Below are 115,343 nucleotides of genomic sequence, written 5' to 3'. Positions count from 1 at the left end.
CCCGCTGTGCCCTCTCCCGGACCGGCCGGACCGTCGAGCCGGTGGTGTGCGCGTCGGCCGGCCCGAAGTGCGTGATCCGGATCCGGTGCGGCCGGCCGGCCTCGACCCCCGCCTCCACGGCCGCGCCCGCGTCGTCGACGTGCACATGCACGTTCCACAGCCCGTCCCCGCCGACCACGACGAGCGAGTCCCCGAGCGCGTCGAGCCGGTCGCGCAGCCGCGCCACGGCCGCGTCGTCCGCCTCCAGGAGGTAGATCACCTCGAACTCGGGGCCGGCCTCCTCCTGCTCCGGAGCGGGACCGCCGTCCGCACACTCCCCGAGTTCCACCCCCTCCACGCGCGCGTGGGACGCGAGTACCGGGACCGCCCCCACCGCGGGGACCTCGCCGGTGAGCGTCTCCACCAGCGCCCCCAGCACGGCCACCAGTCCCCGTCCGCCCGCGTCGACCACTCCGGCCCGTTCCAGGACAGGCAGCTGTCCGGGGGTCGCCGCGAGCGCCGCCCGCGCGCCCTCGTACGCGGCCCACGCGACCACCGCGCAGTTCCCCTCTGCGCCCGAGGCCGCGTCGGCGGCGGCCGAGGCGACCGTGAGGACCGTGCCCTCCACCGGGTGCGCGACGGCCTGCCTGGCCGCGTCGGCCGCGTGCCGCAGGGCGAGCCGCAGGCCCGGGCCGTCGGTCCGTCCGGTACCCGTGTCCGCGGCGAGTACCTGGGCCATGCCCCGCAGGAGCTGCGCGAGGATCGTCCCCGAGTTGCCCCGCGCCCCGATGAGCGCGCCGTGCGCCATGGCCCGTACCGCGTCGGCGAGTGTGGGCGGCTCGATCCCCGGTCCGTCGGGTGTGGTGCCGACGACGGACATCGCCGCGTGCGCCGCGAAGACCGCCTCGACCGCCGCGGCCGCCGACTCGACGGTCAGATAGAGGTTGGTGCCGGTGTCCCCGTCGGCGACGGGATAGACATTGATCGCGTCGATCTCCTCGCGCGCACGGCCGAGGGCCTCCAGCGCGAGTCCGCACCAGGCGCGTACCGCGGATGCGTCCAGTGTCTGCGGCACCTGCGGCACCTGCGCCTCCTTGAGCAGCCGGTCTGAGCGGCCGGACCGAGCGGCCGAACGTCCGACGCAGCGTAGACCCCGCTGGGGTGCCGGCCGGAAGAGGGCCGGGACGGAGCCCGCGCGGGACATGGTAGTTTCGTTGTACGGACGCAGTCGTTGTATGCTGCTCCGGTTGCCCGATCTCATCGGGCCTTCCCCCTGGCAGCGCCACTCAGATCCTACGATCCTGATCTCGGCATGCCGGGATCCACCGTAAGAGCATCTGAAGTCTTTGGAGTGACCCGTGGCTGCCAACTGCGACGTCTGTGGCAAGGGGCCGAGCTTCGGCAACAGCATCTCGCACTCGCACCGCCGTACGTCCCGTCGCTGGAACCCGAACATCCAGCGCGTCCGTACCGTGGTCAGCGGGACGCCGAAGCGCGTCAACGCTTGCACCTCGTGCATCAAGGCCGGCAAGGTCTCGCGCTGACATCTGCACAGCGCGCAGCCACTGCTGGTCCACCGCTCGAAGCCGGTCCCCCTCACGGAGGACCGGCTTTCTGCTGTTCCCAAGCTTCCCGGGTTACTCGGGTCTCCCGGACTACTCGGCCACTCGGTCACTCGGTCACTCGGTCACTGAGGTGAACCGCCAGCCGTGATGGACCGGGCCGATCCCGGCCCCGAGCGCGAATCCGGCCGCGATCGCCCCGGTGACGTACTCCTTCGCCGCCACGACCGCGTCCGGTACCGATCCCCCCTTCGCCAGCTCGGAGGCGATCGCACTGGCGAGCGTGCACCCCGTGCCGTGGGTGTGCCGGTTGTCGAACCGGGGCGCCCGCAGCCAGAGCTCGTCGGAGCCGTCGGTGAGGAAGTCCACCGCGTCCCCGCTCAGGTGGCCGCCCTTGATCAGCGCCCAGGCGGGCCCGTACGACAGCACGGCCTCCGCCGCCCGCCGCATCCCGTCCTCCGACCCGACCGTCACGCCCGTGAGCTGGGCCACCTCGTCGAGGTTCGGTGTCGCCACCGTGGCCACGGGGAGCAGCTTCGTCCGTACGGAGTCCAGGGCGGACGAGGCCAGCAGGGAGTCGCCGTGCTTGGAGACACCGACCGGATCGACCACGGCCGGCGCGTCGGTGCCGCCGATCAACTCGGCGACGGCCTCCACGAGTTCGGCGGAGGAGAGCATGCCGGTCTTGACCGCCTGGACGCCGATGTCGTCGACCACACTGCGGTACTGGGCGCGCACCGCCTCCACCGGCAGCTCCCAGGCGCCCTGTACGCCGAGGGAGTTCTGCGCGGTGACGGCGGTGAGCACGCTCATGCCGTGCACCCCCAGCGCGAGCATGGTCTTCAGGTCGGCCTGGATCCCGGCCCCGCCACCGGAGTCGGAACCCGCGACCGTCAGTACGCGAGGAGGGACACGGGACGGGACACGGGACGAGTCACGCGGCGGGGCGCTCATGACTCGATGTCCCCGAAGTGGTCCCAGCCGCCCTTGCTGGTCCAAGGGGCCCCGTCGACCGTGACCTGGGGCAGCGCCGACGGGTTGAGGACCTCGCCGATCACCTTCCAGCGGGCGGGCAGCTTCACGTCCGCCGGGAAGGTGGCGACGATCGCGTGGTCCTCACCGCCGGTGAGCACCCACTGGATCGGGTCGACGCCGACGGCCTGCCCGATGTCGTTCATCTGCGTGGGGATGTCGACGGCACCGGAGCGGATGTCGATGCGTACCTTGCTGGCCTCGGCGATGTGCCCGAGGTCGGCGATCAGCCCGTCGCTGACGTCCGTCATGGAGGTCGCGCCGAGCCCGGCCGCCGCGGGGCCCGCGTGGTACGGCGGCTCCGGGCGCCGGTGGGCCTCGACGAAGGCGCGCGGCGAGCGGAACCCGCGGGAGAGCACAGCGTGCCCGGCCGCGGACCAGCCCAGCCAGCCCGTCACGGCCACCACGTCGCCGGGCCGGGCGCCGGCCCGGGTCACCGGCTCGTGGTTGCGCAGATCACCGAGCGCGGTGATCGCCACGGTGATCGTGTCGCCGCGTACGACATCTCCGCCGACCACGGCCGCGCCCGCGACCTGGCACTCGTCGCGCAGGCCGTCCATCAGCTCGGAGGGCCAGGTGGCGGGCAGTTCGGCCGGGACGACCAGGCCGAGCAGCAGTGCGGTCGGCACGGCACCCATGGCGGCGATGTCCGCGAGGTTCTGCGCGGCGGCCTTGCGCCCGACGTCGTACGCCGTGGACCAGTCGCGCCGGAAGTGGCGCCCCTCCAGGAGGATGTCGGTGCTCGCCACGACCCTGCGGTCGGGAGCGGCCACCACGGCCGCGTCGTCACCCGGCCCGACGCGTACCGCCGGGGTGGTGGTGAGCCGGGAGGTGAGCTCCTTGATGAGCCCGAACTCCCCCAACTCGCCCACGGTTCCCTTCACCGAGTCTCACCTGTTCCCTTCGTGCCCATGAGGCGAGTCGCCCTGTCTGCTTCTGTTCCTGCGTGACTGCGTCGTGACCGCATCTGTGACCGCATTTGTGACTGCATCTGTGACTGCATTTGTGACTGCGTCTGTGTTCCCGTATGCGTCCGGTCGCGTCCCGCGTGCGTGCGGTCGCGGGCCGTCCCGTACCTCGGTACCGTCGAGTCAACCGTCAACCTGTGCGGTCCGTGCACCCTGGCGCGCAAGCCCCCGCCCCCGCGGGTCTCCCCGTGGCGTGCGGCGACGCGATACCGTGGCGTTCCTTTTCCCCACATGATCCTCGTGGCCGCCCTGGAGGTTCCGTGGTACAGGCGTACATCCTGATCCAGACGGAGGTCGGCAAAGCGTCGACCGTCGCCGAGACGATCAGCAAGATTTCGGGGGTGATTCAGGCCGAGGACGTGACCGGGCCGTACGACGTGATCGTGCGGGCCCAAGCCGACACAGTGGACGCGCTCGGCCGCATGGTGGTCGCGAAAGTCCAGCAAGTGGACGGCATCACCCGTACCCTGACCTGCCCGGTCGTGCACCTGTAGCCCCCGTCTACGCTGGGCCGGTGGACCTCTTCCGTCACCGGCGTGCTTCTTTGGTCGGGCTGCCCGCCCTCGTCCTGCTGATCGCTGCCACAGGCTGCTCCTCAGCAGACGACGACATCCCGGCCTCGGTTCCCAGTCCGGGGGCCAAGGCCGCCAAGCTGTGCCGGAACCTGGACAAGTCGTTGCCACGGAGGGTGGACGGCCTCGATCGGGAGGATCCCGAGCCCCGGTCAGCGCTGACCGCGGGCTGGGGAAGCCCGGCGATCATACTGCGCTGCGGGGTGTCGCGGCCCGCGAAGATGGTCGACCCCAAGGTGGCCGACGGGAGTGATCCCGATGCGATCGGGGGTGGCGTGAACGGGGTGGGGTGGCTGATGGAGGAACGGGACGGCGGGGTGACCCGCTTCACCTCCGCTCAGCGAAGCGTGTATGTCGAGGTGACCGTGCCCTCCGGACGGGATACGTCAGCTGTTCTCGTCGATCTGGCCGGGGCCATCAAGAAGACGATCCCTTCGGGAATCGCGGATTGATGGCCGCGGGCTGATGGTCGCGGGCTGAGCGTGGTCGGGCGCGTGCGTGCGTGGTCGGGTGCGGGTGCGGGTGCGTCGTGGCCGGTGTTGCGCAGTTCCCCGCGCCCCTGAAGAGCAAGCCCCGGCCCCGCCCGAAGAAGCGGAGCCGGTGACCGCGCGCCCGACAGCCGGCTCCCCCTGCGGGGCACTCCCTAGCGCAGACCCGTAGACCTGCGCAGGGCCGCCTGGATCAGGCGGTCCACCAGTTCCGGGTACGGGACTCCCGTCGCCTCCCACATCTTGGGGTACATGGAGATCGGCGTGAAGCCGGGCATCGTGTTGATCTCGTTGATCACGAACTCGCCGTCCTCGGTGAGGAAGAAGTCCGCGCGGACCAGCCCCTCGCAGGAGGCGGCCTCGAAGGCCTCGACGGCCAGGCGCCGGATCTCGGTGGTCTGCTCGGGGGTCAGCGGGGCCGGCACGATGCCGGGGGTCGAGTCGATGTACTTCGCCTCGAAGTCGTAGTACGCGTGCGACTGCACCGGCGGGATCTCGGCCGGTACGGAGGCCCGGGGCCCGTCCTCGAACTCCAGGACACCGCACTCGATCTCGCGACCGCGCAGCAGCGCCTCCACGAGGATCTTCGGGTCGTGGTGCTGGGCCGCCGCGATCGCCTCGTCGAGGCCGGACAGGTCCTCGACCTTGGTGATGCCGATCGACGACCCCGCGCGCGCGGGCTTCACGAAGAGCGGCCAGCCGTGCTCCCCCGCGAAGTCGATGATCTTCTTGCGGGCCGCCGACTCGTCCTGCTCCCACTCACGGGGCCGGATCACCACGTACGGGCCGACCGGCAGCCCGAAGGAGGTGAACACCCGCTTCATGTACTCCTTGTCCTGGCCGACGGCCGAGGCGAGCACGCCCGAGCCGACGTACGGGACACCGGAGAGCTCCAGCAGACCCTGCAGGGTGCCGTCCTCGCCGTACGGGCCGTGCAGCATCGGGAAGACGACGTCGACCTCGCCGAGCGCCTTGGGCACCGAACCCGGCTCGCTGTAGACCACTTCGCGGTTGGCGGGGTCGACGGGCAGGATCACGCCGCCCTCGCTCGACTCGGCGAGCGACTCGACGTCGGGCGTACGACGCTCACTGATCGTCATGCGCTCCGGGTCGTCGGCCGTGAGCACCCAGCGGCCTTCCCGGGTGATCCCGATCGGCAGGACGTCGTACCTGGTCCGGTCGATGGCCCGCAGGACGGCTCCGGCGGTGACCATGGAGATCCCGTGTTCGGAACTGCGCCCGCCGAAGACGACGGCCACGCGCGGCTTGCGAGGCGGCTGCTCAGGGCTCTGGGGAAGGTTCTCGGTGCTCATATCGCGTTGAGAGTACCCGGTGGCAGGACCCTGAGTCAGCGGCCGGTGGCGGGGTCGCTCAGTGCCGTTCCGGCTTGGCGCTGCGTGACATCAGTTCCTTGACGGCGACGACCGGCGGCTTGCCCTCGTGGACGATCTCGACGACGGTCTCCGTGATGGGCATGTCGACTCCGTGCCGGCGCGCCAAGTCCAGTACGGACTCACAGGACTTGACGCCCTCGGCGGTCTGCCTGGTCACCGCGATGGTCTCCTGGAGGGTCATGCCCCTGCCGAGGTTCGTACCGAAGGTGTGGTTGCGCGAGAGCGGCGAGGAGCAGGTCGCCACGAGGTCGCCCAGGCCCGCGAGTCCGGCGAACGTCAGCGGGTCGGCACCCATCCTGAGCCCGAGCCGGGTCGTCTCCGCCAACCCCCGTGTGATGAGGGAGCCCTTGGTGTTGTCGCCCAGGCCCATGCCGTCCGCGATGCCGACGGCGAGGCCGATGACGTTCTTGACCGCGCCGCCCAGTTCGCAGCCCACCACGTCGGTGTTGGTGTAGGGCCGGAAGTACTGCGTGTGGCAGGCGGTCTGGAGCCGCTGGGCCACGCCTTCGTCCGTGCACGCGACCACGGCGGCGGCCGGCATCCGGGCGGCGATCTCACGGGCCAGGTTGGGCCCGGTGACCACGGCGATCCGGTCGGCGCCGACCTTCGCGACGTCCTCGATCACCTCGCTCATCCGCATCGCGGAGCCGAGTTCGACCCCCTTCATGAGGGAGACGAGGACCGTGCCGGGCGCGAGCAGCGGCGCCCATTCCGCCAGGTTTCCGCGCAGGGTCTGCGAGGGCACGGCGAGGACCGTGAAGTCGGCGTCGCGGGCGGCCTCGGCGGCGTCCGTGGTGGCCCGCAGGTTCTCCGGGAGGTCGATGCCCGGCAGGTAGTCGGGGTTCGTACGGGTGGAGTTGACCGCTTCGGCGATCTCGGCCCGCCGTCCCCACAGCGTCACGTCGCACCCGGCGTCGGCGAGCACCATGCCGAAGGCGGTGCCCCACGATCCGGTCCCGAAGACGGTCGCCTTGACGGGCCTGCCGGATGTCGTCACTTGCCGTGCCCCTTTTTTTCGTGCTCTGTCTCGGTCGTGTCCCGCACGCCGGCTTCCCGCACGCCGGCTTCCCGCACGGTCTTCTCCTGCGCGGCCGACTCCCGGCGCGCGTTCAGCTCGTCGTGCTCGTCGTGCGCTTCCTGCTCGTCCTGTTCCCCTGTCCTGCGCCGCTGCTCGATACGCACCAGGCGCGGGTCGTAGCGCGTGGCCGGCGCCTTCTCGCCGCGGATCAGCTCCAGCTGCGCGGTGATCGCGGCCATGATGACCTCGGTCGCCTCCTTCAGGAGGTCGGGGGTCATCTCCTTGTCGTAGAACCGCGAGAGGTCCACGGGCGGGCCCGCGAGCACATGGTGCGTCTTGCGCGGAAGGAGATCGGGCTTCTTCGCGTACGGGGCCAGCAGGTGGTTGGCGCCCCACTGGGCCACCGGGATCACCGGGCACCTGGTCTGCAGCGCGACCCGCGCGGCACCCGTCTTGCCGGTCATCGGCCACAGGTCGGGGTCACGGGTGAGGGTGGCCTCGGGATAGAAGGCGACGCATTCCCCGCGCTCCACGGCGTCGATCGCGGCCCGGTAGGCGCTGAGCGCGTCGGAACTCTCGCGGTACACCGGGATCTGCCCGGTCCCCCGCATGGCCGCCCCCACGAATCCGCTCTTGAAAAGCCCGCTCTTGGCGAGGAAACGCGGAACCCGGCCGGTGTTGTACTGAAAGTGCCCGTACGCGAACGGATCGGCGTGAGAATTGTGGTTCACCGCGGTGATAAAACCGCCATCGGCAGGAATGTTGTCCATTCCCCGCCAGTCCCGCTTGATCAGAACCACCAGCGGCGGTTTGACGAGGACCGCTGAGAAGCGGTACCAGAAGCCGATTCTGCGGCGGGACACGCGAACACCTTCCTCTTGGGCCTCGGGGGCCGCACAAGTGTCACCCCGGGCCGCCGGTCTGTCGAGAACACCGTACGCCCCGCCTTCGGACCCTCTCCGGTGCCCGGGGGACAATGGGCCGGACAAGGGAGGGCCGAAGCGCTCGTGCAATGGATCATGGTCGTACCCCTCAAAGCCCTTGCGCGGGCGAAGAGCAGGCTCTCGGACACCGCGGCCGACGGCCTGCGCCCCGGGCTCGCCCTCGCCTTCGCACAGGACACGGTGGCCGCGGCGCTGGCCTGCCCGGAAGTCGCGGATGTGGCCGTAGTCACGGGCGACGCCCTGGCCGGGCGCGAGCTGGCCGCCTTGGGCGCCCGGATCGTCCCGGACGAACCCGGGGGCGGCCTGAACGCCGCCCTGCGGCACGCGGAGAGGGCCGTGCGCACCGCGCACCCGCACACTGCGCTGGCCGCCCTGAACGCGGATCTGCCTGCTCTGCGCCCTCTCGAATTGGCCCGGGTCCTCACGGCCGCCGCCGAATTCCCCCGCGCTTTCCTCACGGATGCCGCCGGAATCGGCACCACTCTCCTGGCCGCGTCCCCGGGCCACGAATTGCTTCCCGCTTTCGGAACGGATTCCCGCGCGCGCCATCGCGCCTCGGGCGCCGCGGAACTCCTCCTGACCGCGGTGGATTCCGTCCGCCAGGACGTGGATACGGGCGCGGACCTGCGAGCGGCATTGGCGCTGGGCGTGGGCCCGCGCACGGCAGTGGCCGCGCAACGCCTCAAAGCGGCCTGAGCCCCGATAGGGGCGCGGGGGACTCCGCGACAAGCCCCCACCGGACCCGCACGTACCCACCGACCCCAGCCCCGGGCGCACCCCGAAGGGGCGCGGGGAACTGCGCGACAAGCCCCCACCGGCCCGCACGTATCCGCCAACCCCGGACGCCGCACCCCTCCCCCGGCAAGGGGAACCGCATACCCTTCCCCCATGCAGGCGACCGCGTACACATACGACCCCGAAACCCGCTGCGGCCAAGTGCTGCTGGACGACGGCACCCCCGTCCCCTTCGACGCCCCGGCCTTCGACAAGGGCGGCCTCAGACTGCTCCGTCCGGGCCAGCGCGTAAGGATCGAGGTCGAGGGCGGGGCCGGGAACGCGGGCGAGGGCGGGAGCGAGGGCGGGAAGGACGACCGCCGCATCACCCTGGTGACGCTGCAGACCTTCTGAGGCGAACCTTTCCGAAGTCTCCGCAAACGCCGCGGGCCGGGCTCCCCCGTGGGAGCCCGGCCCGGCGCGTTTATGCCCTGCGCCCCTGTCTACCTGCGGGCGGTGGCCTTCTTGGCGGTGGTGGTCGTACGGGCCGCCGACTTCTTGGCCGGGGCCTTCTTGGCCGCGGCCTTCTTCGCGGGGGCCTTCTTCGCCGCCGCCTTCTTCGCGGTGGTCTTCTTGGCCGCCGCCGAGGTCTTCTTCGCGGTCGCCGAGGTCTTCTTGGCCGGCGCCTTCTTGGCCGTGGCGGTGGTCTTCTTCGCGGCCGCGGACGAGGTCTTCTTCGCCGCGGTGGCCTTCCGGGTCGTCGCGGCGGCCGTGGTCTTCTTCGCGGCCCCCGTCGCCTTCCTGGCGGTGGTGGCCTTCTTGGCCGCGGCCTTCTTGACCGTGGCGGAAGCGCCACCGCTCAGGCTGCCCTTGGGAGCCTTCTTGACCGCGACGTCGTTCTTCGGGAGCTTCTTCGAGCCGCTCACCAGGTCCTTGAAACCCTGGCCCGCACGGAAACGGGGCACGGAGGTCTTCTTGACCCGAACCCGCTCTCCGGTCTGCGGGTTGCGGGCGTAGCGGGCCGGACGGTCCACCTTCTCGAAGGAACCGAAGCCGGTGACCGAGACCCGGTCCCCGCCGACAACTGCACGCACCACGGCGTCCAGTACGGCGTCGACCGCGTCAGCGGCCTGCTGACGCCCGCCGACCTTGTCGGCAATCGCTTCTACGAGCTGCGCCTTGTTCACGTCTTCCCCTTCGGAGACATTGCCAGAACGAAAGTGTTCAAGCTTTTTCGCACGTTAGGCAGATATATACCGCAAATCAAACACGAAACGGGCTAATCACCCTTGTGCCGCAACGAACTGGGGCGCTGCCCAAGTTCCTCAGCGTTCCTCTTCGGGGATTCGGCCCGCGTCGAGGTCCGTCGTGAACCGCTCCAGACGCCTTGTCGCATCGGCGAGATCGTGTTTGGCCACGGCCGTAATGACCAGCAGCTTCCGGGTCAGCGCCATCCGTACGCCCTCCGGGACTTGCAGTGCGCGCACCGATGTGTGCGCTTCCTTGAGTTGGGACGCGACTGCCGCATAGAGGTCGAGTTGGCCGTCGTGTTCCATGCACAGATTGTGCCATCTGGGGCGAGTTGTCGCCTGCGCAGGGGGTAACTACCGCCTCCCGAGGGCTTCCCGCACACCTCCCCACAAGGCTCTGCCGGGGTTCGGCTACCCCACCAAGGGGCCTTGAAACAAGGGTAGTTGAAGCCAATCATAAAGGCCGGAACACCCCTTCCGGAGGCAGACACGGATGTACCCCCAACCGTCCACGATTGGGGGTACAGAGGCCTGTTGCCTGGCTGGAATCAGCCTTGTGGGTCCGGCTCCGGTCAGACCTGAACGGTCCGCGGCTTGTAGGAGGGCCGCTTGGCCTCGTACGTGGAGATGTCCGCCTCGTTCTGGAGGGTGATGGAGATGTCGTCCAGCCCGTTCAGCAGCCGCCAGCGGGCGTTCTCGTCGAGTTCGAAGGCGGCCGTGATGCCCTCGGCTCGCACTTCACGGGCCTCCAGGTCGACCGTGACCTCGGCCTCGGGGTCCTTCTCGGTGAGCTCCCAGAGCGCGTCCACGATCTTCTGCTCCAGAACCACTGTGAGCAGGCCGTTCTTGAGTGAGTTGCCGCGGAAGATGTCCGCGAAGCGCGACGAGATGACCGTCTTGAAACCGTAGTTCTGCAGGGCCCAGACGGCGTGCTCGCGCGAGGAGCCGGTGCCGAAGTCGGAGCCCGCGACCAGGACCGTGGCGCCCGCGCGCTCGGGCTGGTTGAGGATGAAGGACGAGTCCTTGCGCCAGGCCTCGAAGAGCCCGTCCTCGAAACCGTCCCTGGTCACCTTCTTGAGCCAGTGCGCGGGGATGATCTGGTCGGTGTCCACGTTGCTGCGGCGCAGCGGGACCGCGCGGCCGGTGTGCTTGGTGAATGCTTCCATGGCTATCGGACTCCAGCGGGCGTACGGACGTCGGCGTCGGACAGGTCGGCGGGGGACGCCAGATGGCCCAGTACGGCCGTCGCGGCGGCGACCTGCGGCGACACCAGGTGCGTACGGCCGCCCTTGCCCTGCCTGCCCTCGAAGTTGCGGTTGGAGGTGGACGCGGAGCGCTCACCGGGGGCCAGCTGGTCGGGGTTCATGCCCAGACACATCGAGCAGCCCGCGTGCCGCCATTCGGCGCCGGCCTCCTTGAAGACCAGGTCGAGGCCCTCGGAGACGGCCTGCAGACCGACGCGCGCGGAGCCGGGGACGACCAGCATGCGTACTCCGTCGGCGACTTTGCGGCCCCCCACGATGTCCGCGGCGGCGCGCAGGTCCTCGATACGGCCGTTGGTGCACGAACCTACGAAGACGGTGTCGACCCGGATGTCCCGCAGCGGCTGTCCGGCGGTCAACCCCATGTACTCCAGGGCCTTTTCGGCGGCGTGCCGCTCCGAAGCGTCTTCGTACGAAGCGGGGTCGGGGACGGCCGCCGAAAGCGGTGCTCCCTGGCCGGGGTTGGTGCCCCAGGTGACGAACGGCGCGAGGGAGGTGGCGTCGATGACGACCTCCGCGTCGAATTCCGCGTCGTCGTCCGACTTCAGGGTCTTCCAGTACGCGACGGCCGCGTCCCAGTCCTCGCCCTCGGGGGCGTGGGCACGGCCCTCGATGTACGCGAAGGTGGTCTCGTCGGGGGCGATCATGCCCGCGCGGGCGCCGGCCTCGATCGACATGTTGCAGATGGTCATGCGGGCCTCCATCGAGAGTTTCTCGATGGCGGAGCCGCGGTATTCCAGGATGTAGCCCTGGCCGCCGCCCGTGCCGATCTTGGTGATGATCGCCAGGATCAGGTCCTTGGCCGTGACGTCCTCGGGCAGTTCGCCGTCGACCGTGATGGCCATGGTCTTGGGGCGGGCCAGCGGCAGCGTCTGGGTGGCCAGCACGTGCTCGACCTGGGAGGTGCCGATGCCGAAGGCCAGCGCGCCGAACGCGCCGTGCGTGGAGGTGTGGGAGTCACCGCACACGACCGTGGTGCCGGGCTGGGTCAGACCCAGCTGCGGGCCGACGACGTGGACGACACCCTGCTCGACGTCGCCCAGCGAGTGCAGGCGCACGCCGAAGTCGGCGCAGTTCTTGCGCAGTGTCTCCAGCTGGGCCCGGGAGACCGGGTCCGCGATGGGCTTGTCGATGTCGAGGGTGGGGGTGTTGTGGTCCTCGGTCGCGATGGTGAGGTCGAGACGACGCACGGGGCGCCCCGCCTGACGGAGGCCGTCGAAGGCCTGGGGGCTGGTCACCTCGTGCAGCAGGTGCAGATCGATGAAGAGAAGGTCGGGCTCGCCCTCCGCGCGCCGGACGACGTGGTCGTCCCAGACCTTCTCCGCGAGTGTCCTACCCATCGCTTTCCCTCCGGCCGGCCTGTGTGGCGCCGGCCCAACTAGAGATTTCCGGGGCGGCGTGCGCCCGTACCCCCCGTACCGGACGTCTTCCGCCAGGCCCGTCGGTCCACGGGCCGTGTACCTATCAGGGTGGCGCGTTCCACGGAAAATTGAACTTGCGTTTCACAGAGTGAGACGCGAGTATCGTTTCATGGACAACAGTAGCGGCGTCGGCGTTCTGGACAAGGCAGCCCTTGTCCTGAGCGCACTGGAGTCCGGTCCGGCCACCCTCGCGGGACTGGTCGCGGCGACCGGACTGGCACGGCCCACGGCACATCGCCTCGCCGTGGCACTTGAGCACCACCGGATGGTGGCGCGTGACATGCAGGGCCGTTTCATTCTCGGCCCCCGGCTGGCCGAGCTGGCCGCGGCCGCGGGCGAGGACCGCCTCCTCGCGACGGCGGGCCCGGTGCTCACGCATCTGCGCGACATCACGGGCGAGAGCGCGCAGCTCTACCGCCGCCAGGGCGACATGCGCATCTGCGTCGCCGCGGCGGAGCGCCTGTCGGGCCTGCGGGACACGGTCCCGGTCGGTTCGACGCTCACCATGAAAGCCGGTTCCTCGGCCCAGATCCTGATGGCCTGGGAGGAGCCGGAGCGCCTGCACCGCGGCCTCCAGGGCGCCCGCTTCACGGCGACGGCCCTGTCGGGCGTACGGCGCCGGGGCTGGGCCCAGTCGATCGGCGAGCGGGAGCCGGGCGTCGCGTCCGTCTCCGCGCCGGTGCGCGGGCCCTCGAACCGCGTGGTCGCCGCCGTCTCGGTGTCGGGCCCGATCGAGCGGCTGACGCGCCACCCGGGCCGGATGCACGCCCAGGCGATCATCGACGCGGCAGCCCGCCTGTCGGAGGCACTGCGCCGCACCAGCTGACACCCACCCAGTCGACTCCCCGGCCGATCGCTTCAACGCCGCAGCGAACGGCCGGACTTGATGACCTCGTGGTGCGCGGAACGAAAGAAGCCCTCCCCTGATGGGGAGGGCTTCTTCTCTCTGTACCCCCGACCGGATTCGAACCGGCGCTACTGCCGTGAGAGGGCAGCGTGCTAGGCCGCTACACAACGGGGGCGAGGACCACAAGTGATCCAGCTGGGCTACCAGGACTCGAACCTAGAACAACGGAACCAGAAACCGTCGTGTTGCCAATTACACCATAGCCCAATAGTGGTCTAGACCACTCTGTACCCCCGACCGGATTCGAACCGGCGCTACTGCCGTGAGAGGGCAGCGTGCTAGGCCGCTACACAACGGGGGCCCTAGCGATCCTGCATGAGAGACAGCGGGTGCGACCCGGACTGTCCCCCTGAGAAGGATCTGTACCCCCGACCGGATTCGAACCGGCGCTACCGCCTTGAGAGGGCGGCGTGCTAGGCCGCTACACAACGGGGGCCTTGCAGAGCTGGTCTCTGCTTGTGCAGATAAGCTCTGCGAGCTGGCCTACCAGGACTCGAACCTAGACTAACGGAACCAGAAACCGTCGTGCTGCCAATTACACCATAGGCCACTGAAACTCAACCCCATGGGGATTTTGTTTTAGCTTGCGCCTCCGGCCTGTGGCCTTTCGGCCCGCACTCCGGCGGCGCAGGAAGAACATTACCCGAAGGTGGACGGCGCTCCAAAACGGGTATCGGGCCGGAGGATCGCGGGGAGTTCGGCCAGCGAGACGATGCGGCGCGGGTGGGAGAGCCGATCCGCGGGCGGACCCGGTGCGGCGTCCGGGCCGGGGGCTGTGACCGCGCTCACGCCCGTGCGGTCGATCCAGACGGAGAACAGGCCGGCGTCGGCCGCGCCCCGCCCGTCGATCTCCGGGTGGTCCCCGACGTACGCGACCTGGCGCGGTGGCAGGTCCAGGGCCTCGCAGGCCGTGTGGAAGGCCTCGGCGGCGGGTTTGGAGACGCCCAGTTCGGCGGCGCACAGCACCGATTCGAAGCGGTCCCGTACGCCGAGGACGCGCAGCTTGTGGTCCTGGACTCGCAGGCTGGAGTTGGAGAGCACCGCGTGGCGGTGGCTGCCGGCCAGGAGGTCGAGGACGGGCAGGACGTCCGGGAAGAGCGCCCAGGCCCCTTCGTAGTGACCGAGGTAACGGACGAACCAGTCCTCCGCCTCCGTGTCGGTCAGGGGCCGGTCCAGGAACGCCCGCACCCGGTCCCGGCGCCCGCCCTCCCAGTCCACCTTGCCCGCCGCGAACCGCGCCCACTGCTCGTCGGTGAGCTCGCGCCAGCGGTCCAGGGCCTGTTCCACGGACGCGAATCCGTCGAGCAGGCCCTCGGCGGCCAGATGCCCGCGCATACCGGCCCGGTCGGCCGTGGTGTAGTCGAAGATCGTGTCGTCCACGTCCCACAGCACGGCTCGGATCGTCATGGTCCGACGGTACCTCCGCCGCCGCTCCCGGCGGACGCGCGGAAGGGGCGGCATCCGGTCCGGATGCCGCCCCTTCCGCGCGTCGCGCGTACCGCCTACGCGGTCAGCTTCGCCAGGGCCGCGTCGATGCGCGTCAGCGACTTCTCCTTGCCCAGGATCTCCAGGGACTCGAAGAGGGGCAGGCCGATCGTGCGGCCGGTGACGGCGACGCGGACCGGGGCCTGTGCCTTGCCCAGCTTCAGGCCGTGCGCCTCGCCGGCGGCCAGCACGGCCTCCTTGAGGGACTCTGCGGAGGTCCAGTCGGCGGACTCCAGCTTCTCGCGGGCCGTCGCGAGGAGAGCGTCCGAGCCCTCCTTCATGGCCTTCGTCCAGGACGCCTCGTCGACGGCCGGCTCCGGCAGGAACAGGAAGTCGACGTTGTCGGTGATCTCGGAGAGCACCTTCAGGCGGGTCTGGGCGTGCGGGGCGATCGCGTCCCACTTGGCCGGGTCGAAGTCCTCCGGCGCCCAGGGGGCGAAGGGGGCCTTCAGCCAAGGGGCGCACCGTTCGGCGAACTCCTTCACGTCCAGCAGCCGGATGTGGTCCGCGTTGATGGCCTCGGCCTTCTTGAGGTCGAAGCGCGCCGGGTTGGGGTTCACGTCCGAGACGTCGAAGGCGGCGACCATCTCCTCGACGGAGAAGATGTCGCGGTCCGCCGAGAGCGACCAGCCCAGCAGGGACAGGTAGTTCAGCAGGCCCTCCGGGAGGAAGCCGCGCTCCCGGTAGAGGTTCAGCGAGGACTCGGGGTCGCGCTTGGAGAGCTTCTTGTTGCCCTCGCCCATCACATAGGGGAGGTGGCCGAAGGCCGGGGTCTCCTTGGCGATGCCCAGCTCGGTCAGCGCCTTGTAGAGGGCGATCTGGCGCGGGGTGGAGGAGAGCAGGTCCTCGCCGCGCAGGACGTGGGTGATCTCCATCAGGGCGTCGTCGACCGGGTTGACCAGCGTGTAGAGCGGAGCGCCGTTGGCACGGACGATGCCGTAGTCCGGCACGTTCTCCGGGAGGTACGTGATCTCGCCGCGGACCAGGTCCGTGAAGGTGATCGCCTCGTCGGGCATACGGAAGCGGACGATGGGCGTGCGGCCCTCGGCCTCGTACGCGCTCTTCTGCTCGGCGCTCAGGTCGCGGCAGTGGCCGTCGTAGCCGGACGGCTTGCCGGCGGCGCGGGCGGCGTCGCGGCGGGCGTCCAGCTCCGGCGTCGAGCAGTAGCAGTGGTAGGCGCGTCCGGCGTCCAGCAGCTTCCGCGCGACGTCCTTGTAGAGGTCCATGCGCTGCGACTGGCGGTACGGCGCGTGGGGGCCGCCGATCTCGGGGCCCTCGTCCCAGTCGAAGCCCAGCCAGCGCAGCGAGTCCAGGAGCTGCTCGTACGACTCCTCGGAGTCGCGGGCCGCGTCGGTGTCCTCGATGCGGAAGACGAACGTGCCGCCGGTGTGGCGGGCGTACGCCCAGTTGAAGAGGGCCGTGCGGACCAGGCCCACGTGGGGGTTGCCGGTCGGGGAGGGACAGAAACGTACTCGGACGGCGGGGTCGGATGCGCTAGCCACGCTTGACAACCTTGTTGGTGAGAGTGCCGATGCCTTCGATGGTGACGGCGACCTCGTCGCCGGCACTGAGGGGGCCGACCCCGGCGGGGGTGCCCGTGAGGATGACGTCGCCGGGGAGCAGCGTCATGGCCTCGGTGATGTTGACGATCAGGTCCTCGATGGAGTGGATCATCTCGCTGGTGCGGCCCAGCTGACGCTGTCGGCCGTTGACCGTGCACTGGATGGTGAGGTCGGACGGGTCGAGGTCCGTCTCCACCCAGGGGCCGAGCGGGCAGGAGGTGTCGAAGCCCTTGGCCCTGGCCCACTGCTTCTCGCGCCGCTGGACGTCGCGCGCGGTGACGTCGTTGGCGCAGGTGTAGCCGAGGATCACGTCCTTGACGCGTTCGCGCGGGACCTCACGGCACATCCGGCCGATGACCACGGCCAGCTCGGCCTCGTGGTGCAGCTCCTCGGTGAAGGAGGGGTACGCGATGTCGTCGCCGGAGCCGATCACCGAGGTGGACGGCTTGAAGAAGGCGAACGGGGCGTCGGGCGCCTCGCCGCCCATCTCCTTCGCGTGCTCCGCGTAGTTGCGGCCGAAGGCCACGACCTTGTTAGGGAGCACGGGCGGCAGGAGGCGGACCTTGCTCAGCGGGACCTTGGTCCCGGAGAGCTCGAAGTCGGCGAACGGGATGCCCTTGATGATGTCGAGCACGAGGCCGTCGGTCGATCCAGGAGGGCTCTCGCCCTCGACCGCACCGAACGCGACGTTGCCGTCGATGGAGAACCTGGCGATGCGCACGGTGTCCTTGCGCCCCTCACTGAGCTGGCCGGAGTCTGATGCTCCAGGCTAACGCGGCGAGGGGCGGCCGCTTCGCGCATGACGGGCCGGGGCCCGGCGGGGCGCTTACTCGGTGACGCCGGCCGCGACCGGGACGTCCATGAGGATCGTGCGGCGGGGGTTGGCGGTCTGTGCGGGGAGCTCGACGGCGTGCCCCTCCTGCTCCGGCGTACGCAGTTCCTCGGCGTCTTCGAGGTGCGCGAGGGTGGTGCGTCGCGGGTTGGCTATGTTGAGGAAGGTCATCGTCGTCTTCATCTGTGGTTACAGGCCCTGTTCCATGGAGGCGCCGGCGGGTTCGGAAACCGTCGCGTAGGCGCGGGTTGTCGGATTTGCCATCCCTGTAAAGCGTCAGGCTAAACATGGGCTTCCCTGTCGAAGCCGTGAAGACCCCGTGATCGTCGTGTGAGTTTCCTCACTTACTGCCGGGCATACAGGTCAATTCGGACTCTCACCTTCAGGCCACTTAACGGACATTGCGTCACGGACGCCAACATTCCGCTCCTGATCATGGCGACTGGGACACCACTCCCCCACGAAGGTCTCGTCCCTATGTGTCCGATATGGATGAGGTCACTTTCTACGTCTCGTGACACTGCCCTCACAACGTGTCACGGAGGTCACAGCATGACCCATGGGCCTTGTTGGAGATCCGGCACTGTGCTGGAATTCCTCGGACCGCCGCAGGAACGACCCGGCGCGCAGGGGCGCAACGCAGCGCCGAGTGGCGGCGGGAAAGGGGAACCTGCGCCGGTCACTCACGACCACCATGGGAACGCGTTCAGGGCGCTCCCAAGACGCCGACACCGTCCCACCGTTCACGCGGAGGGGCGCCTGGTCCAGAGGTTGCGACGCTAGTGCAGGGACGTTTCAAGAGGGATGGCAGCGCTTCGGCGGAGCCGGAGCCGCAAGGCGGGACTGGCCCCAGGGCAGTCGGCTCCTCGCCCCAGCACGCCCAGAACCCGGGACCGGCGCAGGCCGGCAACAGCGGTGACCGCTCCTCGCGGCCCGGTGCGCCCAAGGGCGCCCAGGCCAAGGGCGGTCCGAACGCGGCGAACGGTGCTCCCGGCACCCCGGCACCCGCGCCACCGAAGGCGAAGGCCCCCAGCGGCCCCGGCTCGCGCATAGCGCTGCGCAACTGGCGCATCTCCACGCGTCTGGTCTCGCTGCTCGCGCTGCCCGTGGTCGCGGCCACCTCGCTGGGCGCGCTGCGCATCAGCGACACGATGGACGAGATCCAGCAGCTTGAGAACATGAAGCTGCTGACCGACATGACGAAGCAGGCGACCGAGCTCGCCGCGGCGCTCCAGACGGAGCGCGACAAGTCGGCCGGTCCGCTCGCCAACGGCACCAAGGCCAGCGACGTCACGATCAAGGGCCTGCGCGACAAGACGGACCGTGCGCGTGCCGCCTTCCTGGAAGGCACCCACGAACTCGACGACGCGGACAACAACGAGAACCTCGACGGTGTACGCGACAACGTGGTGGCCATCGCCACCCAGCTGAACACCCTCAACAAGGTCCGCAACAACGCCTTCCAGGACGAGGACAACTCGTCCCAGTCGGTCGAGGCGTACCACCGCCTCATCGAGCAGCTGCTCGGTCTCTCCCAGGACATGGCCGAGGCGACCAGCAACCCGGAGATGATCCAGCGCACGCGCGCCCTGGCGGCGTTCTCCACCGCCAAGGAGTACGCGTCCGTCCAGCGCGCGATCATCGCCGCGGCCCTGCCCGCCACGAACAAGACGTTCGGTGAGCTCTCCCCGAACGACCGGCAGTACGGCCTCTCCGCCTTCGAGAACCAGAAGTTCGAACTCACGAGCTTCGCCAACATCTACGAGGGCAACGCCGACCAGCTCACCAAGCCGCTCGACGAGCCGAGCCCGACCATCAAGGACGCCGACGGTTATCTGTCGCGCGTCCTGCAGCGCAACAACGGTCTGCAGCTGCAGGCCAAGCGCTCGTACCTGGACTGGGTGGACGCCGACTCCTCCAAGATCCTGGAGATGTCGAAGATCGAGCTGACGCTCCTCAACCAGATGGAGCAGAAGGCCCGCGAGCTGCGCAACGAGGCCGAGCAGGAAGCGATCATCTCCGGTGCGCTGATCCTGCTGGTGCTCGGTGTCTCGCTGGTCGGCGCCTTCGTGGTGGCCCGCTCGATGATCCGCTCGCTGCGCCGGCTCCAGGACACCGCGACGAAGGTCGCCCAGGACCGCCTGCCCGAGCTGGTCAAGCAGCTCTCCGAGTCCGACCCGCAGGACGTCGACACGTCCGTCGAGTCGGTCGGTGTGCACTCCAAGGACGAGATCGGCCAGGTGGCCGCGGCCTTCGACGACGTGCACCGCGAGGCTGTGCGACTCGCCGCCGAGCAGGCCCTCCTGCGAGGCAACGTCAACGCGATGTTCACCAACCTCTCGCGTCGTTCGCAGGGCCTCATCCAGCGTCAGCTCTCGCTCATCTCCGAACTGGAGTCCCGCGAGGCCGACCCGGACCAGCTGTCCTCCCTCTTCAAGCTCGACCACCTCGCGACCCGCATGCGCCGTAACGGTGAGAACCTCCTGGTCCTCGCCGGTGAGGAGCCCGGCCGACGCTGGACCCGCCCGGTCCCGCTGGTCGACGTGCTCCGCGCCGCCGCGTCCGAGGTGGAGCAGTACGAGCGCATCGAACTCTCCTCGGTGCCCACCACCGAGGTCGCCGGCCGCGTGGTCAACGACCTCGTGCACCTGCTCGCCGAGCTGCTGGAGAACGCCACGTCGTTCTCCTCCCCGCAGACCAAGGTCAAGGTGACCGGTCACGCGCTGCCCGACGGCCGCGTACTGATCGAGATCCACGACACCGGCATCGGCCTGTCGCCCGAGGACCTCGCGGCGATCAACGAGCGGCTCGCCTCGCCGCCCACCGTGGACGTCTCGGTCTCGCGCCGCATGGGCCTGTTCGTGGTCGGCCGGCTGTCGCAGAGGCACGGCATCCGCATCCAGCTCCGCCCGTCCGACTCCGGTGGTACGACCGCGCTGGTCATGCTCCCGGTCGATGTCGCCCAGGGCGGCAAGAAGGTTCCGGGCAACAAGCAGGGCCAGGGTGCTCCGGCCGTCGGCGGTCCGGCGGCGGCGCAGGCCGCGGCCGGTGTCGCGGCGGCCCGCCGGGGCGGTGCCGGCAGCGGTCCCGCCCTCGGCGCGGGTGCGCAGGGCGGCGGCAACGGCGGCCGGCTGAACCCCCCGCCGCAGCGTGGCCAGGTCGGAGCGGGTTCCGCGCCGCGGGCCGCACTGCCCAGGCCCGAGGCGGGCGGCCGTCCGGGCGGACCCGGTGCGCCGGGCGGCAACCGCAATCAGCAGTCGCCGCAGCAGCCCCCGTACCCCCCGCAGGGCAGGCCGGCACCCGCGGGCGCCGGTGCCCAGCAGAGCTTCAACGGCTTCGGGAACAACTCCGGCGGCCAGCAGGACCTGTTCGGCGGCGGCCGCCAGGACCCCATGGGCGGCAATCGCGGCCCCGGTTCCTCGCAGCAGCCCCAGCAGCGGCCGGCCGGCAACGGTGAGCAGGGCCGTCGCCCCCAGCAGCAGTCTCCGCAGCTGCCGCCCCGCGGCGGTCCGCGCGCCGAGCTGCCGGGCGGCAACCCGCAGCCGCGGGTGCCCAGCTGGAGCGACGACAACGCGCAGCCGCCGGTACCGCGTTCCTCGCCGGACGCCCCGCGCGGTCACGAGGAGCCGGACGTCACCTCGCAGATGCCGCGGATCGACGACCGGCAGGCCGGACCCGCGTCCACCGCCGAGTTCCAGCGGCCCGACTACGACGCCCCGCGTCCCGGCACGAACGCGCCGCAGGACAACGGACAGTTCGTCCGCACGGATGTGTTCGGTTCGCCGAACCACTCCGGTGCGGGGCAGAACCCGCAGGCGGGCGGCCAGTACAACCGCCAGGACCCGGCGCAGTACGCCCCCAACGGCTACGACACCGGAACCAACGCCAACGGTCAGTACGCGGCGCCCGCCCAGCAGGACACCGGGCAGTTCCCGGCGCAGGGCTACGGCGAGCGGCAGGACGGTGGCACCGGGCAGTTCGAACGGCCCGCCAACGGCAACCGCCCGCCGCAGCAGCGCCCGCAGCCGCGCCGCCGCCCCGCGCTCCCCCCGGAGCCGGACAACAGGACCGCCCCCCAGCGGCCCGACGAGGTGCGGGGCCCGAACGACGGCTGGGAACTGCCGCCGGCGACGAGTCCCGGCGACGGACGTACACCGCTGTACGACACCCTGGAAACCAACTGGTTCAACCAGGCTCAGGGCGGCGACGGCGCCCAGAACGAGCAGACACCGCAGCAGCCCGCACAGGCTCCCGCGGCCCCGCAGCGTCCGGCACCCGCCGGCGCTTCCGCCTCCTCCTGGCGGACCACCCCCAATGACGAACTCGGCCGTCAGGCCGAGCGGGTACGCCAGCCCTCCGCGGGTGGCGTGACCGTCTCGGGTCTGCCGCGCCGGGTCCCCCGCGCGAACCTTGTCGCGGGAACGGCTCAGCAGCAGCAACAGCACCAAACCGGTCCGCAGGTCTCGCGTGCGCCCGATGACGTACGCGGACGGCTGACCAATCTTCGTAGGGGCATTCAGCAGGGGCGCCAGGCCGGTACCGGCCAGACCGGCAGCTTCCCCAGCCCCACTCACCAGCAGGAGCGTTAGTTGAGCCAGATGAGCCAGGCGGCACAGAACCTCAACTGGTTGATCACCAACTTCGTTGACAACACCCCCGGGGTGTCCCACACCGTCGTCGTTTCCGCCGACGGACTCCTTCTGGCAATGTCCGAGGGCTTCCCGCGCGACCGCGCCGACCAGCTCGCGGCCGTTGCCTCCGGACTCACGTCCCTGACCGCCGGCGCCTCACGCATCTTCGAGGGCGGCACGGTGGCCCAGACGGTCGTCGAGATGGAACGGGGTTTCCTCTTCCTGATGTCCATCTCGGACGGGTCCTCGCTCGCGGTCCTCTCCCACCCGGACTGCGACATCGGCCTCGTCGGATACGAGATGGCTCTGCTTGTGGACCGTGCGGGCGCAGTGCTCACACCGGATCTGCGGGCAGAGCTCCAGGGCAGCCTGCTCCACTAGCAAGGTTCTACCGAATGTAGGAAAAAAACCGTCCGGCCGCCCTCCCCCCACCGGCCCCGTCAGACGGCACGACTGACCGACTTGCTGTCCCGCCCGGAGGATCCATGACCCCGCCCACCGCTTCTCATGATCCGTACGCGCATTCGTACGAGGATGAGGGCGACCAGCCGCTGGTACGTCCGTACGCGATGACCGGCGGCCGGACCCGGCCGCGCTACCAGCTCGCCATAGAGGCACTGATCAGCACCACGGCCGATCCGGCAGCGCTCATGGGGCTGCTCCCCGAGCACCAGCGGATCTGCCACCTCTGCCGTGAAGTGAAGTCGGTGGCCGAGGTGTCGGCTCTGCTCTCCATGCCCCTGGGCGTGGCACGGATTCTTGTCGCGGACCTCGCGGAGGCCGGACTCGTCGCGATCCACCAGCCGGGTGGCGACGAGAGCAACGGTGGCGCCCCGGCCGTGACACTGCTCGAAAGGGTGCTCAGTGGACTTCGCAAGCTCTGACGGAGGGCGGGCGACCACCTCCGCGAAGATCGTAGTGGCGGGTGGTTTCGGCGTCGGCAAGACCACGTTCGTGGGTGCCGTCTCCGAGATCAACCCGCTGCGCACCGAGGCCGTGATGACGTCCGCGAGCGCCGGCATCGACGACCTCACCCACACCGGGGACAAGACCACCACCACGGTGGCCATGGACTTCGGCCGTATCACCCTGGACCAGGACCTGATCCTGTACCTCTTCGGTACACCGGGTCAGGACCGCTTCTGGTTCATGTGGGACGACCTGGTACGCGGCGCGATCGGCGCCGTCGTCCTGGTCGACACCCGCCGCCTCGCCGACTGCTTCCCGGCGGTCGACTACTTCGAGAACAGCGGACTGCCGTTCGTCATCGCCCTCAACGGCTTCGACGGGCACCAGCCCTACACTCCCGAAGAGGTCCGCGAGGCTCTGCAGATCGGGCCCGACGCCCCGATCATCACGACGGACGCCCGCCATCGTTCGGACGCCAAGAGTGCTCTGATCACGCTCGTCGAGCACGCCCTGATGGCGCGCCTGCGGTAGGGCCCGCGCGGCGAATGGCGTCCTGGGAGGCTCGGCACTCAAGTAGGCAACGCCATACGCAAGTTGTCGTAGACGCATTGGAGCCGGCTGTGTCGTTTGACACGGCCGGCCACAGTGTTCATAACGTTTCGACAGAGATATCGAGTGGTGCCGCCACGCGACGCGGTCGTCTGATGCCGCTGTGCTCACAAAAGCCCCGCCTTTTGGCGGGGCTCGTTCTTTATGTTCCGTTTTATCTGCGGCTTACGTCACCCGGAATCTTCGGTTCCGAGTGTTTGGACGAGCACACCCTGACGTGCTGGAATGCCAGAACTGCCCAGTAGTAAGGGCCGGAAGACACACGCGGCACGACGAAGGTGCCGAGCCGAGAGGTTGTTGGTCGAGTGAGGCGAAGCAAGAACGGTCCCGAGCCGTCGGCACGGGGCAACTTCACCCCGCCGCCGCGCGGAGCGGCACCCGCACATGTGCCCGGCTCGGAGCCGACGGCCCCACCCCCACCCAGCGGGGGCCGTTTCTCTCCGCGCAACTGGCGCGTACCGACCAGACTGAACGCGATTCTGCTCATACCCGTGATGGTCGGCCTCGTCATGGGCGGCTTCCAGGTGAAGAACTCCATCGACACCTGGCAGGAGGCCGAGGACGCGCAGAACACCGCGCGCCTGGTCCGCGCCGCCCTCACCTACGGCGACAAGCTGTACTCCGAACGCGACATCACCGCCGCCCCCCTCCTGGAGGGCAAGGGCGCGAAGGACGCGACCGTCGTCAAGGCCCGTCGTGAGACGGACGCGGCGGCCGTCGCCTTCAACGAGGCCGCCGAGAACATGCCGGCCAAGGCCGGACTCGAACGCCGCCTGGGGATCTTCCGCGAGCAGGAGCCCAAGCTCGCCGCCCTGCGCGCGGCCGCGTACACCTCGAAGCTCAAGGGCGTGGAGACCGAAGAGGGCTACGTCGAGATCCAGCACCCGCTGATGGAGTTCGCCAACGAGCTCGGTCTGGGCACCGGAAACATCACCAGCTACGGCCGTACGGTCTACGCGATCTCCCTCTCCAAGGCCGCTCTCTCGCTCCAGCGCTCCATCGGCACGCATCTGCTGATCAAGCCGGGGCCGTCGGAGGAGAGCCTGGCCAAGCAGCGCGTCGCCCTCACCTCGTACGCCTACCTCGAAGGCATCGCCATCGAGGAGTACATCGGTGGTGGTACGGACAGCGACGCCGCCAAGCTGGAGCAGGCCAAGAAGCGGATCCAGACCGACGGTGCGGCGCAGGCCAAGGAGGCCGCGGAGGCCGCCCAGGCCCGGGGGCAGACCTATGTCCCGCCGCCGTCCGGGGAGACCGCCATGGTCAGCGGTATCGGCACCCTCGCGACGACCGACGCCAGTGCCCGCGTCGCGCTCGCCGACAAGGGCATCACCGCCCAGAACTGGTGGGCGGTCAACACCGCCAAGTACAACGCCTACCGCACCATCGAGGCGGACCTCGGCGACAAGGCCGTGTCCGAGGCCTCGACCATCGCCTCCGACGCCAAGCGCGACGCCTTCATCACCGGTGCCGCCGTCGTCATCGCCCTGCTCGCCGCGTTCATCCTGGCCGGCATGGTGGCCCGCCAGATGAGCCGCTCGATGCGCCAGCTGCGCAACGCCGCCTTCGGTGTGGCCGAGCAGCGCCTGCCGATGCTGGTCGACCAGCTCTCGCGCACCGACCCGGGCCGGGTGGACACCCGTGTCCAGCCCATCCCGATCAACACCACGGACGAGATCGGCGAGGTCGCCCGCGCCTTCGACCAGGTCCACCGCGAGGCCGTGCGGCTCGCCGCCGAGCAGGCCCTCCTGCGGGGCAACATCAACGCGATCTTCACCAACCTGTCGCGCCGCAACCAGTCCCTGATCGAGGGCCAGCTGACCCTCATCACCGACCTGGAGAACAACGAGGCCGACCCGGACCAGCTGGAGAACCTCTTCCGCCTGGACCACCTGGCCACCCGTATGCGCCGCAACGGCGAGAACCTCCTGGTCCTCGCCGGCGAGGAGCCGGGCCGCCGCTGGGACCAGCCGGTCCCGCTGGTCGACGTGCTGCGCGCCGCCTCCTCCGAGGTGGAGCAGTACGAGCGCATCGAGCTGTCCGGTGTCCCGGAGGCCGAGATCCACGGCCGTGCCGTGACCGACCTCGTGCACCTGCTCGCCGAGCTGCTGGAGAACGCCACCACGTTCTCCTCCCCGCAGACCAAGGTCCGTGTCACCGCGACCCGGCTGCCCGACGGCCGCATCATGGTCGAGATCCACGACAAGGGCATCGGCCTCACCGCCGAGGACTTCGCGGACATCAACCACAAGCTGGCCAACCCGCCGACCGTGGACGCCGCGGTCTCGCAGCGCATGGGCCTCTTCGTGGTCGGCCGGCTGTCCGACCGGCACGGCATCCGCGTCCAGCTGCGCCCCTCGGGCGAGCAGGCCGGCACGACCTCGCTCGTCATGCTCCCCGACGCCATCACCCACGGTGGCGGCGGCGACTACCAGGTGCAGCGCGACGACTTCACGGTCTCGCAGATCATCCCTGAGCACGAGCTACAGCAGCAGCCGCAGCCGCCCTTCGGGGGCGAGGAGTTCCAGAGCACCCAGCCGCCCCTGCGCACGGCCGCCGAACTGGGCTTCGACGACAGCCGCTACAACCCCGAGGTCCCGGACGACATACGCGAACTGGACCCGGTGGGCCGCTCCCTCATGCGTGAGGAGCGCCGCGCGGCCCTGGAGGCCCAGACGCAAGGCCCCGAGGGCGAGGCCCCGTCCTTCCAGGGCGAGTTCGACCCGCAGCAGGGCTACGAGAACGGTGGCCAGGGGTACGAGAACGGTCAGCCCGCCTTCGACGACACTGCGGCGGCCTTCTCCGAGGCACCCGCGTACACCGAGGCCCCCGGCTACGACCAGCAGACGTCGTACGAGGGGCAGCAGCAGACGTCGTACGACGAGACGTACTTCCCGCCGGCCGAGGGATACCAGGAACCCGTCTACGCGGAGCCCGGCCAGGACGAGCACCGGCCGGACCCGGCCGTCGGACAGGACGCGTTCCCGCCCTTCCAGGAGCAGCCCTACCAGGACGACTGGCCGCAGCAGGACGCGTACCAGAACGGCTTCCCCGCCGAGTACGCTCCGCAGGCCGAGCCTGCCCGGACCGCTGAGGCGGCCGAGCAGGACAGCGTAGGCTTCGATGCTCCGGGACCGGTCCCCTCCAGCGCCCCCGAGCTCACCGACGCCGGGCTTCCGCGCCGCGGAACCACCGACGCCGGACTTCCCCGCCGCGGAGCCACCGCGGTCGGCAAGCAGTCCGTGGGCCAGGAGTCACCGGCACCCTTCGCGAACAACGACAGCAACACCAGCAACGGCACCGGCGCCGGCGTCGTCAGCACCAACAACGGCACCGGCGGCAAGGGCGACTGGCGGTCGAACAACGACCAGATGTGGCACCGGGCCGAAGCGCTGAAGCAGCCCAAGGCAGGCGGGGTCACCCCTTCCGGCCTGCCGCGGCGGGTGCCCAAGGCCAATCTGGTCGAGGGCACCGCCGAATCGACCCCACAGGGCGGCCCCCAGGTCTCCCGCGCTCCCGAGGACGTCCGGGGCAGGCTGAGCAACCTGCGACGCGGCGTGCAGCGGGGCCGAGATGCAACCAGTGAAACGAACGGTCAGGCCACCAGGAACCAGCACGGTGGCCCTGACAGCACCTACAACCAGGAGCGTTAGTGTGAGCCCGATGAGCCAGGCGGCACAGAACCTGAACTGGTTGATCACCAACTTCGTGGACAACACCCCCGGGGTGTCCCACACCGTGGTGGTCTCCGCCGACGGACTCCTTCTGGCGATGTCCGAAGGGTTCCCGCGTGACCGTGCCGACCAGCTGGCGGCCGTCGCGTCGGGCCTGACCTCACTCACCGCGGGCGCGTCCCGCATTTTCGAAGGCGGGCAGGTGAATCAGACGGTTGTGGAGATGGAGCGGGGATTCCTCTTCCTCATGTCCATCTCCGACGGTTCCTCGCTCGCGGTTCTCGCACATCCGGAAGCGGACATCGGTCTCGTTGGGTACGAGATGGCCCTTCTGGTCGACCGTGCCGGTACGGTCCTCACTCCGGATCTGCGTGCCGAGCTTCAGGGGAGCCTTCTCAACTAGCAGACAAGCGATGCGTTTTGGCGTCCCGTGGCCGTAAGGTTTCGGGACGCGGCTCCACATTGATGGGCCCGGCACATTCGGAGGAGGAGAAAGTGGCAACACCCCCAGACGGTTCGTCTTCGGGCAACTGGTCCTACGGCCCCGGCCAGGGCCAGGGCGGCGACGGCTCGCCGAACCGGTACAACTTCCCCTCCGCGCCGAGCCACCGACGCCAGCAGCCGTACTCCCCCCAGGGTCCGGGCTCCTCTCCTTACGACCAGCCGCCGGCACCGCGCATCCAGCCCGTGCAGCCGCAGCGGCGCTCGCCCGAACCGTCTCCCGCGGGGAGCGCCAGCAATCCGCTGGTACGCCCCTACGCGATGACGGGCGGCCGTACCAGGCCGCGATACCAGCTCGCCATCGAGGCACTGGTGCACACCACAGCGCAGCCGCACCAGATGCAGGGCCAGTTGCCCGAGCATCAGCGCATCTGCAACCTCTGCCGGGAGATCAAGTCGGTGGCCGAGATCTCGGCCCTGCTGACGATCCCTCTCGGTGTGGCCAGGATCCTCGTCGCCGACTTGGCGGAGGCAGGCCTGGTCGCCATTCATCAGCCCGGCGGCGACGAGAACGCCGGCGGTCAGCCAGACGTGACTTTGCTCGAAAGGGTGCTCAGTGGACTTCGCAAGCTCTAGCGGAGGGCCTTCCCGCTCCACCACGTCCGCGAAGATCGTGGTGGCGGGCGGCTTCGGCGTGGGCAAGACCACGTTCGTCGGGGCCGTCTCGGAGATCAACCCGCTGCGTACCGAGGCCGTGATGACGTCCGCTTCGGCGGGCATCGACGACCTCACCCACACCGGGGACAAGACCACCACGACGGTGGCCATGGACTTCGGCCGTATCACCCTGGACCAGGACCTGATCCTGTACCTCTTCGGTACGCCCGGCCAGGACCGCTTCTGGTTCATGTGGGACGACCTGGTACGCGGCGCGATCGGCGCGATCGTGCTCGTCGACACGCGCCGTCTCGCCGACTGCTTCCCGGCGGTCGACTACTTCGAGAACAGCGGACTGCCGTTCGTCATCGCCCTCAACGGCTTCGACGGCAGCCAGCCGTACAACCCGGACGAGGTCCGGGAAGCTCTCCAGATCGGCCCCGACACCCCGATCATCACGACGGACGCCCGCCACCGCGCGGACGCGAAGTCGGCACTGATCACACTGGTGGAGCACGCGCTGATGGCGCGGCTGCGGTAGGCGGGCTCCTCCGAGCCTCGGATGGGGGCGGCAGCCGGTTGAACGGCTGCCGCCCCCATCCGCGTCTGCGCCCCGTCCGAGCCCGAGTCACGGCTGAAGTGGCGCACTATCCCCGACAGGACCCGGTTGCTCCGGAATAAGCGGCAGGGCTGTCGGCTTGCCAGGACCGAACATGAGGCTGGACGACTGCCGTGTCCGGCGGTCGGACACCACGATCCCGCCACGCCACTTGCGTTCCACGTCCTGGTACCGGAATTGCAGTTTCTTCAGCCGGGCCCCGAACTGCTCCCGCAGCGGCCGGTAGGCGTCATCGCAGTGCACGTTCCAGGTCACGTCGCTCATGTACGTATGGCAGGCGATCGGGAAGAGAAGCGATGAGACGACCAGATCTGCGAGCTGGAGAAGCGTGTGCGTATCGCTGTGCCCGAAGACGGGTGACTCGATGACTCCCCGCAGGCCGTCACCGCCCGTGCGGTACTTGCGCGTGGTCACGCAGTGCACGTTGGGGGCGTTCTTCACCTTCGTGCGGCTGTCGAGCACCATCATGCCGTGCGAGTGCTCATGGGCGGGCTGCGCCTGAAAGGTCTCGGTCAGCGATCCAACGGAGGCCGGATAGACCCCGGACTCGTCGAAGGCGAGCCTCTCCTCCTTCACCCACACCCGGGCGAGCACCCTGGCGTCGTGCCGTTCCAGTATGTCGAGCACGGAGGCCAGCAACTTCATCGCGGCGCCCCGCCATTGATGGTTGCCGGTCCGGAGGTTCTTCCGCACGTCCGAGCCTTTGATCTCGTGCTGGGTCACCTCGGACAGCTGCTCGGCCTTGCACAGCTGCGGCCGGTAATGCTTCTTCACCGCGAGGAAGTCCCAGGTGAGGTCCTTCACCTGGGATCGAGGAACGGTGACCCCTCCGACGACGAGCACGGGTGGCGCGTCGGGCCGGACAGGATCTAGCGTCTGTCCGTTGCCCGCCTCGTCGATGTAGCAGAGATGCACCGAACCGAACCTCCCCGAAAACACGTCTGTGGCCGCCCCCGAAGGGACGGCCACAGGGTCTGCGCAGTCATATGCGCGATATTTTGTGTGCTGTTCCGTATTGTCCCAGCTTCGAGAGTGCCCGGGCAAGCGAGTCGTCACCATGAGTAACTAGTTCGTCACTTTTTGCGCTTGAGTCGCTCGCATGGACGGGCGCGGCCCCGAGCGGCGAGCGCGGGATCAGCTCACCGGCAGTGCGGCGACGGGCAGGCCCAGTTCGAACCAAATCGTCTTGCCGCCGGGGCCGAACTTGCCTTCTCCTATGGCGCACCCGCCCCACCGGTCGGCCACCGTGTCGAGGATCAGCAGGCCGCGGCCGTCCTCCGCGTGCGCCGCGACGTCCGTCCGTCGGGAGCCCGGTGCCGAGGGCAGGTCGGGACTCATGTCCCAGACACTCACCCGCAGTACGGGGCACAGCCACTGGAGCCGTACGGATGCGGGGCCCTTCGTGTGCCGTACGGAGTTGGTGGCCAGCTCCGAGGCGAGTAGTTCCGCGCGGTCCATGAGCTGGGCGAGGCCGTGGGCGTCGAGGACGGCTCGGAGCGTGACGCGGGCGATGCCCGGCCCCCTGGGGTCGCAAGGGAAGTGCAGCTCGTAGCACCAGGGAGCGGTGAAGGAGAGGGGCGGCGGGTGCGGGGTCCCTGACAGGGGGTCGAGGGCGGGGAGGAGGTAGGCGGTCGGGCCGGGGTGGTGGTTCTGCTCGGTGTTCATGTGGCAGCTCCGAGGTGCGGGGCCAACTGGACGTGTGCCACAGCGTTTTCGCACCGGCGAACACCGGGTGGCACAGGTCACACCGTAGTCCACTGTTTACAACCCGTGATACCTCTTTCAATCCAACGAGTTGCATTCCTGATTCGGATGGACGAGCCCAATACGGGCGGGCACACTGTGCGCGAGCGAGGAGAGGATCACATGGCGCCACGTCAAACGCCCACCATCAGCCAACGCCGCTTCGGGGCCGAACTGCGGCGCCTGCGCGAGGCTGTCGGCCTGTCCGCGCCGCGGGCGGCCGAGTTGCTCGGCACCGACCGCACGACCATCTCGAACGTCGAAGCGGGCCGCTTCGGCATCAGCGAGCAACGCCTGCGGCGACTGGCAAGCATCTATGAGTGCGACGATCCAGCACTGATCGAGGTTCTGGCCTCGATGACAGGGGGCCGCAGAACAGGGTGGTGGGACGAGTACCGGGGCAAGGTACCGCCGGATTTTCTCGACGTCGCGGAACTGGAATACGGCGCTCGCTCCCTGCGAACCCTGCAAACCGCCCACGTACCGGGCATGTTCCAGACCGAGGACCATGCCCGCGCCCTTTTCGATCTCTTCATCCCGGCCCTGCCACGCCTCGAAGTGGAACTCCGCATCGCGCAACGGCTCGCCCGCCACAAGGTGATCACGAAGGAGCCTGCCGTTCCGTACACGGGCTTGGTCCATGAAGCCGCCCTGCACATGCAGGTGGGCGGACGCCCCGTGGCTCAGGCCCAACTGCAGCACCTGCTCAAGGAGAGCGAACGCGACAACGTGACGCTCCAGGTGATCCCGTTCAGCGTCGGCGGATTCCCCATGGCGGGCGACTCGGTGCTGTACGCCTCAGCCGAAAGCGCCCATCTCGACACCGTCCAGGTGGACTCACCGATCGGTGCCGTCTTCTTCGAGTCGCCCACCCAGCTGGCCAACTTCCGCCGTCGTCTGGACGCGGTCGAACAGGTAGCGTTGAATGCCCAGGAATCGAGGGACTGCATCCTCGAAATCGCTCAGAATCTGTAAGAGGTCCGTACTTTGCCCGAGTTGACGTGGCTCAAGTCGTCCTTCTCCGAAGCCTCCGGCAACAACTGCGTCGAAGTTGCCGCCGCCGACGACGGCATAGCCCTGCGCGAGAGCGCCAACCCGACCGAGGTTCTGTCCACCGGAGCAGGAGCGCTGAGCGCCCTCCTGCGCAGCGTGAGGTCGGGGCCACCTGGGCGTGGCGCTTAGCCGCGGCGCCTTCGCGGCGGGAAACGTTCGCCGCGAAGTTCGTGTGCGGGAGAGCCATCACGCTCGACGGGATGTGGCTGGGATGACGGCCGAGCCGGTGGGGGACGAGTTCTGCCCCGACTGGGCGACGGGGAACTTCACCCCGGTGAGGTCTTCCGAGGTGGTCCACAGGCGCTGTTGGACGGCTGCCTCGTACGATTCCGGGCTGGAGGTGACCAGTCGGGGGTGGCCCTTGATCTCGTTGCGGCCGCCGGGGCCGTAGTACTGGCCGCCGAGCACGGCGGGGTCGGTGGCGGCGCGCAGGGTCGGCAGCGCGCCCATCGCCGGTGTCTGGGTGATCAGCGGCGCGAGCCAGGTGAGCGGGAGCCGGACGGCCGCGGGGGTGTTGCGGGCGAGCTCGGTGCTGGACATGCCGGGGTGCGCGGCCACCGCGACGGTGGTGCCGTGCGTGGCGAGCCGGCGCTGCAGCTCGTACGTGAACATCAGGTTGGCCAGCTTGGACTGGCCATAGGCGGCGGCCCGGCCGTACGACCGCTCCCACTGCAGGTCGTCGAAGTGGATCGCGGCCCGGATGCGGTGGCCGGTACTGCTGACCGTCACCACGCGCGACCCGGGCACCGGCAGCATCAGGTCGAGCAGCAGCCCGGTGAGCGCGAAGTGGCCGAGGTGGTTGGTGCCGAACTGCATCTCGAAGCCGTCCCGGGTGGTCTGCTTCGGGGTGTACATCACGCCGGCGTTGTTGATCAGCAGGTCGAGCCGGCCGAGCCGGGACCGCAGCGCCGCCGCCGCGGTCCGTACGGAGTCGAGCGAGGTCAGGTCCAGCGCCTGCACGGTCACGTCACCGGTCATGCGGGCCGCGGCCCGCTCGCCCTTCTCGACGTCGCGCACGGCGAGCACCACGGACGCCCCGCGCTCGGCGAGCGCCTTGGCGGTCTCGTACCCCAGTCCGGTGTTTGCCCCGGTCACCACGGCCACCCGCCCGCGCTGGTCCGGAATATTCGCCGTCGTCCACTTTGCACCCATGCCGGGCTCCCAACAAATTAACGTACCGGAAGTACCTTGTGTCGACGACGTTAAAGTACTCTCGGTACGTTGTCAACGTACCGCTGGTACCTAAGTTAGGCTGGTGCTCGTGACTTTCCAGCGGGCGCGAACCGAGGAGCAGCGGGAGATCCGCCGACGGGCGATCCTCGACATGGCGTCGGCGATGCTCGACGAGATGCCGGTGGCCGCGGTCACCCTGAACGAGCTCAGCCGCCGGGTGGGCCTGGCGAAGCCGAACGTGCTGCGCTACTTCGAGTCCCGCGAGGCCGTACTGCTGGAACTGCTGGACCACTTCCTGCGGGAGTGGCTGACGGAACTGGCGGACGAGTTGGCCGCCGGCGTCGACGAGGATCTGCCCATGGCCGAGCGAGCGACAGCGGTGGCCGAGACCCTCGGCCGCTCGCTCTCCGGCCGCGTGGTGCTGTGCGACCTCTTCGGCGCACAGGGCAGCGTCCTGGAGCACAACGTCTCCGTCGAGGTCGTGGCACGCTACAAGCGCGCCTCCCTGGAACGCCTGACCACCATGACGGCCCTGATCCAGCGGTACCTGCCGGAGCTGGGCGAGAACGCGACGCTGTTCAGCCTGCAGACCATGGTCATGGCCGGGGCGCTGTCGGCGTACAGCACTCCCCCGCCCAGCCTGCTGGCGGCCTACCGGGCCGAGCCCGAGCTGGCCCGCTTCCACCTGGAACTGAAGGACTCCCTGGAGCTGGCCCTCACCGCGACCCTGCTGGGCGTGCTGCCCCGCCCCTGACGCGGGTCGCCCCGGCCGGGCCGCAACCCGATGGCGGCCCGGCCCCAAAAACAGCGATCGCCGGCCGGACTCCCTGGGGAGTCCGGCCGGCGATCGGGCAAGCGAGGGGCTCAGCCCTGCCAGGAGTGCGGGGCGCGGAAGCCCGGCGTGCGCTCCAGGCGGCGCCAGCCGGCCTTCGCGCGGCCGTGGCGGGCCGGGGCCTCGGCGGGCGCGGAGGCCGCGCGGGCCAGGAGGATCGCCGTGACCGCGGCTACTTCCTCGGGCTCGGCGTGGCCCTTCTCGACGCGGATATCAGGAATGTCCATGGGTGTCAGTCTCCGTGAGAGAGAGGTACGCGGGATTGCCGCGATGAATCCGCCGGGTTACTACTGCGGCGGGTTTCCGTGCTTGCGGGAGGGCAGGTCCGCGTGCTTGTTGCGGAGCATCGCGAGGGAGCGGATGAGGATCTCGCGGGTCTCGACCGGGTCGATGACGTCGTCGACCAGGCCGCGCTCGGCCGCGTAGTAGGGATGCATCAGCTCGGCCTTGTACTCCTTGACCATGCGCACCCGCATCGCCTCGGGGTCCTCCGCGTCCGCGATCTGGCGGCGGAAGATGACGTTCGCGGCGCCCTCCGCGCCCATCACGGCGATCTCGTTGGTCGGCCAGGCATAGGTGAGGTCGGCGCCGATGGACTGGCTGTCCATGACGATGTACGCGCCGCCGTAGGCCTTGCGCAGGATCAGGGAGATCCGCGGCACGGTCGCGTTGCAGTAGGCGTACAGCAGCTTCGCGCCGTGGCGGATGATTCCGCCGTGCTCCTGGTCGACACCGGGCAGGAAGCCCGGCACATCCAGCAGCGTGACGATCGGGATGTTGAAAGCGTCGCACATCTGGACGAAACGCGCCGCTTTTTCCGACGCCTCGATGTCCAGCACACCCGCCAGGGCCTGCGGCTGGTTGGCGACGATGCCCACCACCTGGCCGTCGAGCCGCGCCAGGGCGCAGATGATGTTGCGGGCCCAGCGCTCGTGGATCTCCAGGTAGTCGCCGTCGTCGACGAGCTCCTCGATGACCTTGGTCATGTCGTACGGCCGGCTGCCGTCCGCCGGCACCAGGTCCAGGAGCACGTCGGAGCGCCGGTCCGCCGGGTCCTCGGACTCGGTCGCCGGCGGGTTCTCGCGGTTGTTCTGCGGCAGCATCGACAGGAGGTAGCGGACCTCCGCGATGCAGGTCTCCTCGTCGTCGTACGCGAAGTGCGCGACGCCGCTCGTCTCGGCGTGGACGTCCGCGCCGCCGAGGCCGTTCTGGGTGATCTCCTCGCCGGTGACCGCCTTGACGACGTCCGGTCCGGTGATGAACATCTGCGAGGTCTCGCGGACCATGAAGACGAAGTCGGTGAGGGCGGGGCTGTAGGCCGCGCCGCCCGCGCACGGGCCGAGCATCACGGAGATCTGCGGGATGACGCCGGAGGCGCGGGTGTTGCGCTGGAAGATGCCGCCGTAGCCGGCGAGGGCCGAGACACCCTCCTGGATACGGGCGCCCGCGCCGTCGTTGAGGGAGACCAGGGGCGCTCCGGCCGCGATGGCCATGTCCATGATCTTGTGGATCTTCGTGGCGTGGGCCTCGCCCAGCGCGCCGCCGAAGATACGGAAGTCGTGGGCGTAGACGAAGACCGTGCGGCCCTCGACCGTGCCCCAGCCGGTGATCACGCCGTCCGTGTAGGGCCTCTTGGCCTCCAGGCCGAAGCCGGTCGCCCGGTGCCGCCGCAACTGCTCGACCTCGTTGAACGAGCCTTCGTCCAGCAGCAGCTCGATCCGCTCCCGGGAGGTCAGCTTGCCCTTGGCGTGCTGCGCCGCGGTCGCCTTGTCGCTGGGTCCGCGAAGAGCCTCCGCACGGATCGCCTGCAGCTCGGCCACGCGCCCACGGGCATCCGCGGGTTCCCCGGCCAAGGATTCGGTCTCGTCCAAAACGGTCATGTAGTGACCTTACGAAGTCCACCAAGGAAAGCGGGCCGTCGACTCTGTACAGTCTCCGGCCCGTTTTACTGGTAGCCCTGAACAGAACCCTTACGACGTGCAGGCGATCCGACTGCTCAGAGGCCCTTTCGCTTGTAGGGGTCGCACAAAGCGCTCAGCTGAGAGTCACCTCACACTCCAGCGATGCGCATACCTTCCCTGGAGTGACGCGCAGCCTCAGCCGGCGTCCGGTGGCGAGTACCTCGACGTCCGGATCCGCGCGCACGACCCCGCGTACGGGCCGGTCCCAGACGATCTCCAGAGCCTCGCCGGTACGCGTCGGCTCGCTCACGCGGAGGGTCGCGGTCCCGCCCCGGTGGCGTACGAGCACGCTCGCGGGGGCGGTGGCCGTGAGCGGGCCGGCCGTTCCCGGGCGCCAGAAGTTCGCCGCGAGCAGCCCCAGCGCCGGTACGGACACCGCCTGGCGGCCGGAGTCGTTGGCGAGGACCGACAGCCGGTGCCGGTCGGCGGCGCGGGCGGCGACCGTACGGCGCGAGGCCCCGGGCAGCACGACGTAGGCGTACGTGGCGTCCACCGGGTCCGTGCCGTGGTCGAGCCAGAGCGTCTGCCAGCGGCGGGTCCGGCGTTCGGTGGCGCTGGTGGTGTTGATGTCGGACCAGGCGCCCGTGCGGTCCTCGCGGAGCGTGCGCAAGGCGGGTCCCTCCAGGACGACCCAGCCCCCGTGGCCCTCCAGATGGGCCCAGCCAGGACCTCGTACGAGAGCCTGCCCGCCGCCCTCCCCCAGGTTCCTGTTGTCGACGACCGTCTCGACCGGGACGCCGTCCGTGGCGGTGATGCCCGCGCCGAGGCAGACGATCGCGTCGTCGAGGCAGAACCACGACTTGCGGGCCTCCAGGGTCGAGCCGAGCCCCAGCAGGTGCTGCCCGACCGCCGCGAACTGCCCGTCCGTGGTGCCGCCGACCCAGCGCGCCGCGGGTCTGGGCTCGCCCCACTCGCCGCCCGCCCGGTCGGCGAGCCGCTTGGTGGACACGGTCGTCCCCGGCAGCCGGTACCAGTCGACGGTCGGCCAGTACCAGTCCGTGTACTGACCGGACCCGCCCGACGGACCGGACCGGCTCCCGTCGGCCCACCAGTAGAGCATTCCGGCACCCGTGTGCCAGCCGCGCGGGTTCTCGCCGTTGCCGCACTCGTAGTACGCGATCCGTTCGCTCGCCATGGAGATGTTGGCGGTGAAGCCGGGGCCCGCACCGGAACCCCTCCTGGCGCCGGAGCCGCGGTGGACCGCCCTGTCCATGGCGGCGAAGAGGTGGTGACCGGCCGGTTCGGGGGCGGCCGGGAGCGCGGATTCGGCGACGGCGTGCAGACGCGCCAGGTCGGCCACTCCGAACTGACGTGCCGTCAGGATCGGTGTGACGGTGTCCCGTTCGATCCAGCCCTTGATCCTGCCCTGCCAGCGGTCGCGTTCCGCCGCGCTGGCGCCCTGGGCGAGGAGCGTGATCGCGGCGATCAGCGCCTGCCCGTGGAAGTGGTCGCTGCGCATGACCTGCCGGTCGTCGCTCCTGAGGTAACCCCGGCTGATGGCCCGCCCGTTGACGCTGTCCATCATCAGGCCGTCGTGGATCAGCGGCGCGTAGGCCTTCTCCACGCTGTCCAGGATGATCTGCCGGCCGGGATCGGTCACCTCCCACCGCGACCCGGCGAGCAGCGCGAAGAGCCGCCCGAGCCCGTCGAGCATGACCTGCCCGTACGTTCCCGAGTACGCGACCCAGGTGTGCTGGACGAACGACCCGTCGGCGTAGAGCCCGTCCCCCTCGGTGACGTACGGGAAGACGGGCGAGAGCGCGTCCCGGGCGAGTGCGATCTTCTCGGGGGCCCGGCCGAGGATGCCGCGCAGGGCGACGGAACGGCACAGGTCGACGCGGTTGGCGCCGGTCGAGGTGCCCGTGTAGTCCCCGAGCATGCTGTCGGGGACGAAGTGGTCGACGGCGGCGCAGGCCGCGGCGATCCGCGCGTCCGTGAGCTCGCCGTACAGGGCGGCCACGATGTCCATGAGGAGGCGGGGGCTGCCGATCTGCCACTCCCACCAGTTGCCGTACCGGGTGGTGGTGGGGTTGTAGACGGTGGCGGAGAGGTGGTCGAGGCCGCGCAGGACGTCCGCGAGCAGGCCCGCGTCGCCGGTGGAGCCGGTGCCCTCCTGGACGTACGCCTGGGTCATCGTCCACAGCCTGCTGTAGCTCTGGGTGATGCCGGCGGGCGGGTCGTACGGGTAGCCGGGCCACAGCGAGTCGGCCGTCGGCGCCATGGAGTTCCGGAAGCCGCGGGCCAGTTCGCCGGTCTCGGCGAGGCGGGACGCGTACGGCTCGGCGGCCGGGTCGTAGCCCGCGCCGAGGGCGATCTCCAGCCAGCGGCGGCGGAGCGTGTCGTACGGGTCGTCGGCGTCGTCGGCCGCGTGTGCGACGGGGGCGGACGCCAGGAGCGGGACGGCCGGTGCGAGCGCCGCCGCCAGCAGGAACGTACGTCGGGTGGAGATCATCTTCTAGCAGCCGCCGCAGTTGTGGTAGAGGACGTCCCAGTGGTTGCCCTCGTCCGCGTAGATGTTGCCCGAGCCGGACTGGTACTGGAGGGCTCCGTCGCCGCGCGGGCCGATGTAGGTGAACGTGTTCTTGATGTAGTTCGTGACGCAGGTGCTCTTGGCGTAGTCGAGCTTGTAGCCGTTCCAGTGCGAGTACGTGCCGCTCGCGTGGCCGGTCTCGGTGCCCCCGGTGATGTTCAGGGCGCAGCCCGTGGCGCTCTTCAGCGTCTGCGCTCCCTGGGCGGTCGCGAGGTTCAGCTGGGTGAAGGACGTACACGTGGGGTTGTCGCGGTCCGAGCAGCCGCCGGAGGACGACCAGGTGATGCCGGAGCCGCTGAACATCGAGGTCGCCGTGGCGTGGCTGATCTTCGTGACGGCGACGGCGTCGGGTGCGGCGGTCGCCCCCGTGGCGCCGCCGAGCACGACGGCGGCCGGGGCGGCGAAGAGGGTGAGGGCGGTCAGGGCGGAGCGGAGCTTCATGCGGAGCCTTCCTGCGGACGACCGTGCTGACTGTGGGGCGGCGGTGCAGGTGGAGCGGCGGAGCAGGTGGGGCAAGGCGATGGTGCCCGAGGTCTACACGTGTCCACCAGGGGGCTGGCGGATCCCTTGAGGTGTAGACCAATGGCAACCGGGTGTAACCGGGGCAACACGCCTTGATCACAGTTGAAACCCGTAGGGAATAGGTCTATGGTCGCCCTAGTTGAACGTTAAACAGCTTCGGCGCAGAGCCGGAGCCCGTCCCCCAAGGAGCCAGTCATGGGAATCTTCGGCCGCAAGGACACCGACACCGCAACCGCGACGCCCGCCGCCGTGAGCCCCGACCTCGCCGCTCTGACCGGCGACTACACGATCGACCCGTCGCACTCGACGATCGGTTTCGTGGCGCGCCACGCCATGGTCACGAACGTCAAGGGCGGCTTCCAGGACTTCACCGGCAGCCTGCACCTCGACGGCGCCGACCCGTCGCTGTCGACCGCGTCCATCGACGTCAAGATGGACAGCATCAGCACCGGCTCCGACGACCGTGACGGTCACCTGAAGAGCGCGGACTTCTTCAAGACGGAGGAGTTCCCCACGATGACCTTCCGCTCCACCGCGACCCAGGCCCTCGGCGGCGACGACTACCGCATCACCGGTGACCTGACGATCCTCGGCACCACCAAGCCGCTCTCCATCGACCTGGAGTTCAACGGCGCGGCGAAGGACCCGTTCGGCAACGAGCGCGTCGGCTTCGAGGGCAAGGCCGAGATCCTGCGCTCCCAGTGGGGCCTCACCTGGAACGCGGCGCTTGAGACCGGTGGCGTGCTCGTCTCCGACAAGATCAAGCTGACCTTCGACATCTCGGCGATCAGGAACGCCGCCTGATTCAGGCAACCGGGCGACCGTGCACCCGGGTCCCGCCCGGCGACCTGCGTCCGTCACTGCCTGGGGGCTCCGCCCCCTAGCCCCCCGTTGCGCAGTTCCCCGCGCCCCTGAGGGGTGCCGAGCGCGCCCGCCCTCCGGCTCCTTGCGAGCGGAAGGGCGGGCGCTCGGCTGTGCGGGCCCCATAGGGGCGCGGGGAACTGCGCACCGGGGGTTCGGGGGCGGAGCCCCTGAGCGGTGACGGAGAGCCGGGGACGTAGCCGCGGATATACCGGTGCGGCGCCGCCAACCCGCACGTTAACCTCCGGCCATGACATGGCTGCCCACCGACTTCGTCCACCCCCTCCGCGCCGCCCTGCCCGGAGGGCTGCTTCATCTGCGGCCGATCTCCGGCGACGACGCCGCGATCGACTACCCGGCGGTGATGGGCTCCCGGGACCGGCTGTGGTCGATCTTCGGGGAGGCCTGGGGCTGGCCCGCCGCCACGATCACGTACGAGGCCAACAAGGCGGACCTGGAACGGCACGCGGCCGAGATCGAGGCGCACGAGTCGTTCAACTACGTGCTGTTCGACGAGGCCGAGAACACCGAGTACGGCTGCGTGTACATCGACCCGCCGGAGAAGGCCGGTGCCGACGCCGAGATCTCGTGGTGGGTCGTCGACGACCGGGCGGGGACCCCGCTGGAGCACGACCTGGACGCGTTCGTACCGCGCTGGATCGCCGAAGCATGGCCCTTCGAGCAGCCGCGGTTCATCGGCCGGGATCTGTCGTGGAAGGAATGGCTGGCTCTGCCGGACCGCACCTGACACCCGGCCGGGCACGACACCCGCCCGCACCCGACGCAGACGCCGGCCCCGCCCCGCCCGCCCCGACAGCTGCCTGGACACGAACGGCTGGATTCGACCCCTTGTGGCGGTGCTCACAGCGTTCCCATAATCCTTCAACAGAAATTGACCGGCTCATGACGAGAGCAACGGGATTTCCTCCCTCGCACTTGGCATGGGCCTGCCACTTCCACCCCCCACGGAAGGCATCACGTTGAAGAACCTCCTCAGGACGCTCAAGAGATGCGCGGTCGCCGGCGCCGCCACCCTCGCGGTCATCAGCCTTCAGCCCCTGTCCTCCGCGCAGGCGGCCCCGGCGCCCGTCGTCGGCGGAACCCGCGCCGCGCAGGGCGAGTTCCCCTTCATGGTCCGCCTCTCCATGGGCTGCGGCGGCGCGCTCTACACCCAGCAGATCGTGCTCACCGCCGCGCACTGCGTGGGCGCCACCGGCAACAACACGAGCATCACCGCCACCGCCGGTGTCGTGGACCTCCAGTCCACCTCCGGCCGGGTCCAGGTCAAGTCCACCAAGATCTACCGGGCCCCCGGCTACAACGGCAACGGCAAGGACTGGGCGCTCATCAAACTCGCCCAGCCCATCAACCTGCCCACGCTGCCTATCGCCACCACCACGGCGTACAACTCCGGCACCTTCACCGTCGCCGGCTGGGGTTCGGCCAGTGAGGGCGGCGCCCAGCAGCGCTACATGCTCAAGGCGAGCGTGCCGTTCATCAGCGACGCCACCTGCCGCACGTACAGCGGTTACAGCGGCCTCGTCGCGAGTGACGAGATCTGCGCCGGTTACGCCGCCGGCGGTGTGGACACCTGTCAGGGCGACTCCGGCGGCCCGATGTTCCGCAAGGACAACGCCGGCGCCCTGATCCAGGTCGGCATCGTCAGCTGGGGCATAGGCTGCGCCCGCGCGAACGCCCCCGGCGTCTACAGCGAGGTCTCGACCTTCTCCTCCGCGATCGCCTCGGCGGCGTCGACTCTCTGACCCCCACACGCGTTACGCCGCGTACGGTCCCGGCGCGGAAGCACGCCGGGCCCGTACGCATAGCCGTACGCACACCCGTACGCACACCCGTATGCGTATGCCTACCCGTACCGGTGACCGCGGGCGGCGCGGGCGGCGTGGGTCAGAATCCCCCGCCGAAGTCGCTGCCGCCCCCGCCCCCGAAGTCCCCACCGCCACCACCGCCGCCGTCGAAGCCGCCGCCGAAGTCGTTGGAGTCGAAGTCGGCGCCGGACACGTCCCCGCCCTCGTAGCCGTTCGAGCCCCCGAAGTCCCCGTAACCGGAGCCGTAGTCGGCCGCGTACGCCGGGCCGGCCATCATCGAGCCGAGCACGGTGCCGACGAGGAGGCCGGGCAGGATGCCGCCGCCGAAGTAGCCGCCCGCCCAGGGGCCGTACGCCGGACCCGCGTCCCAGTAGGGCCGCCGCCCGTACTCCGTGTCGACCTCACGCACGGCGGGGTCGGCGCCCTCGGCCAGCCTGACCTGGTCGGCGGCGCAGACGGGCACCTCGCGGGGCGCTCCGCCCGCGGGCGTCCAGGCGGCGTCGGCGACCGAGGGCCCGTGGCGCGGGTCGAAGAAGCAGGGCGCCCGGCGCTCGGGAACGGGCCTGCCCTCGCGGCGCGCGGCGAGCGCGGCCAGCGAGAAGCGCCCGTCCTCCAGGGCCTCGGTGACTCCCCGCACGTCTTCGGGGCGGGTGGCCGCGGCCATGAAGGACTTCGCCTTGTCGTACGCGTCGAGGGAGCGCTCGTAGTCGGCGCGCATCGCGTCGTCCGCGCCGGCCTCCGCGGGGTGGAAGTCGAGCCGGTCGAGTTCTTCGCCGAAGGCGGTGATGTCCTCGTCCACGACGACGCGCAGCCGGTCGAGCGCGGCCCGCCGCTCCGCCTCCTTGCGGCGGCGGTTGCGCCTGGCCAGGGCGTACGCGCCCGCGCCGCCCGCCACGACGACCGCGCCGACGCCGATCAGGGCGCCGGTGCCGACACCGTCGCCGTCGCCCTCGCTCCAGCCGCTGGGCGCGGAGCCGCCGACGTCGGCGAGGGCCCGGTCCGTGAAGTGGTTCAGCTGGGTCAGCGCGTCCTCGCCGCGGACGCTGGTCACCAGGTTGCGCACGGCGGCGTTCGGCATGACGGAGGAGTCGGCCTTCGCGTCGAACCGGGAGCCGAGCCGGATCGCGTACAGGCCCGTGACACCGGTGTCGGTGCGCAGGTTCTGAAAGAGGTTCTCCGTGGGGAAGTCCCCGGGGAGAACGGCGACGAACACCGGCTTGTCCGCCTTCTCGATCTTCGTGGCCAGGGCGTCGGCCTCGGAGTCCGACAGGACCCGCGCCATGGACGGATCCACGTACACGGGGCTCTCGCGCAGGGCGTCCGCGACGGCCGAGACGCCGGTGTCGGCGTGGGCGCCGGTGACCCCGACGCCCACCACCCCCAGCCCGAGCGCCGCGAAAGCAGTCAGCAGAACGGCCAGCCCTCGCACAAGTACGCCTTTCATACTTCGAAGCTACTCCAGCCCCCGCGTGCTTGCTTCAGGGGCGCGGGGCGGTGTCCGTATGCGGCTCCGCCGCGTGTGCGCGGCCGGCCCCCACCGGGCCCGCAGACGAAGAACATCGCGGGCCCGATGGCGTCAGGCCGAGTCAGGCCGGGTCAGGCCGCCGCATACGCAGCCGCCAGCTTCTCCACCGCCCGCGCATAGCGCCCCGTGAGCAGCAAATGATCCGCGTCGGCGAACGGCTTGGCCACCGCCGAAGTGATCTGCTGCCCGACCTTCTGCTGGACGAGCAGCCGCGCCTTGCCGACGATCGCGCGCCCGGCCTCCTCGGACCCGGCCCGCTCGGCCAGCGAGGCCGCGACGGCAAGGGCCTTCAGCGTGGCCGTGCCACCCGACGGCACCTTCGTGAGCGTCGTCAGCCCCCACCCGTACGGGAACTGCGGGTCGTACACCGGGTCGCCGACGTTGATCGGCAACTGCGCCTCGGACTTCGGCCAGGTCACGGGCAGCTGACCGGTGAAGGCCCGCTTCCCGTAGAGCACGTCCGCGACACCGTCGCCCTCCGTGCCCGGCAGCCAGGACGCGACGAGCGCGTCGATGTCACCGAGCTGGTCGCCGATGAGCTGCGGTCGCCCGGAGACGACCAGGACCGCGCACTTCATGGCGGCGCACACCTTGTCGACGGCAGCCCTGTCCGCGGCCGTCAGCGCCAGGTCGTTGCCGTTGCCGACGTCACCGACGCCCTCCGCGTAAGGGGTCTCGCCGACGACCACGACACCCACGTCGTTGCCGGCGGTCGGCGCCGAGGCGTCCTTGGAGTACGTGACGGAGCCACCCGCCTTGCGGATGCCCTCCAGGATCGTCGTCCCGTCGGTGATCTTCCCGGACGAGCCCTGCCAGGTGATGGTCCAGCCACCGGTCTGGTTGCCGATGTCGTCGGCATCGGACCCGGCGACGTACACCTTCTGGGACTTCTTCAGCGGCAGCACACCGCCCGCGTTCTTCAGCAGGACCTGCGACTCGGCGGCGGCCTCGCGGGCCACGGCCCGGTGCTTCGCCGAGCCGATCGCCGAGGCGCCGCTCGTGTCGGCGTACGGCTTCTCGAAGAGGCCCAGCTTGAACTTCTGCGTGAGGATGCGCGACACGGCGTCGTCGATCCGCTTCTCGCTCACCCGCCCGGCCCGCACCTCGTCGAGGAGCGTGGCGTGGAAGTCCTTGTACGCGTACGGGACCATGATCATGTCGAGGCCCGCGTTGACGGACGTACGGACGTCGCTCGCGTAGTCGCCGGGGATCTGGTCGATGGCCTGCCAGTCGCTGATCACGAAGCCGTCGAAGCCCATGCGGCCCTTGAGGACTCCGTTGAGCATCGCGGCGTTGGCATGCATCTTCACCGGGCCCTCGGCGTCGCCGAGGATGTCCAGCGAGGAGTACGAGGGCATGAACGTGCCCACGCCCCGGTCCACCGCGTCCTGGTACGGAGCCAGGTGGACGGCCTCCAGCTCCTGCCGGGTGACCTTGGTGACGCCCTGGTCGATCGTGTACGAGCCGGTCGTGGACGAGCCGAACTCCGTACCGCCGTCGCCGACGAAGTGCTTGGCGGTGGCGAGGACCTTGTCGTCGCGCTTCAGGTCCTTGCCACTGGCGGCGCCCTGGAGGCCCTGGATGACGGTCTCCATGGACTCGACGAGCGCCGGGTCCTCACCGAAGGACTCGTACGTACGGCCCCAGCGCTCGTCGCGCGCCACGCACAGGCAGGGCGCGAAGTCCCACGGGATGCCGGTGGCGCGGACCTCGGCCGCGGTCACCTTGCCCGCGTCGTGGGCGACTTGCGGGTCGCGTGTGGCGCCGATACCGATGTTGTGCGGCAGGATCGTGGCGCCGACGAGGTTGTTGTGGCCGTGCACCGCGTCCACGCCGTAGATGAGCGGGATCTGGAACCGGGTGGCCTGCGCCCGGAGTTGGAAGCCGTCGATCATCTTCGCCCAGGCCTCGGGCGTGTTCGGCGTCGGCGTCGAGCCGCCGCCGGAGAGCAGCGAGCCGAGGTCGTACGCGGCGATGTCGCCCGGCGCGGTGAGCGCGCCCCGCTCGGCCTGGGTCATCTGACCGGCCTTCTCGGCGAGGGACAGCCGGGACACCAGGTCGGCGACCCGCTTCTTCACCGGCAGCTTCGCGTCCAGGTACGGGAGTCCATGGGCGTCGATGACGACCTGCGGGTTCTCGGCGGGTGCCTTGGCGCCGGTGACCGTCAGCTTCAGCGGGACGGTCTCGGCGTTCTCGCCCGTCCTGTCGCGCAGGGTCGCCACGGTGACGGTCCGCGAGGTGCCGGAGGCCGTACCGGCCGGGAAGGTCAGCTCTCCCTCGACCGGGGTGTAGTCCTTGCCGGGCTCGCCGGTGCCGCCGGCCGTCTCGTACGCGACGGTGACCGGCTCCTCGATCGGCGCGGAGCCGGTGGTGGCAACCGTGATCTTCACGGCGGCCGAGCGGCCCTCCTTCACCGGGTACACGGCGGCGTCGGTGACGACGTTGGCCCGCAGCGCCTGGTCGGCCTTGCCGTACAACTCCACGCCGTCCATGGCGAACCGGTCCTGGACACCGACCGGGAGCGTGAGCGCGTACCCCCACATCTCGGTGAGGCCGAGGACCTGGTCGATGCCGCCGACGGGCTGGTAGTCCGTACGGTAGGTGAAGTCGGTGAACGGGATCTCCAGCTGTTTCCAGCCGGTGAAGTCGTCGGTGAAGGACGTCGTCCACAGCTCGGAGGCCTCGCCGTTGGCGCCGCCGTCCTTCAGCTCGAAGTTGACCTTCTTGCCGTTGTCGCGGCCGTCCCACCAGAAGCGGATGCCCTTGCTCGCCGACCAGTCGTGGGCCGGCTCGGCGAAGGCGAAGTCGTGGGTGAATCCTCCGTAGCCGCTGATGTCGTACGTGCCGGAGAGGACCTTGTCGCCCTGCGGTGCGTCGTCGCGGGCGGCGAGCTCCAGCGTGGGCGGGTCGTCCGAGTCGCTGCCCCAGGTGAAGATGCCCTCTGCGGGCGGGTTCGCGAACGGGATCTCGCCCTCGAAGTTGTCGACGGGGACGGGGGCGGGGTCGTCCGCTCCGGAAGCGGGGCCGGCTGCGGCGAACGGCAGCAGTCCGGTCAGCAGGGCGGCGGAGACGAGCAGGGCGGTTCTTCGCATGGACCTTCCTCGGCTCAGGCTGTGACGGCGGGACCTCGCGGGGCTTAAATCACGCCGTGAGTTAACTGACGCCCCGCGAGGGCGTCAAGCCTTCGCACCGAATCCGGGGGCGGGGTTTTCCGCCCCCGCCGCCCCTACCCGTTCCCGTCACTGACTCGGGGGCGCTGCCCCCGAACCCCCGGTCCTCAAACGCCGGACGGGCTGGAACTCCAGCCCGTCCGGCGTTTGAGGACGAGCGCGAAGCGCGATCAGGGGGCGAGGGGGCGCAGCCCCCATGCGTGGACGGGAACGGGTAGGGGCGGCGGGGGCGGGAAAAAGGGGTGGGCTACGCCGGCGGCTCGACGCCCGCTCGCAGCAAGCCGTACGTGTACGCGTCCTCCAGTGCCTGCCACGATGCCGCGATCACGTTCTTCGCGACGCCGACCGTCGACCACTCCCCCGCCCCGTCCGAGGTGGAGATGAGGACGCGCGTCGTGGACTGCGTGCCGTGCTTGCCCTCAAGGATGCGGACCTTGTAGTCGACCAGTTCCAGCCTGGCGAGCTGGGGGTAGAGCTTTTCGAGGGCGACCCGCAGCGCCCGGTCGAGTGCGTTGACCGGCCCGTTCCCCTCCGCCGTGGCGACGATCCGCTCGCCCTTGGCGAAGAGTTTCACCGTCGCCTCGTTGGCGTGGCTGCCGTCGGGGCGGTCCTCGACGATGGCACGCCAGGACTCGACGTCGAAGTACGTGCGGGCCCTGCCCTCGGCCTCCTCGCGCAGGAGGAGTTCGAAGGACGCGTCCGCGGCCTCGTACGTGTAGCCCTGCAGCTCACGCTCCTTGACCCGGCTCACGACCCGGCCGATCAGCTCGCGGTCGCCGCCGAGGTCGACACCGAGTTCCTTGCCCTTGAGCTCGATGGAGGCGCGGCCCGCCATGTCGGAGACGAGCATCCGCATGGTGTTGCCGACCAGCTCGGGGTCGATGTGCTGGTACAGGTCCGGGTCGACCTTGATGGCCGAGGCGTGCAGGCCCGCCTTGTGGGCGAAGGCCGAGACACCGACGTACGGCTGATGCGTGGACGGGGTGAGGTTCACGACCTCGGCGATCGCGTGCGAGATACGGGTCATCTCGGACAGCGCGCCCTCGGGGAGGACCTTCTTGCCGTACTTCAGCTCCAGGGCCGCGACGACCGGGAACAGGTTGGAGTTGCCGACGCGCTCGCCGTAGCCGTTCGCCGTGCACTGGACGTGGGTCGCGCCCGCGTCCACCGCGGCGAGGGTGTTGGCGACGGCGCAGCCCGTGTCGTCCTGGGCGTGGATGCCCAGGCGTGCCCCGGTGTCGGCGAGGACGGTGGCGACGACGGCCTGGACCTGGGCGGGCAGCATGCCGCCGTTGGTGTCGCACAGGACGACGACGTCGGCGCCGGCCTCCGCGGCGGCCCGGACGACGGCCTTCGCGTACTGCGGGTTCGCCCGGTAGCCGTCGAAGAAGTGCTCGCAGTCGACGAAGACGCGGCGGCCCTCGGCGCGGAGGTGGGAGACGGTGTCGCGGACCATCTCCAGGTTCTCTTCGAGGGTGGTGCGCAGCGCCAGTTCGACATGCCGGTCATGGGACTTGGCGACGAGCGTGACGACGGGTGCGCCGGACTCGACGAGTGCCTTGACCTGCGGGTCCTCGCTCGCCTTGCCGCCCGCCCGACGGGTGGCCCCGAAGGCGACGAGCTGGGCGTGCTTGAAGTCGATCTCCTGCTGGGCCCGGGCGAAGAACTCGGTGTCGCGCGGGTTCGCGCCCGGCCACCCGCCCTCGATGAAGCCCACGCCGAAGTCGTCCAGGTGCCGTGCGATGGCCAGTTTGTCCGCGACGGTGAGGTTGATGCCCTCACGCTGCGCGCCGTCGCGCAGGGTGGTGTCGAAGACGTGGAACGAATCGTCGAGCTCGCTGGTGTCGGTCATGGGGATCAAGGCTCCTGAGGATTGGATCTCGGTCGGTACCGGAATGACCGGTTCCACCGTCCTCGTATGGTCCCTCGCGCTCTCGCCTCCGGCTGAGGGTGGGCCAGAAAAGCGAAAAACCCCTCGCGGGTGCGAGAGGTTAGCGCGCGGGTCGAAGACGACGGTGTCCACCCGTACCTGGTCGTACATGGTGGTCACTGCGGACCGGCGCGCCTGCTGCCAATAATCATGACGAACGAGAGCACGGACGCAGTCTGGCACAGACCGCCTCCGTGCTCACCGTCCGTCTCAGGATGCGAGCACTCGGTTGCTCACCGGTGGTTCACCGCAGGTGGCGGACGAACACGTCGGTGCCGTCGTTCGTGTCGCCGGCCGGGATCAGCGACGGCTCCCCGGACTGGAACGCGATACGGCGGGCGCCGTCGGAGATCCGGCCCGGCAGGACGTCGGCGGTGGCCGTGCCGCCGGTGGTGTCGGGCGTGACCAGGACGGTGGTGCCCTTCTTCAGGTCCCGCAGGAAGACGGGCCACTCCTTGCCGTACTGCGCGTCCGCCTCCGTCACCTCCGACATGAAGGTGACGTACCGCCCGTCGGGGCTCACCGCGGGGTTACGGGTGTAGGCCTCGCCCGGGCCGCCCTGGGTGCCGTGGACGCGCCGGTTGGTGCCGGTGGCCAGGTCGTGCACGAACACGTTCCAGGCGCCGTCTTTGTCGTCGGCCACCAGGTGGGTGTCCCGGGACTCGAAGACGACGGTACGGCCGTCGCCACTGATGGAAGGACGCAGCGACTCCTTCTCGGTGGCCGCGCCGTCGTGGGAGCGGTCGGCCTGGACACGCTCGCCGGTGCGGCGGTCGTACACCCAGATGTCACCCCAGTCGTCGCCGCGCGGCCCGTTCGCGTAGGTGTACTGGTAGACGACGTGTCGGCCGTCGTCGCCGACCGTCGGCTCGAAGGCGTTGCGCGGCTCCCAGGTCGGCCGGGGGTGGCTGATCCGCTCGGTGGTGCCGGCGGTCCGGTCGCGCAGGAAGACCACGGAGCCCTCGCCGGTCTCGTCCAGCGTGTAGACGGCGTACCGGCCGTTCGGGCTGACGGAGACCGCGCCGGGCGGCCCGGTGAATCCCTCGGGGATCTCGATGCCGAACGTCTCCTGCCGGCCCGTGCCCAGATCGACGAGCGACACGTCACCGGACGATGTGTAGGCGAGTCGGCCGTCGTCGAGGGCCGCCACCACGCCGCCGAAGCCCGCGAAGCGGGTCCTGTCGTTGCGCAGGTCGCGCAGGTACATGCCTCCGTGCGGGACGTTCGGGTCCAGGTCCTCGGCGTCCGAGGTGAAGGCGACGTAGCGGCCGTTGCGGCTGATGACGGCGTCGCCGGAGGGCCCGTTGCCCGCTTTCCCGCCGGGTGTGACGCTGACCGGCTCGGTGTGCGGTGCGGCGAGAGGGACCGCGGGCGCGGCGTTCGCGGCGGTTCCCGTCAGAGCCGTCGTGGTCAACGCGGCGGCGACGAGAGTTGCGGCGAGCGCGGTGCGGTTGGTGCGCCTGGTGCGCGTGCTGGCGTACAAGAGCTTTCCCCCTGTGGTGATTCGGTCGGTCCGTGCGATGCAAACGCACCGCCAGGCAGGGGTCAATCCGCCATATCGCGTACAACCCGGACGTACGTTCAAGCGTCGGGAGCGGATCGCGGACGCAGCGCCTCGTCCAGGAACTCGCGTACGTGGCCGAGGACTTGCCCCCGGTCCGTCCCCCGCAGGCCGATCGCCACGTGGATGGAGAAGCCGTCGAGGAGGGCGCGCAGGCGGGTGGCGAAGCGGTCGGGGTCGACCGGCCGGAACTCTCCGCGCGAGACGCCCTCCGCGACCAGTGCCACCAGGTCGCGGTGCCAGGCGCCCTCGATCGCGGCCTGGCGGTCGCGCGCGTCGTCGTCGGCGTTCTGCGAGCGGTTCCAGACCTCAAGCCAGAGGGTCCAGTGCGGATCGCGGTGGCCCTCGGGCACGTACAGGTCGACGTACGCGTCGAGGCGTTCGCGCGCCGGAGCCGCCCGGGTGAGCAGCCGGCCCCGCTCGGTGCCGAGCAGGCCCTCGCTCCACTCCAGGGCGCGCAGCAGCAACTCGTCCTTGGAGCGGAAGTAGTAGAGGAGATGGCCGCTGCTCATACCGACCTCGGCGCCGAGCGCCGCCATGGTGACCTTCTCCAGACCGCGCTCGGCGATCATGCCCATGGCCGCGGCGAGGACGTCCTCGCGGGGCGGCGCGGTGTTGCGCCGGCGGGCGGTCACAGGGCGGCCTCGGGCCGGCCGCAGGAGCGGACGCGGTTGACTCCGTTGTAGGGAGTCGCGCCGCAACAATTGCCCCAACGGGCCGTGTCGGGGCGGAACGCGAGCTCCACGACGTCGAGCGGATGCGGGACGTACGTGCCGCGCGGGACGGTCGCCGGGCCGGGCCGGCGTCCCTCCTCGTCGGGCAGGCCGTCCCAGCCCGGGTACTCGGGCGGCTCGTCGAGCCGTTGGACGGGCTCCGTCAGCCGGCGTCCGCAGGCGGCGCAAGACAGTACGTTCACCTGTACGTTCTACCCGATCCCGCTGCTGTCCCCGATCTCGCAGTTGTCCCTGGTCCCCATCGTTCTGCCTGATCCGGGTGGCTCGCCCGCATTCCGCCGCCCTCAGACCCTCGGCTGCTGCTGCGTGACGCAGTGGATGCCGCCGCCGCCCGCGAAGATCGCCCGTGCGTCCACCAGGGTCACCGTCCGCTCGGGGAACAGGCGCCGGAAGATACCGACCGCGGCCTCGTCGCGCGGGTCGTCGAAGCCGCAGAGGACGACTCCGCCGTTGCAGAGGTAGTGGTTGATGTACGAGTAGTCGGCCCAGTGGCCGTCGGCCTCCAGGACCGTCGGGGCGGGCACCTCGACGACCTCGATGCGCCGGCCGCGCGCGTCGGTCGCCGACCGCAGCAGCCCGGTGATCTCCTTCGACACCTCGTGGTCGGGGTGGGCCGGATCCGGCTGGGAGTGCGCGACGACGACTCCGGGGCGGGCGAAGGCGGCGACGATGTCGACGTGGCCGAGGGTGCCGAAGCTTTCGGCGGCCCCGCGGTCTCCTTCGCCGGGCGAGGGCGGATAGTCGCCGGTCAGGCCGCGCGGCAGCCAGATCGCCTTGCGGGTGCCGAGCATGCCGTGGATCTCGGCCTCGACCTCTTCGCGGGTCCAGCCGGGGTTGCGCTCGGGCCCGAGCTGCACGGTCTCGGTCAGCAGCACCGTGCCCTCGCCGTCGACGTGGATCGCGCCGCCCTCGTTGACGAGTGCCGAGGCGTACGTACGGGCGCCGGCGAGGTCCGACACGTACGCCCCTATCTCGGCGTCGTGCTCCCAGCGGGCCCAGGCCTGCGCGCCCCAGCCGTTGAACGTCCAGTCCACGGCGGCGAGTTCGGGCCTGCCACCCCGGCCGCCGTCACCGTCAGCGTCGCCGTCGCCGTCGCCGTCGCCGTCGCCGTCCCGGACGAGGAAGGTGGGTCCGATGTCCCGCATCCAGGCGTCGTCGAGGTCGTGCTCGACGGTGTCGATGCCGGGGCCCAGCAGGGCTCGGGCCTCGGCGGACCGGCCGGGCCCGCACACGACCGTGACCGGTTCGAAGCGGTGGACCGCTCGGGCCACCGCCGCCCAGGCCGCGCACGCCTCGGCGAGGTCGCCGGGGTCGTCGAAGGTGGGGTTCGGCCCCGGCCACGCCATCCAGGTGCGTTCGTGCGGGGCCCACTCGGCGGGCATGCGGAAGCCGTCGGCGGCTGCGGTCGTCATCGGGTGGTCCTCGGTTCCTCAGAGGAAGTACAGGCGGTTGAGTGACACGGACTCGGCCGGCTCCGAGCGCAGGGGGTCGCCGTCGAGCGTGACCAGGCCGGTGTCCCGGTCCACCTCGACGTCTCCGGTACGGGAGTTGAGGCGCAGGTCGGCCGGGCCGATGCCGCGGGTGCCGCGGACCGCCACCCGGCGTCGGCGGGTCGGCATGATGTCGTTGCCCTGGTCCAGCGCCGCCCGCGCGACGAACGCCACCGAGATGTCGGCGGGGGTGCTGCCGTGCGCCCCGAACTGCGGCCCGAGCACCAAGGGCTCGCAGGTGTCGGTGGCCGCGTTCGGGTCACCCACGACCCCGTACGCCGGGAAGCCGGATTTCAGGACGAGTTGCGGCTTCGCGCCGAAGAACTCGGGGCGCCACAGGACGATGTCGGCCAGCTTGCCCGTCTCGATGGAGCCGACCTCGTGGGCGAGGCCGTGCGCGATGGCCGGGTTGACGGTCAGTTTGGCGAGGTAGCGCAGCACGCGCGCGTTGTCGTCGTCCGGGCCGTCGCCGTCCAGGGGACCGAACTGGGCCTTCATCTTCCCGGCCATCGCGAAGGTCCGGCGTACGGTCTCGCCCGCGCGGCCCATGCCCTGCGCGTCCGAGGAGGTGATGCCGATGGCACCGAGATCGTGCAGCACGTCCTCGGCGCCCATGGTCCCGGCGCGTATCCGGTCGCGGGCCATCGCCGCGTCGCCGGGCAGGTCGGTCTTGAGCCCGTGGACGGAGACGATCATCCCGTAGTGCTCGGCGACCGCGTCCCGGCCGAAGGGCAGCGTGGGGTTGGTGGAGGAGCCGATGACGTTCGGGACGCCCGCCATCTTCAGGACGTTCGGTACGTGGCCGCCGCCGCAGCCCTCGATGTGGAAGGCGTGGATGGTCCGTCCGTCGAGGACCTTGAGGGTGTCCTCGACGGACAGGCACTCGTTCAGGCCGTCGCTGTGCAGCGCGACCTGCACGTCGTGCTCCTCGGCGACGCGCAGCGCGGTGTCGAGGGCGCGCGTGTGGGCGCCCATGTCCTCGTGGACCTTGAAGCCGGACGCGCCGCCCTCGGCGAGCGCCTCGACGAGCGGGGCCGGGTCCGAGGACGAACCCCGGGCCAGGAAGCCGATGTTGACCGGCCAGGCGTCGAACGCGTTGAAGGCGTGCCGCAGGGCCCAGGGCGAGTTGACGCCGACGCCCCACACGGGGCCGAACTCCTGGCCGACGATCGTCGTCACCCCGGAGGCGAGCGAGGCCTCCATGACACGGGGCGACAGCAGGTGCACATGGGTGTCGACGGCTCCGGCGGTGGCGATCAGGCCTTCGCCGGAGACGATCGTCGTGCCGGTGCCGACGACCACGTCGACGCCGTCGAGGGTGTCGGGGTTCCCGGCCCGGCCGATCGCCGCGATCCGGCCCTCCCGGATGCCGATCGACACCTTCCTGATCCCCTGGGCCACATCCATCACCAGGACGTTGCTGATCACGACGTCACAGGTGTCGCGGACGGCGGCGGCCTTGAGGTGCAGTCCGTCGCGGGCCGTCTTGCCGAACCCCGCGAGGAATTCGTCCCCGTACTTCTGGGCATCGGACTCGACCCGCACGGTCAGCCCGGAGTCGCCGAGGCGGACGCGGTCGCCGGCGCGGGGGCCGTGGGTGGCGGCGTACTCGTACGGGTTCATGTCCTGCCTCCCGCGGAATCGGCCTCGGGGTCGACCGCTCCCAGATATCCGCAGGCCGCCGCTCTGCGCAGGGCCTCCGCCTGTGCGCCCGGGGCGTCGAGCGGGCCGTCCACGAGGCCCGCGAAGCCGATCGCCACGCGGTCGCCGCCGATCGGCAGCAGGCCGACCTCGACGGTCTCGCCCGGGGCGAAGCGGGTGGAGGCGCCGGCGGGGACGGCCAGGTGGGTGCCGTAGGCCGCCGCCCGGTCGAAGTCGAGGCGGGGGTTGGCCTCGAAGAAGTGGAAGTGGGAGGTCACCGAGACGGGGACGGTGGCGGTGTTGGTGACGGAGAGGGTGCGGGTGGGGCGGGGGTCGGTGTGCTCGGGGGCGGGCAGCAGGGCGCCCGGTCCGTCGTGCCCCTCCCGGCCACCGATCGGGTCGCTGACGACCGCGAGGCGGGAGCCGTCGTCGAAGACGGCCTCCACGTGGACCTCTCTGACGATGTCGGCGACGCCCGGCAGCACGTCGTCCGGGCCGAGGGCCGCGCCGGCCGCCGCGATGGCCTCTGCGAGCCTTCGGCCGTCGCGGGCCGCTTCGCAGACGGTGTCCGCGATGACGGCTGTCGCCTCGGGGACGTTCAGCTTCAGGCCGCGGGCTCGGCGGGCGCGGGCCAGTTCGGCTGCGCCGAAGAGCAGGAGGCGGTCGCGTTCGGTGGGGGTGAGTCGCATATTGAGCGCCACTCTAACGCTGAGGCCGCTTCAAAAACAGCCCTGACCCAGTAAAGGCGCCCACTTTTTGAACAGCACTCTAAATGATGGGGCTGCTTGGGGACGGTAGGTGGGCGGGTGCGGGCCCGGTGGGGGCTGATCGCGCGGTTCCTCGCGCCCCCAGGTACCTGGGGGCGCGGGGAACTGCGCAAACGGGGGCGAGGGGGCGGAGCCCCCATGCGGTGACGGGACGGGTAGGGGCGGCGGGGGCGAAGGAATCCCCCGGACCGTCAGCCCAGGTTGTGCATCCAGGCGTGGGTGTCTTCCGCCACACCCCGCTGGATGTCCAGCAGCGCCTCACGGAGCCTCAGCGTGACCTCGCCGGGCCCGCCCCCACTCTGCTGCCACTCACCGGAGTGACTCTTCACCGTGCCGACGGGCGTGATGACGGCCGCGGTACCGCAGGCGAAGACCTCGGTGAGGGTCCCGTTCTCGGCGTCACGCCTCCACTGGTCACTGGAGACCCGGGCCTGCTCGGACCCGTAACCGAGGTCACGGGCGACCGACAGGAGCGAGTCACGGGTGACACCCTCCAGGATGGAGCCGCTGAGCGTGGGCGTGACGATCCTGTCCCCGTACACGAAGTACAGGTTCATGCCGCCCAGCTCCTCGACCCACTTGTGCTCGACGGCGTCGAGGTAGCAGACCTGGTCGCAGCCCTTGGCCGCGGCCTCCGCCTGCGCGAGCAGCGACGCGGCGTAGTTGCCACCGGTCTTGGCGTCGCCCACCCCGCCGGGGACGGCGCGCACGCGGTCCTCCGAGAGCCAGATGGAGACGGGCTGCACGCCACCCGGGAAGTACGCCCCGGCGGGCGACGCGATGACGATGAAGAGGTACTCGTTCGCGGGCCGCACCCCCAGGCCGACCTCGGTGGCGATCATGAACGGCCGCAGATAGAGCGACTCCTCGCCGCCGTGCGCCGGCACCCACGCCTTGTCCTGCTGGATCAGCACGTCACAGGCCTCGATGAAGGTCTCGACGGGCAGCTCGGGCATGGCCAGACGGCGGGCGGACGACTGGAAGCGCAGGGCGTTGCGGTCGGGGCGGAACGTGGCGACCGACCCGTCGGGCTGCCGGTAGGCCTTCAGCCCCTCGAAGATCTCCTGCGCGTAGTGCAGGACGCTCGTCGCGGGGTCGACGGACAGCGGGCCGTACGGGACGAGCTGGCCGTCGTGCCAGCCGCGGCCCTCCGTCCACTTGATCGTCACCATGTGGTCGGTGAAGTGGCGGCCGAATCCCGGGCTGACCAGGATCGCCTCGCGCTCCGCGTCGGACTGCGGGGACGAGGAGGGCTTTAGCTCGATCGTGGGCGTCGTCATGAGTGGTTGTCCTTCACCGGTTGTGTGTGACGGGCCGCGCTCACGCCTGTACTGCCAGTGGCCAGTGTTAGGACGTCCGAGCATGTCGTCATTTCGCGGCTCCGCGTTCGATTATCGCGCGAGCTGAGCCGAATGGGGCACCGCCCCTGCCACGGAGGTCGTGGAAGCCGTGGAGGGGGGCGAAACGGTGTGAATGCGGCCCAGGGATTGATGGTGACACCCGGCGGGGCATACGAAAAGCCGCCGGGTGCGGAAGCGACCCGGCGGCTTGGGGTGGTACCGGCGGGTCAGCCGGATACTCGGGCGGCGAGCGCGTCGCCGATCTCCTCGGTCGTACGGGTCGTGGTGCCGCGCTCCGCGAGGTCGGCGGAGACGGCGTCCTCGATGCGGGCGGCCTCGGTCTCGTAGCCGAGGTGACGCAGCAGGAGGGCGACGGACAGGACGGTGGCGCTGGGGTCGGCCTTGCCCTGGCCCGCGATGTCCGGGGCCGAGCCGTGCACCGGCTCGAACATGGACGGGAACTCGCCGCTCGGGTTGATGTTGCCGGACGCGGCGACGCCGATGCCGCCGGAGACGGCCGCGGCGAGGTCGGTGATGATGTCGCCGAAGAGGTTGTCGGTGACGATCACGTCGAAGCGCGCGGGGTCCGTGACGAGGTAGATCGTCGCGGCGTCCACGTGGATGTAGTCCGTGGTGACCTCGGGGAACTCCTCGGCCACCTTGTGGAAGACGTTCGTCCACAGGTGACCCGCGAAGGTGAGCACGTTGTTCTTGTGGACCAGCGTGAGCTTCTTGCGGGGGCGGGCCTGGGCGCGGGCGAAGGCGTCACGCACGACGCGCTCGACACCGAAGGCCGTGTTCACGGAGACCTCGGTGGCGACCTCGTGCGGGGTGCCCTTGCGGATCGTGCCGCCGTTGCCGGTGTACGGCCCCTCGGTGCCCTCGCGGACGACCACGAAGTCGATCTCCGGCTGGCCCGCGAGCGGAGTGGCGACACCCGGCAGGAGCTTCGACGGACGCAGGTTGACGTGGTGGTCGAAGGCGAAGCGGAGCTTCAGCAGGAAGCCGCGCTCCAGGACGCCTGAGGGGACCGACGGGTCGCCGATCGCGCCGAGCAGGATGGCGTCGTGCCGCTTCAGGGCTTCGAGGTCGGCGTCGGTGAGGGTCTCACCGGTCGCGCGGTAGCGCCGGGCGCCGAAGTCGAACTCCTGGGTCTCCAGCTTCACATCCTGCGGGAGGACGGCGGAGAGGACCTTCAGGCCTTCGGCCACGACTTCCTGGCCGATGCCGTCACCGGGGATCACTGCGAGATCGATGCTGCGAGACATGTCGGCACCCTACTCCCCGTCCCACGGGATGACATGCGGCGTCCGCCATGCGGACACACGCCGGACGCGCGAGAGGGGTGCGCGTCATCCTGTCGTCCGCCGTTCACCTGTACGTATGGCGAACGTTGGCCCTCGATGGGAAGTTCACCAGTCATGGACACTCCCGACGTCGGCATCCCGCCGCGGCTCGCGCGCCGGATGAGCATGGCGGAACAGTACGAGTACCTGCGGACGAGGTTCACCCGCCGTCGCGCCCTGGTGAGCGCGGGCGCGGTGGCCGGCGGACTGCTGACCGGCTGCTCGGGCTCGGGCTCCGGCTCGGGCGCGGCGAGCCGGTCCGGCTCGCCCCTGGCCGCCGGCTCCACGCCCACCGAACGGGTGGACGGCGCGGTCGTCACCCCCTTCGGCCGCCATCTCGCCTTCGGCGCGGACCCGAAGACCCAGATGCGTATCTCCTGGCAGGTGCCGCTCACGGTCGGAAAGCCGTACGTGCGGGTGGGGTTGAAGCCCTGGGAGCTGAGCCGCAAGATCGAGGCCGAGGTGCGCGACCTGCACACCCCCGGGCTCGAAGGCGTACGGCTCGCCCTCGACCAGTTCTATCTGCACGCGGCCCTCGACGGTCTGCGGCCCGGGACGACGTACTACTACGGCGTCGGGCACGAGGGGTTCGACCCGGCGTCCAGGGAACGGCACTCCACGGTCGGCTCGTTCACCACGGCGCCCGCCCGTGCGGAGACGTTCGTGTTCACCGCGTTCGGCGACCAGGGCGTCACCCCGGACGCGCTCGCCAACGACAAGCTGATCCTCGGCCGTGAGCCCGCCTTCCATCTGCACGCGGGCGACATCTGCTACGCGGACGTGACCGGCCACGGCAAGGAGTCGGACATCTACGACCCCACCGCCTGGGACCTGTTCCTCAAGCAGACGGAGACGGTCGCGAGGACGGTCCCGTGGATGGTGACGACCGGCAACCACGACATGGAGGCCTGGTACTCGCCGAACGGGTACGGCGGCCAGTCGGCGCGCTTCTCGCTCCCCGACAACGGCTTCGACGCGAAGAACGCCCCGGGCGTCTACTCGTTCACGTACGGCAACGTCGGGATCGTGGCGCTGGACGCGAACGACGTGTCGTACGAGATCCCCGCCAACAAGGGCTACTCGGAGGGTCGGCAGACGGCCTGGCTCGACAGGCGGCTCGGGGAACTGCGCGAGGACAAGGGGGTCGACTTCGTCGTGGTCTTCTTCCACCACTGCGCCTACTCGACGTCGACCCACGCCTCGGACGGAGGCGTACGGGACGCCTGGCTGCCGCTGTTCACCAAGCACCAGGTGGATCTGGTGATCAACGGCCACAACCACGTGTACGAGCGCACCGACGCCGTCAGGAACGGACGGGTGGGCAAGCCGGTGCCGGTGGGCGCGTCGACGGATCCGACGCGGGACGGGATCGTGTACGTCACGGCGGGCGGCGCGGGCAAGAGCCTGTACAGCTTCCCGTCAGGGGTGCAGGACAGCTACGAGGGCAAGGTCGCCGACCGCGAGTCCGTGGACACGTACCACTGGACGAGGTCGAAGGACCAGAACCCCGACACCGTGGAGTGGTCGCGGGTGCGGTACACCGGCTACTCCTTCCTCTCCGTGGAGGCGGAGGCAGGACCGGCTCCCCGGCTCAAGGTGTCCGCACTCGCCCAGAGCGGGAAGCGCATCGACCATTTCGAGGTGCGGCGCGGAGCGTGAGGCCCCGCGCCACACCCCGATCGGGCGCGGCTCCCGGCTTCTTCGGGTAATGCCTGGAGAGTCGGGTGATACGTGGAGAGTCGGATGATGCCTTGAGAGCGGCGACCGCGCCTCAGTGGCCGGTCGAGCCGCCGTTGTCCCGGCGGTCGAGGGCGCGCTGGAGCGCGGCAGCGGCGTTCTTGCGGTCGGACTCGCTGGTACGGGAGACGTGACGGACTCGGCGGGCGGTCGTCTCGGCCATGGTGAATCGACTCCTTGCCTCCGGCAGTGGACGCCGGAAATGCGGTGAGGGGTTACGAGACGCCGGAAGGGGCGGGGAGCGGTGCCGCAGGGGTTGCCTGCCAGGGGCTCCGGCTCACGACCGCCATTCGCTGGGTCGAGCGAGACGTTCGGCTCCTACCAAGCTAGGCGAGGACCGCGCATCTGTCTCCATGGTTAGTCGGACTTCCTACTATCTGAGACGGCGAGTTGCGTCACACGGCTCTGACCTGCGCCTTCACTTTTGACACGCACGCCGCCCCCGGCCCGGAGGGGTGCTTCCGGGGCGGGGGCGGTTCGATGGGGACGTCAGCCCATGTGCGGGTACGGGTAGTCGGTCGGGGCGACCAGCGTCTCCTTGATGGCGCGGGTCAGCGTCCAGCGCATCAGGTTCTGCGGGGCGCCCGCCTTGTCGTTCGTGCCGGACGCGCGGCCTCCGCCGAAGGGCTGCTGGCCGACGACGGCACCGGTCGACTTGTCGTTGATGTAGAAGTTGCCCGCGGCGTAGCGCAGCTTCTCCATCGTGTACGCGGCGGCGGCGCGGTCGCCCGCGATGACCGAGCCGGTGAGCGCGTAGTCCGACACCGACTCCATCTGGGCCAGCATCTCGTCGTAGCCCTCGGGAGAGCTGTCGTCGTAGACGTGCACGGCGAGGAACGGGCCGAAGTACTCCGTGGTGAAGACCTCGTTGGCCGGGTCGGAGCACTCGACGACGGTCGGGCGCACGAACCAGCCCACCGAGTCGTCGTACGTGCCGCCCGCGACGATCGTGCAGCTCGGGTCCGCGGCGGCCCGGTCGATCGCCGCCTTGTTCTTGGCGAAGGACCGCTCGTCGATGACGGCGCCGATGAAGTTCGACAGGTCGGTGACGTCACCCATGGTGATGCCGTCGACCTCGGCCGCGAACTCCTCCTTGAAGCCGGAGTTCCAGATGGAGGCCGGGACGTAGGCGCGCGAGGAGGCGCTGCACTTCTGGCCCTGGTACTCGAAGGAGCCGCGGGTCAGGGCGGTCTTCAGGACGGCGCGGTCGGCGCTCGGGTGCGCGACGACGAAGTCCTTGCCGCCGGTCTCGCCGACCATGCGCGGGTAGGTGCGGTACTTCTCGATGTTGTTGCCGACCGTCTTCCACAGGTACTGGAAGGTCTTGGTCGAGCCCGTGAAGTGCACGCCCGCGAGATCGCGGTGCTCCAGGGCGACCCCGGAGACCTCGATGCCGTCGCCGGTGACGAGGTTGATGACGCCCTTGGGCAGGCCCGCCTCCTCCAGGAGCTCCATGAGCAGCACGGCGGCGTGGGTCTGCGTCGGGGACGGCTTCCACACGACGACGTTGCCCATGAGGGCGGGGGCGGTGGGCAGGTTGCCCGCGATCGCCGTGAAGTTGAACGGCGTGATCGCGTAGACGAAGCCTTCGAGCGGGCGGTGGTCGAGCCGGTTCCACACGCCGGGCGAGTTCGCCGGGGGCTGCTCGGCGAGCAGGTCGCGGGCGTACTTGACGTTGAAGCGCCAGAAGTCGACCAGCTCGCAGGGACAGTCGATCTCCGCCTGCTGGGCCGTCTTGGACTGGCCGAGCATCGTGGAGGCGGCGAGGGTCTCGCGCCACGGGCCCGACAGCAGTTCGGCGGCGCGCAGGATGATCGCGGCGCGGTCGTCGAAGGACATCGCGCGCCAGGCGGGCGCGGCGGCGAGGGCCGCGTCGACGGCGTCCTGGGCGTCCTGCTTCGTGGCGTTCGCGTAGGTGCCGAGGCGCGCCTTGTGGTGGTGCGGCTGTACGACGTCGAAGCGCTCGCCGCCGCCCATCCGCTTCTCACCGCCGATGGTCATCGGCAGGTCGACGGGGTTCTCGGCCAGCTCCTTGAGCTTCGCCTCCAGGCGGGCGCGCTCGGGCGTGCCGGGGGCGTAGCCGTGCACCGGCTCGTTGACGGGCGTGGGGACCTGGGTCACTGCGTCCATGGGTTCCGTACTCCTTGATGAGCGGGTGTTTCGGGGCTCGGGCCCGGGTCGGCGGCCCCCTTGCTGATGTCCTGGAGTGCTGTTGTCCTGGGGCTCGGCGCCCGTGTCAGTCCCTGGTGAGGACCGAGCGGGCGAAGAAGAGCAGATTGGCGGGCTTCTCCGCCAGGCGGCGCATGAAATAGCCGTACCAGTCCGTGCCGTAGGCGGTGTAGACCCGCATGCGGTGACCCTCGGCGGCGAGCCTGAGGTGCTCGTCGCTCCTGATCCCGTACAGCATCTGGAACTCGTACTCGTCGATCTTGCGTCCGGCGCGCCGTCCCAGTTCCTGCGCGATGGAGATCAGGCGCGGGTCGTGGGACCCGATCATCGGGTACCCGTCGCCCTCCATCAGGATGCGCAGGACCCGGACGTACGCCTTGTCGATCTCCGGCTTCTGCTGGTACGCGACCTCGGCGGGCTCCTTGTACGCGCCCTTCACGAGCCGTACGCGGCTGCCGTTCGCGGCGAGGCGGCGGGCGTCGGCCTCGGTGCGGAAGAGGTAGGCCTGGATGACGCAGCCGGTCTCCGGGAAGTCCTTCCGGAGCTCCTCGTGGATGGCGAACATCGAGTCGAGGGTGGTGTGGTCCTCGGCGTCGAGCGTCACGGTCGTGCCGATGGCGGCGGCGGCCTCGACGACCGGCCGGACGTTGGCCAGCGCCAGCTCGTGCCCGCCGTCCAGCGCCTGTCCGAACATGGACAGCTTGACCGACATCTCGGCGCGCGTCCCGAGGTCGAGTTCCGCCAGCCGGCCGATGAGCTCCAGGTAGGCGTCGCGGGCGGCCCCGGCCTGCTCGGGAGTGGTGATGTCCTCGCCGACCACATCCATGGTCAGCTCCAGGCCCTTGGCCGTGAGGTCCTGGACGATCGGCACGATCTGGTCGACGCTCTCGCCCGGGATGAAGCGGTCGACGACCGGCCTGGTCACCGGGGCCGCCGAGACAAGACGACGCATCCGGTCGCTGCGCGAGGCGGCGAGAATCACGGGACCCAGCACGGGGCACCTCCACAGAAAGCCGGTAGACGGAGAACCACCGTGAAACCTAGGGATTCCTCCGATCGTCAGCCATCGACAGCTGTCACGCATCCGTGTCGCCGATGTCAGACAGATGTATGAAGGCGGTCGGAAACGAGGCACAATGCCCAGGTGACGGCCGAATTCAAGGGTGACTATCAGGACCTGGTCGACGAGATCTCGGAGCTTCTCGGCGCCCCCGCGACGCTGGAGAACCGCGACTTCGAGCTGATCGCCTTCGGCGCGTACGACAGCGAGGGCGAGCTGGACGCCTCCGCGCTCGACCCGGTGCGCGCCCGCTCGATCCTCACGCGCCGCTCCACGGCGGCGGTCCGCACCTGGTTCGAGAACTTCGGCATCGCGCGGGCGACCGGCCCGGTCCGTATCCCGCCGACTCCGGAGGCGGGCGTCCACCGGGGCCGCGTCTGCCTCCCGGTACGCCATCGGGGGGTCGCCCTCGGCTATGTGTGGCTGCTGGCCGACGAGCCGGGTCCCACCGACCGGCAGCTCGCGGCGGCCATGGAGGTGACGCCGCGCATCGGCGCCCTGCTCGCGGACGAGGCCCAGGCGGGCGCCGACCTGAGCCGCGAACTGCGCGCCGTGCTCACCGCCGGGAGCGGCTGGCAGCACGAGCTGGCGGTGACGGAACTGCGTACGGCTCTCGGGCCGCGCGGCGAGGGCCTGCACACCGTGCTCTGTGTGGCCGCCTGGCCCTCGGCCGACCCCGACGACGCCCCTTCGGTCCGGACGATCCCGGGCGCCACCGCGCTGTGCGCCCTCCCCTGGAACGACACCGACGAACAGGGGCTGGCCCTGCTGGTCCGGCTGCGCTCCCCGGAGGTCCTCACCCCGGCGACGATGGCGGCGGCCCGCCTCCTGGAGCGGGCCGAGGAGGTACGGGGGTCCGCCCCGGCCGGTCAGCACCTGGACGAGGTGGCCGGGGGCGCCCCGGGCGGCGGCCGGGCGGCGGCCGGGATCGCCGTCCCCCGCACCGGTCTCGCCGGCCTCTCCGCCGCCTGGCAGGAGGCCTCCGCCGCCGCCCGCGCGGCCCTGGCCGAGCCCCGGCTGGGCCCGGTCGCGCACTGGTCGTCGATCGGCCCGTACCGCCTGCTGTCGACGATGTCCCCGACCGCGGACGCCGACCCGGCTGTCCGTCCCCTGCTCGCCCCCGCCCATCGCGAACTGGCCCGCACCGCCGAGGTGTTCCTCGACTGTGCGGGCCAGGCCGGCCGCGCCGCGGCGGAGCTGGGCATCCACCGCCAGACCCTCTACTACCGCCTGTCCCGCGTCGAACAGCTCACGGGCCTGGACCTGGACGACGGCGAGGACCGACTGCTGCTGCACATGGTGATCAAGGCGCGGCGCCTCTAGGACGGGTCCCGTCCCGGACGGCGGCCCCAGTGCGGTGTCAGGGGGCGAACGCCATCGCCCCGGCCGCTCCGATGGCGAGGAGCACCGTGCCGAAGAACGCCAGCCTGTTGCTCTGCTCCGAGGGCGCGGGCAGGGGGACAGGGGTGGGGACGGGCACGGGCGCCTCCTGCGGGGCCTGCTTGGTCGTGGTGTACGTGATCACCCCCTTGCCGGGATAGGTCTGCGACGACTCCATCTCCAGCAGGGTGTTCTCCTCGTACCAGGACGGCTCCTCCTCCCGCTGCAGATCGAATCCGGCGGCGACGAGCCGGGTGTCGCCCTTGGCCAGCAGCTGGGCCTGGAGGTTGTCCACGTACCACTTGACGTCCGTCACGCCCTGTTTCTCGGCCCCGCCGCCCTTGTGCTTGGCGTCCCACACGTAGACGAAGGTGTCCGTCCAGAGGATGAGATCCGCCCAGCCACCGTTGACGGAATTCTCCGGAGGGCGCTGTCCCAGGCTCTGCAGGTCCATGGTCACCCTGCCGAGCGGATGGGTCTCCTGGAGCTGGCGTCCGGCCATGGTGATCGCCTGGTCGTGGTGGCGGGTGTACTTCTCCATGAGGTGCCGCCCGAGATTGAAATCCTCACCTTCGGGAGTGAGACCGGAGGGATCGGAGTATCCGACGGGGTTGTCGTAGGCGTACCCGTACAGGTTGAGGTTGGCCGGGCGGCGCACCCCGCCGTTCGGTGAGCCGTCCAGATAGGCGCCGAGCGCCGGGTCCGGGGACTGCCACAGCCCCGCGCGCGCGTCGTAGTACCGCGCCCCGTGGTACGTGTAGCCGGTCTCCTCGTCCAGCTCCTTCCCGGTGAAGCGGTACGGGTTCTCCGCCAGTCCCTTGTTCTCGTCGACCCAGACCTCCCCCGACGGGAAGTAGTCGAGGTGTTCCGCGACCCGGCCCTTGTCGTCCGTGCCGAACGACGTCGAGCCCAGGTGGTCGGCGTGGTAATAGAACTGGTCCTTCTCGTAGAGCCCGAGCGGCTTGGAGGTCTTCGTCGCGATGCGGGTCGTGCCGACGAAGACGTGCTTGAACTCCTGAAGGCCCCGCGTCGAATAGTTCTGGTTCGGGTAGAGGGCCGTCCGCGCGCCCTCCTTGACGACCCGTTTGCCGTCGGCGTCGTAGGTGAAGCGGACGGTCGGCGACTTGCCGGGCCTGTCGCAGGAGGACGGTTCCTGTTCCACCGTCTCGAACTTCCACAGGTCGTGGACGCACGCCAGTCGGTTGCCCTCGTCCCAGACCTGCTGGCGGCGCGGGTGGCCGAGGGCACCGGACTCGCTGTCGACCAGGTTGCCGTCGGCGTCGTACGACAGGGACTCCTCACCGACCCGGGAGGGGGCGTGCGGGCCGGCGTCCTTGTACGCGTAGGCGTTGGCGTAGGTGGTGTGCTTCTGCACGCTCTCGTGACCGCTGTCCGACACGATCGCGTGGCGCTGGTCCTTGCTCGTGATGTTGTTGATCGTGTCGTACGTGGTCGACACCGCGTACGTGTCGGTCTTCTTCTTGGCGAAGTCGTACGAGCCGGCCGCCTTCGTCAGCCGGTGGAGGTTGTCGTACGTGTACGTCTGGACGGTGGGCCCGCCCGACTCGGTGGAGATCTCGCTGTCCGCGGCGTCGGCGGTGGGTCCGGCCGCGTTCGCCTGACGGGTGACGTTGCCCACCGCGTCGTAGGTGTAGCTGAGCTTCTGGAACGAGTCGCCCTTCGGCAGCGTCGAGTCGAGCGTCGCGAGCCGGCGGTCCTCGGCGTCGTACGCGTACGACGTCGCCGTGCCGTTGCCCAGCTCGACCCGGGTCCGCTGACCGAACTTGTCGTAGTCCAGGGACTTCAGGTAGTCGTAGCTGTGGTGCTTCTTGGTGCCCGTCGCCGCGGTGACCTGGCCACCGCTGTCGTAGGTGTACCTCAGTTCCTCGCCGTCGGGGTACGTCAGCGACAGGACCCTGCCGAAGCTGTCGTAGCGGTAGCCCGTGGTGAAGACGCTGGTGCTGTGGAGGGGGCCCGGCAGTGTGCGGGTCTCCTCGACGACCTCACCGAGGGGGCCGTACCGCCGCTTCACCGTTCCCGCGGCGTCCTCGATCTTCGCCACCCGGCCGGCGGTGTTGTCCTTGGCGCCCGGATCGCCGTACGTGTAACGGACGTCGTTGTCCTTGAAGACCGGATAGCCGACCTTCACGAGGCGGTTGAAGTCGTACTCGTACTCGATCGCCTTGTGCTTCTTCGCCAGGTTCGCGGTGACCGTGCGGGTCACATTGCCCGCCGGGTCGTAACCCGTCGTGGTGCGGCCCGCGTCCGGGGAGTCGACGACCGTACGGCGGCCGAAGTCGTCGTACTCGCTCGCGGTCGTGTTGTTCTCGTCGTCCACGGCCTTCGTCAGCTGTCCGAGCGCGTCGAAGGCGTACGAGGTCCAGATCGGCGGGTCGCCCTTCTTCGCGCCCGGTTCACGGACCGCGGTCTGCTGTTGGCGCACATCCACGTAGGTGCGCGTCTGATTGTCCTTCGCGTCGGTCGCCACCGTCTCGAACTGCGGTCTGCCGGCGCGGTCCGTGCCGAAGCCGTAGTCGAGGGAGGTCACCGTCCCGTCCGGCAGTTCGGTGCGCAGCGCGCGATCCAGTACGTCGTAGGTGATCCGGGCCGGCCTGACCGTGTCGACGGCCGGGTTGTAGGCCGTGTTCGCGGCGCCCTTCGGTTCGGTGACCGGGTAGTACTGCTTCACGATGCGGCCCAGCTCGTCGAAGACACCGCGGCCGGAGACCGTCATCACGTCCTTGCCCGCGACCTCGGCGTCCTTCTTCGTCTGGACGACCCGGCCGAGACCGTCGACGAAGGTGACGGTGTCGATCGTGTCGTCCTTCGCCTTCCCGTCCGCGGCACGGTCCAGATGCCGGGTGACCGCGTACGGGACACCGGCCTCGGGGTGGTAAGCGAAGGCGATGGTCGGGCGGTCGGCCTTGTGGTCGTGCGGTCCCGTCACCGAGGAGACCCGGCCGGCCCGGTCGTAAGTGGTGCGCAGTTTCTGGTCGTTGACGTCGGTGGACTCGGTCCGCAGGCCGAACCCCAGGTCGTACTCGGCGGTCGAGCTGTAGCCGAAGCTGTCCTTCGTCCGCGTCACGTACGTGCCCGTCGGACCGTCGTACTCGTAGGTCAGCCGGAAGCGCTGACCCCGGTGGTTCTCCGGCGACCTCACCGACTTCAGGGTGCCGGTGTCGTTGTACTCCAGGTCGGTGACGGCCTTCGCGCCGTGGGTCTGCTCGGCGGTGTGGCGGGTGACGTCGCCCGTGGCGCAGTCCACCTCCGAGGCGCGCGAGCGCATCTTCCTGCCGCCGCCGTACACCTCCACGGCACGCGCGACACCGACGATGTGGGTGTCGGCGCACTCGGTGTACCGGGTCCTCGTCTCCACGTCGTCCGCGGCGCCGGGTTCGCCGCGGTCGGTCGTGCGGACGACATTGCCCAGGTCGTCGTACGACAGCTCCTTCGACGTGCTCTTGCCCTGCTGCGCCTCGCCCTCGTACCAGCGCGACTGCGTCTTCGTCAGGTGCGGGAAGAGGGTGGCGCGGGTCGAGCGGCCGTCGGCGGGCTCGCCGGTGGTGACGTCCCGCAGGTCGTAGCTGTTCACCGTCTCGGTGAACAGGGCGCCCGAACTGTCCGCCACGGTGCGGCGCTCGATCAGGCCGCGCGTGTAGTGGCCGCGGGTGTCGTACTCGGTGGTGGCGGTGCGCTGCCCGTCCTGGCTGGTGGCGACGGTGCCGTAGCCGCGGAACTCGCGCTCAAGGCGGTCGTACGCGCCGTCCCGGTAGGTGAAGGCGAGCGACTGGGTGTCGGGGCCGTCGCCGGGCAGGTTGTCGTGGATCTTCGCACCGCTCAGCAGCCAGCGGGTGGCGGGCTGGTCGTAGGTGTTGCCGTCGCGCGTGTAGTCGAGGTCGATACGCGAACCCAGCGGCCGGGACACGGACTTGAGGAGGTTGGTGCGGCCCGTGCGGTTGGCGGCGACGGTCAGTTCGCTGTCCTTCGTGGAGGCGAGGTGGTCGGCGAGCCCGTCGCCGTCGATGTCGCGCAGCATCTGCTCGGCGCGCGAGGCACCGGTGGAGACGCTCGCGCCCGGGTTGGTGATGACGCAGCCGGTCACGAACAGCGTGCAGAAGGGGATGGTGAAGTAGGCGCCGCCGCCGAGCTTGGCGTTGGAGTCCTTGTTGATGCCGTCCAGGCTGCCCTTGAAGGGCACCGGGTCGGCGAAGCCGGAGCCGGTGTTGAGGGCGACCCTGATGGGCTCGCCCGCGAGGACGCGGTCGGCGCGGCCGTCGCCGTTGACGTCGACCAGGGAGTTCTTGGTGGACGACGAGGTCCGGTCGAAGGAGGCGCCGCCGCCGAAGCCGTAGAAGTCGGTCTCGAAGCCGATGTTCAGGCCCGCGCTGGAGCTGGTTCCCTCGTTGATCCTCCCGCCGGGCCAGGGTTCGGCGGCGGCGAAGCTGTAGCCGAGGTTGAGGGCGGCGCGGCCGTCCTCGTGGACGCGGTCGGGCAGGTTGTCGCCGTTGATGTCCAGCAGGTCGAAGCGGCCGTCGGACTTTCCGCTGCCGAGGTTGCCGCCGACGCCCAGCGGGGGCATGTCGTTGCCGGACGTGGCGGTGTTGGCGGTGCCCGTGGCGGGCGGGGCGGCGTGGCCCCGGCCGGTGGTGAGGGTGCGGGCGGCGCTGCCCGCGTTGGCGTTGCCGGTGACGTTGTCCGACTCGCGCACCGCTCCGCCGGGGACGTTGCCCTTGGTGGCGCCGAGCACGCCGGTCGGTTCGGTGTACTGCACACCGGCGGAGCCGACGACGTCCGGATAGCTGTCGCCGTTCATGTCGAGGTAGTCGAGGACGCCCCGCGAGGTGCCGAAGGCCACGCTGCCGCCGACGCTGCCCACCCCGCCGCCGATCGAGCCGGTCAGCGAGATCTGCTCGGACTCCGAGATCCGGGGTACGGCCTGCACGGAGGCGAGGGACTCGGCGGTGGGCAGGCCGATGGTCTGCCCGCCGTAGCGCGAGCCGGTCGCCCGGTCCGCGGCCACCCAGACGTCGCCGGAGGTCCAGCGGCCGTGCTCCCGGTCGGGGGTGAACGGCACCACGTCCGGCGGGGTGATCCGCGGGTCCCTCTCGAACTCCTCGCGCTCGGCCGCCGGGTCCACGTCGTCGGGCAGCCGGTCGGGGAGGGACTCGCCGGTCAGGTCGGCCTGCCGAACGGGCTGCTCGGCCCGGTCGCCGTTGCCGTTGTAGCCGACGGCGGACCAGCCGCGGTACGGGCGGGCGAAGACGCCCTCGGTGGCGCGGCTGTGCACGGTGGCCGCGACGGTGTCCTCGCCCACGGTCACCTCGGCCGCGGTGACGCCGGAGCCGGTGACGTCGAAGTACAGCGCCTCGCCCGCCTCTGCCTCGACCTGCAACGACGGTGCCTCACCGCCGAGTTGCACGGTCTCCTTCGCGAGGAGCGCGCCGCGCTTCTTCACCGTGAACACCGCGGTTCCGGAGCCGCCCTCGACGCGCGGGGTGACGGTGAGCGTGCCGCCGGGGGCGGTGTACGGGCGCTGCGGCTCGCCACGGGTCGCGTAGGTGTCGATGTCGTACGGCGGGCTGAACTCCGACTCGCCCTCCACACTCTCGGCCTCGGTGTACTCGGCCCGCGGCGCCCAGTCCAGTGCGGCGATGTCTATCGGGGAGTCGGCCTTGATCCGCCAGGTGAGCCGCTGTCCCTTGGTGACGGTGACCGAGGTGCCGACGTCGAAGGTCCCGGTGTCGGCCGCGTCGACGGTCCTCTCCACCACGGGATCGCCGTCCCGGGTGATCAGGACGGTGAGGTCGTCGGTGGTGGCGGCCGTCTTCTTCAGGTCACCGGTCAGCCGCAGGGTGCCCGCCGCCGGTGCCTCGACGCTTCCGGCGCGTCCGGTGAGGGTGAAGTCCTCGGACGCCTGGTAGGAGTGCAGGGGCAGGCCGTTGGCGTCGGCCGCCTCGAAGCCGGTGTACGCGACCGCCGGGTCCCAGGCGACCTGGTCGGCGGCGCCGTCGAGGACCGAGCCGACCCGGAAGTACAGCTGGTCGCCCTGCTCCACCTCGATCGCGTCGACGCCCTCGGGGGCGCGCGGGGTGCGGTCGTCCTCCTGGATGCGGGCCGACCACAGTTCCCGGTTCTCGTGCTGGACGGCCACCCGGACGCCGTCGGGGTCGGCGAACTCGGGGAGTTCTCCGGCGACTTCCTCCAAGGCCACGGTGCCGGTGACGGCCACCGTGCCGTCGTACGGGGCCGTCCACCTGCGGACCGAGTCCACCAGCGGGAAGGAGGCGATCCGGCGTTCGCGCTCGGCGGTCAGGTCGGGCAGCGTGCCCGCCGCGTCGACGGTGCCGGTGCCGATCGGCGCGGGGGTGTCGGCGGCCGATCCGTAGGTCACCCCGCCGTCGGAGCCGACCCGGCCGAACACCACGGCGGAGCCGTTGACGAGGTCCACCACGCCGTCGGCGTTGACGTCGGCGAAATAGCGCTGGGTCGTGGAGACGGTGCTGACGTGGTCCAGTTGCTGAGCGCCCGCCAGGTAGCTCTCGATTCCGGCGGTGCGACTGCTGGTGGACTCGCGGAAGAGCCCCGGCAGGTTGTGCAGGGCGGTCGTGGCGGCGGCGAACTCGGGCTCGCCACCCGGGCGGGAGAGGTTCTTGCGGAAGACGTGACCGTCACCGCGCTCGAAGACCTTGTCCGGCAGGTTGTCGCCGTCCACGTCGAGGAGGGCGAGCAGCCCCTCGTCGGTGGACCGGTTGTAGCCGGCCTTCACGCCGGCCGAGCCGCTCTTGGAACGGTTCGAACCGAAGCCGACGTACAGGTGGCCGCCGACGCCGGTGGAGGTGTTGCCGTTGAGCGCTCCGGCCTCCCCGGCGCCCGAACGCACGCCGTCGACCCGGCCGTTGCGCACGTTGTCGTCCGGCGAGGACCAGTCGACCTTCGCGAACGCGTCGTACGCGCCGTCGGCGTCGCGGATGTCGTCGTAGTAGGAGAACGCGTGCTCGGTGAAGACCTTGCCGTCGGCGTCGAGCCGCGCGACCGACTTCAGCAGCGTCTTGTGGAACGCGCCCTCGCGGTAGGCGAGTTCGTAGCCGCGTACCAGCTCGTCGTGGAACCGCACCTCGACACGGCGCAGCAGGTCGGCGGTCACCCGCTTGAAGCCGCCGCGCGCGTCGATGGACACGTCCGCGCGGCGCGGCTCGCCCAGCTCGCGGTCCCGCACGAAGGTCACGGTGTAGGGGCCGTCGGTGTCCCCGTGCCCGCTGTAGGCGATCTTCTTGACGTACAGTTCGCGGCCGGCGACCGTGCCGCCCGCCACGCCCGCGTCCTCGACCGGTGTGTAGCTGTAGCGCACGGTGTTGCCGTGCGGGTCGCGCACCTCGCGCAGCGCCCAGGAGAAGATGCTGCCCCGGTCGTCCGTTAGCACGGCGCCCTCGCCGCCGTAGACATGGCGGACCCCGGACTTGTCGGTCACCTCCCAGCCGTACGTCTTCGGCGAGTCGCCGGTACGCACGATGCGCGCGAAGCCGCCCTCGACACGGGTGTGGAAGACCTTGTCACCCTCGCCGCGCGCCCGCGGTTCGGTGCGGTGGGCGAGGGGGGTGAGCTGTTCGCCGCCCAGGACGTACGTCTCGGTCTCCTTGGCCGTGTCGTAGCGCGGCACGCCCCAGCGGGTGTCGATGGAGATCGACGGCGTCGTGAGTTCCCAGCCGCTGCCCAGCCAGCTGTCGGCGGAGGCGGAGGAGTAGCCGATGGAGAGGGCGGGCCCTGTTCCCCCGCGCCCCGCCGGCAGCTCCAGCGGGTACGAGAGCCGGGCGTCACCCTGGCTGTTGGCGGCCGGGGCGGCGATCTGCTCGATGCCGGCGGCGGGATCGGCGGCCTGGATGCCCTGGATCCGGTTCGGGTCGTGGCTGACCTGCTCGGGGCCCTCGGGCGCGGTGACGGTGGCGTTCACCATGTCGGTGAAGTGACCGGTCCGCGAGACGACGACCTGCTTCTCCTCGTCGACCGCGAGCCGCTCCAGCGGCTGCCAGCAGTCGGCCGCCTCGTCGTAGTAGTACGTCCGCACGTCCTCGGGCGTGAGTCCGGCCGTCTTCACCGCGTCGGGGTCGTACGGCAGCGTCACCGTGATGTCGGCCTCGAAGGTGTGCGGGGTCGGTGTGAACCGGAAGCCGCTCGGGCCCTCGGTCATGTTGTCCATGCCGGAGCCGAGGCTCGGCATGCTGCTCTCGGTCAGCGGCTGGACGCCGATCTCCGTCGGCCGCTCCACCGCCTCCGGCGCCAGCGCCACCTCGGCGCCGTCGCGTGCGACGCGCTTGGTCACCCCGGTGCCCGGGACGACCCACGCCTTCGTCACCGGGGCGGATTCCGCGGCGATCGGCCCCTTCGCCGACGCCTCCGACCCCGGTACGCAGCCGCCCAAGGGCTGCACATTGGCCGCGGGTACTGGTTCGCCGGCCCGCCACACGCTGCCGGACAGCAGCGACACGAGCAGGGCGAACCCCAGTAACAGCGGAAGAAAACGTCTACGTCCCCACACCCGACCGGCCATGATGCGGCCCGACCCTTCAGCAGCGGCTAATTCGGCGGTTCGCGCTGTTCCGGAAAGATCCGGTGGGTGTCGCACCAGGTGCCACGGCGGTTGCCACAGCAGGCTGTTCGCGCACAGAAAACACACACCGAACGCACGTGCACCACATAGTCGGGTCGACGTGTACACGTCACCAGTGGAAAATCCGCCGCCCTGGTGACGGGTTCCAGCCAGGGGGGTGGAGTGGGGCCATTACTGAAAACGATTATCATCATGCTACGGTCGGCGCACCTCTCCATTGACCAGCCCTTTACCCGGAGTGCTCCGTGCGCCTGCCCACCCGTCTGCTCCCCCTCTCCGCGGCGACCGCGGCCTCCACGCTGCTGCTCACCGGCTGTTTCTCAGGATCGGCCGCCGGCGGATCCGCGGGCGACGGCGACGGCAAGCGCGTACGCGTCGCGATGATGAACCCACCGCGTTCCGGGCTCTCTCCGCTCTCCGACGACGCGTTCAAGCTGTCGCGCTGGTCGGCGGCCGAGACCCTGGTGACCCTCGACGCGGACGGTGACGCCGAGCCCGCGCTCGCCACCGGATGGCGGCAGGCGGGTCGCACCTGGACCTTCCGGATACGGGAGGGCGTCACGTTCCACGACGGCACGCGACTCACCGCCGAGTCCGTCGTCCGCTCGCTCACCAGGGCCGCCACCGCCTCGCCCAAGCCGCGCATCCTCGACGGCGTGGAACTGACCGTGCGGGCCGACGGGGACTCGGTCGCCGTCACCACCGCCGACGAGGACCCGCTCGTCCCGCAGCGGCTCAGTTCGCCGCAGCTGTCGATCCTGGCGGCGAAGGCGTACCGGGGGAAGACCGTCAGCCCGGTCGGCGCGGGCACCGGCCCCTTCGAACTGACCGAGGTGAACGGCACCTCGTCCGCCACCCTGGACCGCTACGACGGCTACTGGGGCGGCAGGGCCAAGTCCCCCGGTGTCGACGTGAGGTTCGTGCCGGACGGCACCGCCCGCGCGGCCACCCTGCGCAGCGGCGAGGCCGACATCGTCGAGGCGATACCGGTGTCGCAGGCCGCGCTGCTCGACGAGGACCTGATCACCGAGGTCCCGATGCCGCGCACCAACACCCTGTATCTGAACACCGCGAGCGGCCCCTTCGAGGACGCCTCCCTGCGGGCCGCCGCCCGCGAGGCCGTCGACGCCGAGTCGATCGTCAGGGGTGTGTACGAGGGCCGGGCCGACCTGGCGAAGGGCCTGCTGGGCCCCGCCCTCCCCTGGGCGGCCGGTCTGCGGAAGCCGGTCGAGCGGGTCGGGTCCGTGGCCCCGGGCGGGAAGAGGATCACCATCGGTACGTTCACCGACCGCGCCGAACTGCCGGAGGTGGCGCAGGCGCTGCAACAGCAGCTCCGGAAGGCCGGGTTCGAGGTGAAGCTGGACGTCCGCGAGTACGCGAACATCGAATCCGACGCGCTGGCGGGCGAGTTCGACGCGTTCATCCTGTCCCGGGCGACGATCCTCGACTCGGGCGACCCGGCCGCTTACCTCTACAGCGACTTCGACGCGGAGGGCTCCTTCAACATCTCCCAGCTGTCGGACGGGAAGGTCGACGCGGCCCTGGACAGGGCCGCGGGGACGAAGACCGGCGAGACCCGCCGCCGAGCGGTCGTCGACGCGGAGGCCGCCGTGCTGGCCACCGACGCGGCGATCCCGATGCTGCACGAGCGCGTGATCCAGGGTGACGCGGCCGGTGTCGTGGACGTCGAGCACGATCCGCGCGAACGAGCGCTGGTCACCGCCGAGACCTACGTCAAGTGACGTTCGTGGCACGGCTGTCCGGTCCGGTCGGCCGGACCGCCCTCACGCGGCTCGGCTGCCTCGCCGCGGTCCTCGCCACCGTGGGACTGCTCCCCTGGCTCTCCGGCCGCGACCCCGCGCTCACGGTCCTGCGCGCCCGCTCGGCCGAACAGGAGGGCACGCCGGAAGCCCTGGCCGCGATCCGCGCCGACCTCGGCCTCGACACCGGCCCCTTCTCCCTGCTGGGGAGCTGGGCCTCGGGGCTGCCGCGCGGCGACCTCGGCACCTCGTGGGTGTCGGGCACCGACGTCCTGCCGTCGGTCGCCGCCGGACTCCAGGTGTCGCTCGCGCTGATGGGCGCCGCCCTCGGCATCGCGCTCCTGGTGACCTGCGCGCTGGTGGCCCCGGTGCTCGTACGGGGCCGGGGCTCGGCCGGCGCGTTCGCCGCGATGCTCGCCGCGCTGCCCGAATTCCTGCTGGCCACCCTCGCACTGCTGACCTGCGGGGTGTGGCTCGGCTGGCTGCCGACCTCCGGCTGGCAGGGACCGCGGTACGTGCTGCTGCCGGCGCTCGCACTGGGAGTACCCGCGGGCGGCCTGCTCGGCCGTCTGGTCGCGGACGCGCTGCCCGCCGTCCTGGCGGAGCGGTGGGTGGAGCTGTGGCAGGGCGCCGGAGTGAGCAGGGCACGCGTCGCGGGCGCCGCCCTGCGCCGCGTACTGCCGCCGCTGGTACCGCAGTTCGGGATGGTCGCCGTAGGCCTGACCGGCGGTGCGGTCGCCGTCGAGACGGTGTTCGCGGTACCGGGCATCGGGCGTACGGCCCTGGGCGCGGCCAAGTCGCAGGACCTGCCACTGCTCCAGGGTTCCGTGCTCGCCCTGCTCGCGCTCGGCCTCGTGACGGGCGCGGCGGCGGCCGTCGTACGGCGCCGGCTGCTGGGCCCCGCCCTGCGCGACGCGGGACTGACGCTGCCGCCCGCCCGCCCGGTCCGCGCGCACCCGGCGGTCCCGTCGGCACTCGCGGCGGTACTCCTCACCTCCATCGCCTGGGGCCTGCTGCGCGACCCGTACACCGTGGACACGGCCGCCCGCCTCTTGGCACCGTCCTGGACCCACCCCCTCGGCACCGACGGGCTCGGCCGTGACGTGCTGGCGCGGCTGGGGCACGGGGCCGCGTCGACGGTCGGCACCGCCGCCGCGGTGTGCCTGGCCGGTCTGCTGCTCGCGCTGGCCCTCGGTTTTCTGCCGAGCGTGGCCGCCGGCGCCTCGGACATCGCGAACGCCCTGCCACCGGTGATCGTCGGCATCCTGGTCGCGGCGGTCGCGGGCCCGGGGACGGGCGGTGCCGCGTGGGCCGTGGCCCTGATCTCCTGGCCGCCCCTGGCGGCCCACGCGGCGGCGCTGGTGCAGGAGATCCGCGCGTCCACCTTCCTCCTGACCCAACGGGCCATCGGCGCGAGCCCGTTCTGGATCCTCACCCGGCACGTCCTGCCGTCGGTGGCGGCCCCGGTCACCCGTCACGCCCTGCTGCGCCTGCCCGGCATCGCCCTGGCCCTCGCCTCGCTCGGCTTCCTCGGCCTCGGCGCGCAGCCGCCCGCACCGGAGTGGGGGCTCCTCCTGGACGAGTCCCGTGCCTACGTGGAACGCGCCCCCTGGGCGGCCCTGGCCCCGGCGGTCGCGCTGGCACTGCTGGCGGGACTCTCGGTGTCGGCGGCCTCGTACACGGTGGGTGAGCCGGCCCGGGGCGGCTCACCGGCCCGGACCCGCCTCTCCTTCGTCCCTGCCGCACTTCGTCGCCCCCGCAAGGAGCCGGCCCGTTGAACACCCACCCCGAAGTACTGCTCTCCGTACGGGACCTGCGGGTCTCCTTCGGCGCCGTCGAAGCCGTCCGCGGCCTCTCCTTCGACGTACGGGCCGGTCAAGTCCTCGCCGTGGTGGGCGAGTCGGGCGCGGGCAAGTCCCTGACGGCCCGCGCGCTGCTCGGCATGCCGCCCCGGCGGGCGACGGTGTCGGGCAGCGTGCGGCTCGGACCACGGGAACTGGTGGGCGCCCCCCGTTCCGTACGCGCCGCCCTGTGGGGCCGCCGGCTCGCCCTCGTACCCCAGGACGCGCTCTCGGCGCTCTCCCCCGTGCACCCGGTGGCCGACCAGCTCGCGGCGGCCGTACGGTCCGTGGACGGGGTGTCCCGCCGGGCGGCGCGGGCCCGGGCGGTGGCCGCGCTGGAGGAGGTCGGCATCGCTGGGGACCAGGCCCGGCGTCATCCGCACGAGTTCTCGGGCGGTATGCGGCAACGGGCCGTCATCGCCATGTCACTGCTCCACTCCCCCGCGCTCGTGGTCGCCGACGAACCGACCACGGCCCAGGACCCGCGGACCCGCCGCCGGATCCTCGACCTGCTGACCCGGCGCACCCGGGCCACGGGCGCGGCCCTGGTCCTGGTCACCCACGACCTCCCGGCCGTCCACGCACACGCCGACCGCGCCCTGGTGATGTACGCGGGCCGCCTGGCCGAGGAGGGCCCGGCGAGGGAAGTCCTCGCCCGCCCGCACGCCCCGTACACGGCGGGCCTCCTGGCCTCGACGCGCCTGCCTTTCAAGGGGCGCGGGGAACTGCGCGACCGGCCACGACGAACCCGCACCCGACTCCCCACGATCCCCGGCACACCCCCCGCCCCCACCGACCTCCCCCCGGGCTGCGCCTTCGCCCCCCGCTGCCCCCTCGCCGCGGCGGAGTGCCGCACGGAACACCCCGAGCCCCGGACCCGGGCCGACCGCACGGTCGCCTGTCACCGCCGAGGCGACCTCCCGGACGACCCGGCCGCACTGTTCATGGAGCCCACGTGAGCCCCCTCCTCTCCGTACGCGACCTGGTCGTACGCCACGGCCCCCGCACAACCGTGGACCGCGTCTCCTTCGACATCGCCCGTGGCGAGACCCTGGGACTCGTCGGCCCCTCGGGCTGCGGCAAGTCCTCCACGGCCATGGCCGTGCTCCAGCTCCGCCGCCCCGACGGGGGCGAGGTGTGGTTCGACGGCCAGGAGCTGACGTCGCTGGACGAACGGCGCCTACGACCGCTGAGGCCGGCGCTGCAACCGGTGTTCCAGGACCCGTACGGATCCCTCAGCCCGCGCCGCCGCGTCCGGGACGCGGTCGCGGAACCCCTGCGGGTACAGGGCGCTTGGGACCGGACGAGCGGCCCCGCCCGCGTGGCGGAGCTTCTGGAACAGGTCGGACTCGACCCGTCCCACGGCGACCGCCGTCCGCACGAGCTGTCCGGCGGTCAGTGCCAACGCGCCGGAATCGCCCGCGCGTTGGCGAGCGGCCCGAAACTGCTGGTGCTCGACGAGCCGGTCTCCGCCCTCGACCCGTCCCTGCGCGCGGGCGTCCTGAACCTGCTGGCCGAACTCCAGGAGCGCCTCGGCCTGGGCTACCTCTTCATCTGCCACGACATGGCGGTCGTACGCCACTTCTGCGACCGGGTGGCCGAGATGCGCGACGGCCGGATCCTCAGGACGACGGCTCCCCCTTCGGTCCCGGCACCTTCCCTTCCGTCGCCTCGATGACCTTCCGCAGACCCGCGGTGAGTTCGTCGGCGTCGGTCGCGGTCTCGGGGTCGAAGGTCCACTGTGCGATGAGCCCCATCATCAGGGTCATGTAGAACTTGCCGAGGGTGTCGACGTCGTCCTCGGACACGTCCTCCTCCAGGCCGCCCATCAGCATCGGGATGACGCCGCGCGCCCCTTCGCGCTGGGCCTTCGCGAGATGGGCGCGCACCCCGGGCAGCTTGTCGCCCATGGCCACGATCTCCATGCTGAGATGCCAGGGCGAGCCGGGTGTGCGCATGGTCGCGATGACGTTCTTCCAGACCTCGTGGAACCGCTCCAGCGAACCGGGCTCCGAACCGGCCGCCCTCTGCTGCTGCTCCTCCGAACCGTCGAAGTCGTCGGAGACCCCCTCGACGATGGAGATGTACGCCTCCGCGAGCAGCGTGTCCTTCGACCCGTAGTGGTAGCCGATCGACGCCAGGTTCGTCCCCGACTCCTTGACGATGTCGCGCGCGGTCGTCCGGGCGAAGCCCTTTTCCAGCAGGCAGCGCTTGGCGCCTTCGAGCAGATCCTCACGGTGTCCCATACCGGTCACCCTACCCTCGCGACAGACAACCGTCCCAGACGTACGTATTACACAGACGTACTAGACACACGTTTAGGACGCCCGTACAGTCCAGCGCATGACGAACCCGCCGCACCCGATCCCCGACGCCGCACCCCCTGCAGAACCCTCCGCAGGACCCCTGGCCGGTCGCCGCGAATGGACCGCGCTCGCCGTCCTGATGCTGCCGCTGCTCCTGGTGTCCATGGACGTCTCGGTCCTCTACTTCGCGATCCCCCAGATCAGCGCGGACCTGGAGCCGAGCGGCACCCAGCAACTGTGGATCTTCGACGTGTACGCCTTCGTGCTCGCCGGACTGCTGATGACGATGGGGTCGATCGGTGACCGCATCGGCCGCCGCAGGCTTCTCCTGGTCGGCGCCGCCGCCTTCGGCGCCGCCTCACTGGTCGCGGCGTACGCGAACAGCCCCGAGACGCTGATCGCGGCCCGCGCGGTGCTCGGCATCGGCGGTGCGACCCTGATGCCGTCCACCCTGGCGATGATCCGCACGCTCTTCACGGACCCCGGCCAGCGCTCCAAGGCGATCGGCATGTGGTCCGCGGTGATGACGGGCGGTGTCGCGCTCGGCTCGGTGATGAGCGGCGTCCTCGTCGAGCACTTCTGGTGGGGTTCGGTGTTCCTGGTGAACCTGCCCGCGATGGTGCTGCTTCTGGTCCTCGGCCCGTTCCTGCTCCCGGAGTCCAGGAACCCTTCGCCGGGCCGCTTCGACCTGCTGAGCGTGCCGCTGTCGATGGCCGCCGTCCTGCCGGTGATCTACGGCATCAAGGAGATCCCGTCGGAGGGCTGGAACGTCCGTTACGTCGTCTCGGTGACCGTCGGCCTGCTCTTCGCCGCGCTGTTCGTCCACCGCCAGCGGACCGCCGAGTCACCGATGCTGCCGCCCGCGCTCTTCCGCGGCCGGGGCTTCACGCCCGCCGTCGTACTGAACCTGCTGTCGTCGTTCGCCATGCTCGGCTCGGCGTACTTCACCACGCAGTACCTCCAGTCGGTGCTCGGCAAGAGCTCCATGGAGGCCGCGCTGTGGGCCCTGCTGCCCACGGTGCTGGTCGGTGTCGCCGCCCCGGTCGCCGCGCGGCTCGTCCAGCGGGGAGTGGACCGGGCGTACGTCGTCGCCGGCGGCTTCGTGTTCGCCGCCTGCGGATTCGGGATGCTCACGGTCGCCGGTACGGACTCGATGTGGCTGGTGCTCGCGGCGGCGGGCGTCATCGCCTCCGGGATCGTCACCGTGATGTCTCAGATGATGGACCTGGCGCTGGGCACCGTGCCGGCTCAGCAGGCGGGGACCGCGTCCTCGGTGCTGGAGACCGGCGCGGAGTTCGGGGGCGCGCTGGGGATGGCGCTGCTCGGGTCGATCGGGACGGCAGTGTACCGGCACGAGATGCCGGCCTCGGCGTCGGCGGGGGCGCGCGAGACGCTGGGGGCGGCGCTTGCCGAGGCTCAGCGGTTGCCCTCGGGGGCGGGCGAATCGCTGGTGGGCGTGGCGCGTGAGGCGTTCACCAGTGGGATGCAGGCGGCGGCTGTCGCGGGGACGCTGCTTCTTGTGGGGGCGGCTGTGCTGGCGTCGGTGACGCTGCGACGAGTACGGGTCCGCGCCCCGGAATGCGCCGGTACGGATCTCGCCCCCGCCGCCCCTACCCATTCCCGTCACTGACCCGGAGGCTCCGCCCCCGCACCCCCGATTGCGCAGTTCCCCGCGCCCCTACTACCTAGGGGCGCGGGGAACTGCGCGACCAGCCCCCACCGGGGCCGCAGACGAAATGCGAGGGCGGGGGCTGGGGGGGGCGGCAGCCCTCTGAACGGTCGGTCGGTCAGACCAAGTTGACCGACCGGGCCTGCGTCGCCCCGATCTCCTCCGCCAGCTCCGTCAGGACCGGCTGCGGCACCGTGTCGTCCACCGTGAGAACGGCAAGCGCCTCGCCCCCCACATCCGCACGGGCGACCTGCATGCCGGCGATGTTGATACCGGCCTCACCGAGGATCCGGCCGAGGGTACCGACCACACCGGGACGGTCGGTGTAGTTGAGGACGACCATGTGATCGGCGAGCGCCAGATCCACGTCGTACTCACCGACGGCCACGATCTTCTGGTGGTGCTTGGGGCCGGCGAGCGTACCGGAGACCGAGACCTCCTGGCCGTCGCTGAGCGTGCCGCGCACGGTGACCACGTTCCGGTGGTCCGCGGACTCCGAGCTGGTGGTCAGCCGTACCTCGACACCGCGCTCCTGCGCGAACAGCGGGGCGTTGACGTAGCTCACGGTCTCGTCGACGACGTCCTCGAAGACGCCCTTGAGCGCGGAGAGTTCGAGCACCTTGACGTCGTGCTGGGTGATCTCGCCGTACACCTCCACGTCGAGGCGGACCGCGACCTCGCCCGCGAGCGCGGTGAAGATGCGGCCGAGCTTCTCGGCGAGCGGCAGGCCCGGCTTGACGTCCTCGGCGATGACTCCGCCCTGGACGTTCACCGCGTCCGGGACCAGCTCACCGGCGAGCGCGAGACGCACCGAGCGGGCGACGGCGATACCGGCCTTCTCCTGCGCCTCGTCCGTGGAGGCGCCGAGGTGCGGGGTGCAGACGACCTGGTCGAGCTCGAAGAGCGGGGAGTCCGTGCAGGGCTCCTTCGCGTACACGTCGAGGCCGGCGCCGGCGACCCGGCCCTCCTTGAGCGCCGAGTACAGCGCGACCTCGTCGACGATCCCGCCACGCGCGGCGTTGACGATCCGCACCGACGGCTTGACCTTGTGCAGCGCCTCGTCGCCGATGAGACCGAGGGTCTCGGGCGTCTTCGGCAGGTGGACGGTGATGAAGTCGGAGACTTCGAGCAGCTCGTCCAGCGAGAGGACCTTGACGCCCATCTGCGCGGCCCGCGCGGGCTGTACGTAGGGGTCGTAGGCGACGACCTTCATGCCGAAGGCCGACATGCGCTGGGCGACGAGCGCGCCGATACGGCCCAGACCCACGACACCGAGGGTCTTCTCCGCGAGCTCGACACCCGTGTACTTGCTGCGCTTCCACTCGCCGTTCTTCAGGGCCGTGTTGGCCTGCGGAATGTGGCGCGCGGTGGCGAGCAGCAGACCGCAGGCCAGCTCGGCGGCGGTCACGATGTTCGAGGTGGGGGCGTTGACGACCATCACGCCGGCCTTGGTGGCGGCGGAGACGTCGACGTTGTCCAGGCCGACGCCGGCTCGTGCGACGACCTTCAGCTTCTTCGCGGCGGCGACGGCCTCGGCATCGACCTTCGTCGCGGAGCGGATCAGGATCGCGTCGACGTCGGCGATGGCGGGCAGCAACTCGGCGCGGTCGCCGCCGTTGCAGTGCCGGATCTCGAAGTCCGGGCCCAGTGCGTCCACCGTCGCGGGCGACAGTTCTTCAGCGATGAGTACGACAGGTTTCGAGCTCACGTGAGTCCTCACAAGTCCATTGCGGACGGCCGTCCCGACGGCCGCAGGCGGTGAAGGATTGCCGCGTGGAAGACGCACGACGCTGTGGGCCCGACGCGTATGTAGTGCTGCAGTCTAGTGGCGACGCGCCGTGTTCACGCGCCTCCGCAGAAGGATCACCCGCACGTGCACGTGCACATCAGCACGCACGATCCGGCGCGCGCATTTTCAGCCCCTCCGGCGTTTGAGGAGCGGGGTCCGGGGCGGAGCCCCGTGACAGCGCCTCAGGCACCGCAGGCAGACAGGTACGGCCGCGGCACCGGGGCGCACCCGGTACCACGGCCGAACCGACGGAGTCACTCGTCGTCGTTGACCCACGACATCAGCTGGCGCAGCTCCTTGCCGGTGGTCTCCAGCAGGGACTCGGCGTCAGCCGTCTTGTACTCGTTGTACTTCTTCAGACCGCCGTGGTACTCGTCCATCCACGCCTGGGCGAAGGTGCCGTCCTGGATCTCGGCGAGGACCTTCTTCATCTCGGCCTTGGTGGCGTCCGTGATGATCCGCGGGCCGGTGACGTAGTCGCCCCACTCGGCGGTCTCGGAGATCGACCAGCGCATCTTCTCCAGGCCGCCCTCGTACATGAGGTCGACGATGAGCTTCAGCTCGTGCAGGCACTCGAAGTACGCGATCTCCGGCTGGTAACCGGCCTCGGTCAGCGTCTCGAAGCCCGCCTTGACCAGCGCGGCCGTACCACCGCAGAGGACGGCCTGCTCACCGAACAGGTCGGTCTCGGTCTCCTCGGTGAAGGTCGTCTTGATGACGCCGGCGCGGGTGCCGCCGATGCCCTTCGCGTACGAGAGGGCCAGCGGGAAGCCGCTGCCGGTCGCGTCCTGCTCGACGGCCGCGATACACGGAACGCCGCGGCCCTCCTCGTACTGGCGGCGGACCAGGTGGCCGGGGCCCTTGGGGGCGACCATGCAGACGTCGACGCCGGCCGGGGGCTTGATGAAGCCGAAGCGGATGTTCAGGCCGTGGCCGAAGAACAGCGCGTCGCCGTCGTTCAGGTTGTCCTTGATGGACTCCTCGTAGACCTGGGCCTGGATCGGGTCCGGGACGAGGATCATGATGACGTCGGCCTCGGCGGCGGCCTCCGAGGGGGTCACCACGCGCAGGCCCTGCTCCTCGGCCTTCGCCTTGGACTTGGAGCCCTCGTGCAGACCGACCCGGACGTCGACGCCCGAGTCACGGAGCGACAGCGCATGGGCGTGGCCCTGACTGCCGTAACCGATGACCGCGACCTTGCGGCCCTGGATGATGGACAGGTCGGCGTCAGCGTCGTAGAACAGCTCGGCCACTTTGGGTTCTCTCCTTGGTGTGCAGGTGTTGCGTCCCACCGTATGCCGGAGGGATGAGGGGAAGTTCCGGGGTCTCGGAATGCGGGCGGCCGACGGCGGCCGGCCGCCCGTTTCCGGTCGTACTCGAATCTCTTACGAGGCTCCGCGCGGGTGGCGGGGCCAGGGGCCTACGCGGACCGCTCCAGGGCCCGCAGCGACCGGTCGGTGATCGAGCGGGAGCCGCGGCCGATGGCGATCGTGCCGGACTGGACCAGCTCCTTGATGCCGAACGGCTCCAGCATCTTGAGCATGGCCTCCAGCTTGTCGGCGCCGCCGGTGGCCTCGATGGTGACGGCCTCCGGGGAGACGTCGACGGTCTTGGCACGGAACAGCTGGACGATCTCGACGATCTGGGAACGCGTCTCGTTGTCGGCGCGCACCTTCACCAGAACGAGTTCGCGCTGAACGGCCGCGCCGGGTTCCAGCTCGACGATCTTCAGCACGTTGACGAGTTTGTTGAGCTGCTTGGTGACCTGTTCGAGCGGGAGTGTCTCGATCACGTTCACCACGATGGTGATGCGCGAGATGTCGGCGTGCTCGGTGACACCGACCGCCAGCGAGTCGATGTTGAAGCCGCGCCGGGAGAACAGGGCGGTGATCCGGGCGAGGACACCGGGCTTGTTCTCCACCAGGACGGAGAGCGTGTGCTTGGACATGGGTCTGCTTCCTTTACCTACGGCTCTCAGTCGTCTTCGTTGTCGCCGAAGTCGGGGCGGACGTCCCGGGCGGCCAGGATCTCGTCGTTCGAGGTGCCGGCGGCGACCATCGGCCACACCATGGCGTCCTCGTGGACGATGAAGTCGATCACGACGGGACGGTCGTTGACCGAGTTCGCCTCTTCGATGACCTTGTCCAGGTCGTCCGCCGATTCGCAGCGGATCGCGTAGCAGCCCATGGCCTCCGACAGCTTCACGAAGTCGGGGACGCGGGTGCCGGCGCTCGGCTGCTTGCCGTCGGCGCCCGGACCGGAGTGCAGCACGGTGTTGGAGTACCGCTGGTTGTAGAAGAGGGTCTGCCACTGGCGGACCATCCCGAGGGCGCCGTTGTTGATGATGGCGACCTTGATCGGGATGTTGTTCAGGGCGCAGGTGGTGAGTTCCTGATTGGTCATCTGGAAGCAGCCGTCACCGTCGATCGCCCAGACCGTACGGTCCGGTGCGCCGGCCTTGGCGCCCATCGCGGCCGGGACCGCGTAGCCCATCGTCCCGGCGCCGCCGGAGTTCAGCCAGGTCGCGGGCTGCTCGTACTGGATGTAGTGCGCGGCCCACATCTGGTGCTGGCCCACACCCGCGGCGAAGATCGTTCCCTGCGGGGCGAGTTGTCCGACGCGCTCGATGACCTGCTGCGGGGAGAGCGAGCCGTTGTCGGGCTGCTCGTACCCGAGCGGGTACGTCTCGCGCCAGCGGCCGAGGTCCTTCCACCAGGCGGTGTAGTCGCCGGGGTGACCGTCGCTGTGCTCCTTCTGCACGGCCTGGATCAGATCCGCGATGACCTCGCGGGCGTCTCCGACGATCGGCACGTCGGCGGCGCGGTTCTTGCCGATCTCGGCCGGGTCGATATCGGCGTGGACGATCTTCGCGTGCGGGGCGAAGCTGTCCAGCTTGCCGGTGACGCGGTCGTCGAAGCGGGCTCCGAGGGCGACGATCAGGTCGGCCTTCTGCAGCGCGGTGACGGCGGTGACCGAACCGTGCATGCCCGGCATTCCCACGTGCAGCGGGTGGCTGTCGGGGAATGCGCCGAGCGCCATCAGGGTGGTGGTGACGGGCGCTCCGGTGAGTTCCGCGAGGACCTTCAGCTCGGCGGTGGCGCCGGCCTTGATGACGCCGCCGCCGACATAGAGGACGGGCCGCTTCGCCTGGGTGATCAGCCGGGCCGCCTCGCGGATCTGCTTGGCGTGCGGCTTGGTCACCGGGCGGTAGCCGGGCAGGTCCATGACGGGCGGCCAGGAGAAGGTGGTCCTGGCCTGGAGGATGTCCTTGGGGATGTCGACCAGGACCGGTCCCGGGCGGCCGCTGGAGGCGATGTGGAACGCCTGCGCGATCGCCTGGGGGATGTCCTCCGCCCTGGTGACCAGGAAACTGTGCTTGGTGATCGGCATGGTGATGCCGACGATGTCCGCCTCCTGGAAGGCGTCCGTACCGATCGCCTTGGACACGACCTGCCCGGTGATCGCGACCAGCGGCACGGAGTCCATGTGGGCGTCCGCGATCGGGGTGACCAGGTTGGTGGCGCCCGGCCCGGACGTCGCCATGCACACCCCGACCTTGCCGGTGGCCTGCGCGTATCCGGTGGCCGCGTGGCCCGCGCCCTGTTCGTGGCGGACCAGCACGTGCCGCACCCGCTTGGAGTCCATCAGCGGGTCGTACGCCGGGAGGATGGTGCCGCCGGGAATGCCGAATACCGTGTCGGCCCCGACCTCCTCAAGAGCACGGACGAGGGACTGCGCTCCTGTCACCTGCTCGGGGGCGGACTGCTGTCCTCCGGAACGGGGCCGCGGCTGCGGGTGGTGGGCCCCGGTGGCCTGCTCGGTCATCGGCATTCTCTTCTCGATGCTGAGGGTTTTTGCGAGTTTTGAGCGGTGTGCGGTTACTGATCGACAGTCACTGGTGCAACAAAAAACCCCTCGTGCCGGGAGGCAAGCGAGGGGAGCGCGTCGGGTGCGGTAGCGGGGACTTCCGGGTCATCGATCCGGTGCTTCCCAGCTCAGCCGACGCGCTTTCCAAGTACGAGAATTCGGGTGCGCATGGCACAGACCCTCCCCCCGGCACGCTGTGCGTGTCAAGTGGGTGGGACGGGAGTCTCATTATGTGAGCGGAGTGCGATACCGGTTCCATACCCTCCCGAGGCGGCGCCCGCCGCGTACGCGCTTGTGCCCCCACCTGCGAAGACGCCGCTGCCACCACCTCCTGCGAAGACGGGCTCGACGGGGCCGTGGGGCACGGCGTAGACGCCGCCGGCGAGGGCGCGGCGCATGCGGTACTCGTCCAGCGGTCCGGAGAAGGCCACGCCCTGTCCATGGGTGCAGCCCATCGAGCGCAGGGCGATGACCTGCTCGGGCAGATCCACGCCGTCGGCCACGGACTGCAGCCCCAGGTCGTTGGCGATCCGCAGTAAACCGCTGGTGATCTTGTGGAGCCGGGCGGACTCGACGACGCCCTCGACCAGACCGCGGTCCAGTTTCAGTACGTCGACGGGCAGTCGGCGCAGCGCGGTGATCGTCGCGTAGCCGCTGCCGAAGCCCTCCAGGGCGATCCGGACGCCGAGCCGCCTGAGCGCCTTCAGGCGGCGCTCCAGCTCGTCCAGGGAGACCTTGGGGTCCGTCTCGGCCAGTTCCACGATCAGTGCGCCGGAGGGCAGCCCGTGCCGGGTGAGCAGCGCCTCCACGGAACTCAGGGGCATGGAGCGGTCGAGGAGTCTGCGGGCGGTCATACGGACGGCGACGGGTACGGCGAGCCCGGTGGCGGCGCGCTCGGCGGCCTGTTCGACCGCCTCCTCCAGCATCCAGCGACCTAGCTCGGCGGTGCGGTCGCTGTCCTCGGCTACGCGCAGGAACTCGGCGGGCGTGAACAGCACCCCCTGGGCCGAGCGCCAGCGCGCCTGCGCGGCCACCGCGGTGATCCGGCCGGTGTCCAGGCAGACCACGGGCTGGTGCAGCAGTGCGAACTCGCCGTCGTGCAGGGCGGCGCGCAGTCTGGTGGCCAGCTCCGCCTTGCGGACGACGTCCTGCTGCATCTGTGGCACGTACAGCTCGACGCGGCCCTTGCCGGCCGCCTTCGCGCGGTACATCGCCAGGTCGGCGTTGCGCAGCAGTTCGCCGGCGCCCAGGCCCGGCTCGGAGAAGGACACCCCGATGGAGGCGGCGACCCGGACATCGTTGCCGTCGATGAGGTACGGCTGCGACAGGGTCGTACGCAGCCGGTCGGCGAGTTCGAAGATGTGGCGCTCGCGCGCGGTGCGGTCACGGGAGCCGTCGCCGACGATCAGGGCCGCGAACTCGTCGCCGCCGAGCCGGGAGGCGGTGTCCCCCTTCCGGACGGCGTCCTGGAGCCTGCGGGCGGCCTGTACGAGGAGCTCGTCACCGGCCTGGTGGCCGATGGTGTCGTTGACCGCCTTGAAGCCGTCGAGGTCGATGAAGAGCACGGCGGTGCCGTGGTCGGAGGAGCGGCGGCCGGAGAGCGCCTGTCCGACGCGCTTGGTGAACAGGGCGCGGTTGGGCAGGTCGGTGAGCGGGTCGTGTTCGGCGTTGTGCTGCAACTGGGCCTGCAGGCGGACCCGTTCGGTCACGTCACGGCTGTTGAAGATGAGGCCGCCGTGGTGGCGGTTGACGGTCGACTCGACGTTGAGCCAGCCTCCCCTCCCGGCTTCGCCCGAGCGGGAGGTGCCCCCGGCGCCGGACCGGAAGCGGCACTCGATGCGCGTGGTGGGTTCCTCCGCGGGGTTGGCGGCGAGGAAGCGGCGCACCTCGTGCACCACGCAGCCCAGGTCCTCCGGGTGGATCAGCGCGGCGAGCTCGGAACCGACCAGTTCCTCGGCGGGCCGTCCGTAGACCCCGGCCGCGGCCGGGCTGACGTACCGGAGGATGCCGTTCGGTGCGGCGATCATGATGACGTCGCTGGAGCCCTGCACCAGGGAGCGGAAGTGGTTCTCCTTCTGGGCCAGTTCGTGTGTGAGGGTGATGTTGTCGACGAGCATGATGCCCTGGCGCACGACGAGGGCGAGGACGACCGTGCCCCCGGTGACGAGCACCACGCGGTCGACGCTGCGGCCGTTGAGCACGTTGTAGAGAATCCCCAGCGTGCAGACGGCGGCGGCCAGGTAGGGAGTGAGCGCCGCCAGCGAACTGCTGATGGGCCGACCGAGGGGATACCGACCGTGACCTCCCTCCTGGAGGGGCACGTGTGCCGGTTGTCCCTGCCGGGGCCCGGGCACGTAGCCGTACACCACGCGCGTGTGTCCTTCTTGTTCCGTGTGTCCGTGCCCCTGCCCCACCCAGGGGGCGTAGGCGAGCAGCAGTGAGCCGGCGAACCAGCCGGCGTCGAGCAACTGCCCGGAGCGGTAGTCGTTGTGGAGCAGTGGCGAGGTGAACAGGGCGTCGCACATCACCGTCAGGGCGAGCGCCCCGATCGCGGTGTTCACCGCGGAGCGGTTCACCGCCGACCGCCTGAAGTGCAGTGCGAGCACCATGCTCACGAGAGCGATGTCGAGCAGCGGATACGCGAGCGACAGCGCGGTGTGGGGGACGCTCGGCTCCTCCGCCTTGGCCGCCTGGGCGAGCGCGAGACTCCAGGAGAGCGTGAGCAGCGAGCCGCCGATCAGCCAGGCGTCGAGCCCCAGGCAGACCCAGCCGGCCTTGCTCACCGGCCGTTTGGCGAGGACGAGCAGTCCCACGATGGCCGGTGGGGCGAAGCACAGGAAGAACAGGTCGGCGTAGCTCGGGCTGGGCACCTGGCTCTGCAGGACTACCTCGTACCAGCCCCAGACGAAGTTGCCCACCGCCGCCATCGTGGAGGACAGCGAGAAGAGCAGCCATGCCGGTCGAAAGCGGCTGCGCCGGGTGCGGGCGCAGAGGAAGCAGGAGACGGCCGCGGTGGCCGCCGCCGCGCTCAGCCCGAAGTCGCCCATGATCAGGGCGAGTCGTGGTGAGCCCCAGCCGAGCGCGGAACCGACGGCGTATCCCGCGCACATCAGGGCCAGCACGAGTTGCGGGACCATGCCCGACCCGCCCCCGGCGAACTGACCGCGGGCCAGCACCGCCCCCGGGGAGCTCACTGCGTCTCTCCGGGCCGAGCCGCCCCCGAGTCCCTCTGGTCCCGGTTCGCCGGATGCGTGTGACGCCGGCGACCGCTCGGCCGGCGGTGGTGACCGCTGTGGCCGCATCTGCGCGTGGGTGGACACCAGGGTCGCCGTCGGCGACCCCGTCGCGTCGGATCGTTGGTCCATAGGCCGTGCATCGCCCGTCGCCCCCCTCGCTGTTGCTGTCTCTCAGTCCCCGGCGCCGGATGGTGCGCGGCGCAGCCCCTGTCGGGACGATACACCAGTCTCGTCACTCAGGGACATAGTTCCTCTACGCTCCGTGACGGCCGACGGGAAATGGACACGGCACGCGTTCGATGGAATGCGGAGGGTACCCATGAGTGCCCGCCGTACGCGTCCGGACGGGAGTGGGGAGGACTACGAGCCCGTCGTAAGGACCACGTTCCGCAGTGGCTCCCGGTTCACGAAACGGTTCAACTGGTCCAGGAGGAGCCGCCGCGCCCGTGGGAAGAACGCGGAGGTGGGGCCGCCCACATGGGGACTGATGAGCACGTTCGGGGCGTGCCACAGGGGGTGGCCCGTCGGCAGCGGCTCGGGGTCGGTGACGTCCAGGGCCGCCCGGAGCCGGCCGCTCTCCAGCTCGGCGAGGAGCGCCCCGGTGTCGACAACCCCGCCACGGGCCACGTTCACGAGGAGCGCCCCGTCCTTCATCCGGGCCAGGAAATCGGCTCCGGCCAGGCCTTTCGTCTGCTCGGTGAGCGGCGTGACGAGCACCACCACATCAGCTTCCGGGAGGAGCTCCCGCAGGGCGGAAATCGGATGCACGGGGCCGCGCGCGGTCTCACGTGCGGAGCGCGCGACGCGCGCCACCCGCGCGAGCTCGAACGGCGCGAGCCGGTCCTCGACGGCCGAGCCCACCGCTCCGTAGCCGACGATCAGAACGCTCTTGTCCGCGAGCGCGGGACGGAACCCCGACCGCCATTCCTCGCCGTCCTGCCCGCGGACGAAATCGGGGACGCCGCGCAGCGAGGCGAGGATCAGGGTGAGGGCGAGTTCGGCGGTGCTCGCGTCGTGCACACCGCGCGCGTTGCACAACTGCACGCCTTCGGGCAGCAGTTCAAGGCCCGGTTGCACGTGGTCGATACCGGCCGACAGGGTCTGCACGACCTGCACGGAGGTCATGTCGGCCAGGGGCCGCACGGAGATGTCGCCGCCCTTCATGTAGGGCACGACGTAGAAGGCGCAGTCGGCGGGGTCGGCGGGGAAGTCCTCCTCACCGTTCCAGTAGCGATAGTCGAGGCCTTCGGGAAGTCCGTCGAGTTCGTCCGGGGAAAACGGGAGCCACACTTCGTACGTCATGGTCAGGAGGCTATGCGAAGCAGCCGTGGACGCAGAGGTTAGTTTGGGGTTGCCAGGAGAGGGAGGGCACGTCCAGGTGGAGCGCAGGACGATCGGGGCGGCGGCGCTCGAAGTGGGGGCTGTCGGTCTCGGGTGCATGCCGATGAACTGGGCGTACTCGGGTTCGCGGCAGCGGGGTCAGGAATCGCTGCGCACCGTGCACGCGGCCCTCGACCGGGGCGCCACGCTCCTGGACACCGCCGACATGTACGGGCCGTTCACCAATGAGCTGCTGGTGGGACGCGCGCTGAAGGAGCGGCGTTCGGAGGCCTTCGTGTCGACCAAGGTCGGCCTGCTGGTGGGTGAGCAGCACATCGTGGCCAACGGCCGTCCCGGCTATGTGAAGCGGGCGTGCGACGCCTCGCTGCGCCGGTTGCAGACGGATGTCATAGACCTTTACCAACTGCACCGCGAGGACCCCGAGGTACCGGTCGAGGAGACCTGGGGCGCGATGGCGGAGCTGGTCTCCGCCGGGAAGGTGCGGGCTCTCGGGCTGTGCGCGGTGGGCGCCCGCGCCGGCCGCAGACCGGGGGCTCGGCTGCACGACGGGACGATACGGAAGCTGGAGCGGGTGCAGCAGGTCTTCCCGGTGAGCGCGGTGGAGGCCGAGCTGTCTGTGTGGTCGCCGGAGGCGCTGGAGGCCCTGTTGCCGTGGTGCGAGGCGCGCGGGGTCGGCTTCCTCGCCGCGATGCCGCTCGGCAACGGCTTCCTGACCGGGACCCTCACTCCCGGCGAGGGCTTCGAACCCGACGACCTGCGGGCCAGGCATCCCCGGTTCACCGCCGAGATGATGGCCGCGAACCAGCCGATCGTGGTCGGTCTGCGCCGCATCGCCGCCCGCCACTCGGCCGCGGCCGGGGGCGCGCCCGTCACCCCCGCGCAGGTGGCTCTGGCGTGGGTGCTGTCGCGCGGGCGGCAGGTGGTTCCCGTGCCCGGGACCAAGCGGGAGTGCTGGGCCGCGGAGAACGCCGCGGCGGCCGGGCTGCGGCTGACGGCGGAGGATCTCGCCGAGGTGGCGGAACTGCCCGCGGCGCTGGGGTCCTGGGACTGAGCGGGATTCCTGGGGCTGCACCGGATTCGGGGAGGAGCGGGATCCGAGGGGCGAGCGGGATCCGAGGGGGGAGAGCCGGGTCACGGCCCCGAATCGCCCGGTTCGGGCGGGGGTCCGGCGATTCGGTGTCCGTGATCGGGAACCCGGGAGGCCCGGGCAGTGTATGAAAAGTAGAACCTGCCGCTTCGAAGGGATCCTCCATCGTGCAACGTCGAGCTGTGACGGCCGTGTTGGCCGCAGCCACGCTCCTGCTGACGGCCGGATGCTCCTCGGACGACGGGGGGAGTCCGGACGGCGGCGGGAGCACGCCCTGGGTCTCACCGAAGCCCGGCACATCGCCCCCGGCCTCCGAGCGGGCGGCCGAGGATGCACCGCCCGCCAAGGGCTCCGTGAAGGTCGTGCGGACCGTCACCGAGGGCCTCAAGACACCCTGGGGCCTGGCGCCCCTGCCCGAGGGCGGCCTTCTGGTGTCCTCGCGCGACGAGGGGACGATCACCCTGGTCGACGAGAAGACCGGCAGGAAGACCGAGGTGGGCTCGGTGCCCGGCGTCGCCCCCGGCGGTGAGGGCGGCCTGATGGGCCTGGCCCTGTCTCCGACGTACGCGTCGGACCACATGGTCTACGCGTACTTCACCTCGGACTCGGACAACCGCGTCGTGCGCATGCAGTACGACGCGAAGAGGCCGGCCGGTGAGCGGCTGGGCGCCCCCGACACGGTGTTCCGGGGCATCCCCAAGGGCACGAACCACAACGGCGGCAGGATCGCCTTCGGCCCGGACAAGATGCTGTACGTGGGCACGGGCGAGACCTATGTCACCGAGCTGGCCCAGGACAAGAAGTCGACGGGCGGCAAGATCCTCCGCCTGACCCCGGAGGGCGAACCGGCACCGGGCAACCCCTTCGACTCACCCGTCTACTCGTACGGCCACCGCAATGTGCAGGGCCTGGCCTGGGACTCGAAGCAGCGGCTGTTCGCCTCGGAGTTCGGCCAGGACACCTGGGACGAGCTGAACCACATCAAGCCGGGCGGCAACTACGGCTGGCCGGACGTGGAGGGCAAGTCCGACGACTCCGAGTACGAGAGCCCGATCGACCAGTGGAACACCGACGAGGCCTCTCCCAGCGGTATCGCCTACGCGGAGGGCTCCGTCTGGATGGCGGGCCTGCGCGGCAAGCGGCTGTGGCGCATCCCGCTCAAGGGCACGGAGGAGTCGGCAAAGCCCCAGGCGTTCCTGGAGGGCGACTACGGCCGTCTGCGCACGGTGGTGTCGGCGGGCGGCGACAAGCTGTGGCTGGTCACGAGCGAGACGGACGGACGGGGAACCCCGGGCGGCGGGGACGACCGGATCCTGGAGCTGCAGGTGAAGTGAGGCGGGGTGGGGTAGGGCGAGGCGAGGCGAGGTGCCTAAGCGGGAGCTTCCGGGTGATCCGGGTCGTCCTGCGGGGCATCCCGGCCGTCCCGCTCCCCCGTGGGCTGTGTCCGTGGGCGGACGACCACCTTGCCCGAGGTCAGGTCTATGGGGCCCCGCCCCGGGTCGCCGTCGTTCAGATCCACGCGGGTCAGTTCCAGCCGCTTGTTCTCGTCCTCGGTGTGCTTGCGGCCCGGTGCGAAGAGGTTTTCGATCATGTTGAACACAGCGGCTCCCTCGGCCCGGCGTCCCCTACAGCGTAAACCTCAGCTCGTGGAACTCATCCGGCTCGTCCCGTCGGGCCGGCGGCGGCCGTCTCCGGCGGGAACAGCCGCATCCGGTGCGCGACGGCCGCCGCCTCGCCCCGGCCGGAGACGCCGAGCTTGGCCAGGATGTTCGAGACGTGGACGCTGGCCGTCTTCGGGGAGATGAAGAGCTCCCCGGCGATCTGGCGGTTGGTGCGGCCGACGGCCACCAGTCGCAGGACGTCACGTTCGCGGCTGGTGAGGCCGAGCGCCTCGGCCGGGTCGGCGGGAGCGAGGGGGGTCCGGCCGGGCGACCGGGCGAGTGTGAGGCGGGCGCGCTGTGCGAGCAGGGCGACGGCGTCGGTGAGCGGCCGTGCGCCGAGGTGGTCGGCGACGGCCCGGGCCAGCCGCAGCAGCTCGGTGGCGCGGCCCCGCTCCTCCTCCGTACCGCCGGAGCCCAGCAGGGCCTCCGCGAGCCGGTAGCGGACGCGGGCCAGGTCGTACGGACGCTCCAGCGGTTCGAAGGCCGCGACCGCCTCGGACCAGTCGTCCGGGGTGTCCCGGCTTTCGGCACGCAGCAGTTCGACGCGTACCCAGAGCTCGTACGCCCGCCATACGGGCACGTTCGTGGTGAGGGACTTGGCGGTCGTGCGCAGGCGTTCGACGAGTTCGGCGCGGCCCGGTTCGGCGGCGGGCAGTCCGCGGGCGTCGGCCTCCGCGGTCGCCGCGGCGAGCAGCAGGGGCCAGCCGTAGCGCTGGGTGCCGGGCGGGAAGCCGAGGCGCAGTGCCCCGTCCAGCTCCGTGCGGGCGTCGAGGAGGCGGCCCTCGCCCGCGGCGATGCCGATCGCGAGGGTGGTCAGGGGCAGCGCGTTCTGGGGCACGGCGTCGTGGGTGCCGAAGTGGCCGCGGGCCTCGGCCAGTTGCGCGCGTGCGGTGGGCAGGCCGCCCCTGGCCAGTTCGAGGCGGGCGTGGAGCATGGTGCGGAAGCCCCGGGGTTTGGCGCTCTGGCCGACCCGCTCCGAGTTGTATCCGGCTTCGGCGGCCTCGGGCCAGCGTCCCAGCGAGAACAGGGACTCGCCGAGGTTGCCCCAGACCCAGGCCTCGGTGTCCAGCAGTCCGTATCTCCGGGTGAGCCGGACGCCTTCCTCCAGGATGCCGACGGCTTCCTGGGAGCGGCCGACGCCCTCCAGATGGGACGGCAGGTTCACATGGGCGCGGCCCATCACATAGGCGGCGCCGAGTTCCGTGGCCCGTTCCTTGACCTCGTGCACCTCGGCGAGTCCGGCGCCGATGTCGCCGGACTCGACCAGGAGTCCGCCCAGCGTGAGGCGGGCGTTCAGCTCGATGTCACGGGCTCCGACCATGCGGGCGTACTGCACGGCGCGTTCGGCGGCCTGGAGTGCGTCCGGGCCGGGCCGGTGCACCATCAGCCAGTTGGCGACGTGGGCGAGGACGTCGGCGTGCACCTCGGACGGCGGCAGTCCCCGGACGAGGTCCTGCGCGGTGCCGAGTTCCTGCCAGCCGTCGCCGAGGCCCTGTCCCTCGACGAGACGGGAGCGCTGGATCCAGAACCAGGCGGCGCGCAGCGGGTCCTGGTCGTCCTCCAGGAGGTGCAGGGCCCGCTTGGTTGTCTTGAGCGCGCGCTTGCGCTCCCCGCAGAACCGGCCCGCCACGGCGGCCTCGGCCATGAGGTCGAGATAGTGCAGCGGGGTGGTGGCCGGGTCGCGGCCACCGGGGGTCCCGCCGCGTACCTCGGGCGGTGGGGGCGGATAGGCCTCGCTGTAGTCGGCGGTGCGCAGTGCGGCGCGTACGGCCTCGGGGGCGGTGTCCCACAGCTCCATCGCCCGTTCCAGGAGCCGTACCTGCTCCGAGTAGGCGTGCCGGCGGCGGGCCGCTACGGAGGCGTCGAGGACGGCGGGCAGGGCCTTGGCGGCGTCGTGCGCGTGGTACCAGTGGCTGGCCAGCCGGGCGGCGCGCTCGCCGGCCGGGACGAGTGAGGGGTCGGCCTCCAGGACTTCCGCGTAGCGGCGGTTGAGGCGGGAACGCTCGCCGGGGAGCAGGTCGTCGCCGACGGCCTCGCGCACCAGCGAGTGACGGAAGCGGTAGCCGTCGCCGTCGGGCGTCGCGAGGAGGATGTTGGCGCCGACGGCGGCCCGCAGCGCCTCGATGAGGTCGTCCTCGGCCAGCCGGGCCACGGCCGCGAGCAGCCGGTACTCCACGGTCGAGCCGCCCTCGGCGACGATTCTGGCGACCCGCTGGGAGCTCTCGGGCAGGCTCTCGACGCGGACGAGGAGCAGATCGCGCAGGGAGTCGGTGAGGCCGGCGGCGCAGCCGTCGTGGGCGGCGACGGCCAGTTCCTCGACGAAGAACGCGTTGCCGTCGGAGCGGGCGAAGATGTCGTCGACCTGGACCGGGTCGGGCTCGGAGCCGAAGATTCCGGCGATCTGGCGGGCGACTTCGGCGCGGGTGAAGCGGCGCAGCTCGATCCGGCGGAGGGTACGCAGCCGGTCGAGTTCGGCGAGCAGGGGGCGCAGTGGGTGGCGGCGGTGGATGTCGTCGGCGCGGTAGGTGGCGACGACGAGGAGGTGGCCGCTGCGCAGGGTGCGGAAGAGGTAGGCGAGGAGGTGGCGGGTGGAGGCGTCCGCCCAGTGCAGGTCCTCCAGGAGGACGACGACGGGGCGGTCGGCGGCGACGCGTTCCAGGAGGCGGACGGTGAGTTCGAAGAGGCGGGCCATGCCGTCCTCGCCATGGCGCCCGCGGGTGGTCTCCCCCAACTCGGGCAGCAGCCGGGCCAGTTCCTCCTCCTGGCCCGTGGCCGCGGCGGCCAGTGCGTCGGGCAGGTGGCGGCGCAGGGCCCGCAGGGCGGTGGAGAAGGGGGCGAAGGGCAGTCCGTCGGCGCCGATCTCGACGCAGCCGCCGACGGCCACGACGGCGCCCTCGCGGCAGGCGCCCGCCGCGAACTCCTCGATGAGCCGGGTCTTTCCGACGCCGGCCTCACCGCCGAGGAGCAACGCCTGCGGCTCGCCCGCGGCGGCACGGGCGAGCGCGTCGTTCAGTACGCCCAGCTCGTCGGCCCGGCCGACGAAGACAGGACTGACGGACCTGGTCTCCACAGCGCCGAGCATCGCACAGGGGTCGGACACCGCGGCACTGGTTATCGGACGCCCACCCCCGACCACGGACCCGCCCGCGGTGGCCCCGCCCACGGCTGCGGGCCCGCCCGCCCGGGACCCGCCCGCAGCCGCCGACCCGCTCGTCCGGTGGCCGTCCGCCGAAGCAGGCCCGTCCGTGGTGGTGGACGGGCCCGCGGTGGACGAGGTGGCGGCCACCCTGGAGGCGGTCACCGTGGAGGCGGTCGCCGGAGAGACGGTCACCGGGATCGTGGGCGGCGAGGACGCGGGCGCGACCGGGAGAGCGGTCGGCCCGTCCTCGGTCCGTGCAGGGCGGCCGACCCCCGTGCGGCCGCCCTGCGACGCGCCGGTGTTCACGCGGCGCGTGCGAACCGGGGCCTGCGGGAGCGGTGGCCGTTCACCCGCCCCTCGCTGTCGTCGTGATCGGATCGCGCGGCCTCGTGCCGGGCGGCACGGCGGGTGCGGGTGGCCTCACGGGCCATGCGGTAGTTGTCGGCGGCACGGATCATCTCCGCGGACCGGATCTGCTGGAGCTCGTACTCGAACATGCTGTACCCCTCGGGAAGAGTGAAGGTGGAGAGTGAACGGTGGAGAGTGACCGATGAGAAGTCACTGTCGGCTCCGCTCGTTTGCGATGCCTCAACCTTCGTCTCCGAGGGGGGTGCGGCACATCGGGAGAGTTCCGCATCTTGAACGCGCGAAGGGCCTTAGTCCCGCCGTAAGTGGCTCACGGCGGGACTAAGGCCCCTCAGGACGTGCGGTTCCTCGCGTACGCGCAGTCGGTCAGCCGGTGGTCGTCGGCATGCCGAGGAGGACGTCGGAGTACTTGAGCGCGGCCAGCAGCAGGCCGATGACGCCGAGCGAGACACCCGCCCAGGCGACGGACTTGACCCACGGGGACTGGGCGGGGATCCGGTCCGGGTTGCCGAAGGCCGGCCTCACCAGCACCACGACACCCACGATCAGCGCGGCCAGCGCGAAGAAGCCGGCGACCAGGGCGTTGGCGTTCCAGGAGTCGGCGTACACCTGCTTGATCTGGGTGGCGACGGCCGAGCCCTGCGCCGTCTCCAGCTGGCCGTAGAGCGAGTCGCGCGCCTGCGCGATGGTGCCGACCCAGCTGCCGGTCAGCGAGACGATGCCCAGTCCGGCGGAGACGACCGCGGCGGCACCCATGCCCACACCGGAACCGGCTCGCGCCGCAACTACGCCCTGCTCGTCCTGCTCGTCCTGCGCGAGCTCGTCGTCGCCCTCATCCGCGAGACCGTCCCTGTCCAGGCTCTCGGAGCCGGTCCGGCCGTCGGCCGCCCCGACCTCCTCGACCTCTCCGACCGCGCCGACGGTGCCCTTCTCGTCATTCTTGCCGAGCTTCACGGCCTCGTCGTCGCGCTGTGCCTCGGTGCCGGTCTCGATTCCGGCCTCGTTCTCTGTCTTGGTTCCCATGCTCCGCACCGTACGGACGCTGTCTGAGAATTTCTTTAAGATCCCGGGATCCTCACGCACGGGTCGGCGGATCGCCTTGTTCGGTGCCACGCGCGCGTGCGGCCCGCCACTCCCCCGCGAGGACCGACCACACCTCCGTGTCCTGTCGTACGCCCCGGTGGGGCCAGTTCTCGCGCAGGACGCCCTCACGGCTCATGCCGAGCCGTCGTGCCACGTTCAGGCTGGGCTCGTTGGCGACGGCCGCGTGCCACTCGACGCGGTGGATGCCGCGTTCGTCGACCGCCCAGTCGATGAGGACGCGGATCGCGCGCGTGATCAGGCCGCGGCCCGACGCCGCGGGCTCCAGCCAGCAGCCGACCTCGCAGACCCCGTGCTCGGCGTCGAAGACCCGGAAGAGCACCCCGCCGACCAGCCGGCCGTCCAGCCACACCCCGTGCAGGCTGCCCGTGTCGGCGGCCTTCTTGTCGGCGAACGACTGGAGCAGTTCGCGCGCGGAGCCGACATCCGTGGCGCGCGAGCCGAAGGAGATGTACTGCTGGACGAACTCGCGCCCGCGGTCGAGATGAGCCAGGAACTCGTCCGCGTGCCACGGCTCCAGAGGCCGCAGTTCACCGCCGTCGTCACCCAGGGATATCGCGTACATCCTGCTGTTGCTCCTTCACGAGTACCGCCGCGGGTACGTCCGCCGGCGCGTCCACCGCACCCGCCGCACCCACCGGATCCACGAGCGCGTCGCCGCGCGCCCCGGGGATCGTCGCACGACGTCCCGGACCGGCGGTACGGGTTTCCGGCGGCTCGATACCGAGGCGCGGCAGGCGCCGGTCGAGCCAGCCGGGCAGCCACCAGTTGGCGCCGCCGAGCAGGTGCATGAGGGCGGGCACCAGGAGCGTACGCAGCACGAACGCGTCGAGGGCGACGGCGGCGGCCAGCCCGACGCCGAACATCGCGATCACGCGGTCGCCGCTGAGCACGAAGGCCAGGAAGACCGAGATCATGATCACGGCGGCGGAGTTGATCACCCGGCCCGTCTCCGCGAGGCCCACCCGGACGGCCCGGCGGTTGTCGCCGGTCTCCAGCCACTCCTCGTACATCCTGCCGACCAGGAACACCTGGTAGTCCATGGAGAGCCCGAAGAGCACGGAGACCATGATCACCGGCAGGAAGGGTTCGATCGGCCCGGCCCGGCCCGGGCCCAGCAGTTCGCCGCCCCAGCCCCACTGGAAGATCGCGACGACGACCCCGAAGGAGGCGGCCACGGCGGCCACGTTCATCGCGGCGGCCTTCAGGGGGATGCCGACGGACCGGAAGGCGAACAGCAGCAGGAGGCAGCCCAGACCGATCACCACGCCCACGAAGAGGGGCAGTTTGCCGACGATGACGTCCGCGAAGTCGTCGTATCCGGCGGTGATGCCGCCGACCCGGAGGTCGAGGGTGGTGCCGGTCCCGGCCCGCGGCAGCACCTCGGTACGGAGCCGGTCGACGAGTTCGCTGGTCCGCCGGGACTGCGGTGAGGACTCCGGTACGACGGCGAGGAAGGCGGTGTCCCCGTCGCCGTCGTACGCCACCGGGGTCACGTCCTGGACGCCCTCGGTCTCCCGGAGCGTGGCGTCGAGGTTGTCGAGGGCGAGCCGGTCCTGGGCGCCGGTGACGGGCGTGACAAGGGTCAGCGGCCCGTTCACGCCCGGCCCGAAGCCCTCCGAGATCAGGTCGTACGCCTGTCGCGTGGTGGCTGTCTCCGGGTTGTTGCCCTGGTCGGAGGTGCCCAGGTGCAGGGAGGACATCGGCAGCGCGAGCAGTGCCATGACGGCGAGGGCGGCGGCGCCGAGAAGTCTGGGGTGCCGTTCGACGAAGGCGGACCAGCGGGCGGCGAGCCCGGTGGTGACCTCGGGTTCGGGCCCGTGCTCGGCCAGCCGGCGGCGTTCGCGGCGGCTCAGCGCGCGCATGCCGATGAGGGAGAGCAGCGCGGGCAGCAGGGTGACGGAGGCGGCGACCGTCAGGACCACGGTGAGCGAGGCGGCGACCGCGACGCCGTTCAGGAAGCCGAGCCGCAGGATGAGCATGCCCAGCAGGGCGATGCAGACGGTGGCGCCCGCGAAGACGACCGCGCGCCCGGTGGTGGCCACCGCGTCGCGGGCGGCCTCCTCGACCGGGAGGCCGCGCCTGAGTCCGCGGCGGTGCCTGGTGACGATGAACAGCGCGTAGTCGATGCCGACGCCCAGCCCGATCAGCAGGCCGAGCACGGGCGCGAAGTCGGCGACGGTCATCACGTGTCCGAGCAGCCCGATTCCGGCGTACGCGGTGCCGACGCCCACCAGGGCCGTGGCGATGGGCAGAGCCGAGGCGGCGAGGGAGCCGAAGGCGAGGAAGAGGACCACCGCGGCGACGGCCACGCCGACGATCTCGGCGAGGTGTCCGCCGGAGGACTCGGTGAGGGCGACGGCCTGGCCGCCCAGCTCGACCTGGAGCCCGTCGGTCCCGGCGGCCTTCGCGGCGTCGACGACGGCCGAGGCCTCGCCCCGGTCGACGTTCTCGACCGGGGCGTCGAAGGTCACCGTGGCGTAGGCGGTACGCCCGTCGCCGCTGATCCGCGCGGAACCGGAACCCTCGCCTCCGGACCCCTCGCCACCGGAACCCTCATAGGGGCTGGCGACCGCGGCCACCCCCGGAAGGCCGGCGATCCGGTCGAGGGCGCGGGTCATGGCCTGTTCGACGTCGGCGGCGCGGACCGTACCCGGGGTGGAGTGCCAGACGACGGTGTCGCTGTCGCCGCCGAGACCGGTGAAGTTGTCCCGCAGCAGCTCGGCGGCCCGGCCCGACTCGGTGCCCGGCACCTGGTAATCGTTCGAGTACGCGGATCCGGCGACGAGTGAGGCGGCGGCGGTCCCGCCGAAGGCGATGAGCCAGAGCAGTAGGGCGACGAGACGGTGCTGCACACACCAACGTGCGAGGGCTGCCACGGACGAGCTCCCTGGGGGATTTGGATCTTTATCAGGAACTGCCCGCAAAGAACGCATGACCGATGCGTTGTCACTCGTTTGGTGGGTCCGCACACATTCCCCGTACGGCCCCCGCTGAGACACACCCCACCGGGGAGCGACCTACAGGGCCGCGGAGAACGGCGCAGTCTTCTGCCTTTTTTGGGGGCGCGGGGAACGGCGCAATCCTTTGCTTGTGGGGGCGCGGGCAACGGCGCAATCCTTTGCTTGTGGGGGCGCGGGGAACGGCGCGACCCGCCACGACGCACCCGCACCCGTACTCGCACCCACACCCGCACCCGCACCCGCACCCGTCAGCTCACCCGAAGCCCCCGGACGGCGGAACGCCGAAGGGACGCCGCACCGCCAGGTGCAACGTCCCTTCGCACGAAGAAGCCCGAGCGCTAGCCCTCGACACCAAGCTTCTCAAGGATCAGCTCCTTGACCCGCGCGGCGTCGGCCTGCCCCCGCGTGGCCTTCATGACGGCCCCCACCAGCGCACCGACCGCAGCCACCTTGCCCCCACGGATCTTGTCCGCGACACCAGGGTTCCCGGCGATGGCCTCATCGACGGCGACCGTCAACGCACCCTCGTCGGAGACGACCTTCAGACCGCGCTTCTCGACGACCTCGTCCGGCGTGCCCTCACCCTTGACGACCCCGTCGATGACCTGACGGGCCAGCTTGTCGTTGAGCGAACCCTCGCCGACCAGCGCGGCCACCCGGGCGACCTGCTCGGGCGTGATGGCCAGCCCGTCCAGGGACACCCCGGACTCGTTGGCCGCGCGCGCCAGCTCCCCCATCCACCACTTGCGGGCGGAGGCCGCGTCGGCGCCCGCCCCGATCGTGGCGACGATGAGGTCGATGGCTCCGGCGTTGAGCATCGACTGCATGTCGTGGGCGTTGACGCCCCACTCCTCGCGCAGCCGGTTGCGGCGGGCCAGCGGCTGCTCGGGCAGCCCGGCACGCAGCTCCTCGACCCACGCACGGGACGGGGCGACCGGCACGAGGTCGGGCTCCGGGAAGTACCGGTAGTCCTCGGCCTCCTCCTTCACACGCCCCGAGGTCGTCGACCCGGTGTCCTCGTGGAAGTGACGGGTCTCCTGGATGATCGTGCCGCCGTCGTTGAGTACGGCGGCGTGCCGCTGGATCTCGAAACGGGCCGCACGCTCCACGGAACGCAGCGAGTTGACGTTCTTCGTCTCGCTGCGCGTACCGAACTTCTCCCGGCCGTGCGGACGCAGCGACAGGTTCACGTCGCAGCGCATCTGGCCCTGCTCCATGCGGGCCTCGGAGACACCGAGCGCCTTGATCAGCTCGCGCAGCTCGGCGACGTACGCCTTGGCGACCTCGGGGGCACGCTCTCCCGCCCCCTCGATCGGCTTGGTGACGATCTCGATGAGCGGGATGCCGGCGCGGTTGTAGTCGAGCAGCGAGTGCGAGGCGCCGTGGATACGGCCCGTCGCGCCACCGACGTGCAGCGACTTGCCGGTGTCCTCCTCCATGTGGGCGCGCTCGATCTCCACGCGGAAGACCTCGCCGTCGTCCAGCTGGACGTCGAGGTAGCCGTTGAAGGCGATCGGCTCGTCGTACTGGGAGGTCTGGAAGTTCTTCGGCATGTCCGGATAGAAGTAGTTCTTCCGGGCGAAGCGGCACCACTCGGCGATCTCGCAGTGCAGCGCGAGGCCGATCTTGATCGCGGACTCGACGCCGATCGCGTTGACGACCGGCAGCGCGCCCGGCATGCCCAGACAGGTCGGGCAGGCCTGCGAGTTGGGCTCGGCGCCCAGCTCGGTGGAACAGCCGCAGAACATCTTGGTCTTGGTGCCGAGTTCGACATGGACTTCGAGGCCCATGACGGGGTCGTACGACGCCAGCGCGTCCTCGTACGACACCAGGTCATTCGTGACAGTCACGGTGAAACTTTCCCCTCAGCCCAGCAGGACGTCTTCGTCGCCCAGGCGCTTGAGCTCCCGGTAGAGGATGGCGAGGCCGGTGACGATGGCGGCGGCGGATACGGTCGCGTCGATCAGCCTCAGCGTGTCCCCGTCACTGCGGGCCAGCTTGATCTGCTTGGCGACGCTGATCGCGCCGAACGCGGTACTGCCGAGCGACACGTACAGACCGGTCTTCGACTTCTTGAAGTTCTTTGCCTTCTTGGCCATGGCGGTCACAGCGACGGAGCCTCCTCGATCAACGGGTGACCCCAGCGTTCCACGAACGCGGCCTCGACGGCGGCTCCCACCTTGTACAGGCGGTCGTCCTTGAGGGCCGGCGCGATGATCTGGAGGCCGACGGGCAGGTTGTCCTCGGGTGCGAGGCCGCAGGGCAGCGACATCGCGGCGTTGCCCGCGAGGTTGGTCGGGATGGTGCACAGGTCCGCGAGGTACATCGCCATCGGGTCGTCGGCGCGCTCGCCGATCGGGAAGGCGGTGGTCGGCGTCGTCGGCGAGACGATCACGTCGACCTGCTCGAACGCCTTCTCGAAGTCCCGCGTGATGAGCGTACGGACCTTCTGGGCGCTGCCGTAGTACGCGTCGTAGTAGCCGGAGCTGAGCGCGTACGTGCCGAGCATGATGCGGCGCTTGACCTCGTCGCCGAAGCCCGCCTCGCGGGTGAGGGCGGTGACCTCCTCGGCGGAGTGCGTGCCGTCGTCGCCGATGCGCAGGCCGTAGCGCAGGCCGTCGAAGCGGGCGAGGTTGCTCGAACACTCGGACGGGGCGATGAGGTAGTACGCCGACAGGGCCAGGTCGAAGGACGGGCAGTCCAGCTCGACGATCTCGGCGCCCAGTTCCTTGAGGAGCGCGACCGACTCGTCGAAGCGCTGCACGACACCGGCCTGGTAGCCCTCGCCGCGGAACTGCTTGACGACGCCGACGCGCATCCCGTCCACGCTGCCGTTGCGGGCGGCCTCGACGACGGCCGGGACCGGCTCGTCGATGGAGGTCGAGTCGAGCGGGTCGTGTCCGGCGATGACCTCGTGCAGGAGGGCCGCGTCCAGAACGGTACGGGCGCAGGGCCCACCCTGGTCGAGGCTGCTGCTGAAGGCCACCATGCCGTACCGGGACACCCCGCCGTACGTGGGCTTCACGCCGACCGTGCCGGTGACGGAGGCGGGCTGGCGGATGGAGCCGCCGGTGTCGGTGCCGATCGCGAGGGGCGCCTGGTAGGAGGCGAGGGCCGCGGACGAACCGCCGCCGGAGCCGCCGGGGATGCGCGACAGGTCCCACGGGTTGCCGGTCGGCCCGTACGCGCTGTTCTCGGTGGAGGACCCCATGGCGAACTCGTCCATGTTGGTCTTGCCGAGGATGACGACGTCGGCCGCCTTGAGCCGCGCGGTGACCGTGGCGTCGTAGGGCGGGATCCAGCCCTCCAGCATCTTCGAACCGACGGTGGTCGGGATGCCCTTGGTGGTGAAGATGTCCTTGAGGGCGAGCGGTACGCCGGCCAGCGGGCCGAGCTTCTCGCCCCGGGCCCGCTTCTCGTCGACCGCGCGGGCCTGGGCGAGCGCCCCTTCCCGGTCGACGTGCAGGAAGGCGTGCACCTTCTCGTCGACGGCGCCGATGCGCGCGAGGTGGGCCTCGGTGACCTCGACGGCGGTGAGCTCGCCGGCGGCGATCGCGGCGGCGATCTCGGCGGCGGTGAGCTTGATGATGTTGACGTTGCTGTCCGTCATGGTGATTAGTCCTCCCCCAGGATCTGCGGCACCTTGAAACGCTGCTGTTCCTGGGCCGGGGCGCCGGAGAGCGCCTGCTCGGGGGTGAGCGACGGACGGACCTCGTCCGCGCGCATGACGTTCGTCAGCGGCAGCGGGTGGGAGGTCGGCGGTACGTCTTGGTCGGCGACCTCGCTGACGCGGGCGACCGCGCCGATGATGTCGTCGAGCTGACCGGCGAAGTGGTCGAGCTCTTCGCCCTTCAGCTCCAGACGCGCCAGTCGGGCGAGGTGGGCGACCTCCTCGCGCGTGATGCCAGGCATGCAGCGATCCTCAGGGGTGAGTGCGTGTGGTGTGGCCCAATCCTATGGGGCGCGACCAGATCCCCGTACATCGGTTTCCCCGCCGCCCGGCCGAAGGCGAACGGGCGGACGCGAACGGACGGGCGCCGACGGCACGAAGCCCGCACGGGAAACGCCCACCCGTCGAGGTGCCCGCCTCGGGCCGTGCGGGTGGGAAAGAATCCTTATTCGTCCGCCGCCGCCGCGGGCAACGCGGCGGCGGGCCGCTGCCACCCCCGCGACCCGCGCGCCAGCAACCACGCCGTGGCCTCCTCCGGAGGCATCGCCGCGGCCACCAGCCAGCCCTGAACCGCGTCGCACCCCAGATCCCGCAACCGCTCCCACGTCTCGTCGTCCTCGACGCCCTCCGCGACGACGAGCAGCCCGAGCGAATGCGCGAGATCCACCGTGCAGCGCACGATCTCGGCGTCCTCCGTGTCCACCGCGAGCCGCGCCACGAACGAGCGGTCGATCTTCAGCTCGCTCACCGGCAGCCGCCGCAGATGCACCAGCGACGAGTACCCGGTCCCGAAGTCGTCGAGGGACATCTTCACGCCGTGCGCGGTCAGCGCGGCGAGGGTGTCGGCGGCCCGCTGCGGGTCCTCCAGCAGGACGTGTTCCGTTATCTCCAGCTGCAGCGCCCCCGCGGGTACCCCGTGCCGGGCGAGCCGCGCGGCCACCGATCCCGCGAAGCCTGGAGTGTGCACGTCCCGGGGCGACACGTTCACGGCGACCGGCACCCGAAGCCCCTGGGCACGCCAGCGCGCCACCTGCGCGAGCGCCGCCTCCAGTACGTACTCGGTCAGATGCGGCATCAGACCGGACGACTCGGCGATGGCTATGAACTCGTCCGGCGGCACCTTCCCGCGCTCGGGATGCACCCACCGTACGAGCGCCTCAAGGCCGGCGACCTGCCCGTCGAAGCGCACCTTCGGCTGGTAGTGCAGCTCGACGTCCCCCGCGTCGAGCGCCCGCCGCAGATCGCCCAGCAGCCCGAGCCGGTCGGGGGTGTTGGAGTCCCGCTTGGACTCGTAGACCTCCACCCCCGTACGGTCCCGCTTCGCCTGGTACATCGCGACGTCCGCCCGCCGCAGCAGCCCCTCCGCGTCCAGCGCGTGGTCGGGGAAGACGGCGAGCCCGGCGCTGGCCTCCAGCACGAGCGTCAGCCCGTCGAGGTCGAGCGGCGACCCGAGCGCGGTCACGAGGCCGCGGGCGACCCGCGTCGCCGACGTCGTCGAGTCGGCGATGGGCAGCAGCACGGCGAACTCGTCCCCGCCCAGCCGCGCGGCCTCCGCCCCGCGCGGCAGAGCGACCCGCAGCCGGTCCGCTATCTGCAACAGCAGCCGGTCCCCGGCGAGATGTCCGAGCGTGTCGTTCACCGACCTGAAGCGGTCCAGGTCGATCAGCATCAGAGCGGAACGCGCACCGATTCGCTCGGCGTCGTCCAGCGCCCGCCAGGTCCGTTCGAGCAGCCACTGCCGGTTGGGCAGTCCCGTGAGGGGATCACGCAGTTGCTCCTCGGCCCGGGCCCGCGCTATCCAGAGCGTGGAGTCGAGAGCGATGAGGGGCACGGCGAAGAGCGGCAGGAGCGCGGGGAGGGCGACGGCGACCACACAGATCAGCGGAGCGATACCGAGCAGCGCGACGGCCACGAGCCCCTGCCTGACCAAGGCCGTGCGGGCGACGGTCGGCAGTCCCGGCGTGCGCGGCGCGTGGAGGTACCAGAGCAGCGCGCGGCTCACTACGAGATACGCCCCGGCCGCCAACACCACCTGAGGCACGGTGAAAACGGTCCATGTCTCCGGTTTCCAGGGCGCCTCGACGGACGGCACCCGGCCGAACGCGGCCAGTACCAGCGCCCCGGCGCCGAGGCCGAGGATGTCCACCGCGCCGTGCAGGATGCCCTGGCGCCAGCGGTGCCGGCGGGCTATGCCGACGAGCACGACGACGGTGAGGCTGACCATTCCGGCCGGCACCCAGCCGTGGAGCAGCAGGACGGCGAGGGTGAGGGCCGCTCCGGAGCCCGTGCCGCCCCACCAGCGGGACCGGCCGAGGGCGACCAGATGGCCGACGATGACGCCGACCAGGACGGCCAGCGCCCAGCCCGCCGACCCGGACGGGAAGAGCGCGTGATGGCCGGTGAAGGCTCGGTAGAAACCGGCGCCCAGCACGGCCGCGGCGGCCACGACGACGACCGTGGGCAGCGCGGGCCCGGTCAGTTGCCGGTCGGTCTCCTGGCCGGGTGCCTGGGAGTGGGAGCCGGGGACGGCGGTGAACCGGCCCGAGCCGTGCCCGTCCGTGCCGGCGTGCTGTCCGGTGGCGTACCCCTGCACGCCGGATCGCTCCGCGGGCCTGGTGACGCCGAGGCCCGCCCCGAACTCCCGGCTTCGCTCCAGCAAGGGGTGCCCCCATCGCCGCACGCCGGTCATCCAGCGTGGGCGCAGCCGTGAGTCCGGGGCGGCGCTCTCGGTCGGTTCCATTCCCGTCCCTCTCACGGCCGGCGGTGCCCACGCCACGCGGCCCGACGCACGATCAGTCCCTCAACGGCTCCGCGTCTGAAAAACCCTTCCCCCGGCTCCTGAAGAGCAAGGGGGTGCGCCAACCGCAGCTGGGCACGGCAGGCGCAGACCTCAACAGTAGGCCGCAGAAGGCTCCCAAGGGCAGCGGTCGTCTACGGTTGCCCGAATGCGACACGGCCGCCCCTCTGCATCTGGTATGCGCCGAACGGGTGGTCTTCAACCGCTACCCCTCGATCGGAAGTGCCGCTTCCGCCGCTGCCTCCGGTCCCTGTTCGAGCAGAACGGCGAAACCGTCCTCGTTCAGAACCGGCACTTTGAGCTGCATGGCCTTGTCGTACTTCGATCCAGGATTGTCACCTACGACAACGAAAGCCGTCTTCTTCGAAACAGAACCGGTCACTTTCGCCCCACGGCTCTGGAGTGCCTCTTTCGCTCCGTCGCGTGTGTGACGTTCCAGCGTGCCGGTGACCACGACGGTCAGTCCCGCGAGCGGGCGGGGTCCCTCGTCCTCGCCGGAGCCCTCCTCCTCCGTGCGGACGCCGGCGGCCTTCCACTTGCGGAGGATCTCCTGGTGCCAGTCGACCGCGAACCATTCCTTGAGCGAGGCCGCGACGATGCCTCCGACGCCGTCGACCGCCTGCAACTCCTCCTCGGTCGCCGCCTGAATCCGGTCGATGGACCGGAATTCGCGGGCCAGCGCCTCGGCCGCGACCGGACCCACGTGCCGGATGGACAGGCCGGTGAGGACGCGGGCCAGCGGGCGCTCCTTGGCCGCGGCGATGTTCTCCAGCATCGCGAGGGCGTTCTTCCTGGGCGCGCCCTCCTGGTTGGCGAAGACCGTGGCGATCTTCTCCTCGCCGGTCTCCGGGTCCCGCTTGGGCAGTCCGCTGTCCTGGTCGAGGACGTACGCCCTGATGGGCAGGAGTTGCTCGATGGTGAGGTCGAAGAGGTCGCCCTCGTCCCCCAGGGGCGGCTGCGAGGGCTCCAGCGGCTTGGTGAGCGCGGCGGCGGCCACGTAACCGAAGTTCTCGATGTCCAGGGACTTGCGGCCGCCGAGGTAGAAGAGCCGCTCGCGCAGTTGGGCCGGGCAGGTGCGGCCGTTGGGGCAGCGCAGGTCGATGTCCCCCTCCTTGGCCGGCGCCAGCGGGGTGCCGCACTCGGGGCACTGGGCGGGCATCTCGAACTCCCGCTCGCTGCCGTCGCGCAGGTCGACGACCGGTCCGAGGATCTCGGGGATGACGTCACCGGCCTTGCGCAGCACCACCGTGTCGCCGATGAGGACGCCCTTGGCCTTGACCACGTCCTGGTTGTGCAGGGTCGCGAACTCGACCTCGGAACCGGCCACCGTGACGGGTTCCACCTGCGCGTACGGAGTGACACGGCCGGTACGGCCGACGCCGACCCGGATGTTGACCAGCTTGGTGTTGACCTCCTCCGGCGCGTACTTCCACGCGATCGCCCAGCGCGGGGCGCGGGAGGTCGAGCCGAGGCGGCCCTGGAGGGGGATCTCGTCGAGCTTGACGACGACGCCGTCGATCTCGTGCTCCACGGAGTGGCGGTTCTCTCCGTAGAAGGCGATGAACTCCCGGACGCCGTCGAGGTCTTCGACGACCTTGCCGTAGCGGGTCGTCGGCAGGCCCCACTCGCGCAGCAGCTCGTACGCGTGCGAGAGGCAGTCGATGTCGAAGCCCTCGCGCGCGCCGATGCCGTGCACCACCATGTGCAGCGGGCGGGTGGCCGTGACGCGGGGGTCCTTCTGGCGCAGTGAACCCGCCGCCGCGTTGCGCGGGTTGGCGAACGGCTTGTCGCCGGCCTCCACCAGGCGGGCGTTGAGCTCCTCGAACTTCTCCATCGGGAAGTAGACCTCGCCGCGGATCTCCACGAGGTCGGGGATGCGCTCGCCCCGGAGGCGGTCCGGGATCTCCGCGATCGTACGGACGTTGGGCGTGATGTCCTCGCCCGTGCGGCCGTCGCCGCGGGTCGCCGCGCGCGTGAGACGCCCGTGCTCGTACGTGAGGTTGACCGCGAGGCCGTCGACCTTCAGCTCGCACAGGAAGTGGTGGGCGGACGTGCCGACCTCCTTGGCGATGCGCTCCGCCCAGGCGGCCAGCTCCTCGTCGTCGAAGGCGTTGTCCAGGGAGAGCATGCGCTCGGCGTGCTGGACTGCCGTGAACTCCGTCGCGTACGCCCCCGCGACCTTCTGGGTCGGCGAGTCCGGGGTGCGCAGCTCGGGATACTCGTCCTCCAGGGCCTCCAGGGAGCGCAGGAGCTTGTCGAAGTCCGCGTCGCTGACGACCGGCGCGTCCTTCACGTAGTACCGGAAGCGGTGCTCCTCGATCTGCTCAGCGAGCTGCGCGTGCTTCTCCCGTGCCTCGCTGGGCGCGGGCCCCGCAGCCGCGGCCCCGGCCTCGGCCCCGACTCTGGCTTCGGCCTCGGCCTCGGTCGAGGCGGTCTGTGCGTCCTTGTCGCCGGCCACCGTGTCGTCCTCCCGTTACTGTGACTACTCTGGGTTGTCCGCGAGTGATCTTGCCGCCCGGACGCAGTGGGCGAGCGCCCTGCGCGCGTACTCGGGGGAGGCGCCCGCGAGTCCGCACGACGGGGTGAGTGTGACCGCGTCCGTGAGAAGCCCCGGACTCAGCCCCAGCCTGCGCCACAGCGTCCTGACACCCATGACGCTACCGGCAGGGTCTGACAACGGACCGTCCGTGCCCGCCACGACACCGGCGAAGAGCCGGGTCCCCGCTTCCACGGCTTCCCCGATGACGTCGTCGTCACGCTCGGTGAGGAGCGCGAAGTCGAAGGAGACGGCGGTGGCTCCGGCCCTGCGCAGCAGCGCGAACGGTACGTCGGGGGCGCACGAGTGCACGACGGCGGGCCCGCCCTCCTGCACACCGATCACATCGCGCAGGGTGGCCTCGACGAGCTGCCGGTCGACGGCCCGGTGGGTGCGGTACCCGCTCGCGGACCGCACGTGCCCGCGCAGGACGGCGATGAGCGAGGGTTCGTCGAGCTGCAGGACGATCTCGGCGCCGGGGATACGGCGCCGTACCTCGGCGAGGTGCTCGCGCAGGCCCTCGGCGAGCGATCCCGCGAGGTCCCGGCAGGCCCCGGGGTCGGAGAGCGCCACCTCGCCGTTGTGCAGTTCCAGGGCCGCCGCGAGCGTCCAGGGGCCGACGGCCTGCACCTTCAGCGGACCCTCGTAGCCCTGGGTGAACTCCTCCAGGGCGTCGAGGTCTTCACCGAGCCAGGATCTGGCCCGCTTGGTGTCGCGGCCCGGCCGGTCCCCGAGCCGCCAGCCGCTGGGCTCCACGCGCGCGTACAGCTCGGAAAGCATTCCGGCGGTCCGGCCGATCATGTCCGCGCCGGGGCCGCGGGCGGGCAGTTCCGCCAGGTACGGCATGCCCGTCCCGGGGCCCTCGAAGGTCCCGGCCACGCTCTTGGCGGTCTCCCGGGCGTCCCCGCCCGGCATCGACCCGATGCCGGTGGCGGGGCCGGGCCTGAACTCGCTGTTTTCGCTCACCCGGGAAGCCTACGGAACCGGTGGGGGCCCGGCGCCCACGGGAGGGAGCGCGCGGGGCCGAGCTCTGGTCCGAGTCCGGGTCCGGATCCCGGTTCGGGTCCGGGTCCGGGTTCGGGTCCAGGTCCAGTTTCGGCTCCGGGTCCGGGTTCGGCTTTGGTCAGCGGCCGGGGCGTACCGTCAGGTCGTTGACCTCGGCGTCCTTCGGCAGGTCGAGTGCCATCACGATGGTCGTGGCGACGGACTCGGGGTCGATCCACTTCGAGGGGTCGTACTCCTTGCCCTCCTGCTGGTGGACCTTGGCCTGCATGGCGCTGGCGGTGCGCCCCGGATAGACGGAGGTGACCCGGACCCCGTTCGGGTGCTCCTCGTGCCGCAGCGAGTCGGCGAGGGCCTTCAGCCCGTGCTTGGAGGCGGCGTACGCGGACCAGTCGGCGTAGGCGTTGAGCCCGGAACCGGAGTTCACGAAGACCACATGCCCGTGCGCGAGCCGCAGTTGGGGCAGGAAGTGGCGGGTCAGCTCGGCGGGCGAGATCAGATTGACGTCGAGTTGATGGCGCCAGGTCTTCGGGGTCAGGTCGCCGACCCTGCCGAGGTCGATGACGCCCGCGATGTGCAGGAGCGAGTCCACCCGGTCGGGCAGCGTCTGGTGCGAGAACGCCCAGGACAGCCGGTCCGGGTCCGCGAGGTCGCCGACGAGGGTCCGGGCGCCGGGGAACTCGGCCGCCAGCTCCTTCGCGCGGCCCGCGTCGCGCGCGTGGAGCACGAGGTCGTCCCCGCGCGCGTGGAGGCGGCGGGCGACGGCCGCGCCGATGCCGGAGCCGGCTCCGGTGATCACATGAGTAGCCATGCCCGCCATGCTCGCAGCACGCGCGCTCACTGCGTGCCGCGGCTCTCCTCCAGGTAGGCGAGCGCTCCCACGGCCTCCTCCGCGAAGAACACCAGATCGGTGAGCGGTACGGGCAGGAATCCCTCGGCCTCCATACGCAGGAACTGCTCCTTCAGGCCGTCGTAGAAGCCGGCGGTGTTGAGCAGGACGACCGGCTTGTCGGTGTGCCCGTGCTTCTTCAGCTCCAGGATCTCGGTGGCCTCGTCGAGGGTGCCGGTCCCGCCGACCATGATGACGACGGCGTCGGCATTCTCAAGAAGCAGCGCCTTTCGCTCCGCGAGGTCCCGCGCGACGAGCATCTCGTCGGCGCCGGCGCGCGCCTTCGCCGACAGGAACTCCACGGAGACGCCCACGAGCCGCCCGCCCGCCTCCTGCACGCCGTCGGCGACGACCTTCATGAGCCCGACGTCGCTGCCGCCCCACACGAGCGTGTGCCCGCCCTTGCCGAGCAGTTCGGCGAACTCGCGGGCGGGCCGGGTGTAGCGCTCGTCGAGCTCGGCGGCGGAGAGGAAGACACAGATGTTCATGCGCTCAATTTACGGGTCGGCCTCGGCGTCCGGGGAGGCGTCCGGGAAGCACATCCGGAGAGGCGTCCGGGGAGTTGTCCGGGGAGGGAAGAACGCGGCGACGCCGCACGCTGTACTCATCAAGAACGTGTCCGAACGCGGCCGAACGCGACCTAGCGTCTGCCACCTCCGCGCGACCTCTACCGAGGAGTCGAACCGTGACCAAGGGCCATCGCATCACCGTCGAGCAGGGCACCGAGCGCGTCCGGGCGGTCCACAACGGCCAGGTGCTCGCCGACAGCACCCGCCCGCTGGTGCTCCGCGAGACGGGTCTCCCGCCGCGCTACTACCTCCCGCCGGAGGACGTCCACGTAGACCTGCTGACACCGTCGGACACCTCCACCCACTGCCCGTTCAAGGGAGACGCGTCCTACTGGTCGCTCCCGGACGCCCCGGACCTGGTCTGGGCGTACCCGGACCCGAAGCCGGAGGTGGCGGAGATCAAGGACCACTTCTGCTTCTACGAGGTGGAGACGGTGGCAACGGGCTGACACCACCGGCGCCCCCGCTCCGTGACGGACTCTTGTCGGCGCCTGGCCGAGGCGTACCGCCTGTACGGAGAGCCGGCGGAGGCGGGCCGCTGGATGTACCTCGAACAGGACAGGGACGCGGCCGAGACCTCCGCCTTCGAGGCGAGGTACCACTCGGCTCAGCGGCGCATGCGGGCCCTTGCCTGGCGGGGCGGTGAGTCACTCGCCCCGACAGCCTTCGCCAAGGAGCAGGCAAGGAGCAACTGTCGGCGGTACGCGCCGCTTGCTCCGCAGCCACGGGGCGCCCCGTCGACTGGGACACGGTGCCGTCCGAGGAGGACGAGAACAGCGGCCGCAGCGACTTCGCCGGCTACCTGGCGGGGGCGGGGTGCCTGGTGGCGGTCCTTGCGTTCATCGCGATCTGGGTGATTGGAGTCATCGCCCTCTTCGACTGACTCGACCGGCACCCCCGCCGCGAGGATTCGCGGCGGGGGTGCCGGCTCCTGCGTGAAGAGAGGCATGTTCGCCTCTCCCGGCCCGACGGCTCAGAAGCCGCCGCCCTCGTACGGGTAGCGCTCGACCTTCAGCAGCCAGTTCTGGAAGCCGAACACGGTGCCGGACCCCAGGTGGACCTTCACCTTGATGGTGGCGTCCCGGACGGTGGCCTCGGGCGGGTACTCGAAGGCCCGGATGGTGGTGAGGCTGCCCCACTCCTCGGAGCTCTGCGCGGTGGCGTACCGGTGGTTGTTGCTCTGCGGGTGGCCGTCCTGGCCGCCGAAGGTGATGTCGAGGCTGCCTGTGCTGGGCTGTCCGCCGATCAGCGTCTCGGCCGTGAAGGTGGCCACGAAGAGGCCGCCGAGGCTCGGGGTGCCCTGGCCGACCTGGGCGGGGATCACTGCCCCGGGCAGGTCCACCCAGTTGCCCTTGGTGGTGAGTTCATAGCGATCCGAGTTCCAGATCACCGCCACCCGAGGCAGCTGACCGGAGGCGTGGATCGGGTCTTTCAGCGCATCACTCATGGCCGTACCTTCCGTAGAGGAAAGTGCCCTGATGTGCCTAACGTAGAGCGGCGATCGCATGAGCGGAGGGGGCGGAATCCGCCATTACGCACTGGGTTGTCGGGGTGTGCGGACGGCCGCATTCCGGATCACCTGGACGTGAGGCCTGAAATATCAGGGGCGCTCCATCGGAACCGCCGGCATGCTCCACCGCGTGACCGCACCCCATGCCCTTGCCGTGTTCGGCTCAACCGGAGCGGTCGGCCCGCTGCGTTGTCACGCGTCCCTCACCGACATCGCGGCGAAGCTGGGGGCGCCCTGGGACATCGGCCGCGTCAGCGGACGACGCCGCTGGCCGCACCTGTTCTCGTACGGCGACGTCGAACTCTGCGTCTGCCGCTGCCGCCTCATCACCTCGATCCGCGTCCGGACCTGGCGCGACACGATCGGTCTCCCGCACCCCCGATCGGGGGGAGTCGACTCCCATCCAGGTCCCCTGACCCACCGGCAGATGACCTCGGCGCTCGAAGCGGCCGGGTGCCGTTGGCAGCAGGTCACCCTCAACCAACCTCCGGGCCAGACAGCGCTGAGCACCGATCCGGTCGGAGTCACCTTCACTTTCCGCACTGCGGGCACGCCTGAACCACTCCTGGAGTCGGCCGGCATCTGGACCAGCGCACACGAGTGCGTACCTCCGGCCCCCGACGCCCCGGACGATGGCTTCGGAGCGGCCACCGAGGGCAGCACCTGATGCACACGGCGATACGGCCACTGGCCGGTCGCCGTCCCCACCGAACAGATCAGGACTGCACGCCTACGGCCGTACGTCGAGTGGTGGCTCGCTCGACCGTCGTGGAGCGATGACCCTGTAGTGGTTGTCGAAGGACAGGACCATCGGATGCCGGAGCCGCCAGGCCAGACACGCGTTGACCGCGTCGGTCAGGCCGATCGCCTGTCCCAGGTACTGGCGCTGAATCTTCTCCGCTTCGCCGAGGAGTTGCGCGTCCACGACGGGGATCCGCGCGTATCCCGTGGCGGCGAGGGCCCGTAGGCGTGAGATCACCTCTACCGCCTCCTTCTCCGAAGCCTGCTGATGAAGGAGGTAGTCGAGTTCGGCAAGGACGAGCGGAGACAGGACGAGAATCCTCGCCAGGCCGAGCGCGTCGACTCCGTCCCGGTGCCGGTCGTCGCGGCGGTTGAAGGCGGCGAGCAGAACGCTGGTGTCGGCCACCGCGAGGGTGACGGGTCCTGTCACGCGGCGCTTCCGCCCCGCAGATGTTCGTGCACGTGACTCGCGAGATCGGTTGGTCCGTCGAAGAGCCCCCAGTCATCGACGGCCTCACCGACGGTTCCCTCGGGAATCACCAGTTTTCCCGCCGCCCATTCGATCGCCAGTGCCTCGGGGGTGCGCCCGTCGAGAGCGGCGAGATCACGGAGAATGCCGGCCATCGTGCCCGAGACCGTGACATGGGCCTGGATGGGCTGCGGTTCTTCGGGCGGCAGTGCCGCGCCATCTCCTGCCGAGATCACCGGACTCTCCTTCGCTTTCAGGGTGTTACGACTCTATATGTCAGCGTCGGCAGTGGAGGGTCGACCTGATCGGACACCCTGCGCGGGAAGGGCGTCCGGGGCCGGGGCCGGGGGCAGCTCGCGCTCCGGATCGCCCAGGCACGTCAGGCCGCCAGCGCCGGTGTCGGGGTGCCGTTCGGCGGTGTCGGGGTGGGTAGGTTCAGTTCGAACCAGAGGGTTTTGCCGCCCGGGCCCATCGGTGCGTCCCCTATGGCACAGCCGCCCCACCGGTCGGCGACCATGCCCAGGATCAGCAGACCTCGGCCGCCGTCCGCGTGGACCCCGAGCAAGGCGGGTGTCGCGCCCAACGGTCCGGGCAGCGTCGGCAGGTCCGGGCTCATGTCCCAGACGCTGACCCGCAGTACGGGGTGCAGCCACTGGAGCCGTACGGAGGCAGGGCCCTTCGTGTGCCGTACGGAGTTGGTGGCCAGCTCCGACGTCAACAGCTCGGCCCGGTCGTTGAGTTCGTGAAGACCGTGGGCGTTCAGGACGGCGCGCAGTGCCAGGCGGACGATGCCGGGGCCCCGGGGGTCGCAGGGGAAGTGGACTTCGTAGTGCCAGGGGGCCGTGAAGGGGAGGGGTGGGGGGTCTGGGAGACCGGTCAGGGGGTCGAGGGTGGGGAGGAGGTAGTCGGGGGTGGGGGGTGGTCCAAGTCGATCGGTCGGAATCCGGTTCGTGTCGTGGTCCGTACTCACGTGGCATCTCCTGAGTCGCGCAATGGCGAAGGGTTACGTGGATGCGTGCCCGAGGTTGTTCGGTAGCCGCTACTGGTGTCTCTGCCGCGCTACACCTGCCGTCCCGGGTTGGCAGGCCTGGCGCGGTGTACTTCCGTATGTGACGGAACCGAGTGGCACGGGTTAAACCGTAGACCAC

General features: G+C 70.6%; 93 protein-coding genes, 5 tRNA genes and 1 pseudogene (1 of these 99 running past the window's edge). 32 read left to right on the top strand and 67 right to left on the bottom strand.

Annotation, left to right across the window (positions count from 1 at the left end):
- Nucleotides 1–1,063, bottom strand: the 5' portion of a protein-coding gene (locus ACH4DZ_RS37685; protein WP_398293059.1) for a DAK2 domain-containing protein. It extends 653 nt beyond the left edge of the window; only the first 1,063 of its 1,716 coding nucleotides appear in the window; its start codon is at nucleotides 1,061–1,063; the stop codon falls past the left edge of the window.
- A 274-nt stretch (nucleotides 1,064–1,337) separates the two neighbouring features.
- Between ACH4DZ_RS37685 and rpmB the strand changes: the two genes are divergently transcribed.
- On the top strand, nucleotides 1,338–1,523 hold the full coding sequence (rpmB, locus tag ACH4DZ_RS37680) for a 50S ribosomal protein L28 (RefSeq protein WP_107021922.1): 186 nt from the start codon (nucleotides 1,338–1,340) through the stop codon (nucleotides 1,521–1,523).
- Nucleotides 1,524–1,658: 135 nt separating this feature from the next.
- Here rpmB and thiD read toward each other — a convergent pair whose 3' ends face one another.
- Together thiD and ACH4DZ_RS37670 are read right to left on the bottom strand one after the other, a co-directional pair.
- The gene (gene thiD / locus ACH4DZ_RS37675) at nucleotides 1,659–2,495 is read right to left on the bottom strand and encodes a bifunctional hydroxymethylpyrimidine kinase/phosphomethylpyrimidine kinase (protein WP_398293057.1); all 837 of its coding nucleotides are present in this window, start codon (nucleotides 2,493–2,495) and stop codon (nucleotides 1,659–1,661) included.
- Nucleotides 2,492–3,457, bottom strand: a complete 966-nt coding sequence (locus ACH4DZ_RS37670) for a thiamine-phosphate kinase (RefSeq protein ID WP_190850100.1) — start codon at nucleotides 3,455–3,457, stop codon at nucleotides 2,492–2,494. The genes thiD and ACH4DZ_RS37670 overlap by 4 nt, the downstream gene beginning before the upstream one ends.
- 344 nt (nucleotides 3,458–3,801) lie before the next feature.
- On the opposite strand from ACH4DZ_RS37670, the gene ACH4DZ_RS37665 reads away from it, so the two are divergent.
- Both ACH4DZ_RS37665 and ACH4DZ_RS37660 read left to right on the top strand, forming a co-directional pair.
- Nucleotides 3,802–4,035, top strand: coding sequence for an Lrp/AsnC ligand binding domain-containing protein (locus ACH4DZ_RS37665; protein ID WP_398293054.1), 234 nt, complete (start codon nucleotides 3,802–3,804; stop codon nucleotides 4,033–4,035).
- A 20-nt stretch (nucleotides 4,036–4,055) separates the two neighbouring features.
- Nucleotides 4,056–4,565 carry a DUF3515 domain-containing protein gene (locus tag ACH4DZ_RS37660; protein WP_398293053.1) on the top strand — a complete coding sequence of 170 codons (510 nt, stop codon included), beginning with the start codon at nucleotides 4,056–4,058 and terminating at the stop codon, nucleotides 4,563–4,565.
- A gap of 191 nt (nucleotides 4,566–4,756) precedes the next feature.
- Here the strand turns inward: ACH4DZ_RS37660 and ACH4DZ_RS37655 are convergent, their stop codons facing one another.
- Genes ACH4DZ_RS37655 through ACH4DZ_RS37645 form a run of 3 tightly spaced genes read right to left on the bottom strand, consistent with a single transcriptional unit; the run spans nucleotide 4,757 to nucleotide 7,876 of the window.
- Nucleotides 4,757–5,914 carry a D-alanine--D-alanine ligase family protein gene (locus tag ACH4DZ_RS37655; RefSeq protein WP_398293051.1) on the bottom strand — a complete coding sequence of 386 codons (1,158 nt, stop codon included), beginning with the start codon at nucleotides 5,912–5,914 and terminating at the stop codon, nucleotides 4,757–4,759.
- A 58-nt stretch (nucleotides 5,915–5,972) separates the two neighbouring features.
- Complete coding sequence (locus tag ACH4DZ_RS37650) at nucleotides 5,973–6,992, bottom strand: NAD(P)H-dependent glycerol-3-phosphate dehydrogenase (protein ID WP_398293049.1); 1,020 nt, start codon at nucleotides 6,990–6,992, stop codon at nucleotides 5,973–5,975.
- Entirely contained in the window at nucleotides 6,989–7,876 is an 888-nt protein-coding gene (locus ACH4DZ_RS37645) for a lysophospholipid acyltransferase family protein (protein WP_398293047.1), read from the bottom strand. The genes ACH4DZ_RS37650 and ACH4DZ_RS37645 overlap by 4 nt, the downstream gene beginning before the upstream one ends.
- Before the next feature lie 144 nt (nucleotides 7,877–8,020).
- On the opposite strand from ACH4DZ_RS37645, the gene cofC reads away from it, so the two are divergent.
- Both cofC and ACH4DZ_RS37635 read left to right on the top strand, forming a co-directional pair.
- Nucleotides 8,021–8,653, top strand: a complete 633-nt coding sequence (gene cofC / locus ACH4DZ_RS37640; RefSeq protein WP_398293045.1) for a 2-phospho-L-lactate guanylyltransferase — start codon at nucleotides 8,021–8,023, stop codon at nucleotides 8,651–8,653.
- Between the two features lie 192 nt (nucleotides 8,654–8,845).
- Nucleotides 8,846–9,085, top strand: coding sequence for a hypothetical protein (locus ACH4DZ_RS37635; protein ID WP_398293043.1), 240 nt, complete (start codon nucleotides 8,846–8,848; stop codon nucleotides 9,083–9,085).
- Between the two features lie 89 nt (nucleotides 9,086–9,174).
- Here ACH4DZ_RS37635 and ACH4DZ_RS37630 read toward each other — a convergent pair whose 3' ends face one another.
- The 4 genes from ACH4DZ_RS37630 to leuC form a co-directional block, all read right to left on the bottom strand.
- Nucleotides 9,175–9,858 (bottom strand): HU family DNA-binding protein, encoded by a 684-nt coding sequence (locus ACH4DZ_RS37630; protein WP_398293041.1) that lies wholly within the window; start codon nucleotides 9,856–9,858, stop codon nucleotides 9,175–9,177.
- 138 nt (nucleotides 9,859–9,996) lie between these two features.
- On the bottom strand, nucleotides 9,997–10,227 hold the full coding sequence (locus ACH4DZ_RS37625) for a hypothetical protein (protein ID WP_398293040.1): 231 nt from the start codon (nucleotides 10,225–10,227) through the stop codon (nucleotides 9,997–9,999).
- Nucleotides 10,228–10,493: 266 nt separating this feature from the next.
- Nucleotides 10,494–11,087 carry a 3-isopropylmalate dehydratase small subunit gene (leuD, locus tag ACH4DZ_RS37620; protein ID WP_398293038.1) on the bottom strand — a complete coding sequence of 198 codons (594 nt, stop codon included), beginning with the start codon at nucleotides 11,085–11,087 and terminating at the stop codon, nucleotides 10,494–10,496.
- Between the two features lie 2 nt (nucleotides 11,088–11,089).
- Nucleotides 11,090–12,523: a 3-isopropylmalate dehydratase large subunit gene (gene leuC, locus ACH4DZ_RS37615; RefSeq protein ID WP_398293036.1), complete on the bottom strand. Its 1,434-nt coding sequence runs from the start codon at nucleotides 12,521–12,523 to the stop codon at nucleotides 11,090–11,092.
- 190 nt (nucleotides 12,524–12,713) lie between these two features.
- Here leuC and ndgR point away from each other — a divergent pair, with 190 nt between their 5' ends.
- The gene (ndgR, locus tag ACH4DZ_RS37610) at nucleotides 12,714–13,430 is read left to right on the top strand and encodes an IclR family transcriptional regulator NdgR (RefSeq protein ID WP_107021936.1); all 717 of its coding nucleotides are present in this window, start codon (nucleotides 12,714–12,716) and stop codon (nucleotides 13,428–13,430) included.
- A 123-nt stretch (nucleotides 13,431–13,553) separates the two neighbouring features.
- Here the strand turns inward: ndgR and ACH4DZ_RS37605 are convergent.
- The 9 genes from ACH4DZ_RS37605 to ACH4DZ_RS37565 form a co-directional block, all read right to left on the bottom strand.
- Nucleotides 13,554–13,626 (bottom strand) — tRNA-Glu (locus ACH4DZ_RS37605).
- Between the two features lie 20 nt (nucleotides 13,627–13,646).
- A tRNA-Gln gene (locus tag ACH4DZ_RS37600) sits at nucleotides 13,647–13,718 on the bottom strand.
- Between the two features lie 21 nt (nucleotides 13,719–13,739).
- A tRNA-Glu gene (locus ACH4DZ_RS37595) sits at nucleotides 13,740–13,812 on the bottom strand.
- A 62-nt stretch (nucleotides 13,813–13,874) separates the two neighbouring features.
- Nucleotides 13,875–13,947, bottom strand: a tRNA-Glu gene (locus tag ACH4DZ_RS37590).
- A gap of 42 nt (nucleotides 13,948–13,989) precedes the next feature.
- Nucleotides 13,990–14,061 (bottom strand) — tRNA-Gln (locus tag ACH4DZ_RS37585).
- An 89-nt stretch (nucleotides 14,062–14,150) separates the two neighbouring features.
- Nucleotides 14,151–14,918, bottom strand: a complete 768-nt coding sequence (locus ACH4DZ_RS37580; protein ID WP_398293034.1) for an HAD family hydrolase — start codon at nucleotides 14,916–14,918, stop codon at nucleotides 14,151–14,153.
- Between the two features lie 95 nt (nucleotides 14,919–15,013).
- Nucleotides 15,014–16,498 carry a glutamate--tRNA ligase gene (gene gltX / locus ACH4DZ_RS37575; RefSeq protein ID WP_398293032.1) on the bottom strand — a complete coding sequence of 495 codons (1,485 nt, stop codon included), beginning with the start codon at nucleotides 16,496–16,498 and terminating at the stop codon, nucleotides 15,014–15,016.
- Complete coding sequence (locus ACH4DZ_RS37570) at nucleotides 16,491–17,279, bottom strand: fumarylacetoacetate hydrolase family protein (protein ID WP_398293030.1); 789 nt, start codon at nucleotides 17,277–17,279, stop codon at nucleotides 16,491–16,493. Before ACH4DZ_RS37570 ends, gltX begins: the two co-directional genes overlap by 8 nt.
- Before the next feature lie 105 nt (nucleotides 17,280–17,384).
- Nucleotides 17,385–17,573: a hypothetical protein gene (locus ACH4DZ_RS37565; RefSeq protein WP_398293028.1), complete on the bottom strand. Its 189-nt coding sequence runs from the start codon at nucleotides 17,571–17,573 to the stop codon at nucleotides 17,385–17,387.
- A gap of 599 nt (nucleotides 17,574–18,172) precedes the next feature.
- Between ACH4DZ_RS37565 and ACH4DZ_RS37560 the strand changes: the two genes are divergently transcribed.
- The 8 genes from ACH4DZ_RS37560 to ACH4DZ_RS37525 all read left to right on the top strand — a co-directional run bounded on the left by ACH4DZ_RS37560 (nucleotide 18,173) and on the right by ACH4DZ_RS37525 (nucleotide 28,852).
- Nucleotides 18,173–21,979: a nitrate- and nitrite sensing domain-containing protein gene (locus ACH4DZ_RS37560; protein WP_398293026.1), complete on the top strand. Its 3,807-nt coding sequence runs from the start codon at nucleotides 18,173–18,175 to the stop codon at nucleotides 21,977–21,979.
- 9 nt (nucleotides 21,980–21,988) lie between these two features.
- Nucleotides 21,989–22,402 carry a roadblock/LC7 domain-containing protein gene (locus ACH4DZ_RS37555; protein WP_055520031.1) on the top strand — a complete coding sequence of 138 codons (414 nt, stop codon included), beginning with the start codon at nucleotides 21,989–21,991 and terminating at the stop codon, nucleotides 22,400–22,402.
- A 104-nt stretch (nucleotides 22,403–22,506) separates the two neighbouring features.
- Entirely contained in the window at nucleotides 22,507–22,905 is a 399-nt protein-coding gene (locus ACH4DZ_RS37550; protein WP_055520025.1) for a DUF742 domain-containing protein, read from the top strand.
- Nucleotides 22,886–23,461 carry an ATP/GTP-binding protein gene (locus ACH4DZ_RS37545; protein WP_055520027.1) on the top strand — a complete coding sequence of 192 codons (576 nt, stop codon included), beginning with the start codon at nucleotides 22,886–22,888 and terminating at the stop codon, nucleotides 23,459–23,461. Before ACH4DZ_RS37550 ends, ACH4DZ_RS37545 begins: the two co-directional genes overlap by 20 nt.
- A gap of 383 nt (nucleotides 23,462–23,844) precedes the next feature.
- Nucleotides 23,845–27,192 (top strand): nitrate- and nitrite sensing domain-containing protein, encoded by a 3,348-nt coding sequence (locus ACH4DZ_RS37540; protein ID WP_398293024.1) that lies wholly within the window; start codon nucleotides 23,845–23,847, stop codon nucleotides 27,190–27,192.
- Nucleotides 27,193–27,202: 10 nt separating this feature from the next.
- Complete coding sequence (locus tag ACH4DZ_RS37535) at nucleotides 27,203–27,616, top strand: roadblock/LC7 domain-containing protein (RefSeq protein WP_307536275.1); 414 nt, start codon at nucleotides 27,203–27,205, stop codon at nucleotides 27,614–27,616.
- A gap of 92 nt (nucleotides 27,617–27,708) precedes the next feature.
- Nucleotides 27,709–28,290 (top strand): DUF742 domain-containing protein, encoded by a 582-nt coding sequence (locus ACH4DZ_RS37530; RefSeq protein WP_398293022.1) that lies wholly within the window; start codon nucleotides 27,709–27,711, stop codon nucleotides 28,288–28,290.
- Entirely contained in the window at nucleotides 28,271–28,852 is a 582-nt protein-coding gene (locus ACH4DZ_RS37525) for an ATP/GTP-binding protein (protein WP_006375305.1), read from the top strand. Before ACH4DZ_RS37530 ends, ACH4DZ_RS37525 begins: the two co-directional genes overlap by 20 nt.
- A gap of 87 nt (nucleotides 28,853–28,939) precedes the next feature.
- On the opposite strand, the gene ACH4DZ_RS37520 is transcribed toward ACH4DZ_RS37525, so the two are convergent.
- Both ACH4DZ_RS37520 and ACH4DZ_RS37515 read right to left on the bottom strand, forming a co-directional pair.
- Complete coding sequence (locus tag ACH4DZ_RS37520; protein ID WP_398293020.1) at nucleotides 28,940–29,845, bottom strand: DUF3800 domain-containing protein; 906 nt, start codon at nucleotides 29,843–29,845, stop codon at nucleotides 28,940–28,942.
- A gap of 219 nt (nucleotides 29,846–30,064) precedes the next feature.
- The gene (locus ACH4DZ_RS37515) at nucleotides 30,065–30,595 is read right to left on the bottom strand and encodes an ATP-binding protein (RefSeq protein ID WP_398293018.1); all 531 of its coding nucleotides are present in this window, start codon (nucleotides 30,593–30,595) and stop codon (nucleotides 30,065–30,067) included.
- A gap of 201 nt (nucleotides 30,596–30,796) precedes the next feature.
- Between ACH4DZ_RS37515 and ACH4DZ_RS37510 the strand changes: the two genes are divergently transcribed.
- Both ACH4DZ_RS37510 and ACH4DZ_RS37505 read left to right on the top strand, forming a co-directional pair.
- Entirely contained in the window at nucleotides 30,797–31,648 is an 852-nt protein-coding gene (locus tag ACH4DZ_RS37510) for a helix-turn-helix domain-containing protein (protein ID WP_398293016.1), read from the top strand.
- Nucleotides 31,649–31,669: 21 nt separating this feature from the next.
- Nucleotides 31,670–31,855: a DUF397 domain-containing protein gene (locus ACH4DZ_RS37505; RefSeq protein ID WP_398293014.1), complete on the top strand. Its 186-nt coding sequence runs from the start codon at nucleotides 31,670–31,672 to the stop codon at nucleotides 31,853–31,855.
- Between the two features lie 57 nt (nucleotides 31,856–31,912).
- On the opposite strand, the gene ACH4DZ_RS37500 is transcribed toward ACH4DZ_RS37505, so the two are convergent.
- A complete protein-coding gene (locus ACH4DZ_RS37500) occupies nucleotides 31,913–32,878 on the bottom strand; it encodes an SDR family NAD(P)-dependent oxidoreductase (RefSeq protein WP_398293012.1) in 966 nt (321 codons plus the stop codon).
- A gap of 109 nt (nucleotides 32,879–32,987) precedes the next feature.
- Between ACH4DZ_RS37500 and ACH4DZ_RS37495 the strand changes: the two genes are divergently transcribed.
- A complete protein-coding gene (locus ACH4DZ_RS37495) occupies nucleotides 32,988–33,653 on the top strand; it encodes a TetR/AcrR family transcriptional regulator (RefSeq protein WP_398293010.1) in 666 nt (221 codons plus the stop codon).
- Between the two features lie 110 nt (nucleotides 33,654–33,763).
- Here the strand turns inward: ACH4DZ_RS37495 and ACH4DZ_RS37490 are convergent, their stop codons facing one another.
- The 4 genes from ACH4DZ_RS37490 to ACH4DZ_RS37475 all read right to left on the bottom strand — a co-directional run bounded on the left by ACH4DZ_RS37490 (nucleotide 33,764) and on the right by ACH4DZ_RS37475 (nucleotide 38,663).
- Entirely contained in the window at nucleotides 33,764–33,958 is a 195-nt protein-coding gene (locus ACH4DZ_RS37490) for an acyl-CoA carboxylase subunit epsilon (protein ID WP_398293009.1), read from the bottom strand.
- Between the two features lie 60 nt (nucleotides 33,959–34,018).
- Nucleotides 34,019–35,611 (bottom strand): acyl-CoA carboxylase subunit beta, encoded by a 1,593-nt coding sequence (locus tag ACH4DZ_RS37485; protein ID WP_398293007.1) that lies wholly within the window; start codon nucleotides 35,609–35,611, stop codon nucleotides 34,019–34,021.
- 154 nt (nucleotides 35,612–35,765) lie between these two features.
- Nucleotides 35,766–38,144, bottom strand: a complete 2,379-nt coding sequence (locus tag ACH4DZ_RS37480) for a polysaccharide lyase 8 family protein (RefSeq protein ID WP_398293005.1) — start codon at nucleotides 38,142–38,144, stop codon at nucleotides 35,766–35,768.
- 3 nt (nucleotides 38,145–38,147) lie between these two features.
- Nucleotides 38,148–38,663, bottom strand: a complete 516-nt coding sequence (locus ACH4DZ_RS37475; RefSeq protein WP_398293003.1) for a hypothetical protein — start codon at nucleotides 38,661–38,663, stop codon at nucleotides 38,148–38,150.
- A 276-nt stretch (nucleotides 38,664–38,939) separates the two neighbouring features.
- Between ACH4DZ_RS37475 and ACH4DZ_RS37470 the strand changes: the two genes are divergently transcribed.
- From ACH4DZ_RS37470 to ACH4DZ_RS37460, 3 genes are all read left to right on the top strand, one after another.
- Nucleotides 38,940–39,548 carry a YceI family protein gene (locus ACH4DZ_RS37470; protein WP_398293001.1) on the top strand — a complete coding sequence of 203 codons (609 nt, stop codon included), beginning with the start codon at nucleotides 38,940–38,942 and terminating at the stop codon, nucleotides 39,546–39,548.
- Between the two features lie 307 nt (nucleotides 39,549–39,855).
- Nucleotides 39,856–40,353, top strand: a complete 498-nt coding sequence (locus ACH4DZ_RS37465) for an N-acetyltransferase (RefSeq protein WP_398292999.1) — start codon at nucleotides 39,856–39,858, stop codon at nucleotides 40,351–40,353.
- 232 nt (nucleotides 40,354–40,585) lie between these two features.
- Complete coding sequence (locus tag ACH4DZ_RS37460) at nucleotides 40,586–41,368, top strand: serine protease (RefSeq protein ID WP_398292997.1); 783 nt, start codon at nucleotides 40,586–40,588, stop codon at nucleotides 41,366–41,368.
- Between the two features lie 142 nt (nucleotides 41,369–41,510).
- Here the strand turns inward: ACH4DZ_RS37460 and ACH4DZ_RS37455 are convergent, their stop codons facing one another.
- The 11 genes from ACH4DZ_RS37455 to ACH4DZ_RS37405 form a co-directional block, all read right to left on the bottom strand.
- Complete coding sequence (locus ACH4DZ_RS37455) at nucleotides 41,511–42,875, bottom strand: hypothetical protein (protein WP_398292995.1); 1,365 nt, start codon at nucleotides 42,873–42,875, stop codon at nucleotides 41,511–41,513.
- 152 nt (nucleotides 42,876–43,027) lie between these two features.
- On the bottom strand, nucleotides 43,028–46,048 hold the full coding sequence (locus ACH4DZ_RS37450) for a glycoside hydrolase family 3 protein (RefSeq protein WP_398292993.1): 3,021 nt from the start codon (nucleotides 46,046–46,048) through the stop codon (nucleotides 43,028–43,030).
- Between the two features lie 325 nt (nucleotides 46,049–46,373).
- The gene (cimA, locus tag ACH4DZ_RS37445) at nucleotides 46,374–47,978 is read right to left on the bottom strand and encodes a citramalate synthase (RefSeq protein ID WP_398292991.1); all 1,605 of its coding nucleotides are present in this window, start codon (nucleotides 47,976–47,978) and stop codon (nucleotides 46,374–46,376) included.
- Between the two features lie 322 nt (nucleotides 47,979–48,300).
- Nucleotides 48,301–49,539: a hypothetical protein gene (locus tag ACH4DZ_RS37440; RefSeq protein ID WP_398292990.1), complete on the bottom strand. Its 1,239-nt coding sequence runs from the start codon at nucleotides 49,537–49,539 to the stop codon at nucleotides 48,301–48,303.
- A 98-nt stretch (nucleotides 49,540–49,637) separates the two neighbouring features.
- The gene (locus ACH4DZ_RS37435; protein WP_398293317.1) at nucleotides 49,638–50,195 is read right to left on the bottom strand and encodes a TetR/AcrR family transcriptional regulator; all 558 of its coding nucleotides are present in this window, start codon (nucleotides 50,193–50,195) and stop codon (nucleotides 49,638–49,640) included.
- A 53-nt stretch (nucleotides 50,196–50,248) separates the two neighbouring features.
- Entirely contained in the window at nucleotides 50,249–50,533 is a 285-nt protein-coding gene (locus ACH4DZ_RS37430; protein WP_398292988.1) for a hypothetical protein, read from the bottom strand.
- Between the two features lie 102 nt (nucleotides 50,534–50,635).
- A complete protein-coding gene (locus tag ACH4DZ_RS37425; RefSeq protein ID WP_398292986.1) occupies nucleotides 50,636–51,763 on the bottom strand; it encodes an agmatine/peptidylarginine deiminase in 1,128 nt (375 codons plus the stop codon).
- Between the two features lie 18 nt (nucleotides 51,764–51,781).
- Nucleotides 51,782–53,464, bottom strand: coding sequence for an urease subunit alpha (locus tag ACH4DZ_RS37420; protein WP_398292984.1), 1,683 nt, complete (start codon nucleotides 53,462–53,464; stop codon nucleotides 51,782–51,784).
- Nucleotides 53,461–54,171, bottom strand: coding sequence for an urease subunit gamma (gene ureA, locus ACH4DZ_RS37415; protein ID WP_398292982.1), 711 nt, complete (start codon nucleotides 54,169–54,171; stop codon nucleotides 53,461–53,463). The genes ACH4DZ_RS37420 and ureA overlap by 4 nt, the downstream gene beginning before the upstream one ends.
- Before the next feature lie 269 nt (nucleotides 54,172–54,440).
- Complete coding sequence (locus ACH4DZ_RS37410; RefSeq protein WP_398292980.1) at nucleotides 54,441–55,529, bottom strand: branched-chain amino acid aminotransferase; 1,089 nt, start codon at nucleotides 55,527–55,529, stop codon at nucleotides 54,441–54,443.
- A 287-nt stretch (nucleotides 55,530–55,816) separates the two neighbouring features.
- On the bottom strand, nucleotides 55,817–56,857 hold the full coding sequence (locus tag ACH4DZ_RS37405) for a 3-isopropylmalate dehydrogenase (RefSeq protein WP_398292978.1): 1,041 nt from the start codon (nucleotides 56,855–56,857) through the stop codon (nucleotides 55,817–55,819).
- 153 nt (nucleotides 56,858–57,010) lie between these two features.
- On the opposite strand from ACH4DZ_RS37405, the gene ACH4DZ_RS37400 reads away from it, so the two are divergent.
- Nucleotides 57,011–58,594, top strand: coding sequence for a purple acid phosphatase family protein (locus tag ACH4DZ_RS37400; protein ID WP_398292976.1), 1,584 nt, complete (start codon nucleotides 57,011–57,013; stop codon nucleotides 58,592–58,594).
- 112 nt (nucleotides 58,595–58,706) lie between these two features.
- Here ACH4DZ_RS37400 and ACH4DZ_RS37395 read toward each other — a convergent pair whose 3' ends face one another.
- From ACH4DZ_RS37395 to ACH4DZ_RS37385, 3 genes are all read right to left on the bottom strand, one after another.
- A complete protein-coding gene (locus ACH4DZ_RS37395) occupies nucleotides 58,707–58,835 on the bottom strand; it encodes a hypothetical protein (RefSeq protein WP_265649617.1) in 129 nt (42 codons plus the stop codon).
- Nucleotides 58,836–59,161: 326 nt separating this feature from the next.
- Nucleotides 59,162–60,802: an L-glutamate gamma-semialdehyde dehydrogenase gene (gene pruA, locus ACH4DZ_RS37390; protein WP_398292974.1), complete on the bottom strand. Its 1,641-nt coding sequence runs from the start codon at nucleotides 60,800–60,802 to the stop codon at nucleotides 59,162–59,164.
- 106 nt (nucleotides 60,803–60,908) lie between these two features.
- Nucleotides 60,909–61,835 carry a proline dehydrogenase family protein gene (locus tag ACH4DZ_RS37385; RefSeq protein ID WP_398292972.1) on the bottom strand — a complete coding sequence of 309 codons (927 nt, stop codon included), beginning with the start codon at nucleotides 61,833–61,835 and terminating at the stop codon, nucleotides 60,909–60,911.
- Nucleotides 61,836–61,985: 150 nt separating this feature from the next.
- Between ACH4DZ_RS37385 and ACH4DZ_RS37380 the strand changes: the two genes are divergently transcribed.
- Nucleotides 61,986–63,224, top strand: coding sequence for a PucR family transcriptional regulator (locus ACH4DZ_RS37380; RefSeq protein WP_398292969.1), 1,239 nt, complete (start codon nucleotides 61,986–61,988; stop codon nucleotides 63,222–63,224).
- Between the two features lie 37 nt (nucleotides 63,225–63,261).
- Here the strand turns inward: ACH4DZ_RS37380 and ACH4DZ_RS37375 are convergent, their stop codons facing one another.
- On the bottom strand, nucleotides 63,262–71,763 hold the full coding sequence (locus ACH4DZ_RS37375) for a SpvB/TcaC N-terminal domain-containing protein (RefSeq protein ID WP_398292966.1): 8,502 nt from the start codon (nucleotides 71,761–71,763) through the stop codon (nucleotides 63,262–63,264).
- A 368-nt stretch (nucleotides 71,764–72,131) separates the two neighbouring features.
- On the opposite strand from ACH4DZ_RS37375, the gene ACH4DZ_RS37370 reads away from it, so the two are divergent.
- Genes ACH4DZ_RS37370 through ACH4DZ_RS37355 form a run of 4 tightly spaced genes read left to right on the top strand, consistent with a single transcriptional unit; the run spans nucleotide 72,132 to nucleotide 77,165 of the window.
- The gene (locus tag ACH4DZ_RS37370; protein ID WP_398292963.1) at nucleotides 72,132–73,628 is read left to right on the top strand and encodes an ABC transporter substrate-binding protein; all 1,497 of its coding nucleotides are present in this window, start codon (nucleotides 72,132–72,134) and stop codon (nucleotides 73,626–73,628) included.
- Nucleotides 73,629–73,633: 5 nt separating this feature from the next.
- Nucleotides 73,634–75,424: an ABC transporter permease subunit gene (locus ACH4DZ_RS37365; RefSeq protein WP_398293315.1), complete on the top strand. Its 1,791-nt coding sequence runs from the start codon at nucleotides 73,634–73,636 to the stop codon at nucleotides 75,422–75,424.
- Entirely contained in the window at nucleotides 75,421–76,446 is a 1,026-nt protein-coding gene (locus tag ACH4DZ_RS37360; protein WP_398292960.1) for an ABC transporter ATP-binding protein, read from the top strand. Before ACH4DZ_RS37365 ends, ACH4DZ_RS37360 begins: the two co-directional genes overlap by 4 nt.
- Nucleotides 76,443–77,165 carry an ATP-binding cassette domain-containing protein gene (locus ACH4DZ_RS37355; protein ID WP_398292957.1) on the top strand — a complete coding sequence of 241 codons (723 nt, stop codon included), beginning with the start codon at nucleotides 76,443–76,445 and terminating at the stop codon, nucleotides 77,163–77,165. The genes ACH4DZ_RS37360 and ACH4DZ_RS37355 overlap by 4 nt, the downstream gene beginning before the upstream one ends.
- Here the strand turns inward: ACH4DZ_RS37355 and ACH4DZ_RS37350 are convergent.
- Entirely contained in the window at nucleotides 77,110–77,733 is a 624-nt protein-coding gene (locus ACH4DZ_RS37350; protein WP_398292954.1) for a TetR/AcrR family transcriptional regulator, read from the bottom strand. The two genes, ACH4DZ_RS37355 and ACH4DZ_RS37350, sit on opposite strands and share 56 nt — an antisense overlap.
- Before the next feature lie 97 nt (nucleotides 77,734–77,830).
- On the opposite strand from ACH4DZ_RS37350, the gene ACH4DZ_RS37345 reads away from it, so the two are divergent.
- Nucleotides 77,831–79,423, top strand: coding sequence for an MFS transporter (locus ACH4DZ_RS37345; RefSeq protein WP_398292952.1), 1,593 nt, complete (start codon nucleotides 77,831–77,833; stop codon nucleotides 79,421–79,423).
- A gap of 157 nt (nucleotides 79,424–79,580) precedes the next feature.
- On the opposite strand, the gene serA is transcribed toward ACH4DZ_RS37345, so the two are convergent.
- From serA to ACH4DZ_RS37315, 6 genes are all read right to left on the bottom strand, one after another.
- Complete coding sequence (serA, locus tag ACH4DZ_RS37340; RefSeq protein ID WP_398292951.1) at nucleotides 79,581–81,170, bottom strand: phosphoglycerate dehydrogenase; 1,590 nt, start codon at nucleotides 81,168–81,170, stop codon at nucleotides 79,581–79,583.
- Between the two features lie 335 nt (nucleotides 81,171–81,505).
- Nucleotides 81,506–82,504 (bottom strand): ketol-acid reductoisomerase, encoded by a 999-nt coding sequence (gene ilvC, locus ACH4DZ_RS37335; protein WP_398292949.1) that lies wholly within the window; start codon nucleotides 82,502–82,504, stop codon nucleotides 81,506–81,508.
- A 167-nt stretch (nucleotides 82,505–82,671) separates the two neighbouring features.
- Nucleotides 82,672–83,199 carry an acetolactate synthase small subunit gene (gene ilvN, locus ACH4DZ_RS37330; protein ID WP_398292946.1) on the bottom strand — a complete coding sequence of 176 codons (528 nt, stop codon included), beginning with the start codon at nucleotides 83,197–83,199 and terminating at the stop codon, nucleotides 82,672–82,674.
- Nucleotides 83,200–83,225: 26 nt separating this feature from the next.
- The gene (locus tag ACH4DZ_RS37325) at nucleotides 83,226–85,082 is read right to left on the bottom strand and encodes an acetolactate synthase large subunit (RefSeq protein ID WP_398292944.1); all 1,857 of its coding nucleotides are present in this window, start codon (nucleotides 85,080–85,082) and stop codon (nucleotides 83,226–83,228) included.
- A gap of 239 nt (nucleotides 85,083–85,321) precedes the next feature.
- The gene (locus ACH4DZ_RS37320; RefSeq protein WP_398293313.1) at nucleotides 85,322–88,255 is read right to left on the bottom strand and encodes a putative bifunctional diguanylate cyclase/phosphodiesterase; all 2,934 of its coding nucleotides are present in this window, start codon (nucleotides 88,253–88,255) and stop codon (nucleotides 85,322–85,324) included.
- A gap of 459 nt (nucleotides 88,256–88,714) precedes the next feature.
- The gene (locus ACH4DZ_RS37315; protein WP_398292942.1) at nucleotides 88,715–89,656 is read right to left on the bottom strand and encodes a 2-hydroxyacid dehydrogenase; all 942 of its coding nucleotides are present in this window, start codon (nucleotides 89,654–89,656) and stop codon (nucleotides 88,715–88,717) included.
- Nucleotides 89,657–89,732: 76 nt separating this feature from the next.
- Here ACH4DZ_RS37315 and ACH4DZ_RS37310 point away from each other — a divergent pair, with 76 nt between their 5' ends.
- Both ACH4DZ_RS37310 and ACH4DZ_RS37305 read left to right on the top strand, forming a co-directional pair.
- The gene (locus ACH4DZ_RS37310; RefSeq protein ID WP_398292940.1) at nucleotides 89,733–90,746 is read left to right on the top strand and encodes an aldo/keto reductase; all 1,014 of its coding nucleotides are present in this window, start codon (nucleotides 89,733–89,735) and stop codon (nucleotides 90,744–90,746) included.
- Between the two features lie 218 nt (nucleotides 90,747–90,964).
- Complete coding sequence (locus ACH4DZ_RS37305; protein WP_398292938.1) at nucleotides 90,965–92,116, top strand: PQQ-dependent sugar dehydrogenase; 1,152 nt, start codon at nucleotides 90,965–90,967, stop codon at nucleotides 92,114–92,116.
- Between the two features lie 35 nt (nucleotides 92,117–92,151).
- Here ACH4DZ_RS37305 and ACH4DZ_RS37300 read toward each other — a convergent pair whose 3' ends face one another.
- From ACH4DZ_RS37300 to ACH4DZ_RS37230, 15 genes are all read right to left on the bottom strand, one after another.
- Complete coding sequence (locus ACH4DZ_RS37300; protein ID WP_398292936.1) at nucleotides 92,152–92,373, bottom strand: DUF6191 domain-containing protein; 222 nt, start codon at nucleotides 92,371–92,373, stop codon at nucleotides 92,152–92,154.
- A gap of 62 nt (nucleotides 92,374–92,435) precedes the next feature.
- Nucleotides 92,436–95,525 (bottom strand): AAA family ATPase, encoded by a 3,090-nt coding sequence (locus ACH4DZ_RS37295; RefSeq protein WP_398293311.1) that lies wholly within the window; start codon nucleotides 95,523–95,525, stop codon nucleotides 92,436–92,438.
- 359 nt (nucleotides 95,526–95,884) lie between these two features.
- Nucleotides 95,885–96,079 (bottom strand): hypothetical protein, encoded by a 195-nt coding sequence (locus tag ACH4DZ_RS37290; RefSeq protein ID WP_398292934.1) that lies wholly within the window; start codon nucleotides 96,077–96,079, stop codon nucleotides 95,885–95,887.
- 235 nt (nucleotides 96,080–96,314) lie between these two features.
- Complete coding sequence (locus tag ACH4DZ_RS37285) at nucleotides 96,315–96,971, bottom strand: hypothetical protein (protein WP_398292933.1); 657 nt, start codon at nucleotides 96,969–96,971, stop codon at nucleotides 96,315–96,317.
- A 52-nt stretch (nucleotides 96,972–97,023) separates the two neighbouring features.
- The gene (locus ACH4DZ_RS37280; protein WP_398292931.1) at nucleotides 97,024–97,614 is read right to left on the bottom strand and encodes a GNAT family N-acetyltransferase; all 591 of its coding nucleotides are present in this window, start codon (nucleotides 97,612–97,614) and stop codon (nucleotides 97,024–97,026) included.
- Nucleotides 97,592–99,928: an MMPL family transporter gene (locus ACH4DZ_RS37275; protein WP_398292929.1), complete on the bottom strand. Its 2,337-nt coding sequence runs from the start codon at nucleotides 99,926–99,928 to the stop codon at nucleotides 97,592–97,594. Before ACH4DZ_RS37275 ends, ACH4DZ_RS37280 begins: the two co-directional genes overlap by 23 nt.
- Nucleotides 99,929–100,350: 422 nt before the next feature.
- Complete coding sequence (gatB, locus tag ACH4DZ_RS37270; protein WP_398292927.1) at nucleotides 100,351–101,862, bottom strand: Asp-tRNA(Asn)/Glu-tRNA(Gln) amidotransferase subunit GatB; 1,512 nt, start codon at nucleotides 101,860–101,862, stop codon at nucleotides 100,351–100,353.
- Nucleotides 101,863–101,877: 15 nt separating this feature from the next.
- Nucleotides 101,878–102,111 carry a hypothetical protein gene (locus ACH4DZ_RS37265; RefSeq protein WP_189776246.1) on the bottom strand — a complete coding sequence of 78 codons (234 nt, stop codon included), beginning with the start codon at nucleotides 102,109–102,111 and terminating at the stop codon, nucleotides 101,878–101,880.
- A 5-nt stretch (nucleotides 102,112–102,116) separates the two neighbouring features.
- Nucleotides 102,117–103,622 carry an Asp-tRNA(Asn)/Glu-tRNA(Gln) amidotransferase subunit GatA gene (gene gatA / locus ACH4DZ_RS37260; protein WP_398292925.1) on the bottom strand — a complete coding sequence of 502 codons (1,506 nt, stop codon included), beginning with the start codon at nucleotides 103,620–103,622 and terminating at the stop codon, nucleotides 102,117–102,119.
- A gap of 5 nt (nucleotides 103,623–103,627) precedes the next feature.
- Complete coding sequence (gene gatC / locus ACH4DZ_RS37255) at nucleotides 103,628–103,924, bottom strand: Asp-tRNA(Asn)/Glu-tRNA(Gln) amidotransferase subunit GatC (protein ID WP_015036350.1); 297 nt, start codon at nucleotides 103,922–103,924, stop codon at nucleotides 103,628–103,630.
- Nucleotides 103,925–104,127: 203 nt separating this feature from the next.
- Complete coding sequence (locus ACH4DZ_RS37250) at nucleotides 104,128–106,422, bottom strand: putative bifunctional diguanylate cyclase/phosphodiesterase (protein WP_398292923.1); 2,295 nt, start codon at nucleotides 106,420–106,422, stop codon at nucleotides 104,128–104,130.
- A 262-nt stretch (nucleotides 106,423–106,684) separates the two neighbouring features.
- Nucleotides 106,685–108,937: an NAD-dependent DNA ligase LigA gene (gene ligA / locus ACH4DZ_RS37245; RefSeq protein WP_398292921.1), complete on the bottom strand. Its 2,253-nt coding sequence runs from the start codon at nucleotides 108,935–108,937 to the stop codon at nucleotides 106,685–106,687.
- A gap of 24 nt (nucleotides 108,938–108,961) precedes the next feature.
- Nucleotides 108,962–109,981 (bottom strand): methionine synthase, encoded by a 1,020-nt coding sequence (locus ACH4DZ_RS37240; RefSeq protein ID WP_398292920.1) that lies wholly within the window; start codon nucleotides 109,979–109,981, stop codon nucleotides 108,962–108,964.
- A gap of 157 nt (nucleotides 109,982–110,138) precedes the next feature.
- Entirely contained in the window at nucleotides 110,139–110,837 is a 699-nt protein-coding gene (locus ACH4DZ_RS37235; protein WP_398293309.1) for an SDR family oxidoreductase, read from the bottom strand.
- Between the two features lie 17 nt (nucleotides 110,838–110,854).
- On the bottom strand, nucleotides 110,855–111,394 hold the full coding sequence (locus ACH4DZ_RS37230; protein ID WP_398292918.1) for a TIGR00730 family Rossman fold protein: 540 nt from the start codon (nucleotides 111,392–111,394) through the stop codon (nucleotides 110,855–110,857).
- A gap of 197 nt (nucleotides 111,395–111,591) precedes the next feature.
- Between ACH4DZ_RS37230 and ACH4DZ_RS37225 the strand changes: the two genes are divergently transcribed.
- On the top strand, nucleotides 111,592–111,924 hold the full coding sequence (locus ACH4DZ_RS37225) for a DUF427 domain-containing protein (RefSeq protein WP_398292916.1): 333 nt from the start codon (nucleotides 111,592–111,594) through the stop codon (nucleotides 111,922–111,924).
- A gap of 36 nt (nucleotides 111,925–111,960) precedes the next feature.
- Nucleotides 111,961–112,358 (top strand): annotated as a pseudogene (locus ACH4DZ_RS37220) (DUF6584 family protein); the annotation flags it as partial.
- Nucleotides 112,359–112,448: 90 nt separating this feature from the next.
- Here the strand turns inward: ACH4DZ_RS37220 and ACH4DZ_RS37215 are convergent.
- Complete coding sequence (locus ACH4DZ_RS37215; protein WP_398292913.1) at nucleotides 112,449–112,922, bottom strand: hypothetical protein; 474 nt, start codon at nucleotides 112,920–112,922, stop codon at nucleotides 112,449–112,451.
- 193 nt (nucleotides 112,923–113,115) lie between these two features.
- On the opposite strand from ACH4DZ_RS37215, the gene ACH4DZ_RS37210 reads away from it, so the two are divergent.
- A complete protein-coding gene (locus ACH4DZ_RS37210; protein WP_398292911.1) occupies nucleotides 113,116–113,652 on the top strand; it encodes a hypothetical protein in 537 nt (178 codons plus the stop codon).
- Between the two features lie 63 nt (nucleotides 113,653–113,715).
- Here ACH4DZ_RS37210 and ACH4DZ_RS37205 read toward each other — a convergent pair whose 3' ends face one another.
- The 3 genes from ACH4DZ_RS37205 to ACH4DZ_RS37195 form a co-directional block, all read right to left on the bottom strand.
- Nucleotides 113,716–114,156: a type II toxin-antitoxin system VapC family toxin gene (locus ACH4DZ_RS37205; protein WP_398292909.1), complete on the bottom strand. Its 441-nt coding sequence runs from the start codon at nucleotides 114,154–114,156 to the stop codon at nucleotides 113,716–113,718.
- On the bottom strand, nucleotides 114,153–114,431 hold the full coding sequence (locus tag ACH4DZ_RS37200) for a hypothetical protein (RefSeq protein ID WP_398292908.1): 279 nt from the start codon (nucleotides 114,429–114,431) through the stop codon (nucleotides 114,153–114,155). The genes ACH4DZ_RS37205 and ACH4DZ_RS37200 overlap by 4 nt, the downstream gene beginning before the upstream one ends.
- A 143-nt stretch (nucleotides 114,432–114,574) precedes the next feature.
- The gene (locus ACH4DZ_RS37195) at nucleotides 114,575–115,165 is read right to left on the bottom strand and encodes an ATP-binding protein (RefSeq protein WP_398292906.1); all 591 of its coding nucleotides are present in this window, start codon (nucleotides 115,163–115,165) and stop codon (nucleotides 114,575–114,577) included.
- Nucleotides 115,166–115,343 lie beyond the last annotated feature (178 nt).

This window comes from Streptomyces sp. NPDC017991 (genome assembly GCF_044328075.1).
Taxonomy (GTDB): domain Bacteria; phylum Actinomycetota; class Actinomycetes; order Streptomycetales; family Streptomycetaceae; genus Streptomyces.
The sequence above is the reverse complement of the archived record's forward strand: the minus strand, read 5'-3'. Positions and strand labels throughout refer to the sequence as shown.

Coding starts and splice junctions, on each gene's coding strand:
- ACH4DZ_RS37230 (WP_398292918.1), bottom strand. CDS start 111,394: ATGAACATCTGTGTCTTCCTCTCCGCCGCCGAGCTCGACGAGCGCTAC.
- thiD (WP_398293057.1), bottom strand. CDS start 2,495: ATGAGCGCCCCGCCGCGTGACTCGTCCCGTGTCCCGTCCCGTGTCCCT.
- ACH4DZ_RS37455 (WP_398292995.1), bottom strand. CDS start 42,875: ATGAAAGGCGTACTTGTGCGAGGGCTGGCCGTTCTGCTGACTGCTTTC.
- ACH4DZ_RS37325 (WP_398292944.1), bottom strand. CDS start 85,082: ATGCCGATGACCGAGCAGGCCACCGGGGCCCACCACCCGCAGCCGCGG.
- ACH4DZ_RS37345 (WP_398292952.1), top strand. CDS start 77,831: ATGACGAACCCGCCGCACCCGATCCCCGACGCCGCACCCCCTGCAGAA.
- ACH4DZ_RS37420 (WP_398292984.1), bottom strand. CDS start 53,464: ATGAACCCGTACGAGTACGCCGCCACCCACGGCCCCCGCGCCGGCGAC.
- ACH4DZ_RS37580 (WP_398293034.1), bottom strand. CDS start 14,918: ATGACGATCCGAGCCGTGCTGTGGGACGTGGACGACACGATCTTCGAC.
- ACH4DZ_RS37285 (WP_398292933.1), bottom strand. CDS start 96,971: ATGGGAACCAAGACAGAGAACGAGGCCGGAATCGAGACCGGCACCGAG.
- ACH4DZ_RS37410 (WP_398292980.1), bottom strand. CDS start 55,529: ATGACGACGCCCACGATCGAGCTAAAGCCCTCCTCGTCCCCGCAGTCC.
- ACH4DZ_RS37280 (WP_398292931.1), bottom strand. CDS start 97,614: ATGTACGCGATATCCCTGGGTGACGACGGCGGTGAACTGCGGCCTCTG.
- ACH4DZ_RS37315 (WP_398292942.1), bottom strand. CDS start 89,656: ATGACGTACGAAGTGTGGCTCCCGTTTTCCCCGGACGAACTCGACGGA.
- ndgR (WP_107021936.1), top strand. CDS start 12,714: ATGGACAACAGTAGCGGCGTCGGCGTTCTGGACAAGGCAGCCCTTGTC.
- ACH4DZ_RS37250 (WP_398292923.1), bottom strand. CDS start 106,422: ATGGAACCGACCGAGAGCGCCGCCCCGGACTCACGGCTGCGCCCACGC.
- ACH4DZ_RS37470 (WP_398293001.1), top strand. CDS start 38,940: ATGGGAATCTTCGGCCGCAAGGACACCGACACCGCAACCGCGACGCCC.
- ACH4DZ_RS37625 (WP_398293040.1), bottom strand. CDS start 10,227: ATGGAACACGACGGCCAACTCGACCTCTATGCGGCAGTCGCGTCCCAA.
- ACH4DZ_RS37350 (WP_398292954.1), bottom strand. CDS start 77,733: ATGGGACACCGTGAGGATCTGCTCGAAGGCGCCAAGCGCTGCCTGCTG.
- ACH4DZ_RS37435 (WP_398293317.1), bottom strand. CDS start 50,195: ATGGGCATGATCGCCGAGCGCGGTCTGGAGAAGGTCACCATGGCGGCG.
- ACH4DZ_RS37400 (WP_398292976.1), top strand. CDS start 57,011: ATGGACACTCCCGACGTCGGCATCCCGCCGCGGCTCGCGCGCCGGATG.
- ACH4DZ_RS37490 (WP_398293009.1), bottom strand. CDS start 33,958: ATGGACATTCCTGATATCCGCGTCGAGAAGGGCCACGCCGAGCCCGAG.
- ACH4DZ_RS37300 (WP_398292936.1), bottom strand. CDS start 92,373: ATGATCGAAAACCTCTTCGCACCGGGCCGCAAGCACACCGAGGACGAG.
- ACH4DZ_RS37555 (WP_055520031.1), top strand. CDS start 21,989: ATGAGCCAGGCGGCACAGAACCTCAACTGGTTGATCACCAACTTCGTT.
- leuD (WP_398293038.1), bottom strand. CDS start 11,087: ATGGAAGCATTCACCAAGCACACCGGCCGCGCGGTCCCGCTGCGCCGC.
- ACH4DZ_RS37290 (WP_398292934.1), bottom strand. CDS start 96,079: ATGTTCGAGTACGAGCTCCAGCAGATCCGGTCCGCGGAGATGATCCGT.
- ACH4DZ_RS37535 (WP_307536275.1), top strand. CDS start 27,203: ATGAGCCAGGCGGCACAGAACCTGAACTGGTTGATCACCAACTTCGTG.
- ACH4DZ_RS37485 (WP_398293007.1), bottom strand. CDS start 35,611: ATGACCGTTTTGGACGAGACCGAATCCTTGGCCGGGGAACCCGCGGAT.
- cimA (WP_398292991.1), bottom strand. CDS start 47,978: ATGACCGACACCAGCGAGCTCGACGATTCGTTCCACGTCTTCGACACC.
- ACH4DZ_RS37405 (WP_398292978.1), bottom strand. CDS start 56,857: ATGTCTCGCAGCATCGATCTCGCAGTGATCCCCGGTGACGGCATCGGC.
- pruA (WP_398292974.1), bottom strand. CDS start 60,802: ATGGACGCAGTGACCCAGGTCCCCACGCCCGTCAACGAGCCGGTGCAC.
- ACH4DZ_RS37500 (WP_398293012.1), bottom strand. CDS start 32,878: ATGGGTGCAAAGTGGACGACGGCGAATATTCCGGACCAGCGCGGGCGG.
- ACH4DZ_RS37450 (WP_398292993.1), bottom strand. CDS start 46,048: ATGCGAAGAACCGCCCTGCTCGTCTCCGCCGCCCTGCTGACCGGACTG.
- gatC (WP_015036350.1), bottom strand. CDS start 103,924: ATGCCTGGCATCACGCGCGAGGAGGTCGCCCACCTCGCCCGACTGGCG.
- ACH4DZ_RS37550 (WP_055520025.1), top strand. CDS start 22,507: ATGACCCCGCCCACCGCTTCTCATGATCCGTACGCGCATTCGTACGAG.
- ACH4DZ_RS37565 (WP_398293028.1), bottom strand. CDS start 17,573: ATGAAGACGACGATGACCTTCCTCAACATAGCCAACCCGCGACGCACC.
- ACH4DZ_RS37320 (WP_398293313.1), bottom strand. CDS start 88,255: ATGGTCCCGCAACTCGTGCTGGCCCTGATGTGCGCGGGATACGCCGTC.
- ACH4DZ_RS37295 (WP_398293311.1), bottom strand. CDS start 95,525: ATGCTCGGCGCTGTGGAGACCAGGTCCGTCAGTCCTGTCTTCGTCGGC.
- ACH4DZ_RS37395 (WP_265649617.1), bottom strand. CDS start 58,835: ATGGCCGAGACGACCGCCCGCCGAGTCCGTCACGTCTCCCGTACCAGC.
- ACH4DZ_RS37235 (WP_398293309.1), bottom strand. CDS start 110,837: ATGGCGGGCATGGCTACTCATGTGATCACCGGAGCCGGCTCCGGCATC.
- ACH4DZ_RS37655 (WP_398293051.1), bottom strand. CDS start 5,914: ATGAGCACCGAGAACCTTCCCCAGAGCCCTGAGCAGCCGCCTCGCAAG.
- ACH4DZ_RS37515 (WP_398293018.1), bottom strand. CDS start 30,595: ATGAACACCGAGCAGAACCACCACCCCGGCCCGACCGCCTACCTCCTC.
- ACH4DZ_RS37635 (WP_398293043.1), top strand. CDS start 8,846: ATGCAGGCGACCGCGTACACATACGACCCCGAAACCCGCTGCGGCCAA.
- ACH4DZ_RS37215 (WP_398292913.1), bottom strand. CDS start 112,922: ATGAGTGATGCGCTGAAAGACCCGATCCACGCCTCCGGTCAGCTGCCT.
- ilvN (WP_398292946.1), bottom strand. CDS start 83,199: ATGTCCAAGCACACGCTCTCCGTCCTGGTGGAGAACAAGCCCGGTGTC.
- ACH4DZ_RS37480 (WP_398293005.1), bottom strand. CDS start 38,144: ATGATCTCCACCCGACGTACGTTCCTGCTGGCGGCGGCGCTCGCACCG.
- leuC (WP_398293036.1), bottom strand. CDS start 12,523: ATGGGTAGGACACTCGCGGAGAAGGTCTGGGACGACCACGTCGTCCGG.
- ACH4DZ_RS37510 (WP_398293016.1), top strand. CDS start 30,797: ATGGCGCCACGTCAAACGCCCACCATCAGCCAACGCCGCTTCGGGGCC.
- ACH4DZ_RS37475 (WP_398293003.1), bottom strand. CDS start 38,663: ATGAAGCTCCGCTCCGCCCTGACCGCCCTCACCCTCTTCGCCGCCCCG.
- gatA (WP_398292925.1), bottom strand. CDS start 103,622: ATGACGGACAGCAACGTCAACATCATCAAGCTCACCGCCGCCGAGATC.
- ACH4DZ_RS37465 (WP_398292999.1), top strand. CDS start 39,856: ATGACATGGCTGCCCACCGACTTCGTCCACCCCCTCCGCGCCGCCCTG.
- ACH4DZ_RS37425 (WP_398292986.1), bottom strand. CDS start 51,763: ATGACGACCGCAGCCGCCGACGGCTTCCGCATGCCCGCCGAGTGGGCC.
- ureA (WP_398292982.1), bottom strand. CDS start 54,171: ATGCGACTCACCCCCACCGAACGCGACCGCCTCCTGCTCTTCGGCGCA.
- ACH4DZ_RS37265 (WP_189776246.1), bottom strand. CDS start 102,111: ATGGCCAAGAAGGCAAAGAACTTCAAGAAGTCGAAGACCGGTCTGTAC.